104 protein-coding genes and 1 tRNA gene (2 of these 105 only partly in view) are annotated in these 113,330 nt (G+C 57.0%); 64 read left to right on the forward strand and 41 right to left on the reverse strand.

Going from position 1 to position 113,330, the window contains the following annotated elements:
• Positions 1–218, reverse strand: partial view of an amidohydrolase family protein gene (locus tag FEZ62_RS12760; RefSeq protein ID WP_172927971.1) — the beginning only. Its footprint begins 1,132 nt before the window's first position; 218 of the gene's 1,350 nt are visible here — the first part of the coding sequence; it begins with the start codon at positions 216–218; the stop codon falls past the left edge of the window.
• Positions 219–488: 270 nt separating this feature from the next.
• On the opposite strand from FEZ62_RS12760, the gene FEZ62_RS12765 reads away from it, so the two are divergent.
• On the forward strand, positions 489–866 hold the full coding sequence (locus FEZ62_RS12765) for a nuclear transport factor 2 family protein (RefSeq protein WP_172927973.1): 378 nt from the start codon (positions 489–491) through the stop codon (positions 864–866).
• A 72-nt stretch (positions 867–938) separates the two neighbouring features.
• Here the strand turns inward: FEZ62_RS12765 and FEZ62_RS12770 are convergent, their stop codons facing one another.
• Positions 939–2,096 carry a prolyl oligopeptidase family serine peptidase gene (locus FEZ62_RS12770; RefSeq protein ID WP_172927976.1) on the reverse strand — a complete coding sequence of 386 codons (1,158 nt, stop codon included), beginning with the start codon at positions 2,094–2,096 and terminating at the stop codon, positions 939–941.
• A gap of 385 nt (positions 2,097–2,481) precedes the next feature.
• The gene (locus tag FEZ62_RS12775) at positions 2,482–3,405 is read right to left on the reverse strand and encodes a LysR family transcriptional regulator (RefSeq protein WP_172927978.1); all 924 of its coding nucleotides are present in this window, start codon (positions 3,403–3,405) and stop codon (positions 2,482–2,484) included.
• Positions 3,406–3,694: 289 nt separating this feature from the next.
• Here FEZ62_RS12775 and FEZ62_RS12780 point away from each other — a divergent pair, with 289 nt between their 5' ends.
• The 16 genes from FEZ62_RS12780 (at position 3,695) to FEZ62_RS12855 (ending at position 21,975) form a co-directional block, all read left to right on the forward strand.
• The gene (locus FEZ62_RS12780) at positions 3,695–4,636 is read left to right on the forward strand and encodes a VOC family protein (protein WP_172927980.1); all 942 of its coding nucleotides are present in this window, start codon (positions 3,695–3,697) and stop codon (positions 4,634–4,636) included.
• A 7-nt stretch (positions 4,637–4,643) separates the two neighbouring features.
• Entirely contained in the window at positions 4,644–5,006 is a 363-nt protein-coding gene (locus FEZ62_RS12785) for a Rieske 2Fe-2S domain-containing protein (RefSeq protein ID WP_172927988.1), read from the forward strand.
• 175 nt (positions 5,007–5,181) lie between these two features.
• On the forward strand, positions 5,182–6,306 hold the full coding sequence (locus tag FEZ62_RS12790) for an FAD-dependent oxidoreductase (protein ID WP_172928143.1): 1,125 nt from the start codon (positions 5,182–5,184) through the stop codon (positions 6,304–6,306).
• A gap of 121 nt (positions 6,307–6,427) precedes the next feature.
• The gene (locus tag FEZ62_RS12795) at positions 6,428–8,089 is read left to right on the forward strand and encodes a DUF1302 domain-containing protein (protein WP_172927990.1); all 1,662 of its coding nucleotides are present in this window, start codon (positions 6,428–6,430) and stop codon (positions 8,087–8,089) included.
• A gap of 12 nt (positions 8,090–8,101) precedes the next feature.
• Positions 8,102–9,475, forward strand: coding sequence for a DUF1329 domain-containing protein (locus FEZ62_RS12800; protein WP_172927992.1), 1,374 nt, complete (start codon positions 8,102–8,104; stop codon positions 9,473–9,475).
• Between the two features lie 183 nt (positions 9,476–9,658).
• A complete protein-coding gene (locus FEZ62_RS12805; RefSeq protein ID WP_242454954.1) occupies positions 9,659–10,711 on the forward strand; it encodes a YCF48-related protein in 1,053 nt (350 codons plus the stop codon).
• Between the two features lie 4 nt (positions 10,712–10,715).
• Entirely contained in the window at positions 10,716–13,193 is a 2,478-nt protein-coding gene (locus FEZ62_RS12810; protein ID WP_172927996.1) for an MMPL family transporter, read from the forward strand.
• 147 nt (positions 13,194–13,340) lie between these two features.
• Positions 13,341–14,555: an MFS transporter gene (locus FEZ62_RS12815; protein WP_069899774.1), complete on the forward strand. Its 1,215-nt coding sequence runs from the start codon at positions 13,341–13,343 to the stop codon at positions 14,553–14,555.
• Between the two features lie 54 nt (positions 14,556–14,609).
• The gene (locus tag FEZ62_RS12820; protein ID WP_172927998.1) at positions 14,610–15,200 is read left to right on the forward strand and encodes a malonic semialdehyde reductase; all 591 of its coding nucleotides are present in this window, start codon (positions 14,610–14,612) and stop codon (positions 15,198–15,200) included.
• Positions 15,197–15,973, forward strand: coding sequence for an SDR family oxidoreductase (locus FEZ62_RS12825; RefSeq protein ID WP_172928000.1), 777 nt, complete (start codon positions 15,197–15,199; stop codon positions 15,971–15,973). The genes FEZ62_RS12820 and FEZ62_RS12825 overlap by 4 nt, the downstream gene beginning before the upstream one ends.
• A 14-nt stretch (positions 15,974–15,987) precedes the next feature.
• Positions 15,988–16,569 (forward strand): cupin domain-containing protein, encoded by a 582-nt coding sequence (locus FEZ62_RS12830; RefSeq protein WP_069899771.1) that lies wholly within the window; start codon positions 15,988–15,990, stop codon positions 16,567–16,569.
• Positions 16,566–17,546, forward strand: coding sequence for a fumarylacetoacetate hydrolase family protein (locus FEZ62_RS12835; RefSeq protein ID WP_172928002.1), 981 nt, complete (start codon positions 16,566–16,568; stop codon positions 17,544–17,546). Before FEZ62_RS12830 ends, FEZ62_RS12835 begins: the two co-directional genes overlap by 4 nt.
• Before the next feature lie 10 nt (positions 17,547–17,556).
• A complete protein-coding gene (locus FEZ62_RS12840) occupies positions 17,557–18,567 on the forward strand; it encodes an NAD-dependent epimerase/dehydratase family protein (protein WP_172928004.1) in 1,011 nt (336 codons plus the stop codon).
• Positions 18,554–19,339 (forward strand): cyclase family protein, encoded by a 786-nt coding sequence (locus FEZ62_RS12845; protein ID WP_069899768.1) that lies wholly within the window; start codon positions 18,554–18,556, stop codon positions 19,337–19,339. The genes FEZ62_RS12840 and FEZ62_RS12845 overlap by 14 nt, the downstream gene beginning before the upstream one ends.
• A gap of 50 nt (positions 19,340–19,389) precedes the next feature.
• A complete protein-coding gene (locus FEZ62_RS12850; RefSeq protein ID WP_172928006.1) occupies positions 19,390–21,042 on the forward strand; it encodes an arylsulfatase in 1,653 nt (550 codons plus the stop codon).
• Between the two features lie 75 nt (positions 21,043–21,117).
• Positions 21,118–21,975, forward strand: coding sequence for a cache domain-containing protein (locus FEZ62_RS12855; protein WP_172928008.1), 858 nt, complete (start codon positions 21,118–21,120; stop codon positions 21,973–21,975).
• Positions 21,976–22,203: 228 nt separating this feature from the next.
• Here FEZ62_RS12855 and FEZ62_RS12860 read toward each other — a convergent pair whose 3' ends face one another.
• Both FEZ62_RS12860 and pobA read right to left on the reverse strand, forming a co-directional pair.
• Positions 22,204–23,661, reverse strand: a complete 1,458-nt coding sequence (locus FEZ62_RS12860) for an MDR family MFS transporter (RefSeq protein WP_172928010.1) — start codon at positions 23,659–23,661, stop codon at positions 22,204–22,206.
• A 341-nt stretch (positions 23,662–24,002) separates the two neighbouring features.
• Positions 24,003–25,187 (reverse strand): 4-hydroxybenzoate 3-monooxygenase, encoded by a 1,185-nt coding sequence (pobA, locus tag FEZ62_RS12865; protein WP_172928013.1) that lies wholly within the window; start codon positions 25,185–25,187, stop codon positions 24,003–24,005.
• A 140-nt stretch (positions 25,188–25,327) separates the two neighbouring features.
• Here pobA and FEZ62_RS12870 point away from each other — a divergent pair, with 140 nt between their 5' ends.
• The 5 genes from FEZ62_RS12870 to FEZ62_RS12890 all read left to right on the forward strand — a co-directional run bounded on the left by FEZ62_RS12870 (position 25,328) and on the right by FEZ62_RS12890 (position 30,447).
• A complete protein-coding gene (locus FEZ62_RS12870) occupies positions 25,328–26,197 on the forward strand; it encodes a helix-turn-helix domain-containing protein (protein WP_172928015.1) in 870 nt (289 codons plus the stop codon).
• Positions 26,198–26,209: 12 nt separating this feature from the next.
• Positions 26,210–27,142 carry a pca operon transcription factor PcaQ gene (pcaQ, locus tag FEZ62_RS12875; protein WP_172928017.1) on the forward strand — a complete coding sequence of 311 codons (933 nt, stop codon included), beginning with the start codon at positions 26,210–26,212 and terminating at the stop codon, positions 27,140–27,142.
• Positions 27,143–27,382: 240 nt separating this feature from the next.
• On the forward strand, positions 27,383–28,384 hold the full coding sequence (locus FEZ62_RS12880; RefSeq protein ID WP_150549128.1) for a tripartite tricarboxylate transporter substrate binding protein: 1,002 nt from the start codon (positions 27,383–27,385) through the stop codon (positions 28,382–28,384).
• Between the two features lie 62 nt (positions 28,385–28,446).
• Positions 28,447–28,923 (forward strand): tripartite tricarboxylate transporter TctB family protein, encoded by a 477-nt coding sequence (locus FEZ62_RS12885; RefSeq protein ID WP_172928019.1) that lies wholly within the window; start codon positions 28,447–28,449, stop codon positions 28,921–28,923.
• 15 nt (positions 28,924–28,938) lie between these two features.
• Entirely contained in the window at positions 28,939–30,447 is a 1,509-nt protein-coding gene (locus FEZ62_RS12890; protein ID WP_150549130.1) for a tripartite tricarboxylate transporter permease, read from the forward strand.
• 160 nt (positions 30,448–30,607) lie between these two features.
• On the opposite strand, the gene FEZ62_RS12895 is transcribed toward FEZ62_RS12890, so the two are convergent.
• The 3 genes from FEZ62_RS12895 to FEZ62_RS12905 all read right to left on the reverse strand — a co-directional run bounded on the left by FEZ62_RS12895 (position 30,608) and on the right by FEZ62_RS12905 (position 34,694).
• Positions 30,608–31,438 (reverse strand): aldo/keto reductase, encoded by an 831-nt coding sequence (locus FEZ62_RS12895; protein ID WP_172928021.1) that lies wholly within the window; start codon positions 31,436–31,438, stop codon positions 30,608–30,610.
• A gap of 23 nt (positions 31,439–31,461) precedes the next feature.
• The gene (locus FEZ62_RS12900; protein WP_172928023.1) at positions 31,462–33,198 is read right to left on the reverse strand and encodes an FAD-dependent oxidoreductase; all 1,737 of its coding nucleotides are present in this window, start codon (positions 33,196–33,198) and stop codon (positions 31,462–31,464) included.
• Between the two features lie 245 nt (positions 33,199–33,443).
• Complete coding sequence (locus FEZ62_RS12905) at positions 33,444–34,694, reverse strand: OprD family porin (RefSeq protein ID WP_172928025.1); 1,251 nt, start codon at positions 34,692–34,694, stop codon at positions 33,444–33,446.
• Positions 34,695–35,170: 476 nt separating this feature from the next.
• On the opposite strand from FEZ62_RS12905, the gene FEZ62_RS12910 reads away from it, so the two are divergent.
• The 3 genes from FEZ62_RS12910 to FEZ62_RS12920 all read left to right on the forward strand — a co-directional run bounded on the left by FEZ62_RS12910 (position 35,171) and on the right by FEZ62_RS12920 (position 38,032).
• A complete protein-coding gene (locus FEZ62_RS12910; protein WP_172928027.1) occupies positions 35,171–35,950 on the forward strand; it encodes an IclR family transcriptional regulator in 780 nt (259 codons plus the stop codon).
• Between the two features lie 179 nt (positions 35,951–36,129).
• On the forward strand, positions 36,130–37,179 hold the full coding sequence (locus FEZ62_RS12915; RefSeq protein WP_172928029.1) for a Gfo/Idh/MocA family oxidoreductase: 1,050 nt from the start codon (positions 36,130–36,132) through the stop codon (positions 37,177–37,179).
• Positions 37,180–37,216: 37 nt separating this feature from the next.
• The gene (locus FEZ62_RS12920; protein WP_172928032.1) at positions 37,217–38,032 is read left to right on the forward strand and encodes a sugar phosphate isomerase/epimerase; all 816 of its coding nucleotides are present in this window, start codon (positions 37,217–37,219) and stop codon (positions 38,030–38,032) included.
• A gap of 336 nt (positions 38,033–38,368) precedes the next feature.
• On the opposite strand, the gene FEZ62_RS12925 is transcribed toward FEZ62_RS12920, so the two are convergent.
• A complete protein-coding gene (locus tag FEZ62_RS12925; protein ID WP_239655593.1) occupies positions 38,369–39,634 on the reverse strand; it encodes an MFS transporter in 1,266 nt (421 codons plus the stop codon).
• A 262-nt stretch (positions 39,635–39,896) separates the two neighbouring features.
• On the opposite strand from FEZ62_RS12925, the gene FEZ62_RS12930 reads away from it, so the two are divergent.
• The 3 genes from FEZ62_RS12930 (at position 39,897) to FEZ62_RS12940 (ending at position 42,985) form a co-directional block, all read left to right on the forward strand.
• A complete protein-coding gene (locus FEZ62_RS12930; RefSeq protein ID WP_172928036.1) occupies positions 39,897–40,145 on the forward strand; it encodes a hypothetical protein in 249 nt (82 codons plus the stop codon).
• Positions 40,146–40,293: 148 nt separating this feature from the next.
• Entirely contained in the window at positions 40,294–42,207 is a 1,914-nt protein-coding gene (gene quiC, locus FEZ62_RS12935; protein ID WP_172928038.1) for a 3-dehydroshikimate dehydratase QuiC, read from the forward strand.
• A 106-nt stretch (positions 42,208–42,313) separates the two neighbouring features.
• On the forward strand, positions 42,314–42,985 hold the full coding sequence (locus tag FEZ62_RS12940; RefSeq protein WP_172928040.1) for a TetR/AcrR family transcriptional regulator: 672 nt from the start codon (positions 42,314–42,316) through the stop codon (positions 42,983–42,985).
• Between the two features lie 67 nt (positions 42,986–43,052).
• Here FEZ62_RS12940 and FEZ62_RS12945 read toward each other — a convergent pair whose 3' ends face one another.
• Complete coding sequence (locus FEZ62_RS12945; protein ID WP_172928043.1) at positions 43,053–43,910, reverse strand: shikimate dehydrogenase; 858 nt, start codon at positions 43,908–43,910, stop codon at positions 43,053–43,055.
• Positions 43,911–43,915: 5 nt separating this feature from the next.
• A complete protein-coding gene (gene aroQ, locus FEZ62_RS12950) occupies positions 43,916–44,356 on the reverse strand; it encodes a type II 3-dehydroquinate dehydratase (protein WP_172928046.1) in 441 nt (146 codons plus the stop codon).
• Between the two features lie 484 nt (positions 44,357–44,840).
• Between aroQ and pcaH the strand changes: the two genes are divergently transcribed.
• The 4 genes from pcaH to FEZ62_RS12970 all read left to right on the forward strand — a co-directional run bounded on the left by pcaH (position 44,841) and on the right by FEZ62_RS12970 (position 48,317).
• Entirely contained in the window at positions 44,841–45,557 is a 717-nt protein-coding gene (pcaH, locus tag FEZ62_RS12955) for a protocatechuate 3,4-dioxygenase subunit beta (protein WP_069899761.1), read from the forward strand.
• Positions 45,558–45,569: 12 nt separating this feature from the next.
• Positions 45,570–46,175 (forward strand): protocatechuate 3,4-dioxygenase subunit alpha, encoded by a 606-nt coding sequence (pcaG, locus tag FEZ62_RS12960; RefSeq protein WP_172928048.1) that lies wholly within the window; start codon positions 45,570–45,572, stop codon positions 46,173–46,175.
• Positions 46,105–47,265, forward strand: coding sequence for a cell division protein ZapE (gene zapE, locus FEZ62_RS12965; protein ID WP_172928055.1), 1,161 nt, complete (start codon positions 46,105–46,107; stop codon positions 47,263–47,265). The genes pcaG and zapE overlap by 71 nt, the downstream gene beginning before the upstream one ends.
• 209 nt (positions 47,266–47,474) lie before the next feature.
• On the forward strand, positions 47,475–48,317 hold the full coding sequence (locus FEZ62_RS12970; protein WP_172928057.1) for an IclR family transcriptional regulator C-terminal domain-containing protein: 843 nt from the start codon (positions 47,475–47,477) through the stop codon (positions 48,315–48,317).
• A gap of 236 nt (positions 48,318–48,553) precedes the next feature.
• On the opposite strand, the gene FEZ62_RS12975 is transcribed toward FEZ62_RS12970, so the two are convergent.
• Positions 48,554–48,814 (reverse strand): DUF2790 domain-containing protein, encoded by a 261-nt coding sequence (locus FEZ62_RS12975; RefSeq protein ID WP_150549143.1) that lies wholly within the window; start codon positions 48,812–48,814, stop codon positions 48,554–48,556.
• 125 nt (positions 48,815–48,939) lie between these two features.
• Positions 48,940–49,875 carry a LysR family transcriptional regulator gene (locus tag FEZ62_RS12980; protein ID WP_172928059.1) on the reverse strand — a complete coding sequence of 312 codons (936 nt, stop codon included), beginning with the start codon at positions 49,873–49,875 and terminating at the stop codon, positions 48,940–48,942.
• Between the two features lie 413 nt (positions 49,876–50,288).
• Between FEZ62_RS12980 and FEZ62_RS12985 the strand changes: the two genes are divergently transcribed.
• The 6 genes from FEZ62_RS12985 (at position 50,289) to pcaC (ending at position 55,808) form a co-directional block, all read left to right on the forward strand.
• Positions 50,289–51,137 (forward strand): CoA transferase subunit A, encoded by an 849-nt coding sequence (locus FEZ62_RS12985; protein ID WP_172928061.1) that lies wholly within the window; start codon positions 50,289–50,291, stop codon positions 51,135–51,137.
• The gene (locus tag FEZ62_RS12990) at positions 51,137–51,919 is read left to right on the forward strand and encodes a CoA-transferase subunit beta (RefSeq protein WP_090511700.1); all 783 of its coding nucleotides are present in this window, start codon (positions 51,137–51,139) and stop codon (positions 51,917–51,919) included. Before FEZ62_RS12985 ends, FEZ62_RS12990 begins: the two co-directional genes overlap by 1 nt.
• Entirely contained in the window at positions 51,916–53,121 is a 1,206-nt protein-coding gene (gene pcaF / locus FEZ62_RS12995) for a 3-oxoadipyl-CoA thiolase (protein WP_172928064.1), read from the forward strand. Before FEZ62_RS12990 ends, pcaF begins: the two co-directional genes overlap by 4 nt.
• Positions 53,122–53,237: 116 nt before the next feature.
• A complete protein-coding gene (locus FEZ62_RS13000; protein WP_172928066.1) occupies positions 53,238–54,599 on the forward strand; it encodes a 3-carboxy-cis,cis-muconate cycloisomerase in 1,362 nt (453 codons plus the stop codon).
• Between the two features lie 9 nt (positions 54,600–54,608).
• Positions 54,609–55,397 carry a 3-oxoadipate enol-lactonase gene (gene pcaD, locus FEZ62_RS13005; RefSeq protein WP_172928068.1) on the forward strand — a complete coding sequence of 263 codons (789 nt, stop codon included), beginning with the start codon at positions 54,609–54,611 and terminating at the stop codon, positions 55,395–55,397.
• A 15-nt stretch (positions 55,398–55,412) separates the two neighbouring features.
• On the forward strand, positions 55,413–55,808 hold the full coding sequence (gene pcaC, locus FEZ62_RS13010) for a 4-carboxymuconolactone decarboxylase (RefSeq protein ID WP_090511710.1): 396 nt from the start codon (positions 55,413–55,415) through the stop codon (positions 55,806–55,808).
• A gap of 99 nt (positions 55,809–55,907) precedes the next feature.
• On the opposite strand, the gene FEZ62_RS13015 is transcribed toward pcaC, so the two are convergent.
• Complete coding sequence (locus tag FEZ62_RS13015; protein WP_172928070.1) at positions 55,908–56,813, reverse strand: LysR family transcriptional regulator; 906 nt, start codon at positions 56,811–56,813, stop codon at positions 55,908–55,910.
• A gap of 163 nt (positions 56,814–56,976) precedes the next feature.
• Between FEZ62_RS13015 and FEZ62_RS13020 the strand changes: the two genes are divergently transcribed.
• Positions 56,977–57,741 carry an SDR family oxidoreductase gene (locus FEZ62_RS13020; protein WP_172928073.1) on the forward strand — a complete coding sequence of 255 codons (765 nt, stop codon included), beginning with the start codon at positions 56,977–56,979 and terminating at the stop codon, positions 57,739–57,741.
• A 99-nt stretch (positions 57,742–57,840) separates the two neighbouring features.
• Here FEZ62_RS13020 and FEZ62_RS13025 read toward each other — a convergent pair whose 3' ends face one another.
• Positions 57,841–60,393 carry an EAL domain-containing protein gene (locus tag FEZ62_RS13025; RefSeq protein WP_172928075.1) on the reverse strand — a complete coding sequence of 851 codons (2,553 nt, stop codon included), beginning with the start codon at positions 60,391–60,393 and terminating at the stop codon, positions 57,841–57,843.
• A 386-nt stretch (positions 60,394–60,779) separates the two neighbouring features.
• Here FEZ62_RS13025 and FEZ62_RS13030 point away from each other — a divergent pair, with 386 nt between their 5' ends.
• The 14 genes from FEZ62_RS13030 (at position 60,780) to FEZ62_RS13095 (ending at position 74,170) form a co-directional block, all read left to right on the forward strand.
• Positions 60,780–61,277 carry a hypothetical protein gene (locus tag FEZ62_RS13030; RefSeq protein WP_172928145.1) on the forward strand — a complete coding sequence of 166 codons (498 nt, stop codon included), beginning with the start codon at positions 60,780–60,782 and terminating at the stop codon, positions 61,275–61,277.
• A gap of 140 nt (positions 61,278–61,417) precedes the next feature.
• On the forward strand, positions 61,418–62,107 hold the full coding sequence (locus FEZ62_RS13035; RefSeq protein WP_172928078.1) for a GNAT family N-acetyltransferase: 690 nt from the start codon (positions 61,418–61,420) through the stop codon (positions 62,105–62,107).
• A 307-nt stretch (positions 62,108–62,414) separates the two neighbouring features.
• Complete coding sequence (umuD, locus tag FEZ62_RS13040) at positions 62,415–62,852, forward strand: translesion error-prone DNA polymerase V autoproteolytic subunit (RefSeq protein ID WP_172928147.1); 438 nt, start codon at positions 62,415–62,417, stop codon at positions 62,850–62,852.
• Positions 62,839–64,113, forward strand: coding sequence for a Y-family DNA polymerase (locus FEZ62_RS13045; protein WP_172928080.1), 1,275 nt, complete (start codon positions 62,839–62,841; stop codon positions 64,111–64,113). The genes umuD and FEZ62_RS13045 overlap by 14 nt, the downstream gene beginning before the upstream one ends.
• A 370-nt stretch (positions 64,114–64,483) precedes the next feature.
• Complete coding sequence (gene thrS / locus FEZ62_RS13050) at positions 64,484–66,406, forward strand: threonine--tRNA ligase (protein ID WP_090511962.1); 1,923 nt, start codon at positions 64,484–64,486, stop codon at positions 66,404–66,406.
• Positions 66,406–66,957 carry a translation initiation factor IF-3 gene (infC, locus tag FEZ62_RS13055; RefSeq protein ID WP_170827758.1) on the forward strand — a complete coding sequence of 184 codons (552 nt, stop codon included), beginning with the start codon at positions 66,406–66,408 and terminating at the stop codon, positions 66,955–66,957. Before thrS ends, infC begins: the two co-directional genes overlap by 1 nt.
• 60 nt (positions 66,958–67,017) lie before the next feature.
• Positions 67,018–67,212, forward strand: coding sequence for a 50S ribosomal protein L35 (gene rpmI / locus FEZ62_RS13060; protein WP_069900298.1), 195 nt, complete (start codon positions 67,018–67,020; stop codon positions 67,210–67,212).
• A gap of 26 nt (positions 67,213–67,238) precedes the next feature.
• On the forward strand, positions 67,239–67,595 hold the full coding sequence (rplT, locus tag FEZ62_RS13065) for a 50S ribosomal protein L20 (protein WP_010489095.1): 357 nt from the start codon (positions 67,239–67,241) through the stop codon (positions 67,593–67,595).
• 97 nt (positions 67,596–67,692) lie between these two features.
• Complete coding sequence (gene pheS / locus FEZ62_RS13070) at positions 67,693–68,709, forward strand: phenylalanine--tRNA ligase subunit alpha (protein ID WP_069900299.1); 1,017 nt, start codon at positions 67,693–67,695, stop codon at positions 68,707–68,709.
• Positions 68,710–68,747: 38 nt separating this feature from the next.
• On the forward strand, positions 68,748–71,126 hold the full coding sequence (gene pheT, locus FEZ62_RS13075; protein WP_172928082.1) for a phenylalanine--tRNA ligase subunit beta: 2,379 nt from the start codon (positions 68,748–68,750) through the stop codon (positions 71,124–71,126).
• A 3-nt stretch (positions 71,127–71,129) separates the two neighbouring features.
• Positions 71,130–71,432, forward strand: coding sequence for an integration host factor subunit alpha (gene ihfA, locus FEZ62_RS13080; RefSeq protein ID WP_069900301.1), 303 nt, complete (start codon positions 71,130–71,132; stop codon positions 71,430–71,432).
• Complete coding sequence (locus FEZ62_RS13085; protein WP_069900302.1) at positions 71,413–71,769, forward strand: MerR family transcriptional regulator; 357 nt, start codon at positions 71,413–71,415, stop codon at positions 71,767–71,769. Before ihfA ends, FEZ62_RS13085 begins: the two co-directional genes overlap by 20 nt.
• Positions 71,770–71,858: 89 nt before the next feature.
• Positions 71,859–71,935, forward strand: a tRNA-Pro gene (locus tag FEZ62_RS13090).
• Positions 71,936–72,484: 549 nt separating this feature from the next.
• Positions 72,485–74,170, forward strand: coding sequence for a GMC family oxidoreductase (locus FEZ62_RS13095; protein WP_172928084.1), 1,686 nt, complete (start codon positions 72,485–72,487; stop codon positions 74,168–74,170).
• Between the two features lie 313 nt (positions 74,171–74,483).
• On the opposite strand, the gene FEZ62_RS13100 is transcribed toward FEZ62_RS13095, so the two are convergent.
• The 3 genes from FEZ62_RS13100 to FEZ62_RS13110 all read right to left on the reverse strand — a co-directional run bounded on the left by FEZ62_RS13100 (position 74,484) and on the right by FEZ62_RS13110 (position 79,485).
• The gene (locus FEZ62_RS13100) at positions 74,484–76,256 is read right to left on the reverse strand and encodes an acyl-CoA dehydrogenase C-terminal domain-containing protein (protein WP_172928085.1); all 1,773 of its coding nucleotides are present in this window, start codon (positions 76,254–76,256) and stop codon (positions 74,484–74,486) included.
• 119 nt (positions 76,257–76,375) lie between these two features.
• The gene (locus tag FEZ62_RS13105) at positions 76,376–77,746 is read right to left on the reverse strand and encodes a solute carrier family 23 protein (RefSeq protein WP_172928087.1); all 1,371 of its coding nucleotides are present in this window, start codon (positions 77,744–77,746) and stop codon (positions 76,376–76,378) included.
• Between the two features lie 116 nt (positions 77,747–77,862).
• A complete protein-coding gene (locus tag FEZ62_RS13110; protein ID WP_069900306.1) occupies positions 77,863–79,485 on the reverse strand; it encodes an acyl-CoA synthetase in 1,623 nt (540 codons plus the stop codon).
• A gap of 244 nt (positions 79,486–79,729) precedes the next feature.
• Here FEZ62_RS13110 and FEZ62_RS13115 point away from each other — a divergent pair, with 244 nt between their 5' ends.
• Positions 79,730–82,015, forward strand: a complete 2,286-nt coding sequence (locus FEZ62_RS13115) for an ATP-binding protein (RefSeq protein ID WP_172928089.1) — start codon at positions 79,730–79,732, stop codon at positions 82,013–82,015.
• Between the two features lie 40 nt (positions 82,016–82,055).
• Entirely contained in the window at positions 82,056–82,709 is a 654-nt protein-coding gene (locus FEZ62_RS13120; protein ID WP_172928091.1) for a response regulator transcription factor, read from the forward strand.
• Between the two features lie 94 nt (positions 82,710–82,803).
• On the opposite strand, the gene FEZ62_RS13125 is transcribed toward FEZ62_RS13120, so the two are convergent.
• From FEZ62_RS13125 to queD, 7 genes are all read right to left on the reverse strand, one after another.
• Positions 82,804–83,505 (reverse strand): RES domain-containing protein, encoded by a 702-nt coding sequence (locus FEZ62_RS13125; RefSeq protein ID WP_172928093.1) that lies wholly within the window; start codon positions 83,503–83,505, stop codon positions 82,804–82,806.
• Positions 83,499–83,903, reverse strand: coding sequence for an antitoxin Xre-like helix-turn-helix domain-containing protein (locus FEZ62_RS13130; protein WP_069900310.1), 405 nt, complete (start codon positions 83,901–83,903; stop codon positions 83,499–83,501). Before FEZ62_RS13130 ends, FEZ62_RS13125 begins: the two co-directional genes overlap by 7 nt.
• 169 nt (positions 83,904–84,072) lie before the next feature.
• Positions 84,073–85,152 (reverse strand): ABC transporter permease, encoded by a 1,080-nt coding sequence (locus tag FEZ62_RS13135; RefSeq protein ID WP_172928095.1) that lies wholly within the window; start codon positions 85,150–85,152, stop codon positions 84,073–84,075.
• Positions 85,149–86,087: an ABC transporter ATP-binding protein gene (locus tag FEZ62_RS13140; protein WP_178115939.1), complete on the reverse strand. Its 939-nt coding sequence runs from the start codon at positions 86,085–86,087 to the stop codon at positions 85,149–85,151. Before FEZ62_RS13140 ends, FEZ62_RS13135 begins: the two co-directional genes overlap by 4 nt.
• A complete protein-coding gene (locus FEZ62_RS13145; RefSeq protein ID WP_172928097.1) occupies positions 86,080–87,033 on the reverse strand; it encodes an HlyD family efflux transporter periplasmic adaptor subunit in 954 nt (317 codons plus the stop codon). Before FEZ62_RS13145 ends, FEZ62_RS13140 begins: the two co-directional genes overlap by 8 nt.
• A 1-nt stretch (position 87,034) precedes the next feature.
• Complete coding sequence (locus FEZ62_RS13150; RefSeq protein ID WP_172928099.1) at positions 87,035–87,670, reverse strand: TetR/AcrR family transcriptional regulator; 636 nt, start codon at positions 87,668–87,670, stop codon at positions 87,035–87,037.
• A 123-nt stretch (positions 87,671–87,793) separates the two neighbouring features.
• A complete protein-coding gene (queD, locus tag FEZ62_RS13155; RefSeq protein ID WP_075723436.1) occupies positions 87,794–88,150 on the reverse strand; it encodes a 6-carboxytetrahydropterin synthase QueD in 357 nt (118 codons plus the stop codon).
• Positions 88,151–88,332: 182 nt separating this feature from the next.
• On the opposite strand from queD, the gene FEZ62_RS13160 reads away from it, so the two are divergent.
• Positions 88,333–88,800 (forward strand): DUF3429 domain-containing protein, encoded by a 468-nt coding sequence (locus FEZ62_RS13160; protein WP_150549214.1) that lies wholly within the window; start codon positions 88,333–88,335, stop codon positions 88,798–88,800.
• Here the strand turns inward: FEZ62_RS13160 and FEZ62_RS13165 are convergent.
• From FEZ62_RS13165 to FEZ62_RS13175, 3 genes are all read right to left on the reverse strand, one after another.
• Complete coding sequence (locus tag FEZ62_RS13165; protein WP_172928101.1) at positions 88,797–89,321, reverse strand: AAA family ATPase; 525 nt, start codon at positions 89,319–89,321, stop codon at positions 88,797–88,799. The genes FEZ62_RS13160 and FEZ62_RS13165 overlap by 4 nt on opposite strands.
• Entirely contained in the window at positions 89,318–89,884 is a 567-nt protein-coding gene (pnuC, locus tag FEZ62_RS13170; RefSeq protein ID WP_172928103.1) for a nicotinamide riboside transporter PnuC, read from the reverse strand. The genes FEZ62_RS13165 and pnuC overlap by 4 nt, the downstream gene beginning before the upstream one ends.
• A 101-nt stretch (positions 89,885–89,985) precedes the next feature.
• Entirely contained in the window at positions 89,986–91,620 is a 1,635-nt protein-coding gene (locus FEZ62_RS13175; protein WP_172928104.1) for a methyl-accepting chemotaxis protein, read from the reverse strand.
• Positions 91,621–91,902: 282 nt separating this feature from the next.
• Between FEZ62_RS13175 and FEZ62_RS13180 the strand changes: the two genes are divergently transcribed.
• Genes FEZ62_RS13180 through FEZ62_RS13190 form a run of 3 tightly spaced genes read left to right on the forward strand, consistent with a single transcriptional unit; the run spans position 91,903 to position 94,343 of the window.
• A complete protein-coding gene (locus FEZ62_RS13180) occupies positions 91,903–92,733 on the forward strand; it encodes an undecaprenyl-diphosphate phosphatase (protein WP_069900319.1) in 831 nt (276 codons plus the stop codon).
• A 33-nt stretch (positions 92,734–92,766) separates the two neighbouring features.
• Positions 92,767–93,594, forward strand: coding sequence for a nuclear transport factor 2 family protein (locus FEZ62_RS13185; RefSeq protein WP_242454956.1), 828 nt, complete (start codon positions 92,767–92,769; stop codon positions 93,592–93,594).
• Positions 93,595–93,608: 14 nt separating this feature from the next.
• On the forward strand, positions 93,609–94,343 hold the full coding sequence (locus FEZ62_RS13190) for a DUF1294 domain-containing protein (RefSeq protein WP_172928108.1): 735 nt from the start codon (positions 93,609–93,611) through the stop codon (positions 94,341–94,343).
• Here the strand turns inward: FEZ62_RS13190 and FEZ62_RS13195 are convergent.
• Together FEZ62_RS13195 and FEZ62_RS13200 are read right to left on the reverse strand one after the other, a co-directional pair.
• On the reverse strand, positions 94,332–94,715 hold the full coding sequence (locus FEZ62_RS13195; RefSeq protein ID WP_239655574.1) for an MmcQ/YjbR family DNA-binding protein: 384 nt from the start codon (positions 94,713–94,715) through the stop codon (positions 94,332–94,334). The two genes, FEZ62_RS13190 and FEZ62_RS13195, sit on opposite strands and share 12 nt — an antisense overlap.
• 19 nt (positions 94,716–94,734) lie before the next feature.
• Positions 94,735–95,913 carry an MFS transporter gene (locus tag FEZ62_RS13200; protein WP_172928110.1) on the reverse strand — a complete coding sequence of 393 codons (1,179 nt, stop codon included), beginning with the start codon at positions 95,911–95,913 and terminating at the stop codon, positions 94,735–94,737.
• Between the two features lie 207 nt (positions 95,914–96,120).
• Here FEZ62_RS13200 and FEZ62_RS13205 point away from each other — a divergent pair, with 207 nt between their 5' ends.
• Complete coding sequence (locus tag FEZ62_RS13205) at positions 96,121–96,627, forward strand: DUF1993 domain-containing protein (protein WP_172928113.1); 507 nt, start codon at positions 96,121–96,123, stop codon at positions 96,625–96,627.
• Positions 96,628–96,766: 139 nt separating this feature from the next.
• Here FEZ62_RS13205 and FEZ62_RS13210 read toward each other — a convergent pair whose 3' ends face one another.
• The gene (locus FEZ62_RS13210; protein ID WP_090511906.1) at positions 96,767–98,356 is read right to left on the reverse strand and encodes an ABC-F family ATPase; all 1,590 of its coding nucleotides are present in this window, start codon (positions 98,354–98,356) and stop codon (positions 96,767–96,769) included.
• Positions 98,357–98,719: 363 nt separating this feature from the next.
• Here FEZ62_RS13210 and FEZ62_RS13215 point away from each other — a divergent pair, with 363 nt between their 5' ends.
• A complete protein-coding gene (locus tag FEZ62_RS13215; RefSeq protein WP_172928115.1) occupies positions 98,720–99,814 on the forward strand; it encodes a PAAR domain-containing protein in 1,095 nt (364 codons plus the stop codon).
• Positions 99,801–100,205, forward strand: a complete 405-nt coding sequence (locus FEZ62_RS13220) for a hypothetical protein (RefSeq protein ID WP_172928117.1) — start codon at positions 99,801–99,803, stop codon at positions 100,203–100,205. The genes FEZ62_RS13215 and FEZ62_RS13220 overlap by 14 nt, the downstream gene beginning before the upstream one ends.
• 75 nt (positions 100,206–100,280) lie before the next feature.
• Here FEZ62_RS13220 and FEZ62_RS13225 read toward each other — a convergent pair whose 3' ends face one another.
• On the reverse strand, positions 100,281–100,559 hold the full coding sequence (locus FEZ62_RS13225; protein ID WP_069900327.1) for a peptidylprolyl isomerase: 279 nt from the start codon (positions 100,557–100,559) through the stop codon (positions 100,281–100,283).
• Positions 100,560–100,762: 203 nt separating this feature from the next.
• Between FEZ62_RS13225 and FEZ62_RS13230 the strand changes: the two genes are divergently transcribed.
• A complete protein-coding gene (locus FEZ62_RS13230) occupies positions 100,763–101,968 on the forward strand; it encodes a PilT/PilU family type 4a pilus ATPase (RefSeq protein WP_172928118.1) in 1,206 nt (401 codons plus the stop codon).
• A 66-nt stretch (positions 101,969–102,034) separates the two neighbouring features.
• Here FEZ62_RS13230 and FEZ62_RS13235 read toward each other — a convergent pair whose 3' ends face one another.
• The 4 genes from FEZ62_RS13235 to FEZ62_RS13250 all read right to left on the reverse strand — a co-directional run bounded on the left by FEZ62_RS13235 (position 102,035) and on the right by FEZ62_RS13250 (position 106,602).
• Positions 102,035–103,405: an NAD(P)/FAD-dependent oxidoreductase gene (locus FEZ62_RS13235; RefSeq protein WP_172928120.1), complete on the reverse strand. Its 1,371-nt coding sequence runs from the start codon at positions 103,403–103,405 to the stop codon at positions 102,035–102,037.
• A 451-nt stretch (positions 103,406–103,856) separates the two neighbouring features.
• On the reverse strand, positions 103,857–104,489 hold the full coding sequence (locus FEZ62_RS13240) for a CoA transferase subunit B (protein WP_172928122.1): 633 nt from the start codon (positions 104,487–104,489) through the stop codon (positions 103,857–103,859).
• Between the two features lie 2 nt (positions 104,490–104,491).
• A complete protein-coding gene (locus tag FEZ62_RS13245; protein ID WP_172928124.1) occupies positions 104,492–105,190 on the reverse strand; it encodes a CoA transferase subunit A in 699 nt (232 codons plus the stop codon).
• 71 nt (positions 105,191–105,261) lie between these two features.
• Positions 105,262–106,602 carry a short-chain fatty acid transporter gene (locus tag FEZ62_RS13250; protein WP_090511889.1) on the reverse strand — a complete coding sequence of 447 codons (1,341 nt, stop codon included), beginning with the start codon at positions 106,600–106,602 and terminating at the stop codon, positions 105,262–105,264.
• A 254-nt stretch (positions 106,603–106,856) separates the two neighbouring features.
• On the opposite strand from FEZ62_RS13250, the gene FEZ62_RS13255 reads away from it, so the two are divergent.
• A complete protein-coding gene (locus FEZ62_RS13255) occupies positions 106,857–107,645 on the forward strand; it encodes an IclR family transcriptional regulator (RefSeq protein WP_069900333.1) in 789 nt (262 codons plus the stop codon).
• On the opposite strand, the gene FEZ62_RS13260 is transcribed toward FEZ62_RS13255, so the two are convergent.
• The 5 genes from FEZ62_RS13260 to FEZ62_RS13280 all read right to left on the reverse strand — a co-directional run.
• On the reverse strand, positions 107,642–108,550 hold the full coding sequence (locus FEZ62_RS13260; RefSeq protein WP_172928126.1) for a hydroxymethylglutaryl-CoA lyase: 909 nt from the start codon (positions 108,548–108,550) through the stop codon (positions 107,642–107,644). The genes FEZ62_RS13255 and FEZ62_RS13260 overlap by 4 nt on opposite strands.
• Before the next feature lie 99 nt (positions 108,551–108,649).
• Complete coding sequence (locus tag FEZ62_RS13265) at positions 108,650–110,599, reverse strand: acetyl/propionyl/methylcrotonyl-CoA carboxylase subunit alpha (protein WP_172928128.1); 1,950 nt, start codon at positions 110,597–110,599, stop codon at positions 108,650–108,652.
• Positions 110,600–110,601: 2 nt separating this feature from the next.
• The gene (locus FEZ62_RS13270) at positions 110,602–111,396 is read right to left on the reverse strand and encodes a gamma-carboxygeranoyl-CoA hydratase (RefSeq protein WP_090511880.1); all 795 of its coding nucleotides are present in this window, start codon (positions 111,394–111,396) and stop codon (positions 110,602–110,604) included.
• Positions 111,397–111,448: 52 nt separating this feature from the next.
• Complete coding sequence (locus FEZ62_RS13275; RefSeq protein ID WP_069900337.1) at positions 111,449–113,056, reverse strand: carboxyl transferase domain-containing protein; 1,608 nt, start codon at positions 113,054–113,056, stop codon at positions 111,449–111,451.
• Between the two features lie 77 nt (positions 113,057–113,133).
• Positions 113,134–113,330, reverse strand: the 3' portion of a protein-coding gene (locus FEZ62_RS13280; RefSeq protein ID WP_172928130.1) for an isovaleryl-CoA dehydrogenase. The gene runs 967 nt beyond the window's last position; the window shows 197 of its 1,164 coding nt (coding positions 968–1,164); its start codon lies off the right edge, out of view; its stop codon occupies positions 113,134–113,136.

A 113,330-nucleotide genomic window follows, 5' to 3' on the forward strand; every position in this document is an offset into this window, starting at 1 on the left:
TTACCGAATGCCAAGTGCGTATGAACGTCAATCAGGCCCGGCATGACGAAATTGTCGCCGGCATCGACTACGTTATCGCCTGGCTTTACAGACGGTGCGTTGGCGGTTGGGCCGACGTAGCTGAACAGGCCGTTTTCCACGACCAGGGTTTGCTGCTGACGTGTTTCCAGGCCGGTGCTGTCGAAGAGGGTTTGGCAGTGCAGGTGCAGGGCGCTCATAACGATTTCGCTCGGTTGATTGTTATGTGCGGCACGCTAGGTAAATAACTGCTGTGCGACCAGCAGATTGTATCGATGCGCGGCTATTGATCCGCTCAATATCAGCCGCAGGCCACGTGGTACGGGGAGGGCGCGCTGATGATAGCCACCGTGCAGTGGGTATCGTAAGTGGCGATAGTTGCCATCCTGATAGACGATTTTTTTGCGCCTGCGTCGCGCCTCTATGGTGCTGCGTCGCCATGTCGGCGAGACCTATCAAGGAGAACAACAATGAGTGCGCAACAACAACTGCTGGCCCTGGAGAAAGAACGCAGCCGTGCATTGGTTGAAGAAGACTATACGGCGGTGAATGAGTTGTTTGCCGATGATCTGGTGTACGTGCACACCACCGGGCTGGTGCAGGGCAAGGCGGACTATCTGGAATATGCCCGCAGCGCCGTGCAGTATCTGGCGATCGAACGCGGCCCGTTGGACATTCGTTTTTATGGCGATGATCTGGCCATCATGACGGGCCCGCAGTGCAACACGCTGCAAAAGCGTGGCGGTGATCAGGCCATGCGTGGCGAAGGTTTCGCGACGCAGGTGTGGGTACGCACGGCCAGAGGCTGGCAGATGAGTTCGTTTCACGCTACAAAAGTCGCCAGCTAAGCGCTGTAACAGACCCGAAAAAGCCGAATCCCCGCCAAGGGATTCGGCTTTTCTATGCGTTGCAGAAAGTGCTTAAGCGGTGCGGCCGCCCAGTGTTTCTGCAACCCAGTCGGCGATGTACTGACCGGCGTTGATGCTGTTGTCGAAGCTTGAGTGTTGTACGCCACCGGTACGCTCGGTGAAGATTTTCAGCTCGCGCTTAGGGCTGTTGACCAGTTGCTCATACGTGCGCTCGGCCCACTTGAGTGGGATTTGCGAGTCTTTCTCGCCATGCGTGACCAGGAACGGCACCTTGATGCGATCCAGGACGCCATCGAGATGGACGTTTTCGGCGATGGTCATGAACTCGTCCATGTCCTTGGCGCCCCATACCCACTGCACATGCGCCCAGTAATGCGGAACCGGGAAGCTGCCTTCTTTTTCCAGGCGGCGTTTTTGCACGTCGCGCCAGTCGTGGTTGGCGCCCCAGACTACACCGCAGGCGAAGCGGGGTTCGAAGGCTACCGCGCGCGGGCAGTAGTAACCGCCCAGCGAAACGCCTTCCATGCCAATCCGCTTGGAGTCCACATCCGCGCGGGTTTCAAGCCAGTCAACCACACGGCTGGCCCAATGTTCGGTGTCATAACGAGCGGTGAGGTTGTGCAGACGCAGCGCTTCACCGGTGCCTGGCTGATCAATAATCAGCGAAGAGACGCCACGTTTGGCCAGCCATGCAGGCAGGCCTACACGGTATTTCATTTCCTTGGTTGAATCCAGGCCATTGACCTGAACCAGCAGCGGCGCCGGACCTTCAACGCCTTCCGCGCGAACCAGCAGGCCACTGATGTGGGCGCCTTCATAAGGGATTTCAACGCGCTCGCAGTTCTCTTTGCTCAGTTCAATGCCACGGGCAAAGGTTGTCAGTACCCGCTGGTACAGTTCGGCGCGACCTTCCGAGCCGTGCGCTTGCAGGCGCTCGCCAGTGAGGTAATAAGTGGATGCACGGTTGTATTTCTCACCGGCAGATAGCAGGCGACCGGCAGCTTCGTCTTCTTCAGCAAGGCTGCAGAGTTTGTCGGCCATTTTCGACCAGGTTGCACGAAACGCTGCAGTACCGGCCGCATCGGGTTGCTTGGCCGCTTCAGCCAGCGGCTTGCACATCTCTTCAATTTCGCCGATGCGCGCGCCCATCTCAATGGCCAGGTTTACAGAAAGGTCCCAAACATAATTGGTGGGGAAGTAACGGAACATTGTTGTTGTCCTTATTCTGAGCAAAGGCAGTGTCCGCGGCCAGGCAGGCAAATACGGACTATCAGGGCAACTACGTTAAGCAGTGACGCGGGTATTTGGCCAATCGTGAGTAAGGATGCGAGGTATCGGCATTCGCGATACCCGCCTGCGCAATTTGCAGCAGCGTCGAGTTTGCGACCGCTGGTTTAACTGGCGCTGGTTTCATAGCGCAAGTTGATCATCCAGATTCTCCGGTTTGCAGATGCCGATCCTTGCTAGCCGTTAATTGGGTTTCAGCTCAGCTTTCTGAAGAAGAGGGCAAGCGCCTCACCAATATCGGAGCCGGGTCGATGACCTAACGGCGCGCTGGCCTGTGAGATACCAGCACGCGCAGCCAAATTGGCCATCAAGCCGCCTTGTTTTGATCAAAATTATGGATGCACTGGCTGATGCGTTCGCGTATCCAGCGGTGCATCGGGTCGCCATCCATGCTGCGGTGCCAGAGCATGTATTCGCGCATGATCGGTACTTGCACCGGCGTTGGCAGAATACGCAGTGGCAGGTAGGTCGCGTACAGTTCGGCAAGCCGTTTGTGCATGGTGGCAATGCGTTCGGTGCCGACCACCAGCTGCGGCAGGGTATTGAAGTCGTTGGTGATGACTTCGATTCGCCGGTTGAAACCGTACTGGCTCATGAACCAGTCCTCGATACTCATGTGCCGTGTTCGGCCAAAACCCACAGAGATATGGCCCATCTGCATGTACTGCTCAAGTGACAGGCTGTCGCCAATTTTCGTGTTGTCTTTACACACCACGCAGACGTGGTCTTCCTCGAAGAGCAATTGCGAAGGGTGGCCTTCGATGATGTAGCGTTCGGGCACGATCATCAGATCAACCTCGCCGCGAATCAGCAATTCACCGGAATTGTCGCTTGGGCCGAGCATCTCGAAGGTGACGTTGGGCGCTTCCTTTTGCAGCTGCTGGATAACGCGGGCAAACAGCACGCTGATCAGGTAGTCGGACGTCACCAGGCGAAAGTGGCGCTTGCTGGTGCCGGGGTCGAAGACCTGCTTGGTGGTGATTGATGAGCGAATGGTGATCAACACTTCGCGCACCGGTTTCGCCAGTTCCAGTGCGTAGGGGGTTGGCTGCATCTTGCGGCCGACCTGTACCAGCAGGTCGTCTTCGAAAAATGTGCGCAAACGCCCGAGAACCCCACTGGTTGCGGACTGCGTCATGTGCAGGCGCTCGGCCGCACGGGTGATGTTTTGCTCCTCAAGCAATACGTCGAGGGCAACCAGCAGATTTAAGTCCAGGTGATTGAAGCGCATAGCAGGGGCCTGCGAGTTGTATTTATTTTTGCGATACCTTCGTGCGCAATCAGTTGTACGTCAAGTAAGAAAGTGAATCCGTGTTCATTATTGATCCCTGCAGCCAGCGCTGATCGGTTCGGCGTTAGGTATCGCGTTTGTCGATAGGTCGCATCCTAACATGCGATTAGTCAACGTCATTAAGCCCCCGCAATCTTTGCAACCAGTCGGATATAGCCGGCCTCCACCACCGTATGCGCTGGCGACTGAGCCACGGATGCGGATCATAATTTCAATGGAGTGGTATGCCATGAACATTATTGGCCTTGACGCCCTGGTCTTTGGCGTCGATGACATTCAAGCCTGTACAGATTGTTTGCGTGATTACGGTTTAAGCCCAGTGGGTGCGGACGAGAAGGGCGGTCGTTTCGAAGCGCTGGACGGCACCGCAATCATTATTCGGGCAGCCGATGACGCCTCGCTCCCGGCGGCAATTGGCCCGGCACCTTCCATCCGCGAAACCATCTATGGCGTAGCTGATGCGGCCGACCTCGAAGCCATTGCAGATGAGCTGGGCCGTGATCGCGACGTCACCCGTGGCGCCGATGGTTCGGTATACAGTGTCGACGACATGGGTTTCGCGATTGGTTTTCAGGTCACCGTGCGCAAAGCATTCGCGGCCCCTGCCGATCTGACCAACGCGCCAGGCCATGCGCCTCAGCGCCCGCTTAATCAGCCAGGCATCACCCTCGATATGCCGGCGATTCCACGCACGCTGTCGCACGTTGTGTATTTCGTTCCGGATGTGGCCAAGGCAGAGGCGTTCTACGCCGAGCGTTTGGGTTTCCGCACCACCGACACCTTCATCGGCGCTGGCCCGTTCATGCGTCCAGCCGGCTCTGACGATCACCATTGCCTGTTCATGATTCAGACGCCGCCACACATGAAGGGCTGCGAGCACTTCACCTTCCACATGGGCAGCGGCACCGAAGTACTGCTCGCCGGACGCCGTTTCGAGCAAAGCGGCTGGACCAGTTTCTGGGGGCCTGGCCGTCACCTGTTTGGCTCCAACTGGTTCTGGTACTTCAACAGCCCGTTGGGCTGCCACATCGAGTACGACGCCGACATGGACAAGCACGATGACGAGTGGGTCGCCCGTCAGGCTCCGCTCTCGGCAGACAACTCGCAATTGTTCCTGTTTACCTCGAAAGAGAAATGGGCGCCGGGTGGACCACCGCCGAAGCAGGGCTGATTGAGCGATGTGTGCAGCGCGAGTCGCTCTGTGCCTGACGAGTGAATTGGCTGAAGGCCAGGCCCGCGGATTCGATCCGCTGGGCCAGGGTCGAGACAGCGTTTTCGCGGTATTGCATCAGGGCCAGGTACGGCTTTACCGCAACAGTTGCCCGCATCTGGATGTGCGCCTGGAGTATCGCAAGGACCGTTTCATGTCCGCCGATGGCCAGAGAATTATCTGCTACGCCCACGGTGCCCAGTTTCTTCCTGAGTCCGGCCTGTGTGTTTACGGGCCGTGTCTTGGTGAGCAGTTGAGTGCCCTTGAATACCAGATTGATGAGGGTTGGCTGGTGCTGGATACCGCTCAGTTGAGTTTCTGCGAGTCGTGATTGATGTATCGCGTTTTGCGATACATCACATCCTTACATGCGATTAGTCAAATTGCTGGTAAGGCCCGATGCTTCAACCACAAAGCTTGGGTGGAGCACGTACGCGCAGATGACCACGCCTGAAGGTCAGCACTTGGCGTCCAACCCGGATCATAAGAACAAGAGTGAGAACATCATGAGTGCAGAGAACAAGGTATTAATCGTAGGTGGCGGCATTGGCGGTCTGTGCGCCGCAATCGCCCTGCGCCGCAAAGGCGTTGCAGTCGATCTGGTCGAGCTTAAAGCAGAGTGGACTGTCTACGGTGTCGGCATCATCCAGCAGAGCAACGTTGTTCGCGAAATGGCCAAGCTGGGCGTTCTCGATGGTTATCTCGATGCTGCTTATGCATTCGAAGACGTCACCATCAACACCACCTCCGGTCAGCAGCTGGCACGCATTCCCGGCCAGCGTCTGGCAGGCCCGGAATACCCGGCCAACGTGGGCATCTCACGCCTTGCGCTGCACAAAGTGCTCAGCGAAACCGCTATTGAGCTCGGCACTCAGGTGCGTTTGGGTCTTTCGGTTGAAACGCTCAACGAGGATGCCGACGGCGTAAACGTGCAATTCACCGATGGCACGCAAGGTCGTTACAGCCTGGTGGTTGGCGCTGATGGTTTGTTCTCGAAAGTACGCGGTCTGTTGTTTGGCGATAAATACCAGCCGCGTTTCACCGGCCAGTCTGTCTGGCGCTACAACTTCCCGCGCACCGCAGAAATCGATCATCTGGCCAACTATATGGGCCCGGCAGGCAACGCTGGCCTGGTGCCGCTGGCCGATGACCTGATGTACATGTTCGTGACCTCGCATGAGCCGAACAACCCGTGGATGGACAAGAGCGTGCTGGCGACTGAAATGCGCAAGCGCCTGAGCGGCTTCGAAGGTTTGATCGGCGAGCTGCGTGAGCAGATCACCGATGGCGAACAGGTGGTCTACAAGCCGCTCGAAGTGGTGTTTGTCGATGAGCCTTGGTATCGCGGTCGCGTTCTGCTGATTGGTGACGCGGCTCACGCCACCACGCCACATCTGGGGCAGGGCGCAGGCATGGCCATCGAAGATGCGGTGGTTCTCAGTGAGGAACTGACTGCAGGTGGCTCTCTCGAGCAGCAACTGCAACGGTTCATGGCGCGTCGTTTTGAGCGCTGCAAGTACATCGCAGAAAGCTCGGTGCTGGCTGGCGACAAAGAAATCGCGCACGACCGCGAGTTCGATCGCATCGGCCTGGTTAAACAGATGCTTGCGCGCACGGCTGAGCCTATCTAAGCCACAACAAAAATCACCTTTGTACCGTGAATACCTGACTTGGGTAGGGGCCTGCCTTGCCAACGCCCAAGTCAGAACTTGTAAGAACCAACGCATAAAAACAATAAAGAGGGCTACACCGATGTCATATCGCAACATCGCTGCGTCTCGCTACGCACCCTTCACCCTGTCCCTTGCAGCAATGCTGGTGCTTGGCGCACCCACTGCTCAGGCGTTTCAGATCAATACCGGTAATCCGGATTTTGGCCTGCGCTGGGACAACACCGTCAAATACAGCGCCGCCTGGCGTGTTAAGGATCAGAGCAGCCGCCTGACTGAAGGTCCTGTTGCGCTGAACCAGGACGACGGTGACCGCAACTTCGACAAGGGCCTGATCTCCAATCGTCTCGATCTGTTGTCTGAACTGGACATGTCGTTCGGCGACTTTGGTGCACGTATCAGCGGCGCTGCCTGGTACGACACCGAGTATCAGAAAGACACCGACGCCGATGATCCCCTGCGGGCCAACCAGCGCTCTGTCGCGTATGACGAGTTCACCGATGACACCCGCCACCTGCATGGCGGCAGTGGTGAGATTCTCGATGCATTCGTCTACTGGAATGGCGAGCTTGCCGAGCGCGCGATGTCGGTTCGCGCCGGTCGTCATGGCCTGGTCTGGGGTGAGAGCCTGTTCTTCGGGGCCAACGGCATTGCCGGTGGTATGGCTCCGATCGACGTTGTGAAAGCGGTATCGGTGCCTAACACCCAGTTCAAGGAAATTGTTCGCCCGGTTAATCAGCTATCGACAACTTATCAGTTGACGGACGATGTATCGCTCGGCGCCTACTACCAGTTGGAATGGGAAGAGACCCGTCTGCCGGGCTCGGGTAGCTACTTCTCGGTGAGTGACACCATTGGCGAAGGTAACGAGCGGCTGCTCACTGGCGGCGTATTGCCTAATGGCCAGAAGGTTGCGTTTTGGCATGGCAACGATAAAGAAGCGCGCAGTTCAGGGCAGGGCGGTGTGCAGCTGCGCTATGCAGCAGATACCGTGGACTACGGCTTCTACGCGATTCAGTACCACGACAAAACCCCGAAGCTGTACCTCAAGCAACCCACCGGCCCTGTCAATTTCCAGACTGGCAAACTCAGCGAATACTACTGGGTATACCCAGAAGACATCCAAGCGCTGGGCGCCAGCTTCTCGACAACGTCCGGCGAGTTCAACTGGGCGGGTGAAGCCTCGATGCGCTGGAACATGCCGCTGGTATCCAACGGTGTAACCATCGCGCCAGGGCAAGCCGCAGACAACAACGATGACGCGCTCTACGCAATCGGCCGCACGGCGCACGTCAACCTCAACTTCCTCGCAACGTTTGGTCCTTCGTTTATCTCCGAAGAGTCGGCAATGGTCGGCGAACTGGCCTGGAACCGTTTGCTCAGCGTGACCGACAACCGCGAGCAGCTTTCACCGAAAGCGACTGACGATGGCGTCGGCATGAAGCTGGTGTTCACCCCAACCTATCGCCAGATCTATCCGGGCATCGATTTGAGTGTGCCGATGGGCATCAGCTACTTCCCGATGGGCAAGTCGGCGGTGGTCAGCTCGTTTGGGCCTGATCGCGGCGGCGATTTGAACATCGGCGTCACCGCGACCTATCTCGACCGCGTGACCTTCGGCCTTAGTTACACCCACTACTACGGACCAGAAGACACCAACCTCGACGGGCAGACGCACTTCAACTTCGAACAGTCGCTGAAAGACCGTGACTACGTCGCCTTCAACGTTAAAACCACTTTCTAAGAGGACGTGAGAATGACTACCCAGTTCAAACTCAAGGCTTTGTGCTTTGCCGTGCTGACCAGCCTGGCCGTCAGCGCCTCGCCAGCTTTTGCAGTCACTGCTGAAGAAGCCGCCCAGCTGGGCAAGAACCTGACGCCGATGGGCGCAGAGAAAGCCGGTAATGCCGACGGCACCATTCCTGCCTGGGATGGTGGCTATACCAAAGTTGATCCGGCCTACAAACAAGGTGGCAAGCGCCTTGACCCGTTCGCAGCGGAAAAGCCGTTGTTCAGTATCACCGCCCAGAACATGGCGCAATACGCCGACAAGCTGAGCGATGGCACTAAGGCGATGTTTGCAAAGTATCCAGAAACCTACCGCGTCGATGTCTACCCGACTCACCGGACTGCGGCTGCACCGCAATGGGTGTATGACAACGTCGCGAAGAACGCCGTTAACGCGACACTGGTTGACAGCAGCGCTGGGCGAATTCCTCAGGGCGCTTACGGTGGCGTGCCGTTCCCGATCCCGAAAGACGGAACCGAGGCTATCTGGAACCACATCCTTAACTGGCGTGGCACCTCGGTTTCGATGCATTTCCGTCACTACCTGATGACCGCAGATGGTACTCAGGTAATGACCACGGACGGTAAAGCCATTCAGGAAATGCCGTACTACTACCCGGAAGGGTCTGCCGAGAAGTTTGAAGGTGATTACTGGCTGTTCCGCCTACTGAACGTTGGCCCGCCGATCCGCGCCGGTGAGCAGATTATGGGGCGCACCAACCTCAACGGTGACAAGTCGCAGGCTCACGTTTATCTGGCTGGCCAGCGCCGCGTGCGCAAACTGCCAAACGCCTGCTGCGACACGCCTACACCTGCTACCGCCGGGGTGATGAGCTTCGACGAATTGTCGGTGTTCCAAGGCCGAATCGATCGCTTCAACTGGAAGTTGATCGGCAAGAAAGAGATGTATGTGCCTTACAACGACAACAAGGTGCAGACCGCAGCCAAGCCCGAAGACCTGTTTGCCAAGCATCACATGAACCCTGATTACGTGCGTTGGGAACTGCACCGCGTTTGGGTGGTTGAAGCAGATCTGGCACCGGGCAAACGTCACCAGTTGCCGAAAGGGCGCTACTACCTCGACGAAGACACCTGGCAGGCCATGTTGGGTGACCGCTGGGATGCTAACGGCCAGCTGGCCAAAACCCTGTGGGCGCTGCCTGCGGTTATGCCGGATATCCCGGCTCACGCCACCTTGTCTTCGGGTTTCTACGACCTGACATCCGGCGCCTGGTTTATCCAGAACGTTTACACCGGGTTGCCAGAACAGTACGGCGTGGTTGATCGCTACAGAAAATCCGAGTTCTCGCCAGCCGCGATGGCCGGGCAGGGCGTGCGGTAAAGCAGTTGCTTGATGTTCGGGGCCAGCCTTTGCTGGCCCCACTGCAAGACGCGTTTTTTGAGGTCAATAATGAAAATAAAATCGCCCACCAATGGCCTGATTGTGGCCTTGGCTTTGTGTGCTAATAGCCTGGTCTGCCAAGCGGCTATGCCAGCTGCCGGTTCACCGTTGACGACCGCTGCCATGCACGTGACTGCCCCGGCAAAAGCCGTGCTGATTGATCTGGCACGTGCCGGCTCGCGTTTGGTTGCGGTGGGTGAGCGGGGTCTGGTGCTGGTCTCTGACGACAATGGCCAGAGCTGGAAACAAGTACCGGTGCCTGTTTCGGTGAGCCTTACAGCCGTGCAGTTTACCGATGCCAAACATGGTTGGGCAATTGGTCACGCCGGGGTCGTGTTGGCGACGGTTGATGGTGGCGAAAGCTGGAAGCAGCAACTCAGCGGCCTGGACGCCGCCAATATTGAACTTGAAGCCGCGCGCAAAGACTTGCTCGCAGTGACGGCAGCCGCCGCGGTGAATACAAGCGACGCTACGGCCGTCGATGAACAAACGCTGGACTCAACCGCAGTCGATAACGCCGATCTGCGCGTTCAAAACGCCGAACGCTTGATTGCGGACGGCCCGGACAAGCCATTTCTGGCTATCCACTTCACTGATTCCAAGCATGGGCTGATCGCCGGTGCTTACGGCATGTTGTTGCAAACCAACGACGGCGGTGCCAGCTGGCAGTCGCTGGTTGGTCATGTCGACAATCCGATGGGTGCGCATCTGTATGCAATCGCCCAGCACGGCAATGACTGGTACCTCGCGGGCGAGCAGGGCTTTGTGGCTCGTTCCAGCGATGCGGGCCAGTCATTCGTGCAACTCGAAAGCCCTTACGAGGGCAGCTTTTTCACCGCGCATGTTACGGATGACGGCGCCCTGGTCGTGGCCGGTCTGAAAGGTCACGCGTTTATTTCCCACGACAGCGGCCAGTCCTTTGAGCTGATGCCTGTGCCAATGCCGGTTTCTTTCAGCGACTCCACGCAACTGGCAGACGGTCGCACCTTGCTGGCCAATCAGGCCGGCGGGCTGTTCCTCAGCGATGCCAAGGCGGGCGCTGCATTGCAAATGTTTGGCAAGCCACTGGGTAAGCCAGTCGCGAGTTTGGTCCAGGCTGCCGATGGCAGTGTGGTTGTTGCCGGGTTCACCGGATTGTTGCGCCTGACGCAGCCATCCACAGCTGCGACGGAGTGAGGTTATGAAGTCCTCTAACAGTTTCAATGCCAGTGATATGGCCGATTTCGACCCACGCTCTGGCTCGGTTCTTGAGCGCGCGCTGTTCAACCACCGCATCTGGGTTCTGCTGGTGTGTTTGATCACCACGGTGGTGCTGGGTTTTCAGACATCCCGCGTGGAGCTCAATGCCAGCTTCGAGAAAATGATCCCGACGCAGCACCCCTATATTGCCAACTATCTGGATCACCAGCGTGAGTTGAGTGGGTTGGGCAATGCGCTGCGCATTGCTGTCGCCAATAAAAAGGGTGATATCTACGACGCTGACTACCTGAAAACTCTGCAGCAACTAAGCGATCAGATTTACCTGCTGCCAGGTGTCGACCGCGCTTACATGAAGTCGCTCTGGACCCCGGCAACCCGCTGGGTCGCAGTGACGGAAGAGGGCCTGGATGGCGGCCCGGTCATCCCCGATGAATACGATGGCAAGGCGCAAAGCCTGGCCCAGTTACGGCGCAATGTGCAGCAGTCCAACGAGATCGGCCAACTGGTCGCGTTTGATCAGCGCTCAAGCATTATCTATGTGCCGCTGCTGGCGAAAACACCGGACGGCAAAGCGCTCGACTATTCCGTTTTGTCCGAGCAACTCGAAGCGCTGCGTACAAAGTATTCAAGCGACTCGATCGATATTCACATTACCGGCTTCGCCAAGAAGGTCGGCGACCTGATCGCCGGCCTCAAGCAGATCGTGCTGTTCTTCATCGTCGCGATCCTGATCACTACGGTGGTGCTGTACTGGTACACCCGCTGCGTTCGCAGCACCTTGCTGGTGGTGTTCTGTTCGCTGGTGGCGGTGGTCTGGCAGCTTGGTTTGCTGCCGATTCTCGGCTACCAACTCGATCCGTACTCGGTACTCGTGCCGTTTCTGGTGTTCGCCATCGGCATGAGCCACGGCGCACAGAAAATGAACGGCATCATGCAGGACATCGGTCGCGGCATGCACCGGGTGGTCGCTGCGCGCTTCACCTTCCGCCGGTTGTTCCTGGCGGGTCTGACTGCACTGCTGTGTGATGCCGTGGGCTTCGCGGTGCTGATGATCATCAAGATTCAGGTCATCAAGGATCTGGCGCTGATCGCCAGTATCGGTGTGGCCGTGCTGATCTTCACCAACCTGATCCTGCTGCCTGTTCTGCTTTCTTATGTAGGCGTGAGCCCGCGTGCCGCGCAGCTGAGCCTGAAGAGCGAGCAAGCCGAGCAATCCGGTCAGCAGCGTCATGCGTTCTGGCGCTTCCTCGACCTGTTCACCCAGCGTCGCTGGGCGTCCATCTGCGTGGCAGCAAGCCTGGCGCTGGCGGTATTCGGTTTCATGGTCAGCGAGCACTTGAGTATCGGTGACCTCGATGCCGGTGCGCCGGAACTGCGTCCGGACTCACGTTACAACCGTGACGATGCCTTCCTTACCGAAAAGTACGGGGCCAGCAGTGATCTGTTCGCGGTCATGGTCAAAACCCCGGCCGGTGCGTGCGCCCGTTACGACATTCTCAACAAGGTCGATAACCTCGACTGGCAACTGCGCAGCCTGCAGGGTGTCGATTCGACCAACTCGCTGGCGTTGCTCAACCGACGGATGCTGGTGGGCTTCAGCGAGGGCAGCGCCAAGTGGTACGAGCTGCAGAACAACCAGGCGATGCTCAACATGATCACCGCCAGTGCGCCGCGTGGTCTGTACAACGAAAACTGTAGCTTGCTGACGCTGTACGCCTACCTGACCGACCACAAAGCCGCGACGCTGACGCGCCTGGTCGATCATGTTGAAGCCTTTGCCGCTGCGAATAACACCGATGAAGTGCAGTTCATGTTGGCCGCAGGCAGCGCTGGCATCGAAGCGGCCACCAACATCGTGGTTAAGCAGGCCAACCGCGAGATGCTGATCTGGGTGTACGCCGCGGTGATCCTGCTGTGCCTGGTCACTTTCCGCTCGTGGCGCGCCACGGTGTGCGCGGTAATCCCGCTGATGCTCACCTCGATTCTCTGCGAAGCACTGATGGTGTGGCTGAATATCGGCGTCAAGGTCGCAACCTTGCCAGTGATCGCACTCGGTGTGGGCATTGGCGTGGATTACGCGCTGTATGTCATGAGCATCATGCTCGCGCATCTGCGCCGTGGTGAGAGCCTGTCCGAGTCTTACTACAACGCGTTGCTGTCGACCGGCAAGGTGGTGATGCTCACCGGTGTGACGCTGGCGATTGGTGTGGCGACGTGGATTCTTTCGCCAATCAAATTCCAGGCCGACATGGGCGTGCTGCTGGCCTTCATGTTCATCTGGAACATGGTGGGAGCACTGATTCTGCTGCCGGCACTGGCGTACTTCCTGTTGCCGAGCAAGGTCAGCGAGCAAGCCGCAAACACTGCTAATAAACCGTCGGTAAACGGCCAACCCACAACTAAATCACAGACCACGGTCGATGTTGCGCCACTGGCGCGCGGCGTCTCGCCGACCTGATTGCGTGTAAAGACCCAACAATAACAAGAGTGAACCTGAGATGAATCGAGCAATTGCCTTAAGCCAGGGTTTCTGGAGCGTGTTGGTTATTGGTTTGGCCGCTTACGGCGCGGCTGTGTGTGGCATCAGCCAGCAAGAGGAAAACCAATGAGCAGCGTGCGCCAGGCGGGTTTGCCGCAGTCATTGTTGTTGCTGTTGGGCAGCTGTTTGCCGGTGTTGGGCGCGGTGTTGTTGGCGCCGGTGTTGCCGCGTATGCAGGCGCATTTTGCCGAAACCCCGGGCGCTCAGGTGCTGGTGCCGATTGCGCTGACATTACCGGCGCTGGTGATCGCTTTACTGGCGCCATTCGCCGGCGTAATTGCCGACCGTCTGGGCCGTAAATCACTGCTGCTGGGTGCAATGCTGTTGTATTCGGTGTGCGGCGTGTTGCCCCTGTGGCTTGAGTCGCTCGAGGCAATCGTGGTCAGTCGCGCCGGTATCGGCCTGGCAGAAGCCGCGATCATGACCTGCTGCACCACGCTCATGGGCGATTACTACGACGGGGCACGGCGCGAGCGGCTGTTCGCCTTGCAAATGGTTGCCACTTCGCTGTCGGCGGCTATTTTCATGGGGCTGGGTGGTGCGCTGGGTGAGAGCGGCTGGCGTACGCCGTTTGCCCTGTATGCGGTGGGTTTGGTGTTTCTACCCCTGATGGCCAAATTGCTGTGGGAGCCGGTTGCGCAAGGCGCCGGGGCGCTGCTGGAGAAGTCCGCACAACAAGCATTCCCGTGGGGCACGTTGGCACCTTTATATGTGCTGACTTTTCTGGCCGGGTTGAGCCTGTTCATTGTACCGGTGCAGGCGGGTTATCTGCTTAACCTGCTGCATGTCGATGCGCCCAAGCAAATCGGCATGACCATGGGTGCCAATCAACTCGGCGTACTGGCGGGGGCACTGAGCTTCCGCGTGCTCAGCGGTTTGGCCAGCCATCGCCAACTGCTGCTGGCCTTTGCGCTCGCAGGGCTCGGCGGTCTGCTCATGGCGCTGTCCACCAGCCACGCCATGGTTGTGGTGGCCGTGCTGATCAATGGGCTGGGCATTGGTCTGATGCTGCCGACCCTGATCACCTGGATTATGTCGCACGTCGATTTCTTCCAGCGCGGCCGCGCGGCGGGCATGTTCACTGCCGCCTTGTTCGCAGGTGAGTTTGTCAGCCCGCTGGCAGTGCTGGCGATCACTGGCGGGGTCAACGACACACTGCCGACCGCACTGGCTGTGATCGCCGTGGCGCAGTTGCTGATCGCATTGATGTGCCTGTTTCTGCCGCGACTGACGGCCACTAAAGCCCCCGCGATGAGTGTTGAGAATCTGGCTCAGCACTGAGCATTTGCACCCGCAAGTACGGGCATCCGCTACTCGATTGATAAGGTGTTTTTGATGAATCAAGCATTATCCAGTGACGTTCTAGCACAACTGTTTGTTGAGGCTCGCTCACACAATGCCTGGCTGGATAAGCCGGTATCAGATGAGTTGCTGCACACGCTTTACAACACATTCAAGCAAGGGCCGACCAGCAATAATTGCAGCCCGGCACGCTTTGTATTTGTGCGCAGCGAAGAAGCTAAACAGCAGTTGTTACCGGCACTGAAAGGCCACAACGGCGAGAAGATGCTGCAAGCGCCTGTGACTGCAATTGTGGCCTTCGACAGCCAGTTCTTCGAGTTCCTGCCTGAGCTGTTCCCGATCTACGACGCCGCCGCGCCATACCGCGGTAATCCTCAGTTGGCGCACATCGCGGCATTGCGCAACGGCAGCTTGCAAGGCGCCTACCTGATGCTCGCAGCGCGTGCGCTGGGGTTGGATTGCGGGCCAATGTCCGGCTTCGACAATGCCCTGGTTGATAGCACGTTCTTCGCGGATGGCCGCTGGAAGAGCAACTTCCTGTGCAGCCTGGGCTATGGCGATTCCAGCAAGTTGCGACCGGCCGGCCCGCGTTTGTCTTTCGAGCAGGCGTGCGTGTTGGCATGAGCAGCCAACTGTTTTCGTTGGCTGGAAAAGTCGCGCTGATTACCGGCGCGACTCGCGGCATCGGTTTGGCCATTGCACGTGAATATGCCAGAGCTGGTGCGCGGGTGGTAATCAGCAGCGAGAACGCCGAACACTGCCAACAGGCGGTCAGCCTACTGGCAGATGAGGGCTTTGAAGTCAGTGCTGTGGTCGCGGATCTGAGCCAGCAAGTCCAGGCTGATTCACTCGCCAGCGCCGTGCTTGAACGCTTTGGACGTATCGACGCCCTCGTTTGTAATGCCGGAGTAGCGCCACATATGGGCGCGTTGGCCAGTGCCAGTGCAGCAGATTGGGAGTTGACCATGACCGTCAATTTGCGCAGCGCGCTGTGGCTGACCAGCGCAATGCTGCCAAACATGGCCGCGCAGGGTGGTGGCAGTGTGGTGCTGATGGCCAGCATTGCCGGGGTTCGCGGCAACAAGGGGTTAGGTTTGTATGGCTTGTCGAAGGCGGCTCTTGCCCAGCTCGCGCGCAACCTGGCGGTGGAGTGGGGGCCGCGCAACGTGCGGGTCAATGCCATCAGTCCAGGCGTCATTGCCACCGAATTTGCCCGCCCACTCACCGATAACCCAGAGGTAATGAGCAAACGCATTGCTCTGACGCCGCTGCGACGCGTCGGTATCCCGGACGAAATTGCTGCCCTTGCCGTGCTGCTGGCTGCGCCTGGCGGGGCGTTTATCACAGGACAAAATTTGCTCGTCGATGGTGGCACCACCATCGGTGACGGTAACTGATCGAGGATAGATTCATGCAAAAACTGCCTAGCTTTAAACGCGTGGTCACAGGTCACGATGCCAGCGGCCAAGCAGTGGTCGCGATGAGCGGCGAGACGCCGAACAACTTTCCCCTCAAGGCTGTTCCCGGCACGGTGTTTTATGAGGTATGGAACAGCCAGAGCAGCCCGGCAGTGCTGGATAACGGCGATGACCCGACTGACAAACCATTGCAGTTAAGCCCCGGTTTGCTGGGCAGCGTAATCCGCGTCGTCGATATTCCACCAGACAGCGTACAGAACAACGTCAGTGATGCTGAGGCTGCTGCCACATTCGCGGAAATTGGCCAGGCCCATGCGGGCACGGGCACCAAGGACTCGAAGCACAAACTGATGCATCGCACCGAAACTCTCGACTACGGCATCGTCACCGAAGGTGAAGTGTGGCTGGTACTCGACGGCGAAGAGGTGCACCTCAAACGCGGTGATGTGGTTGTGCAGCGCGGCACAAATCACGCATGGAGCAACCGCACAGAAGCCATGTCGCGCATGGTTTTCATCCTTCTGGACGGCCAGTACGCGCCGGATCTGGCTGCATTACTCGGAGCACACGCATGAAATTGGCAACCCTTGATAACGGCACCCGCGACGGCTGCTTGCTGGTGGTCTCACGTGACCTGAAACGTGCCCTGGATGCAAGCCATATCGCTGTAAATATGCTGTTTGCCATCGAGAACTGGCGCAGTGTCGAGCCGCAATTACAGGCGCTGTATACCCAGCTCAACGCAGGCCAGTTTGATGGCAGTTTAGCCTTCGACCCAACTGCGGTGATGGCGCCGCTACCACGCACGTATCAATGGCTGGATGGTTCGGCGTTCCTTAATCACGGCGAATTGATGCAGAAAGCCTTCCACCTTGACCCGATTGAGGGGGCAGATATCACGCCGCTGATGTATCAAGGCGCAGGCGACGACTTTATCGGTTCACGTGCTGATATTCCTTTGCCCAGCGAAAGCCTTGGTATCGACTTTGAGGGCGAGTACGGGGTGATCGTCGACGCTGTGCCGATGAGCTGCAGCGCAGCTGATGCAGCGGCGCATATCAAACTGATCGTGCAAATCAATGACATGAGCCTGCGTGCGCTGGCACCACGCGAAATGAAAACCGGCTTTGGCTTCGTCCAGGCCAAGTCGTCTTCAAGTTTTGCCGCTGTGGCCGTTACTCCGGATGAACTCGGTGATGCCTGGCAGGGCCAGCGCGTGCATCTGCCGTTGCAGGTGAACTGGAACGGTGAATGGTTCGGGCATCCGAATGGGCGTGAGATGAACTTCAGTTTCGCCGAGCTGATTGCCCACGCCGCGTTCACCCGCAAATTATCCGCCGGCACGATCATCGGTTCGGGCACGGTCTCCAATGCCGATCGCAGCGCAGGTTCTGCGTGCATCTCGGAGCGCCGCGCCATCGAGATGATTGAGCACGGTAAACCGCAAACCGGTTTCATGCAGTTTGGTGATCGCGTGCAGATGGACGTGATTGGTGCCGATGGCCAGTCGCTGTTTGGCGGCATCGACCAACGTGTAGTCGCTGCCGACTAAGGAGCAGGTCATGCGGGTAATGGTTACGGGCGCAAACGGTTTTGTCGGTCGTGTACTGGTTGAGCGCCTGTTGGCGCAAGGGCAACTGCGCGGTCGTGAAATAGCGGCGTTGTTGCTGTTGGATCAGGAACTGAACGGTTTCCCGGAAGACTCACGCCTGCGCCGGCACATTGGCAGCATTACCGACCCGGCCTTGTTACGCCGGGCGCTGGCCGATGGCATCGACGTGGTGTTTCATCTGGTCAGTCTGCCAGGCGGCGCGGCCGAAGCGCAGTATTCCCTTGGCTATCAGATCAACCTCATGGCGAGCCTGGAGCTGCTCGATCAGTTACGCGAGCATTCGGGTTCACCGGTGATGGTTTACGCCAGCAGCGTTGCTGTTTACAACCCGGACTTTGCCGCACGTATGGACGAGTCCGCGGCCAAGCGTCCGGCATTGTCTTACGGCGCGCACAAACTGATGGTCGAAACGGCGATTACCGACCTTGCCCGGCGCGGCGATGTTGACGCCCGCGCAGTGCGCCTGCCAGGCATTGTTGCGCGGCCGCAACAACCTAATGGCCTGCGCTCAGCATTCATGAGCGATCTGCTGAGTGCCTTCGCTGAGGGAAAACCCTACTGCTGTCCAGTCTCGGAGGAGGCGCGTTGTTGGTGGATGTCGGCGCAGTGCTGCGTCGATAACCTGATACATGCGGCCCAACTCGACGGCTCCGATCTGGACGGCGAGCGGGTCTGGCAGCTGCCTGTATTGCACCTGAGCATTGCCCAGATTATTGATGCGCTGGCCGCCATATACGGTGAAGAGCGCCGGCAGCTGATCAGCTTTGCTGCCGATGCCCAACTCGAAGAATTGTTTGGCAATTACCCGCCGATGAAAACCCCGCAAGCACGAGCCCTTGGCTTTCGCCATGACGGCTCGGCAGCTGCACTGATCCGCAATTCACTCAAACCAAAAGCCGTTGCGCGAAGCAAATCCGCAGGGGCCAGGAAGTCCGGAGTTACTGCTTATGAAAACGTCTAACCGTCGTTTGGTCGACCTTTCGGTCACGCTTGAGAACAACCCGTACACCGATCCGCCGCCGTTGCTGCCAAAGATCGAATACACCGACCATCAGCAAGGTTGGCCAGAGATGGCGGCCATGTTTCCGGGGCTGACCAAGGATCAATTACCGGGTGACGAGTCGTGGGCCGCCGAACGCCTGCAAATCACTACGCACAGCGGCACCCACATGGATGCGCCGTGGCATTACGCCTCGACCACCGATGGCGGCAAACCTGCGTTCGGTATCGACGAGTTGCCGCTGGACTGGTGTTTGCAGCCGGGTGTGAAACTCGATTTTCGCGCGCTGCCGGACGGCCATGTGGTGACGGCTGCCGAAATTGAAGCTGAACTGGCGCGCATTGGCCATGATTTGCAGCCGCTGGACATCGTTTTGATCAACACCCGAGCCGGCGAAATATTTGGCCAGCCGGGTTATCTCGATGCCGGTGTCGGTATTGGCCGTGAAGCCACTTTGTATCTGCTGGAGCGCGGTGTGCGGGTGGTCGGAACCGATGCCTGGAGCTGGGATGCGCCGTTCAAGTACACCCGCGAGCGCTTTGCCGAAAGCGGCGACGCGTCGATCATCTGGGAAGGCCACAAGGCTGGCCGCGACATTGGTTACGGGCAGATGGAAAAGCTCGCCAACCTCGATCAGTTGCCCGCCAACGGATTTATGGTTTCGTGCTTCCCCTATAAAATCAAACACGCTTCGGCCGGCTTCGTGCGCGCTGTCGCTATTTTCGAGGATTGAGCTGCGCCTGCGTGGCGCGCCAATGCTTTACAAGAACAAGAGAGGTTGTAATGCGTATTAACCGTCTGACCCAAGCCTTGCTGTTTGGGCTTCTGGCTGCTGGCAATGCAGCGGCCGCCACCAGCAGCCAGCCGAACATTCTGCTGATTCTCGCCGATGATCTGGGCTATTCCGATCTGGGCGCTTTTGGTGGTGAGATCAACACACCGCAACTCGATACGCTGGCCAAGGCCAACCTGCAATTGACCAGCATGTACGCCGCGCCGACCTGCTCGCCAACCCGCTCGATGCTGATGTCTGGCACCGATCACCATCTTGCCGGGCTGGGCACCATGGCTGAAGCTTTGATGCCTTTCCAAAAAGGCCATCCGGGCTATGAGGGTTATCTGAATCAACAGGTTTACTCGATGCCGCAACTGCTGCAAAACGGCGGTTACGACACCATGATGGTGGGCAAGTGGCACCTGGGTCTGACGCCTGAGCAGGGGCCGGCTGCGCGTGGTTTTCAGCAGTCCTTCAGCATGCTTGAAGGCGGCGCATCGCACTTCAAACCGCGCGCTGATGAGCCAAGCAAGATCGAGCAGGTGCATTACGTTGAGAACGGCAAAGCGGTCGAGGTGCCGGATGATTTTTACTCGACGGACTTCTACACCGACAAACTGATCAGCTACATGAAGAATACCCGCAAGGACGGCAAACCGTTCTTTGCCTACGCAGCCTACACGGCGCCACATTGGCCGTTACAAGCCCCGGATGCTTATCTGGACAAGTACAAGGGGCGTTACGACAAAGGCTATGACAGCGTACGCACGGCACGTATTGAGCAGATGAAAAAGCTCGGCTTGCTGCCAGCTGATTTTGCTGCCGCCAGACCAATTCCGGCCAATCCGCACCTGCCCGGTTGGGAGCAGCTGACGCCTGAGCAACAACAGGCAGAGGCGCGCAAGATGGAAATCTACGCAGCGATGGTGGATAACCTCGACCATAACATCGGCCGGTTGTTGGACTACCTGCGTGAAAGCGGCCAGTACGACAACACCCTCATCGTGTTCATGTCGGATAACGGCGCCGCAGGCGAGAACCACAGCCAGTGGTATCCAAACGGCAAGCACACCGATAACAGCCTGGCGAATCTCGGCCGGATCAATTCGGAAGTCGATTACGGCGTGCGCTGGGCTGAGGTCAGTGCCGCGCCATTCCACCTGTTCAAAGGCTCCACAGCCGAGGGCGGAATCAGTGTTCCGGCCATCGTCAAAATGCCCAAAGCCATGGCGCGTCAGGGCCGGTTGAGCGAAGTCGCACGGGTAGATGATCTACTGCCTACCTTCTTGGCGGTTGCTGGTCTGCCTCTGCCTGCGGATGATGCTAACAAGCACGCCATTACCGGCAAGTCGATGCTGGCGATGCTTTCTGGCAAGCAAGAGCAAGCTCAACAGCCAGTGCTGGCCGGGGAGTTGTTCGGCAACGCCTACTACCGTGAAGGCAACATGAAATTGCTCGGGATGCGCCCGCAAGTAGGATTTGGTGAGGCACCGAAGCCGCCGAAATGGACGCTCTATGATCTGTCCAAGGACCGCGGCGAAACCAATGATCTTGCCGGCGCTCAGCCAGAGCAGGTCAAGCGTATGCAACAGGCCTGGGGGGCTTACACCCAACAGGTTGGCGTTGTTCGCCCACCCGTAGCACAGGCCAAAGCTGACTAACGTGCTGCGGGCTTGCGCGCGCACCAGTTATACGCGGCGACAGGAACATCTGTTGCCGCTTACAGGAGTGACATCATGCACATCATTAACCGGATCAGTTGCGCTTTATTACTGACCTTGGGCGTGTTGGGTGCCGCCGGCGCCAGCGCGCAAACCGAACAGCAGGAAACCGCTGCCAAAAGCCTGTTGAGTAATGCTGTCGAGTATTACCGGATGCAGGGCGATGCGGCGTTTGCAGCGTTTAGCCGTCAGGGTGAATTCATTGATGGTGAGCACTATGTGTTTGTCATTGATGACGACGGCACCATGCTTGCCAGTGGCGGCACCTCTGCTGTACTCATCGGCCGCAATGTACTCAACACGCTGGAGCCTGAGTTGCGTGAGGCATTATCGCAGGCACTGGCAGGTTCGAACGATGGCCAGATTCATAGCGCCGAGTACCGCTGGATGAACGCACGTGACGGGCGGGTAGAGCGCAAGAAGGTCTACTTCCAGCGTGAAGGTGACAGGGTCATTGCTGTTGGCCTGTATCTGCCGCGCGCCACACCGGAGCAGGCCGAGAAATTTCTGGACCGCGTGGCGACGGCTGTCGAGAAAGATCCAGAGGCAACGCTGCGGGCGATCAATGATCTCTCGCCGCAATTTCATGAGGATGATCTCTACGCCTTTGTCGTCGATCAGAGCAATCATCGCTATCTTGCCCATGGTTACAACAAACGCCTGATTGGCGTCGATTTCGCAACTGTTGAGGACCCGCAAGGTAAGCCGGTTGGCGTGCCCATTCTCAAACTCATGGAAACAGCGGATCGCGGCGGCTACGACTACAGCTGGAAGAACCCGGTGACCGGTAAAGTCGAGGACAAGCATGCCTTGATTCGCAAGGTCGGCAATTATCTGGTGGCCGTGGGTTATTACCGTAAACCGCGTGATTAGCGACCGTCTGAAGTCGGAATATTTCGGATAGAAAACAATCCGTCGGAGCCTGCGAAAGCATCGGACAATGCAGCAAAAGTCCGATGGTTTTGTGGGCTTCTGCGTTTAACTATGGCCAAGTTATGTGGTGATTGCGCTGGCCCCATGACGGTTAACCTGATGGGTTAAGCATCCTCCGGTTGTGCAACATTGTTGAATGCAACAATCGCAAGCCACACTGTTTCTTGCTCATGTGGCTTGGCTTTCTGCCGGTTTGCTTTGGTGCAGGCTTAATGGCCGATCTTCCATGCGCAGGGCGATTACCAGCGGGATGAGGGCAATCGCGGCATCAATCAATAACAGATGTCGGAATGCCAGCCCAACTGTCCCGGAGTCATCTGCATTGAAGGCTGCCTGACCAAGCGCCAGGCTCGGCAGCAGATGCCAGAGCAGGCTCGACAACAGCGCTGCGCCCACCGCACCGCCAAACCCGCGAAACAGGCCGCACACACCGGTCGCCACGCCAAGATGGCTTTTAGGTGCTGCGTTTTGTACAGCAACCAGTGAGGTTGGAAATTGCAGGCCAAGTGAAATACCGCACAGCAGCAATACCGGAAGGCGCAGAAAAAATGAGCCTGGATCTACGAACGCGAGCAATGTCAGGGCCACAGGTACTAACAGCGCGCCGCTGATGATCGGAGGCTTGTAACGGGCCAGGTGGGCGCTTAAACGACCGCCGATGTAGGCGCCGATTGGGGCACCAAACGCCAGTGCCATTAACTGGCTGGCGCTTTCGCCCATGCCGCCCACGCCTTGCAGTTGCAGCGGCACAACTACGGCCAGGCCGATTGCTTGAAAGTTAGCGAAAAACAGCAGTGACCAACCGCTGCGAATCGCGGCAATGCGCAGCAACAGTGGTGGAATCAGCGGATCGGTCGTACGCCGCTGATGCCAGATGAAAACACTCAGGCCAACCAGTGCTAGCAGTGCTGTAACAGCCAATGAAGGCCCCACTTGAACGGGCTGTTCGCCCAATTCGGTAATCAGCAATAGCAGGCTGCTCAAGCCGATAATCAGCAGTGCACAGCCGAAGTAGTCGATGCGCGCACGACGACGAATTTCGACCAGACCGGCGAGCCGGTTCCAGCACAGCCACATCGCAATAGCGCCCAGCGGCAGGTTGATCCAGAAAACCCAGCGCCACGACAACTGGCTGCTGAGAAAGCCGCCCAGCGAGGGGCCAAGCAGGCTGGCCAACGCAAACATGCCGCTGAACCACGCCTGATAACGGCCGCGTTCTGCCGGTGCAATCAGATCCCCGACCAGCGCCTGAATAATCGCCATCATCCCGCCTGCGCCAATGCCTTGCAGCACTCGCGCGCCGACCAGTTGCTGCATGCTTTGTGCGAGCCCGCACAGTACCGAGGCCAAAACAAAAAGCCCGATGGAAAGCATCAGCAAACGTCTGCGGCCGAACAGGTCACTGAGCTTGCCGAGGATGGGTGTGGTCACCGTCAACGCGAGCATATAGCCCGACATGATCCATGCAAGCAGACCACTGCCTGGCAATTGCTGGGAGATGGTGGGCAGGGCGACCGCAACGACCGTTTGATCGAGCGCTGCGAGAAAGACGCCGAGCATCAGGCCCATCAGAATATGGCGTAATTGAGCAGGGGATAGCGGCGCGGCAGTGGCTAGGTCATTCATGCATGGGTTTCTTTATAAAGATGGGCGCAGTCTTCACGGGCGTGGAGCCCGCTGCAACAACTGACCATAAGTAACGTCGAAGGTTTGCTGCTAAGCGCGGTGCCGACCCTGGAATTGCCCAGGGTCGGGGTCATCAGCAACGAGGCGGATAGCCCCGTGCGTTTGACGGGCGCAACTTGATAAAGGCAGCAACCCGCTTGTGGCGGATTGCTGACAGCCTGAATTCCACCGCGTGGAATCCTGAAGCATGCCTGCCGTTGTGGCAATTGCGCAGGCCGATCAGGTGCGATCAGCGCCCACAATTGGCAGCAGGCACGCGACTGTTTGAGTGTGCAGGGGGCTTATTCGATTGGCTCGTAGGGCAAACCTACGTAGTTCTCGGCAATGGTTCTGCGCCCGGCCTCGGAGCTGACGAAGTAATCCAGCTCGGTCTGCTGCATGCGTTGGCTGAAGTTATCGGTGTCGGGGAATTTGTGCAGCATCGAGGTCATCCACCAGGAAAACCGCTCGGCTTTCCAAATGCGCTTCAGGCACACCTGCGAGTAGTTTTCCAGCAGCTCGGTGCGGCCTTCGCGGTACACCTTGACCAGGATGTTGTATAGCGTGCTGACATCGCTGGCGGCGAGGTTGAGGCCTTTAGCTCCGGTTGGCGGAACGATATGCGCGGCGTCGCCGACCAGAAACAGGTTGCCGTATTGCATGGGTTCAACCACGAAACTGCGCAGCGGCGCGATGCTTTTTTCAATAGACGGCCCGGTGATCAGCTTATCGGCCGTGTCCGCTGGCAGGCGGCACTTCAACTCATCCCAAAAGCGTTGATCCGACCAGTCCTCAACTTTTTCATCGCTGGCCACCTGCACGTAGTAACGGGTGCGAGTGGGGGAGCGCATGCTGCACAGGGCAAATCCGCGTGGGTGGTTGGCGTAAATCAGCTCTTCATTAACCGGCGGAGTGTCGGCCAGAATGCCCAGCCAACCGAACGGGTAAACGCGCTCGAACTCTTTAAGCACACCCTCGGGAATCGACTGGCGAGAGACGCCATGGAAACCGTCGCAGCCGGCAATGTACTCGCAGTTCAGGCGCACGGGTTCATTGTTGTAGGTGAAGGTGACGTGAGGACTTTCACCCTTGAGGTCATGTAGCTGAGCGTCGGTAACACCGTAAAAGGTTTTGCCGCCGCAGGCCTCGCGGGCGGCCATCAGGTCGCGGGTCACTTCGGTCTGGCCGTAGATCATCACCGTTTTGCCGCCGGTGAGCTGTTTCAGGTCGATACGCTCACGGCGTCCGTCGAAAGCCAGTTCGAACCCGTCGTGCACCAGACCTTCGCGGTCCATGCGCTCACTGACCCCAGCTTCGCGCAGCAAGTCGACCATGCCTTGTTCAAGCACGCCGGCGCGGATGCGGCCAAGTACATAATCCGGGGTTTGACGTTCGATGATGATGTTATCAATGCCCGCTTTAGTGAGCAGTTGACCGAGCAGCAGACCCGAAGGGCCAGCGCCGATAATGGCGACTTGAGTCTTCATTATTGTTGTCCTTGTTATTGCCCGAACGTCAGAGCTCGCGAGCTTTAGTGATGAAGTCCTCTGTATTTTTGGTGGATTAAGCGCGGGTTTGAAGGCACTATTGATTTAATTTTCTGGACTTTTCGCAGGTTGCCGTGCAAATGACAAAAACCTCGGGCAGCGTGGTTCCGGTGTTTAAGCTGTACGGTGAAACGGCGGCATGGCCGACCCCGGACCTGATTCATTGCGAGTCGATTCCCGAGCGCAGCAAGCCCCACGACTGGGAGATCAAACCGCACCGTCACGCCGATCTGGTGCAGTTGCTCTACGTGCAATCAGGCAGCGCTGAGTTGCTGGTCGAGGATCAGTTGGTGGTGGTTGAACAGGCTGCATTACAAGTTGTACCGGCGCTCAGCGTGCACGGCTTTCGTTTTTCCGAGGACATTTGCGGACATGTATTAAGCCTGGCGCAGCCTCTGGTCGATCAGCTCAGCAGCGTGCTTGAGCAGACGCCGTTGACGCGTGCGGCGTGCTATCCGGTGGGCGGGCAAAAGCACTACCTTGATGCGTTGTTCGAGACCATTACTTCTGAATACAGCCAGCCGGCGCTGGGCCGCGATTTGATGTTGCAGTCGCTGATCAGCGCGCTGCTGGTGTGGGTGGCCCGCCGTGAGCAGGCCGTCACGCATGCAGAAAACCTGCTGCCGGACCGGGGTCGCGAGCATTTGCAGCGCTTTCATCGCCTGCTAGAGGCGCACTATCGCGAGCATCGTTCAATCGAGCACTATGCTGGCGAGTTGGGCATCAGCGCCGCGCACCTCAATGCCCTGTGCCGGCGGCTTGCCGGTCAATCTGCGCTGCAGATAATCAATCAGCGCCTGCTGTTGGAGGCCAAGCGTTGCCTGGTGTATAGCGCAATGACGGTCAATCAGGTATCTGACAGTCTGGGCTTTTCCGAGCCGGCTTACTTTTCCCGATTCTTCAAGCGCAGCACCGGGGTTACGCCCAAGGTGTTCCGTCTGCAACGCTGACAGCGAGTTCAAATGAATATTGATAACCGGATCAAGTACCGTCACCTGCTGTGCTTTCTTGAAGTCGCCCGGCGCGGCAGTCTCGCGCGCGCTGCAAGTGAACTTGCGATCAGCCAACCGGCGGTGTCGAAGACCCTCAAAGAGCTTGAAGACATGCTCGAAACCCGACTGTTCGAGCGCAGCAAGCAGGGCGCGACGCTCACATCCGCCGGGCTGGCGTTCCAACGCTACGCGGGGCCAAGTGTGCAGGCACTGCGTGAGGGTGTACGCAGCCTGCGCAGCGGTGAACATGAGGCGGGCACCGTACGCCTTGGTGTGTTGTCGACGGTTGAGAGTTCGCTGCTGCCCGATGTGATTAAGCGGCTGCACGAAGAACACGCGGCGTTGGTGGTCAGTGTCGAGACCGGTCCCAGCGCCTATTTGCTCGATCAGCTGCGTGTGGGTGCGCTGGATCTGGTGGTGGGCCGAATGACCGACAGCCCACAAATTGCCGGGCTGACATTCGAGCACTTATACAGTGAGTCGATGGTGTTGGTGGTCAGCCCAGGGCATCCGTTATTGCAGGTTAATCTGGATGACCGCAGCCGCCTTGGCGAATACCCGGTGGTGTTGCCACTGGCCGGCACAACCATTCGCCGTTTTGCCGATAGCCTCTATGTGCAGTGTGGTATTGGCTTGCCACAACAACGCCTGGAAACCTTGTCTATCGCCCTGAGCCGACGCTATGTGCAGTCCAGCGAGGCGGTGTGGGTGGCGCCTCAAGATGCCGTCCGCGAGGATCTGGCGCGCGGACAACTGGTGCTGCTGGATCTGGGTCTTAAAGAGCCAGGCGGCTCCGTGGGTATCTGCAGCAATCCATCAACCGCCGACACACTGGCCGCGCAATGGTGCCGCGAAGCCCTGCGGGCGAGTGCGGTTGAGTACCTTGAACGCTATGAGGCCTAAACCAAGGTGAGCAGGTAGCGGGGCCGCCGCTTGTTGCCAGCAGTGGGGCACTCACGGTTGTAAACCGTGCGATAATCGACCGACTGCATGAACAGGTATTTGACGAGGCGATCCCTTAGTCATAAATTGTACTAACTGGTTAATACGCAATTAACAGATTGCAACCGGATTGCTACGTACGACCCTATGGAGTCAAACGGGCAGAGCACAACAAACATAAAAAGCTCAGAGGGTTCACCCATGTTTAAACGCCTTGTCGCAGGCTTCCTGCTGTCTTCTAGTTCTCTACTGGCTGCATTGCCAGCTCATGCCGATTACCCCGAACGCAATATTCAGGCTGTTGTGCCATGGAGCCCGGGCGGCGCCACGGATAACGTTGCGCGTAGCCTGGCGGCGCTGGTCGAGAAAGATCTGGGTCAAAGCCTGATCATTTCCAACCGCCCGGGCGGCACCGGTGTAATAGGTACCAGCTTCGTCATGAAGCAGCGTCCCGATGGCTACACCCTTCTAATCGGCGCTGAGAATCCGCAGTTGTATCCGCTGCTGGGGCTTGCCGATTTCGACTACAGCGGGCTTGATCTGATCAGCTTGATCGGTCAGAACATGGCTGTTATCGCCACCTCGCCAGACAGCCCGTTTAACAGCATGGAAGAGCTATTGGCAGAAGCCAAGGCGAATCCGGGTACGCTGCGCATGGGCAGCACGGGTCCTGGCGGCTTGCCGGGCAGCGTGCACGCCATGATCAGTTCAATTCAACCATTGGATGTGCGTGAAGTGACCTTCGCCGGTGATGGCCCAGGTGTTGCTGCATTGCTTGGCAAGCACATCGATTTCATGCCGCTGAGTATGGCGGCTGCGCGTGAGCAAATTGCGGCTGGAAAGCTCAAAGGTCTGGCAGTATTTGGTGCTGAAGAATTACCAAGCCTGCCAGGTGTTCCGCCGATTACCAAAGCGCTGCCGGAAATCGCTTCCTACCTGCCATGGGGTCCGTTCTGGGGCGTTTGGGTACGCAAAGGCACGCCAGAGCCAATCAAGCAGACGCTCACAGCCGCATTTACCAAGACCCTGGCCACTCCAGAGGCGCAAACCTTCATCAAGAACTTTGGTGCTACGCCGCTGAACCTCAGTGGCGCTGAAGCCAAGGCCTATCTAGACCGCTGGCAGTCAGTGACCACCTGGTCGATGTATACGGCCGGTGCAGTGAAGGTTTCTCCCGAGTCGCTGGGCATTCCCAAGCCCTGATCGTTCCTAAGCTGGGTGAACCGGACGGGCCTGTTTGCCTGCCCGGTTCAGGAGGTCTTGTTATGAAAGCTGCATCAAACAATCCGCTGCAACCGCTGGAACGGTTTTTTTACTGGCTGCTGCTTATCTTTAGTGGCGCCGTGATTTATCAGGCGGTCAACATCAGTGGTGTCGAGTCACTCAACTCTGCGGGTTCGATGCCTATTGGCGCGGGCCTCGCGCTGGGTATTTCGGCGCTGGTGATCCTGATTGGCTCTTACCGTCGTCAGCCACCGCAGTTAAGCGGTCTGCTCGATCAATTGCGGGTATTTCGCGAACGTCACTTACCCGGTGAGGTGCTGGTTTTCTCGGCCTTGTGCGTTGCTTACGTGATTGGCATGGAATACCTGGGCTTTTATCCCTGCACTCTGATTTTCCTCGCGTGCAGCATGATTTACCTGATGCGCGGCAGGGTGCTTTACGCGCTGTTGATTGCCGGCGGTTCGCTGCTGTTTATCTACGCGCTGTTTTCTCTGGTTTTCCGTGTCTACCTGCCCTGAGTCGAGACTGCTGAAATGACTGATATGTTTGCTTTCCTGAGCATGGCCTGGGTTGATCCCCAGTTGCTCATGCTCACCGCGTTGGGCACATTCGCCGGAATCTACATCGGTGCCATGCCAGGGCTTTCTGTGACCATGGCCGTGTCGCTGCTGGTTTCATTCACATTCTCGTGGGAGGTCAATGATGCGTTGGCCTTGATCGTCGGGATATTTGTCGGCGGGGTGTATGGTGGCTCGCGAGCATCGATATTGCTCAATATGCCCGGCACACCCGCATCAGTCGCGACCTCGTTCGATGGCTATCCGCTGGCCAAACGCGGCGAAGCAGGGCGGGCGATTGGCCTGAGCACAGTGATGTCAGTCATCGGTGGCTTGATCAGTGTTTTGGTGCTGGCGCTCGTTGCGCCTTATCTGGCTGACTTTGCCTTGAAGTTCGCCCCAAGGGATTACTTTCTGATTGCCGTTTTGGGCCTGTTGCTGGTCGGGAGTCTGGCCACTGATTCGCTGGCCAAAGGTGTCTTTGCTGCTGCATTGGGTGTGTTAATTAGCATGGTTGGCATGGACCCGGTGACCGCTCAGGGTCGCTTCACCATGGGCAATATGCAACTCATGGGCGGGATCAATTACGTGGCGGTGATGATCGGCCTGTTCGGGGTGTCCGAGGCCTTGTATCAACTGCACAACCTCAAGCAAGTACCGGTGCGCCAGGATGTCAGTAAGATCGTGCCGCCACTGCGTCTGGTGCTGAAGTTTCTGCCGTTGTCGGTACGCACCTCATTGATCGGTGTACTGGTCGGCGCATTGCCTGGCGCGGGTGGTGATATCGCCGCACTGTTCGCCTATGACCACGCCAAACGCACGGTCAAGAATCCATCGCGGCCATTTGGTGAGGGCGCTTATGAAGGCCTGGTTGCCCCGGAAACTGCCAATAGTGCAGCGGTAGGCGGGGCTTATATGCCGATGCTGACCCTCGGCATGCCGGGCGATGCGGTTACTGCGGTAATCCTCGGGGCGCTGGTGATTCACGGTATCAATCCGGGCCCTCTGATGATGGTCGAAAACCCGCACATCTTCTGGTTTACCGTGGGCAATCTGGCGCTGGCGAACATCTTCCTGCTGGTGTTCGGACTGATGGGCATCAAGCTATTCGCCAAGGTCGTTGAGCTGCCCAAAGCGATACTGGTGCCGGTGATTCTGGTGCTCTGTGTGGTCGGTACTTACTCGATCAATAGCAACATGAGCGATGTCACCTGGATGTTGGGTTTCGGCTTCTTCGGCTACTTGCTGAAGATATTCGGGTTCCAGATGGGCCCGGTGATACTCGGGGTGATTCTCGGCCCGCTGATGGACACGTCGTATCGTCAGGCAATGTCGGCGGTGGGCGACAGCCCGGCGGCGCTGATGTACGAGTTGGTCGGTAATCCGTTGTCGTTGATTCTGTGCAGCGTATTGCTGCTCTTGCTGTTGAGTCGTGTTCCCGGTTTCAAGCGACTGTTCAAGCGCAGCGCAGCGGTGTCGGTTTAACCGCAGACCGCTCACCAATAGTCACGTAAGGGGCGGTGCTTTTGGTGGGGTTGCTGGATGAATAGAGTGTTAAAAATCGAACCATAAGTTGGTTATCTGAGACATGAGAAAGCCGGGCATCAAGCCCCGGCTTTCTCATGTCTGCGACAAAGACGGCTGTTTAGCACACATCCCATTGCGGGGCGAAATTGGGACTGACAACGCGCAAGTCTTTGCGCAGCGTGGCGATGCTGGCGCGATCCTCGTCATCCAGTTTTACTTTGAGAGACTCAAGGTTGGCTTGTTGATTTTGCCGGCCGGTCGCTTTCGGAATAGCCGCGACGCCGTCCTGCTCAAGCAACCATTGCAACGCAACCTGGCTGGGTAAAACCCCATGCTTACGGGCAATCGCCTGAATGATTGGCGACTCGCCAGCCTGCCCGCGAGCCAGTGGCGTATATGCTGTTAGCGCCATATCGTGTTTGCGGGCGAATTGCAGCAGTGGTTGTTGGTTGAGCATCGCGTGGTATTCAACCTGCAAGGCCGCCAGCGGCGCGCCCAGTTCTACAACTGCCTGATGCATAAGGGGCAGGGTGAAGTTGGCCACGCCAATGGCCCTGGCTTTGCCCTGTTGTTGCAACTCGACCAGTGCCTCGATGCTGTGTTCGAGGCTCCAGTCTTTCCCGCCCGGCCAGTGAATCAGGAACAGGTCGAGATAATCGCTGTTGAGTGCCTTGAGGCTGTCATCCATTGATTGGCGCATGGCCGCGGGTGTCAGTTTGTCCCACCAGACCTTGCTGGTTACATGTATCTGCTCGCGGGGTACTGAAGTACTGCTTAGCGCGGCACCCACAGCGGCCTCGTTGTGATAACCGCTGGCCGTATCAATATGCCGATAGCCCAACTCAAGTGCCTGTGTGACGGCGCGGGTGCATTCATCCCCGAGCATCGGCCATGTTCCGAGGCCGAGTTTCGGTAATTGAAGTCCGTGACGGGTGATGATTTTTTGCATGTGAAACCTCCGTTTCCATGGAACTACTTAAGCTCATTGCTCGGTGATACGCCTGCTAGATGACAAGCCGCGATGTAGCCGAATGTCATCGCCGGGCCAAGGTTGATGCCGCCGGAGGGATAGAACCCACCCATGACACTGGACATGTCTGAGCCTGCGGCATACAACCCGTTTATCGCATCACCGTTGGCATCGAGCACACGGGCGTTGCCGTCAGTTTTCAGGCCGGCAAAGGTGCCAAAGCACCCGGGCTGTACCTTGACGGCGTAAAAAGGGCCGTGCTCTATCGGCGCAACGCAAGGGTTTGTGCCGTTGTGCAACGGGTCGCCATTCTTGCGATTGAACGGAGTGGAACCGCGACCAAACTCAGGGTCCTCACCGTTGCGCGCATGCTGATTGAACTGCGCAACCGTCTGCGCCAGGTTGTGGGCATCAATGCCGCATTGCGCAGCCAGTTGTTCGAGTGTGGAACCGCGCTTGAGATAGCCATTACGTACATGCGGCCCGACCGGCAACGGCGAAGGTCGGGCGAAGCCCAGCCCATAGCGGCGCTGAAATCTGTGGTCGCAGATCAGCCACGAACAGACCTCTTGATCAGCCGGAACTTGTTCGATCATTGCTGATACATAGTCGTAGTAACCATGCGCTTCATTGACGAAGCGTCTGCCGTTTTGCAACACGCCGATAATGCCCGGTTTGCCGCGTTCGATAATGTGCGGGAAATGGCCAAAACTGCCGTCGCGATAGGGCACTTTAGAGACAGGCGCCCACGCCACAGGGGATTGCAACTGGGTGCTGACTTGCCCGCCAACAGCTTCGCCTAGGCGCAGGCCATCGCCGCTGCAAGACTTGGGTGGAAGCGCCAGATGCTCATGCTCAGCGCGCGGGAACAGCTGTGCGCGTCTGACCGGATCGTTGGGGAAGCCGCCAGCGGCAAGTATGACGGCGCGGGCGCTGACGATCTGTTGACCATTTTTACCCGCGAGCACGGCGCCACGCACACCTGACGGTTCATGCAGCAACTGTACGGCAGGGGCGGACTCTATTAACTGCACGCCAAGGTCGGTAGCGGATTTCGCCAATCGGCCGATCAACGCAACACCGTTGACCAGATGTAAAGTTCTGCCAAAACGCGCCAGGTGATACAGGTGGGTGAGAAAGCGTTTACTGACATGTAGCAGGGCTTTGGGTGAGCGCGTCATCGACATGAACGCGGCCAGATCCGCGCCCGCCATTATCGGCATGCCCATGAATGAGGTCTCGGCCATGGTCTTGCGCAATCGTGGCAGCAAGTCGATGATTTCTGCGCCGTTGTAAGGTGCAGCAATCACCTGATGGCCGCCTGTAGCAGCGCCCGGCGTATTGCCATGCATGTCGGGAATTGCATTGCCGTCGACAAATTGCAGTGCCGTGTGCTGCTCGAAAAACCTGACCATAGAAGGGCAGGCTGCAAGGAAGGCATCTACCCGTTCGGCATTGAATTGATTACCCAGTTCGTTCTGCAGATAAGTGCGCGGTTGCTCTATTGCTTCATCAATTCCTGCACGTCGCGCCAGTGGGTTGCGCGGCAGCCACATCCAGCCACCCGACCAGGCGGTAGCGCCGCCAAGCACGTCATCCTTCTCGGCGACTATCACTTTTAATCCATGCCAGGCTGCGGTCACCGCTGCAGACAAACCGGCGGCCCCAGAGCCGATAACCAGCAAGTCGCACTGCAATTGTGCGTCCGTTTGAGGTTGTGATTGCTGGGTGTCAGACATGGCAGTAACCCTCGAAAGATGTTTGTTTATAAAATGGAACTGGGTTCCATATTGTATTTTGCTTGATATCAACCGCCAAGCAGCAATTGCTCAGGCAAGGCATTCCTTGTGAGTCATTAGTGGATGTACAGGCGGCTAACGTGGGCTTGGACTCGGCCAATCATGTGCAAAAAGGCCCATCACGTGGATGGGCCAAAGGAGCGTGCGGTGTTTACGGCCGCTGCCGAGGCAGCCGTTGGGTTGCGTTACAGCAGGTTCAACGGGTAGTTGATGATGATGCGGTTTTCATCCATGTCACGGCTGGCAAAGTCCTGGCGCAGGCTGGAGTTACGCCATTTGACGTTTAGTGACTTGAACGAGCCGCTTTGAACCGTGTAGGCCAGTTCGGATTCACGGCCCCATTCCTTGCCGTTATCGATGCTGCCAACTTTTACATGATCACCGCTGATGTAGCGGTTCATCAGGGTCAGGCCTGGGATGCCAACGCCTGCGAAGTTGAAGTCATAGCGAACCTGCCACGAACGCTCTTCAGCATTGTCGTAGCTGTTGTTGAAGCTGTCGTTGGCAAGGGTACCGCCGCTGGTGCCGTTAACCCGCATCCACGCGCTGTCCCCGTTAAGTTGCTGCAGGCCTACATAGAATCCGTGGCTGCCGGTTTTGGCTGAGAACAGCCCGTAGGCCGTGTCGTTGTCGAGGTTACCTGCCAGTGCGTTGCCGTTTTCCTTGCCGGTAAAGTATCCAAGATTGGCCCCGAGCACCCAGTTGCCAATAGGTTGGTTGTGAACCAGATTGAAGAATTGCTGCTGATAAATATCTTCGAGTTCGTTGTACCAAACGCCGACTACAGTGCGCTTATCGTTGAAGGTGAATTCGCCACCGGCAAAGTTGAAACGGTCGGAAGTGAATGCACCTTTGCCGTTCATGGACATGTCTTCCATGCTGGCATCGTTGCGCGGGCTGTTCTTGCGGAACTGGCCGCCATAGAGTGTCAGGCCGCTGATCTCTTGCGACGTCAGCTGGCCACCCTGAAAGGTTTGCGGCAGAGAGCGGCCATCATCTGCACGCAGAATCGGCAAGACCGGCATCCATTCACCAACTTTCAACTCGGTGCTCGATATTCTGGCCTTGGCAGCAACAGCCAAGCGACCAAACTCATCGGCAGGGCGGCCATCATCGTGCACTGGCAGCAATGCTGTGCCAGCCGTTCCGCGGCCGCCATCGAGTTTCACTGCAAGCATGCCCAGTGTGTCGAGACCAAAACCGACAGTGCCCTCAGTGAAGCCGGATTTAGCGTCAAGAATAAAGCTCTGGGTCCATTCCTCGGCGTAATTATGCGAGGCGTTGGAGTCTACGAAATTACGATTGATGTAGTAGTTACGCGAATTGAGTGTGACTTTGGCGTCATCTACGAAGCCTGCTGCATGCACGGCAGTTGGTATCACGGTGGCAGTCGAGCAGGCGAGGGCCAGTGCGCTGATTCGTGGATAGTGCTTCATGCGGATTTACTCCCGTTACTTGTTTTTGTTGGGTACGAGCAAGCCCCTCCGCTTCAGGCGGACGACAACAGGCTTTGGTTTTTTACGAATGAATGGAGGCTGTGCGGCCTAGGCTGGCGCGCAGGTATGCCTCATGGGACATCGCATATCTGGCAAGTATGTGATTGCAGAGCAATGGGCTGAAGGGGTTGCTACATGAGTCATTGGCTGAGGCATTTTGATAACCTTTTTATATTTATTGTGGGGCGGCTGTGTTGTCTCTGAAGAGGACTGAGCCGTGATTCCCTGTGCTTGATTGTGTGTTCGGCCAATACCTCGCGCAATGCGGTGTACGCTGTACTGTTCGGTTAACGAACAGTAATTAACCAGTTCGTACATTCCCATTGTTGCGACTTCTGCTTAAACGCTGCGCTAAGTTTCCCCGTGCATAAGTATCCCGTTAGAATCCACGCCAAACTCAATGTGGATTCAACACTATGGCCGGCAGTCAGATCGAACGCGCACTCGGGCTTCTCGAAAGCCTCACTGGCGAGCCGCAAGGCTTGCAGATGCAGAGCCTTGCGGACGACTTGCAGATTCCCAAAAGCGCCACCCACCGCATGCTCGCTGAGCTCATCCGCTTGGGTTACGTACGCCAGAATCCGGATAACAGCCGCTATCAACTGTCGACCAAGCTGGTTGCGCTGGGTTTTCGCTATCTGTCCAATGCGGGAGCGGATATCGTGCAGTCGATTCTCGATCGTCTGGCCGAGGAGTGTGGCGAGCTCGTGCGACTGGGCGTTATTGATGGAGACAACCTGACCTGGATTGCCAAGGCGCAAGGTGCCAAGGGCGGCCTGCGCTATGACCCCGACATGGGACGCGATGCCCCCTTGTTTTATACCGCATCCGGGCATGCCTGGTTGGCGAGCATGGAAGACTCTGCCGCCATTACGTTGGTCGAGCGTCAGGGCGCGGTCATTGCTCCGCAAGAGTTGGGCCCCAATGCACCGCGCAATACAGCCGATTTGCTCGCGCGTTTAACGCTTGCTCGCAAGCTTGGTTATGCCTGGGTTGAACAAAGCTCGGCAGTCGGTACTTCGGCAATGGCGGCAGTAGTGCAAAGCCCTGACGGCGGCCGAGTCATTGGTGTGTTGAGTATCGCCGGGCCAAGCGCACGCTTGAATGAAGCGCGCATACACGCACTGGCGCCAGTGTTACTCAGTGCTGCCGGGGAATTGGCGCAAGCGAGTCCGGCCTCCGAATTGTTCGTCTGATCCTGCGGCCGCATTCGCGGCCTATCAATCTTCAGTGTTTTCTCGTCCTTTCACTAATGGATGATTGGTGGACTTCTTTGCCCTCTTGATTTAAAAATAGAACTAGGTTCTAAATATTAAAAGAGAGCAGTAAATCTATTTCAATCAGACCCGTTCGAATCAGACAAGAGGACTCAACTTTGCCAACGCCACTGCATATCGCCCTGATCGGTGCTGGGGTCATGGGCCAGCAACACCTTGAGCATCTGGATGGCTTGAGTGAGGCGCGCCTCTGCGCAATCGCCGATCCGGCGCCGCCAGCTGCAACGCTCGCTGCAGCGCGTGGGGTGCCTTATTTCGCCGACCACCTGGTAATGCTTGACGAAGTCCGACCAGACGCTGTGATCATCGCTAATCCCAATACCCAGCATGTTCAGACAGCGCTTGACTGTGTAGCGGCGGGCGTTGCGGTGTTGCTGGAAAAACCGGTGGGTGTGCACCTTGATGAAGTGCGTGAACTGGTCAGTGCGTCTGAGGCCCGTGGGGTTGCTGTGTTGGTGGGCCATCATCGACGGCATAATCCGCTGATTTCCAAAGCTCGTGAGCTGTTGGCAAGCGGCACATTGGGCCGGCTGACCAACGTGACTGCCTTGTGGCAAGTGCGTAAACCCGACAGTTATTTCGATATTCCATGGCGCCGTGAACCGGGCGCGGGGATGCTGTTGACCAACCTGATTCATGACCTCGACCTGCTGCGTTATCTGTGTGGCGAGGTTGAATCCGTTCAGGCCATTACGCGCAATCAAGTCCGTGGTTTTGCCAATGAAGACAGCGTCGCTGTGTTGTTGCAGTTCGCCAGTGGGGCGCTGGGCAGCCTGACAGGTTCCGATGCAGTAGCCGCTCCCTGGAGCTGGGAATTGTGCTCCGGCGAGAACCCTGTGTATCCAAGTCAGGTAGACCAGCCTTGCTATATGCTCGCCGGAACACGTGGCGCATTGAGCCTGCCGCAACTCAGACACTGGTACTTCGAGCAGGCCGATGCGGGTTGGCATCAGCCACTTCTCAGTGATGTTCAAGCGTTCACCGCCGCCGAGGCTCTGACACGTCAGTTACAGCATTTCATAGAGGTTGTTCGTGGCCAGGCCGAGCCTATCGTCAGTGCTGCCGATGCAGGCCGTACCTTGGCTTTGATTGAGGCAATCCGCATTGCCGCCGAAACCGGGCAGGCCTGTGCGCCTGCAAAAATATGACTGCGGGCCTTCACCGACCCACTGCTGGAACCCTTTCATGACTGAACAATTGTTTTCTCTGGCCGCGCTTACTGTGCTCGAACTGTCGCCCGTCGATATGGTTGAGGTAGCGGCTCGCGCCGGTTATAGCCATGTCGGTCTGCGTTTACTGCCTGCAACAGTTGAAGAGCATCACTTTGCACTGATGACCGATGCCGGGTTGCGGCGTCAGACACAAGCGCGACTTCGCGATTGTGGCGTGCGTGTGCTCGACGCCGAAATAGTGCGCTTGCAGCCGCAGACTCAGGTTGAAGATCTGCGCACGCTGCTTGAGGTTTGTGCCGAATTTGAAGCCACAGAGTTGCTGGTGGCCGGCAATGACCCCGATGAAGTAAGGCTGACCGACAACTTTGTTCAGCTTTGCGATCTGGCCAAACCATTGGGCATCCATCCGCATCTCGAATTTATGCCATGGACCGATGTGCGCAATCTGGATCAGGCGCTGCGGATTGTCACATCGGCGGGGCGCAGTAATGGTTGCGTGTTGGTCGATGCATTCCACTTTGATCGCTCGACCTCAAGCCTCAAACAACTGGCGCAAGTGGCGCCCGCACGTCTGCGCTATGCGCAACTTTGTGATGTGGCCGGACCGCGACCTGCAGACATGCAGGAAATACTCCGTCAGGCGCGCAGCGAGCGACGTTTTCCCGGGGAAGGAGATTGCGATTTGCAGGGCTTATTGCGCGCATTGCCAAGTGCGATTCCACTCAGCTTGGAAGTACCGACCCAGCAGTTGCTGAAGCAAGGCGTTACAGCGTTGCAGCGCGCCGAAATGGCGTTGCGTGCTGCGAAAGCGGTATTGGCCAGGCAGTGATCGGCGGACGCGTATTTGGGGGGATTAGGGAGCTTTGTGTAGCTCGGGTGGCGACGGCTTGAATCTGCATGGCTGTTTGGTTGGCTGGGCTTGCATTTTCGATGCCGTGAAATTGCTATGACGGATTGCGTTGCTTCGCGCCGCTATCCATCCTCCGTTGGTTTGTTGGTTTGTTGGTTTGTTGGTTTGCGGACGGTGCGGAGTGTGTGATGGTTGCGTGGGGGTTGGAATCCGCAGGGCGGCTTGTGACAGGGCGATCTAACTGGCTTGGATTAATCCGACGATGGCGGGGCAGATAAGCAAAAGCCCCTCATCGGGGCCTTTGCTTGCAATGCATCAGTTGGATTCGGGCAGCTTTCGCGGTGCCATGAAATACAGCCAGACCAGCGCAATGAAGTACATGGTTGGGATGATGGTGAATAGCACCGAATAGTTATTGTCGGTCGCTGTGAGGATTGCCCCAACCACCTGCGTCATGAACATCCCGCCAATGGCCGCGCACATGCCGCCAAAGCCAAACACTGTGCTCATCATATGCTTGGGGGTGTAATCCATCACCAGGCTCCAGATATTCGATGTCCAGGCCTGATGTGCGCCTACCGCCAGCGAAATAGCCAGGACTGCGATCCACAAGCTGCTGGCGTGTGCCGCGAAAATCACCCCGATGATGGTGCAGGCGAATATCAGCATCGACACCAGCCGCGCGGTGGTTGCGCGCATGCCACGACCGATCAGCCAGGAAGAAAGAATCCCGCCGCCAATACTGCCGAAGTCTGCGGTCAGCCAGATCGCCATCAACGGCAGGCCCAACTCACTGACACTGATGCCCAGGTTGTATTGCTGATTAAGGAACGGTGGCAGCCAGTAGAGGTAGAACCAAAATACCGGCGCGGTCAGGGAGAAAGCAATCGCAAACGCCCAGGTTCCACGCATGCGCAGGATCTCCGAGAACGGCACCTTGGTCGGTTCTGGTTCCACGTCCTGATTGATGTAATCCAGTTCCGACTGTTTAACATTCGGATGATCTTCCGGGTTGTAGTATTTGATCGCCCAGAGCACCGCCCAGAACAAGCCCAGACCGCTCATGCACATGAAGGCTGCCTGCCAGCCCCAAACACTCAGAATTAAAGGTAACAACGCCGGGGTAAGCATCGCGCCGACGTTAGTCCCTGCATTGAAGAAACCAGTGGCCATTGCCCGTTCGCTCGCCGGGAACCAGGTGCGAGTGGTTTTGACGCATGCCGGGTAGTTGGCCGCTTCGGTGAGGCCCAGAATAAACCGGCACACCATGAAACCTGCCGCTGAGGTGGCCAGCCCATGTGCCCCGGTAGCCAGGCTCCACAGCAGGACTGCAAAGAAGAACGCACGTTTGACGCCTATCTTGTCGATCAACCGGCCTTGCAGCAGAAAACCGATGGCATAACCGACCTGAAACCAGAAGTTGATGTTGGCGTAATCCATCGCCGTCCAACTCATTTCCTTGGCGAGCACTGGCTGCATGATGCCCAGCGCAGCGCGGTCGATGTAGTTCAACGTAGTGGCTAAAAATACCAGCGCGAGCATGCCCCAGCGGGTTTTGCCGACTGCCAGCGCGTTGCGCATTTTACTGCCGATGCCGCTTTGGCTGGCTGGGCTTGCCAAGCAGGCAAGCGGATGTGATTTGCTTTGAGACTGGATCATGGTGGGGCCATCCGTTCGGGACTGCGCAAGGGCAGCAGTCAGTCAGCAAGTGCACATAAAGACCGCACAGACAGAACGACGCAGTACACCGAATGTTGGTAACTGGACGTTGGTATGCTGGCAGGTTGAGCGGGCTTTAGCTGTGCACGCCGGGTTTGTGTTAGGCGATTGCAGGTTCAGTCAAATGCTGAACAACAGCCGGCGCGGGCAGGGCGCCACACACAAACGGATAGGAAAGCAGAGCAGTAATGGGGGTCATAGCGGTTACCTGTTTCTTGAAATTGTTAGCAACATGTCACTGGGTAAAGTCATCGAAGCCGTATTACAGGGCAGTCTTGGCAGCGATGCTGGATGCAACATGGAGAAGATGTTGCGCACAATCGCTGAACAGGTCAATTCGATTAAGGCCGGATTGATCGATAATCGAACATAAAACTAACTGGGTGGTACGTTTTAAATTGCTGTGGCCTACACATCGGCTAATAATCAAAACTCCAATTAGTCTCCGTTCGGGCGGTCGATAAACAGTGTGGTTTTTGCCATGCGTACATGTCGAATCGCCTCCCACAAGGAGTTGCAGCATGCAGCGTTCTATTGCCACCGTTTCGTTGAGCGGTACTCTGCCGGAAAAGCTCGAAGCCATCGCCGCAGCCGGCTTTGATGGTGTCGAAATCTTCGAGAACGATCTTCTCTACTACGACGGCAGCCCTCGCGATGTGCGAAAACTCTGCGCTGATCTGGGCATCGCAATTACCTTGTTTCAGCCCTTTCGCGACTTTGAAGGCTGTCGCCGTGATCGCCTGAGCAAGAACCTCGACCGTGCCGAGCGTAAATTCGATCTGATGCAGGAACTCGGCACTGATCTGGTGTTGGTGTGCAGCAACGTTGCTGCCGACTCGCTTGGCGATGAAGAGATTCTGATCGACGACCTGCGTCAGATGGCAGAACGGGCCGGGGCGCGTAATCTGCGAATCGGCTATGAGGCGCTGGCCTGGGGGCGTCATGTAAATACTTGGCAGCAGGTCTGGAGTATTGTTCGCCAGGCAAACCATCCAGCGTTGGGCGTATTGCTCGACAGTTTTCATACCTTGTCGATCAAGGGTGATCCCAGCGGTATCGCGCAGATTCCGGGTGACAAGATCTTCTTTGTGCAGATGGCCGATGCGCCCATTCTGGCGATGGATGTCCTCGAGTGGAGCCGTCATTTCCGCTGCTTTCCAGGCCAGGGGGAATTTGACCTTGCGGGTTTCCTCGCACCGATTCTTAAAACCGGTTACGCCGGTCCGTTGTCGCTCGAGATCTTCAACGACGGTTTCCGCGCTGCGCCGCCACGCGCCAATGCTGCAGATGGTCTGCGCTCGCTGCTCTACCTCGAAGAAAACACCCGTAAGCTGCTGCAAAAAGAGAATGCAATGCCGGCGGATCCGGCGTTGCTGTTCGCGCCCACACCTGCCAGCCGCTATGACGGCGTCGAGTTCCTCGAGTTTGCCGTCAATGAAGCGCAGGGCGCAAAACTGGCGGGCTGGCTTGAACGTATGGGGTTTGCCCGAACCGGAGAACATCGCTCAAAGGCGGTTAGTTTGCTAACTCAGGGCGATATAAAAATTGTGCTTAACGCCGAACCGTATTCGTTCGCACACAGTTTCTTTGAAGCACACGGGCCATCGCTCTGTGCGACTGCCTTGCGGGTGAAGGATGCCGACACTGCGCTGGAGCGTGCACGCGCTTACAAGGCTCAGCCGTATCGCGGTCTTGCTGGGCCCAATGAACGTGAGCTTTCGGCTGTTCGCGCACCGGATGGTAGCCTGATCTATCTGGTTGAGCCGGGTGAGCCTGGCAGCACCATTTATGACTCCGACTTCAAGTTGAATCCGGATGCGCTGGCTGTAGGCGGTCTTGAACGTATCGATCATATGGCCATGGCACTGCCAGCCGACAGCCTCGACAGCTGGGTGCTGTTCTATAAAGGTGTGCTGGACTTTCAGGCGGACGACGAAGTCGTGTTGCCAGATCCTTATGGCCTGGTTAAAAGCCGTGCGATTCGCAGCCGTTGCAGTACTGTGCGCCTGCCGTTGAACGTCTCGGAAAATCGTAATACGGCCATTTCACATGCGCTGTCTAGCTACCGTGGTTCGGGTGTTCACCACATCGCTTTTTCATGCGCCGACATTTTCGCCGAAGTCAGCCGCGCCAAAGAGGCGGGGGTGCCGTTGTTGGAAATCCCGCTTAATTACTACGATGACCTCGCCGCACGCTTCGATTTCGACGACGAGTTTCTCAGCGAACTGGCTTACTACAATGTTCTTTATGACCGTGATGCACAGGGTGGTGAGTTGTTTCACGTGTACACCGAGCCTTTCGATGGACGCTTTTTCTTCGAAATCATCCAGCGCAAGAACGACTATGTCGGATACGGCGCGGCCAATGTTGCAGTGCGGCTGGCGGCTATGGCCAAGGCGCGCAGTGGTGGGGCGCCGCGTCAGGTAAACCTGTAACTGCTGCAATGTGTTAAAAGTGCCCGTCTGATCAACCAGGCTGGCACTTTTATCTGCAGGTCAGCCAGCTCATAATCGCATAACAAGAAACAGGCACGAGCTCTACATGACCACAAGTATCGATATTACCGAGCCATTGGCCGAAACTCCGCGAAAAAGCCGCAAGAACAACCCTGAGAAAACCCGTGAGGATATTCTTTTGGCGGCGGTTCATGAATTCGTCAATCAGGGGCTGTCGGGCGCTCGGGTCGATGCCATTGCGGAGCGCACGCATACCTCGAAACGCATGATTTATTACTACTTCTCAAGCAAGGAGCAGTTATATGTCGAGGTTCTGGAGAAGCTGTATGGCGACATTCGTCGCACCGAAGCGCAGCTTCATCTGGCAGAACTGCCGGCCCCTGAAGCTATTGCGCGGCTGGTCGAGTTCACCTTCGATCACCATGATCGCAATGTAGACTTCGTGCGCATTGTCAGCATAGAAAACATTCATCGTGGCGAGTACGTTAAGCAGTCGCCGACGATACGCTCATTGAGCAGTAATGTGCTGGACATGCTCGATGACACGCTGCGCCGGGGTGAAGCCAGTGGGGATTTTCGCAAGGGTGTACAGGCGATAGATTTGCACCTGCTGATGAGTTCGTTCTGCTTTTATCGTGTCTCGAACCGCCATACCTTCAGCGAGATCTTTCAGATTGATCTGGCAGAAGATGCCGCTATTAAACAGCGCCACAAGCAGATGATTTGTGACGTTGTGTTGAGTTACCTGAAAGCCTGAGTGTTTGATATGTGTTCGAGCTTGCGGGGTTGTGTCATCCGGCGACATAACCCCGCATCCAGCTCGCTCAGCCATTCATGCTATGGAAGTGCGCTTGCATACGCTCGGCATCGGCAGGGCGCGAGCAGAACAGTTCAAACGCCTTGACCGCCTGAAACACTGCCATGGTGCCCCCGTCCAGAGTGCGACAGCCCAGCGCACGGGCCTGCTTGAGCAGCTCGGTTTCCAGGGGGAAATAAACAATCTCGGCAACCCATAAGCCCGCATGCAATAGTTCGGGTGGTAATGGTGTGCCCGGCAGTTTGGCCATGCCAACCGGTGTGGTATTGACCAGGCCCGTTGCGCCCGCAACATCTGCAGCCAGATTATGGCCAACTTGCGCGCGACCTTCACCGAAGTGGCTATTGAGGCTATCAACCAGGCCTAGCGCCTTGAGCGGATCAACTTCGTGAATGATCAGGCGTTTAACGCCTTCACTGAGTAGGGCGTGCGCCACGGCAGCGCCCGCACCGCCCGCGCCCATTTGCACGACTTGGCTGCAGTCAACATCCCCCAGACCACGGCGAAACCCTTCGGCAAAGCCCAGACAGTCGGTGTTGTGGCCGATGCGCTTGCCATCCTTGAACACCACGGTGTTAACCGCACCAATACCGCGTGCTTCATCAGAAAGCTCATCGAGCAGCGGAATAACGGCCTGTTTGCACGGGAAGGTAATGTTGAGGCCGGTAAATCCCATGCGCTGTGCCGATTCAAGCAGGCCGGGCAGGGCGCTCATGTCGAGTTTCAGGGCATCTAGGTCGATCAGGCGATAAAGATAGCGAATGCCTTGGGCGTCGCCTTCGTGCTCATGCAGGGCGGGCGTGCGTGAGGCCTGTATGCCTGCGCCAATCAGGCCGGCAAGTATTGAGGGAATTGGAGTATTCATGGTCATCAGGCTTTGATCAGTTGGGCAAAATGTTCGAGCGCAAGGCGGTAGCCGTTCCTGCCGAAACCGCACATCACACCAACAGCGATGGCGGACACATACGAGTGGTGACGGAAAGTTTCTCGTGCGTGTACGTTGGAAAGGTGTACTTCAATGACCGGCACTTCACTGGCAACCAATGCATCGCGTATAGCAACCGAGGTATGTGTCCAGGCCGCAGGGTTGATGATGATTCCGGCGCAACGGCCACGCGCTTGATGAATCCAGTCGATCATCTGGCCTTCATGATTGGTTTGCTGGAACTCAACCTGCAGTTCAAGGCGTTCGCCGGTGAGACGACACATGTCAGCAATATCACCCAGGGTTTCGTGGCCATAAGTGGCAGGTTCACGGGTGCCCAGCATGTTGAGATTAGGCCCGTTAAGAATCAGAACAGTACGCGTCATTGCGACGACCTCTATTATTTTAATCTGGCAAAAAGCATCTGCGATAAAAATGTACTAAATAGTTAGTTTGGTCAACTGACGGTCACGACAGAACCGCTGTTCAGTATCTGGTGCGAGGCTCTATATACATGTCGAACAGGGCCGAAAGGCCCATGGCAGAGGCGTTTTGAAGGTACAGGCAGCGATAGGTGGCGGGTGAATTGCTGTTCGATAATCGACCACATCTAGCGCAACGGGTCGCCTGCCAGCAGTAATCTTTGCAAGGCCTGAGGCTGGGGTTGTGGAGATTGAAAGCGAAAAGCGCTTGCGTGCACTCAGGTTTATCCGCGTGGAGTGCAACTGAAGCGCCTATCCATAACTATATGGTTATGGATAGGCGCAATCTTTTCATTATTCAGGCTGGAACTTCTGATGGACACTGCGCCGAACTTGGCCTGATTGGGCCGGCAGATTGATTCATCCATTCCAATAAGAGGAAATCGTCATGTCTGACGCGCAAAGCCGCTTCGTCATTCGCGACCGTAACTGGCACCCCAAGGCGCTGACTCCGGATTACAAAACTTCCATTGCACGTTCTCCCCGCCAGGCGCTGGTCAGCATTCCTCAGTCGATTTCCGAAACCACTGGCCCGGATTTTAGCCACCTCAAGCGTGGCGAGCACGACAACGATTTGCTGCTCAATTTCAACAATGGTGGTTTGCCGGTTGGCGAGCGCATCATCCTTGCCGGCCGTGTCTGCGATCAGTACGGCAAGCCGGTGCCGAATACCCTGGTGGAAATCTGGCAGGCCAATGCGGGTGGCCGCTATCGCCACAAGAACGACCGTTATCTGGCGCCGCTAGATCCGAACTTTGGTGGTGTTGGCCGTACGCTGACTGACCGCGACGGCTTCTACAGCTTCCGCACCATCAAGCCCGGCCCGTATCCGTGGCGCAATGGCCCGAATGACTGGCGTCCGGCGCATGTGCATGTGTCGATCAGCGGGCCTTCAATTTCGAGCCGCCTGATTACCCAGCTGTATTTTGAAGGTGACCCGCTGATTCCGATGTGCCCCATCGTCAAGTCGATTGCCAACCCCGATGCGGTGCAGTCACTGATTGCCAAGCTCGACATGGCAACGGCCAATCCCATGGATTGCCTGGCGTATCGGTTCGATATTGTGCTGCGTGGCCAGCGCCAGACCCATTTCGAGAATCGTTGAGGATACCTGCAAATGCCTATTCAATTACTGCCGGAAACGCCATCTCAAACTGCTGGCCCGTATGTGCATATCGGCCTGGCGCTGGCGGCTGCCGGTAATCCGCCGCGCCCGCAGGAAATCTGGAACCAGATGGCCAAGCCAGAAGCTGAAGGTGAGCACATTGTGCTGATTGGTCATGTCTATGATGGCAATGGCCACCTGGTCCGCGACTCGTTTATCGAGCTGTGGCAAGCTGACCATCAGGGTCGGTACGACAACGCCTTCGATCTGGAAAAGCCGTTCAACGGTTTTGGCCGCACGGCCACTACGTTCGATGCGGGCGAATGGACCATGCACACGATTAAACCGGGCGTAGTCAATAACGCGGCGGGTGTGGCGATGGCGCCGCATATCAATCTGTCGTTGTTTGCCCGTGGCATCAATATTCACTTGCAAACCCGTGTGTATTTCTCCGATGAGGCCGAGGCCAATCAAATTGATCCGGTGCTTAACCTGATCGAGCAACCGCAGCGCCGTGAGACCCTGATCGCGCAGCGTTGCGAGGTCGATGGCAAAACGGCTTATCGGTTTGATATCCGCATTCAGGGTGAAGGCGAAACGGTGTTCTTTGACTTCTGATTCAACCGCGCCGGACCTCATAGTCCGGCAGCACTTTGCAGCGTTACTGGGCACGCGTGGCTATCACGCGGACCCAGCGCAACAAGCAGCCATTGATCATCTCGGTCAGTGGCTTTGCGCGTTTATAGAGGGTCGTCAACGCTGGTTACGTCGACCTTCCGCTGGCGTGTATTTATGGGGCGGCGTTGGGCGCGGCAAGAGCTTTGTGCTGGATGCGGTGTTCAATGCGGCGCCGCTGGCTGCAAAACGTCGCGTGCATTTCCACGCCTTCCTGCAAGAGCTGCAACTGCGCATGCGTGCTTTTGCCGGTCAGCGAGATCCGTTGGCACGGGTTGCCGAACAGATTGCCAGCGAAACACGCTTGCTGTGTTTTGACGAGTTCCATGTGCACGACATTGGCGACGCCATGCTGCTCGGGCGCATGCTTAAAGCATTGGTGGATGCCGGTGTCGGGTTGATCTGCACCTCCAATTATCCGCCGGCAAAACTGTGCCCCAATCCTTTGTATCGCGACCGCTTCCAACCGGCGATCGACCTGCTCAACAAGCGCTTTGATGTGCTGGAGCTAGGCGGCGCCACGGATTATCGCCAAGCCTCTGACTATTGCTGGGGCTGCCTGTATTGGCCATTGGAGGAGGGCAGCGAGCGACTTGGCGACGCGCTGGGCTTCACTGCGCAAGCGCCGGGCGTGCATTGTGTTGAGGTCAATCACCGGCCACTGCAACTGCGCAATCGTGAAGGGCAACGGGTCTGGGTCGACTTTACCGAGTTGTGCCGCAGCCCGCGCTCAAGCGCTGATTTTCTCTGGTTGTGCGAGCATTTCCAGCAGGTTGCGCTGGGAGGAGTCAGCACGCTGGAGAACGAGGGCATTGATGTGCAACAGCGCTTTCTCAATTTCATCGACATCGCTTACGACAGCGGTATTGAGTTGCTGCTGGGATGCAGCGCAGGCCTCGATCAGCTGTGCAATGTCGCCAGCCATGTCGACTTCAATCGCACCCGCAGCCGCCTGATGCAGTTACAGCCTTGCCCTGTAATGGAAACTGTCGACTCGGTTGCGCCCCAGGCAGTCCTCCAGTCACACGGATAGTGTGACGGAGGAGGGTGCCGCGTGTGGGGGGAATAGCCATGCCTTGTGGGCAGGGTTATACCGCTGCCACCCAACAAAGCCTGATAGAACCCGGTTGCGCGCAGCGGCAGCGCAAAATAGTGGCAAGCAATGCACAGGTCAATTGCGATTATCGAACTTTGGTTCGATAATCGATCAAAACTGCCAAAGCTGTTCAGGACACAATAACAATGAGCGACGATCAACACTTACCGCTGGCGACACTGGCGCCGCCCATCGTGGCTTCCCCAGCCAAGCGCATTGAGGCGCTGACGGGCGACCCAAATTTCATGACCTCACTGGCGCGCGGATTAGCCGTGATTCATGCGTTCCAGGAGCGTAAGCGCCAACTGACGATTGCACAGATCAGTCATCGCACCGAAATTCCGCGCGCGGCAGTTCGTCGTTGCCTGCACACGCTGATGAAGCTCGGTTATGCAACCACCGACGGGCGCACCTATTCACTGCTGCCCAAGGTGCTGACACTCGGCCACGCCTATCTGTCGTCGACGCCACTCGCGGTCACGGCGCAGCCGATACTCGACCGCATCAGCGAGCAGCTGCATGAGGCCTGTTCGATGGCCACGCTCGAAGGTGACGAGATTCTCTACATCGCCCGTTCAGCCACACCGCAACGCCTGATCTCGGTTGATCTCAGCGTGGGCAGCCGCTTGCCCGCGTATTGCACATCAATGGGCCGTATTTTGCTGGCAGGCCTGACCGATCCGGCGCTGGATGACTATCTGGCGCATGCCGAGCTGCAAATTAAAACCAGTCGCACGGTGCACACCGCACAGGGCTTGCGGGACAGTGTGGCGCAGATTCGTGAGCAGGGTTGGGTGATTATCGATCAGGAGCTGGAGGTCGGTTTACGTTCAATCGCGGTGCCGCTGAAGGATTCAGCTGGCCAGGTCCTGGCAGCCTTGAACGTGGGCACGCATGTTGGTCGCACCTCACGCCAGGAACTGGAAACCCGCTTCTTGCCGGTCTTACTTGAAGCCAGCAAAGAGCTTAGCGAGCGCTTGTTCCACTGAGCTATGGCGCTAGTGGAAACATGCGCCGCTGGTGCTGTAGGTTTGGTTTGGCGTGAGGCGGGCAATTGCAGGAGCAATCGATATTTTGCCATCAGCGGGTATGAGAGGTTGAGATCACGCCAAGATTGGACGGAACCATGGGATGGGTTCGGCAGGCGAACCATCCCCGAATTCCCTGTTTGCGGCGCCGTTTTATCAACCCGCCAGCGGCGACAAACGCTCTGTTGCGTTAGGTTTCAATAGGCGCAGTTGTTGCCCAGACGCTCGTATTGCAGGCGGTGCGTTTCACCTTTGGAATCCTCATAAACCATGGTTGCGTCAACCACACCGCAGCCTTCATCGGTCGCTGTCTGTGAAATAACCCGGGCCACATCGAGTGTGTCACCGTACTGATAAGTTTCAGGTTTTACCGGAGCATCTGCAGCGGCTGGAGTGGTGGCTGCAGCAGCCCACGGAGCAACAAGACCCAGGCAGACCGCCAACGCTAAAATTTTCATTTTTTTACCTCTGTTGGTTAACGACGGGGCAAGCTTAAAAGTCGCCGGCCCTGCTAAACAGAGGTGAAAATGAGAAGAACTTTTGCCTGATACGTAACAATTGCGGGGCGATGCGCTGGAGTTGATCAGGCCCAGAACAGCGCGTTTTCGAGAATGGCCTGATGGCTGCGCATCGCCTTGGGCAACTCTTCCTTGAGGAACTCGATCCAGGTCCGCACCTTGGCATCCAGATACCTGCGTGAGGGGTATAGCGCGTAAAGGCTGCGCTCATGCAGGCGGTGCTGGGGCAACACCCGCACCAGTGTGCCTTGCTGCAATGCCTTGGCCGCAACGAGGTCGGGTAACAGGCATATGCCCATTCCGGCCGCTGCCGTTTGCGCCATGGCTTCAGCCACATTGACCTGAAAGATCTTGCCGGGCTGCACGCGCTGTTCAACCCCGTTGTCGTTAAACAACCAACTTTCGCCGAAAACCGGATCAATCAGTTGCAGGCAACGATGGTTCTCCAGATCGCCGATACTCTTTGGAATGCCGTACTTGTCGAGGTAGGCGGGCGCCGCGCAAACCACGCTGTAAATGTCACACACTTGCTGCGCGACCAGTTCTGAGTCCGGCAACGTGCGCGCCAGTGTCAGGACCACATCGTGGCCTTCTTCGAGCAGGTCGGGATGACGCTGCGAGAGGCTCATTTCAATATTGACCTCAGGAAAACGCTCGCCATAGCGCACCGCCATCGGCCCCAACAACTGCGTACCGAGGGCGGTGATAGAGTGAATGCGCAGGCGGCCTTTGGGTACCAGATGCGCGCCACTGGCTTCCGCCGAGGCCTCATCAACCTGGGCCAATACCGAACGGCAGCGTTCCAGATAACGTTCACCCACCTCGGTTAAACCGAGGCGTCGGGTGCTGCGCTGGAGCAGTCTGGCTTGCAGATCGGACTCAAGTTCACTGACCAGGCGCGAGACTTGCGCGGTCGATATATTCATCGAGTTGGCGGCCGCGGTGAACGTGCCGCAATCAACCACCTGAACAAATACTCGCATTGCTTGTAGGACGTCCATCAACCCTCGCCTGAATGTTGCGCATGCGCGCGACCGAGATTATTACGCAAAATGAAAAGATCGTCTTCAGGCGCACAAACGAGGCAATGCGGCGGCGCGCTCGAATTACCGCAGCGATATCGACGAGAACCGGCTGATTTTCAATTACACCTGGAATCTGCTCTGAGTTTTCAGTGCTTGCACGGCACGCTGTAGTTCAGGGTTGCATGCCTTTGCGCACGAACACAGCGTTTGCATCGTTACGCCCCGGTATTGTTGGGGCGTAGCTTTTTTTGCGGTTTATACCTGCTGATTATCTAGCGTTCGATAATCGCACGCATAGTCGATTATCGGATTGTTTGGCCTCGGTGGCAGGCGTAATTTAGCGGCACTGGCGTGACTCCCCGCCGCCCAAAACCAACAAGAGAACCACCATGGCTGAAATTATCTCCCTGCACGAGGCCGTAGAGCGCTTTGTACATGATGGCGACACGGTTGCCCTTGAAGGCTTCACCCATCTGATCCCGACTGCTGCCGCGCACGAACTGATCCGTCAGGGTAAAAAAGACCTGACGCTGGTGCGGATGACGCCCGATCTGGTGTATGACTTGTTGATCGGTGCCGGGTGCGCCAAGAAGTTGATTTTCTCCTGGGGCGGCAACCCGGGTGTGGGTTCTCTGCACCGCCTGCGTGATGCCGTCGAGAAGGGCTGGCCACAGCCGTTGGCCATTGAAGAGCACAGCCATGCTGCCATGGCCAACGCTTATGTGTCCGGTGCCTCGAACCTGCCGTTCGCAGTTTTGCGCGGCTATCAGGGTTCGGATCTGGCCAAGGTCAATCCGCAAATCAAGTTCATCAACTGCCCGTTTACCGGCGAGAAGCTGGCGGCCGTGCCGAGCGTACGTCCGGACGTAACCGTTATTCACGCGCAAAAAGCTGACCGCAAAGGCAACGTGCTGATTCAGGGCATTCTGGGTGTGCAGAAAGAAGCAGCGTTGGCAGCCAAGCGTTGTATCGTCACCGTTGAAGAGATTGTTGACGATCTGCAAGCGCCGATGAATGCCTGCGTATTGCCAGCCTGGGCACTTACCGCCGTTTGCGTAGTGCCTGGTGGTGCCCATCCTTCCTACGCACATGGTTATTACGAACGGGACAACCGTTTTTATCAGGCGTGGGACCCGATTGCCCGTGACCGTGACACCTTTAACGCCTGGATTGATAGCTTCATCCGTGGCACTGCCGATTTTTCCGAGTTTCAAGCCAAGCTCGCGGAGGCCAAATAATGAGCGCCTACAGCACCAATGAAATGATGACCGTGGCAGCTGCCCGCCGCCTCGGCAACAACGATGTGACCTTCGTCGGCATTGGCCTGCCATCCAAGGCCGCCAACCTGGCGCGGCTGACGCATTCGCCGGATGTCACGCTGATCTACGAATCCGGCCCGATCGGTGCCAAGCCTTCAGTTTTGCCGTTGTCCATCGGGGACGGTGAACTGGCTGAAACCGCCGATACGGTGGTGCCAACGGGTGAAATCTTCCGCTATTGGCTGCAGGGCGGGCGCATCGACGTCGGCTTCCTCGGTGCTGCGCAAGTCGACAAATACGGCAACATCAATACCACGGTGATCGGTGATTACCATCAGCCGAAAGTACGTTTGCCAGGTGCTGGTGGCGCGCCGGAAATTGCCGGTTCGGCTAAGAAAGTGTTGATCATCCTCAAGCAAGGTCATCGCACCTTCGTCGACAAGCTGGCGTTCATTACCTCTGTCGGCCACGGTGAAGGCGGCGACAGCCGTAAGCAACTCGGGCTGCCCGGTGCCGGTCCGGTCGCGATTATCACCGACCTGTGCATCATGGAGCCTGAAGAGGGCACCAACGAATTCATCGTGACCTCGTTGCATCCCGGCATTACCCGCGAGCAGGTGATTGAAGCGACTGGCTGGCAGATTCGTTTTGCCGCGGTTGTCGCTGAAACCGATGCCCCGACAGCTGTTGAGCTGGAAGCACTGCGCGCACTTGAAGCGCGTACTGCAGCCGCTCATGGCCAGGCCGGAGGTGAGGAATGAGCCGCGATGTATTTATTTGCGATGCAGTGCGTACACCGATTGGGCGCCTGAACGGCGGTCTCTCGGCGGTACGTGCAGATGATCTCGCAGCGATCCCGCTGCGGGCGTTGATCGAGCGTAACCCGAACGTCGACTGGAACGCGCTCGATGAAGTGTTCATGGGCTGCGCGAACCAGTCTGGCGAAGACAATCGCAACGTTGCGCGTATGGCATTGTTGCTGGCTGGCCTGCCGGAAAGCGTTCCCGGTGTGACCCTCAATCGTTTGTGTGCCTCGGGTCTTGATGCGGTCGGCTCAGCCTTCCGCGCCATTGCCTTGGGCGAGATGGACCTGGCAATTGCGGCGGGCGTCGAGTCGATGACCCGCGCGCCGTATGTGATGGGTAAAGCTGACAGCGCGTTTGGCCGTGGCCAGAAAATCGAAGACACGACCATGGGCTGGCGTTTCATCAACCCGCAAATGAAAGAGCAGTTCGGTGTAGACGCCATGCCGGTGACCGCCGACAACGTGGCGCAGGAATATGCCGTGAGCCGTGAGGATCAGGATGCTTTCGCGCTGCGCAGCCAACAACGCGCCGCTGCTGCGCAGGAGTCCGGTTACTACGCCGAGGAAATCGTGCCGGTGGTGATCAAGACCCGCAAGGGCGAGACCATTGTCGACACCGACGAGCACCCGCGTGCCGACAGCAACGCTGAAGCCATGGCCAAGCTCAAGCCGGTTAACGGCCCTGATAAAACTGTCACAGCAGGCAATGCGTCGGGTCTTAACGACGGTGCCAGCGCAATCATTCTGGCCTCGGCAGAAGCGGTGCAGAAGTACGGCCTCACGCCGCGCGCCAAAGTGCTTGGCATGGCCAGCGCGGGTGTGGCGCCGCGAGTCATGGGGATTGGCCCGGTGCCTGCCGTGCGCAAATTGTTGGCGCGTCTTAACCTCGATATCAACGCCTTCGATGTTATCGAGCTCAACGAAGCTTTTGCCGCGCAAGGCCTGGCGGTCACCCGCGAGCTTGGGCTGGCGGACGACAGCGCCAAGGTCAATCCCAATGGGGGTGCAATTGCGCTGGGTCACCCACTGGGCATGAGCGGAAATCGTCTGGTGCTGACTGCGGTGCACCAGCTGCAAAAGACTGGCGGCAAGCTGGGTCTGGCAACCATGTGCGTAGGCGTCGGTCAGGGCTTGGCGCTGGCAATCGAGCGCGTCTGAGTTGCACCTGTGCCAATGCAACAACTGAAGCAAGCGCCGTTTGCAGTTAGCAAAAGCTGGCCGCAAACGGCGCGCTGTTATACAACTGATGTTTGTTCTTTTGCTGGAGTAACGGCTTGAATAGCCCGAGCAATCAACTTTTTGACGCCTACTTCACCCAGCCGGCCATGCGCGCAATCTTCTCTGATGATGGGCGTGTGCAAGGCATGCTGGATTTTGAAGCCGCGCTGGCCCGCGCTGAAGCCAAGGTCGGCCTGTTTTCACCGGCGCTGGTGGCGCCCATCGAGGCCGCTTGCCGCGCTGAACTTTACGACTACAACAGCCTGGCTCAGGCCATTGTGATCGCGGGCAACTCAGCCATTCCGTTGGTCAAAGCGTTGGGCAAACAAGTTGCCAGCCGCAACCCCGAAGCCGAACGTTATGTGCACCTTGGCGCAACCAGTCAGGATGTCATGGACAGCGGTTTGGTGGTGCAGCTGCGCGGCGCAATTGAGTTGCTGGAACATGATCTGGCCAGTCTGGCTGATGCACTGGCCGAGCAATCTGAGCGCCATGCCGACACGCCAATGGCCGGACGCACATGGCTGCAACATGCAACGCCTGTGACGCTGGGCATGAAGCTGGCCGGTGTACTCGGCGCTATCACACGCCATCGTCAGCGTTTGGCTGAAATAAAGCCGCGTTTGCTGTGCCTGCAATTTGGTGGCGCTTCCGGCAGTTTGGCAGCATTAGGCGAACAGGCCTGGCCGGTGTCCGAGGCGCTGGCGAGTGAATTGCAACTGAGCCTGCCGGATCAGCCGTGGCACACCCAGCGTGATCGTCTGGTGGAGTTAGCCAGCCTACTCGGGATGCTCGCTGGTAGCCTTGGCAAACTTGGCCGCGACCTGAGCCTGCTGATGCAGACCGAGGCGGGTGAAGTATTCGAGCCCGCAGCGCCGGGTAAGGGTGGCTCATCAACCATGCCGCACAAGCGCAATCCGGTGAGTGCTGCGGTGCTGATCGGCGCAGCAACACGAGCGCCGGGGCTGGTGGCAACCATGCTCGCCGCGATGCCACAAGAACACGAACGCAGCCTTGGCTTGTGGCATGCCGAGTGGGAAACCTTGCCCGAGTTGTGCTGTTTGGTTTCGGGCGCGTTGCAACAAGCATTACTGGTGGTGCCCGGGCTTGAAGTGCAAGCGGCGCGGATGCGCAGCAACCTCGATCTGACTCAGGGGCTGGTTCTGGCCGAAGCAGTCAGTATTGCGCTGGCGCAGAAAATCGGTCGCGACGCGGCTCATCATTTGCTCGAAAGCTGTTGCCGCCAAGCCGTGGAGCAGGGCGCGCATTTACGCCAGGTTCTCGGCGACAACAATGAAGTTAGCGCGCACTTGAGTGCGGCAGAACTCGATCGCCTGCTGGATCCTGCATTTTATCTTGGTCAAGCCCGTCGCTGGGTCGAGCGCGCTGTGGCCGAACATCAAAATTTCTCCCGATAGGAGCGCGGTATGTCTGCCGTACAACTCGCCGATGGCGAACTGAATTATCTGCTCGAAGGCCCCTCAGGCGCGCCAGTGCTGGTGTTGTCGAATTCGCTGGGCACCGATTTGCACATGTGGGATGCGCAAGTGGCGGCGTTCTCTGAGCACTTTCGCGTGCTGCGTTACGACACCCGTGGCCATGGCCAATCGCTGGTCACTGAAGGCCCTTACAGCATTGAGCAGAATGGCCGTGATGTGCTGGCTCTGCTTGACGCGCTGCACATTGATAAGGCCTATTTCTGCGGCCTGTCGATGGGCGGCCTGATTGGTCAGTGGCTGGCTATTAATGCACCTGAGCGCCTGCACAAGGTTGTGGTGTGCAACACCGCGGCGAAGATCGGCAATCCGGATGTGTGGAATCCGCGTATCGAAACCGTGCTGCGCGACGGCACAGCAGCCATGGTTGCCCTGCGTGACGCCTCGATTGCGCGCTGGTTTACACCTGAGTTCACCAGGGCCGAACCGGCCAAGGTCGAGCCTATTGTCGGCATGCTTGCGCAGACTTCCCCGCAGGGCTACGCCGCCAATTGCGCGGCGGTACGTGATGCTGATTTCCGCGAGCAACTGGGCAGCATTCGCCTGCCGGTTCTGGTGGTGTGCGGTACGCAGGATGCAGTGACTACACCGGCGGATGGCGGGTTTATGGTCGAGCGCATTGAAGACGCGCAAATGGTCGAATTTCACGCTGCGCATTTGTCCAACGTCGAAGCTGGCGAGCTGTTCACTCAGCGCGTTTTGGCCTTCCTGCAAGCCTGACCCGGAGCTATTCAGATGGATGAGAAGCAACGCTATGAAGACGGCATGCAAGTGCGTCGCGCTGTACTGGGCGATGCCCACGTCGACCGCAGCCTGGAAAAGCTGACGCCATTCAACCAGGAGTTTCAGGAGATGATTACCCGTCATGCCTGGGGCGATATCTGGACGCGTCCCGGCCTGCCGCGCCACACGCGCAGCCTGATTACCATCGCCATGCTGATTGGCATGAACCGCGAAGGTGAGTTGAAGCTGCACCTCAAGGCCGCCAAGAACAATGGCGTTAGCCGCGAAGAGATCAAGGAAGTGTTGATGCAGAGCGCGATCTACTGCGGCATTCCGGCAGCCAACGCTACGTTCCACCTCGCAGAAGAAGTCTGGGACGAGATGGGCGTGGAATCGCTGGCCGACTAAACGCTTGCCTGAGTCTGCAAAGCCCCGTATTTCGGGGCTTTTTGATTTTTAGAGGTTTAACCAGTAAACAAAAACAGCGCAGTGAGTCACCTGCCCTTATCAGCTTTGGTTATCCCAGTACGGCGGGCTGCCGAACGCCAGTTTCAGGCAGTCAACCAACGCCCTTAGCTTGGCCGATGCGTGGCGACCTTCCGGGTGCGCTACGTAGATGTACTCGGTGGCGGTGCTCAGGCCAATATCGACCACGTGCAATGCACCCGAACGGATAGCCGCGCCCGCGATGAATGTGGGCAACAACGCGATGCCTAATCCCGCCAGTGTTGCGTCGAGCATCATGTCGCCGTTATTGACCCTGAATGCATTCTTGGCGCGGGCGATTCGCGCGCCGTGCTGGCCATCGAAGCGCCAGTCTGCAGTGCCGCGGTTGGTGTAGAAAATACCCTTGTGGTTGGGTAAGTCATCGACCGAAGCGGGGCGGCCGTATTGTTCAAGATAAGTCGGGCTAGCGACCAACAACCGCTGGCTGGTCGCCAGTTGCCAGGCCACTAAGCGCGAGTCTTGCAGCGGGCCATGGCGGATCACTGCATCGAAGCCTTCGGATGAGGCGTCGATGCGCCGGTCATTCAAATCAAGAGTCACCTCAAGTTGCGGGTGCGCAGCAATGAACGGGTAGAGCGCCGGGCCCAAATGCATACGGCCAAAGGTGACAGGCGCCGAAATACGCAGCGGGCCAGTCAACCCGCCACGGCGTTCAGCCATGTCCGCCGTTGCCGCTTCGACATCTCGAATGATCCGTGTGGCCTGCTGCAAGAACGCGGCACCATCTTCAGTGAGACTGACCTTGCGTGTGGTGCGATGCAGCAGGCGAGTGCCGAGCATCCGCTCAAGCTCTGCCAGCCGTTCGCTGACCACCGATTTCGACAGATTCAGCCGTCTGCCGGCCTCACTGATCGAGCCTGATTCGGCCACGGCGACAAAACTGGCGATTCCGTCGAGCTTTAGCATTGTTCTGGTTTTCCGAAAGGTAGATCCGGTATTTGCAGGCTAGTCCAAACACTCACCACGGCCCAAACTCGCCTCACCAGCCAGGCCCAGTCGGGCACGCTGATAACCCAAGCCTTTCACTCAGGCAGCCAACAGCTGCTAAGGATTACTCAGGAGAAGAGACATGAAACGTTTAGCAGATAAAGTTGCCATCGTCACAGGCGCAAGTTCGGGCATCGGTTACGCAACCGCCAAATTGTTCGCCGCCGAAGGGGCCAAGGTGATTGTCGGCGCACGCCGTGAAAGCGAGCTCAACGATCTGGTTGCAGAAATCCGCGCTGCCGGTGGCGAGGCGCTGGCTCTGGCCGGCGATGTGCGTTCGGAAGATTACGCCAAAGCGCTGGTGGCGCTTGCAGTCGGGCAATACGGGCGTCTTGATGTGGCTTTCAACAATGCCGGAACACTGGGCGAGGGCGGCCCAAGCACCGAAGTGTCAGAAAAAGGCTGGACCGATACCGTGGAAATCAACCTGACCGGATCGTTTCTTGGGGCTAAGCATCAAATCGCCCAAATGCTCAATAATGGTGGCGGCTCGGTGATCTTCACTTCGACCTTTGTCGGCCATACCTTCGCGTTTCCTGGCGTTGCTGCTTATGCCGCGAGTAAATCCGGGCTGATCGGTCTCACGCAAGCGCTGGCGTCCGAATACGGCCCCAACAACATCCGGGTGAACGCCATTCTGCCGGGCGCAGTTGATACCGATATGTACCGCAGCATGAACAATACGGCGGAATCACAAGCCTTCATCACCGGGCTGCATGCACTTAAACGCGTAGGCGCCGTCGATGAGCTGGCGCGTTCGGTGTTGTATCTGGCATCAGACGATTCATCGTTCGTCACCGGCACCGCCTCCCTGGTTGATGGCGGCGCCTCGATTACCCGCAGTTAAGGTTGGCGGACAATGCCCCGACTCAGTTTGGTTATTGTCCGCCTGGTGGCGTTATCAAGATTTTGGATTTGTGCTGTGGTCACAACAAGGTTGGCGGGGTTACTCAAGCATTGCGTTGAACACCTTGGCGTCCAGCGGCCGGCTCAGGAAGTATCCCTGGCCTTCATGGCAGTCCACTGTCTCGAGCCAGCTGAGTTGCTCGGTGGTTTCGATGCCTTCGGCTGTAACGGTGAGCGACAGCGCGCGGCCGAGGCTGATCATGGCCTGGATGATGGATTTATCTTCTTCGCTATCAACCAGGCGATTTAAAAAGCCCCGGTCAATTTTTAGTCCGTCGAATGGAAAGGTGCGCAGGTTATTCAGCGAAGAATAACCCGTACCGAAATCGTCCATGGTGATGCGAACACCGAGGTTTTTCAGCTCGTTCATCACCTCGAGGGTGCCGACGGCATCGTCCAGCGTGGTGTTTTCGGTGATTTCCAGTTCCAGTCGGGCAGGGTCGATTCCACTGAGAATGAGGCTGTTTTTAACCCGCTCGGCCAAGTTGCCGTGTTTGAATTCGCTGGGTGAAAGATTGACCGATACAAATAGGTTATCGGGCCAGCGCGCGGCGTTGATGCAGGCGTTTTCCAGTACCCAGTTGCCCAGATGTACGATTAAGCCGGTGTCCTCGGCAATCGGGATGAAGGTGTCTGGCGCTATCAAACCCCGCGTCGGATGTTGCCAGCGCACCAGTGCTTCGGCGCCGACCATCTGACCGTCCGAGATGCGATAGCGCGGCTGGAAATGCAGCCTTAACTCGTCGTGATTGATCGCATAGCGCAGGTCACTTTCCATGCGCCGACGCTCAATGATCTTGTCATTCATATCACTGGCATAAAAGCGCCAGGTATTGCGCCCGGCAGCTTTCGCTTCATACAGCGCTATGTCTGAATAGCGCAGTATCTCGGTGACATTGTCGGCATCGTTGGGCGCCATTGCGATACCCACGCTGGCGCCGACGAACACCTCCTGCTCAGCCATTTTGATGGGTTGCTCGATTGCCATGATCAGCCGGCGACACACTTCTTCAACGGCCTCTTCATTGTTGATTCCCTCAAGAACCAGCACAAACTCATCGCCGCCCACACGCGCCACCAGATCGCCGTGGCGGATACAGTTAATCAGCCGGCTGGATATTTCATTCAGCACCAAGTCACCCGCGGCGTGCCCCAAGAGATCGTTGACCGGCTTGAAGCGATCCAGGTCGACGCTGAGTACCAGCAGTGGTTGTTCCACCGAGCGCTTGGATTTGAGTTTCTCACCGAGAAACGCCAACAGTCGCGTTCTGTTGGCAAGGCCGGTAAGCGCATCGTGTAGCGAGAGGAATTCGATCCGCCGACGCGCTTCTTCCTCCTCAGTCACATCGGTCGCCGTGCCCCGGAAACCGCCATCCACCATTGCCCGCGCAGAAAGCCGGGTAATACGTTCCTGCCCTTGTGTGTCGCGGTAGTGGCATTGAATGCTTGGATGCGGATCTCGCTCAGGGTTGTTCAGATAATCAGACATCGAACTGGCCTGTCTGTACAGCAAGCTGTCCATGCTCTGGCCAATCCACGACGCTACAGGTAACCCTGTGACGCCTTCGAATCGCTCCGATAAATAGGAGAAGCGCGCGTCTCGGTCGATTTCCCAGACCCAATCCGAACTTGCCTCAACGACATCCCGAAATCGTTTCTCACTGGTGTTAAGCGCAGCTTCACTGTGTTTAAGCGACTGGTAGCTGTTATCAAGCGCTCTGGCAGCGACGGTTGTGCGTCTCAATATGACCCACGCCATGAGGCATACAATCAACGCAGCACAGCCTATTAAGGGGATGCCAATAATCAATATTCCCCGGCTTGGCACTTCGGGATTCCACTGGATCTTTCCGGCATTGCCGTCTTCACCCAGTGCCAAAACATTCGAGCCAACGGTTTGCGAGGCGTTGGCGAGGCGCAAACCGTCGACTCCATATTCCTGACCCAGCGCTTTGAGTCGGCTGTTATTCAACAAGGTCGCCAATACCATCACCGATGGCGAGCGACCATCATCTTTTATCGTTGGATCGTCGCCCGTGGTAATCGCCATTGCGGTTACATAGGCTGGCGTGCCAGCAACCTGCGTATAAGTGGCTACCGGCATCTCCGCTTCGGCACCGGCGCGTGCCTGTTCTACCAGTGGGAGAGTGGGTTGTTGCAGCCACTTTTCGGCATTAATTTGTGCAAGCTTGCCATTGATGACCGAGTAAACCGTGCGTCCCTGCGGATCAATGACAAACACCCCGTTAATAAAAAAGTCGCTATAAAGTGATGCGCCGAGATTCTGCTTAACGTAAGCCCAGTCCGTGTCTACTTGCAGGTGCAAATGCTCATACGCATCTCCCCAGCTAGCGTTATCCCGGATGTAAGAATCCATCGAACTTTCTAATGACTTCAGCGCATTAGCGGTGTGAAATTGGCCTTCTTTGATCTCCCGGGCATCCAGCGTATGGGCGATATACGCCAGCAGACCACCGGTAAGCATGAATAATCCAACAAGCAGGCACACGAATTTGAACAAGGATGTGCGTATCAGCGCCACGCTTGAGTGATTTGGCTGGGTGTCATCAAGGGAGAGAGGGTTGCTCGGCATAGCGTCTCGCGGTCGGCTCAGGCACGGAGTGGCTCAATTACGTATCGGCTGCATGCGCGCAATAATGAGTCACGTATCGCGCAACGCAGCATTACCTTCGCCAATAGTAGACAGCATTGAGCCGCCAAGCCGTTTGTTTGCAGCCGGCAGTTGATCAATTCACGGCTCTTACTCGCCTGATGGGACGTTGAAGCCCGTGCGTGGCGGGGCTCTACAGGCTACTGAAGGTAATCGGCTAAATTATTCTGGTTGACTCATCAGGTAGTCAGAGGTGTTTGCTTGCCTGCGGTTTATTCTTGGTCAGCGAATTCTGCCGGTAATGATTACACTATGCGCTGATAATCCGGGCCATACCCATGGCTGTACCGAACAAGGAACTCGCCACTATGGCCTCCGCAGAGAAACAGCAAAAGCGTGCAAAGCGCGGCAAATTCAAGGCCAAGCAAAACCGCTCCGGCAAGTCCAAGGTCAATGTTGTGCATCCGGTATTGGCCAATCCGCTGATTGATGAGCCGTTCGATGATGTTGAGATCGATTTGAGCACCTTCGACTTCAAAGATATTGAAGAGAATGGCTTTGACCCGGCGCACTTCGACGACTTGTTTCAGGCGATGAAAGTCGGCGAAGGCATCAGTCTGTTGGCAATGTGCCTGGTGTTCCTGCAATACCCGGTATTGGAACTGGTGGTCGCTGAAGAGTCGGAGGACGCAGCCACCGACTTCATGATGGGCCTGCTGATTACCTACCGCGGCATTTTCCATGATGAAGACGAAGAAGCGGCAGTGAACTGGATCGGTGGTGAATCCTTCCAGAATGCCTACAACGAAGCCTCGATAATCCTGCAGAAAAAGAACGCTCGCGCCACGACGCCCGCACGCGGATAAAGCCGGGGCGCTTGTTTGCCGCGCACATTAATGCGATGCCCCTTTGCGCGGCGAGAGTGTGTTGGGTGTGGTGGCTGTGGGCGTTACAATAGCGTCAGCGCCGATTGCCCCGATCGGGCACGCCCGGAGCCAGCTTCTCGATGTTCACCCTTGTGCACTTGGAAACACCGCCACCCGAAGACCTGAAAAGCCAGGTTCTGCAAATGGTGGTGGACTACTTCAGCGACATCAGCCCGGTTTCGCTGACGCCAAGTAATCCGCTGTATCAGTTGTACCAGTACGTGATTGGCTACGAGGTACACCTGTATTTGCAAGCCATGAACAACGATCAGCAGAGCAGCGCCCGGTTGATTCTGGCACTGGATGATGAAGATCCTTCGCAGGTGCTCGGTTTTGCCCTGTACCTGCCCAGCGAGGATGATGAGCAGGCGTGCACGTTGGCTTACATGGCTATTCAGGCTGATCATCGGCGCAGCGGAATTGCCAGGGCCATGCTAAAGAAGATGATCGCGCATCGCCCGCATGCCGAGCTGGCGTGCGCCGCCGACAAGGTGCCAACCTTTGAGGCTTTAGGTTTTCAGGTGCTGGCCGCGCAAGGCCCACATGTTGTCATGAGTACGCGTAATTATCGTTCGGGCGGCATGGTTGCCGTGCAGGATCTGGCCCCGATATTCCAGGCGACTGAAGTGCGGCAGATCCATGCATACCTGCTCAAACAACACGGCAAAAAGGCTATGAGCGACGCCGAAAGCAAGCGTGATCGGGTACTCGATCAAATGGCTTATCAGGCTGAATTATTGGTTAAAGAGCGTTTTCCGACGATTCACTGATGCGGGGCATGCTGTTATTTCTGGCCCGTTGCTGCGTACCGGTCAGGCAGAATGATTTGAAGCGTCGCAATCTGCACATCGTCCCTTGTCTTATCAGGCTGATGTCTTACTAGCGGCCCCCGTATTGATAATACCCCCCCCCGGCCAAGCTCCGAGCGTGGCCGCAAGCCTGTACGCGCTCAGTAATTCGTCCCGGATTTCAAGGCCGAACCTATTGGGCGAGTCGTCGGACATTTCGTCAGCCGACCTTGCCGGAAGCAGCGCATAAGATTACTGTATGTATGTACAGTTATTTGGGCTGCAACCTATGTCGATCAATTATCTCGGGCGTATCAATGCCTTAGGGCGACCATTGCCCTTTTACTCATTCACTGTTCCGGCTGGGTTTCCTTCCCCGGCGCAGGATCATATCGAGCGTGATATCTCGTTGGACGAACTTTTGGGGCTGCGCTTACCTCAGGTTTTCCTCGCCAGAGTCGGTGGCGACAGCATGAAAGGGGTCGGGATTTTCGATGGTGATCTGGTCGTAGTGGACCGATCTGTTGAAGCAAAACCCGGCATGATAGTTATCGCGGCGCTCAACAATGAGCCGCTAATCAAGACCCTTTGCAAAGAGGGGGAGCAATTCATTCTGCGCTCCGAGAACGCAGCCTTTGCGCCAAGGTACGTGCTCGAAAGTGATGAACTGCTGATCTGGGGGGCGGTTCTTTACAGTATCCGCAGCCATTCGCATGCCCGCGCATAAATCCTGTTTCGCGTTGGTCGACTGCAACAGCTTTTACGCCAGTTGCGAGCGCGTCTTTCGGCCTGACCTTGCCCATGTGCCCATTGTTGTCTTAAGCAATAACGATGGTTGTGTGATCGCCCGAAGCGCCGATGCGAAGCCATTTATCAAGATGGGTGAGCCTTACTTTCAGATCAAGGGAAAGCTCATGCAGCACGGCATTGTGGCGTTCTCCAGTAACTATGCCTTGTATGGAGATATGAGCCAGCGGGTGATGACGGTTATCGATAGTCTGGTGCCGAACTCGACGGCCTATAGCATTGATGAGGCATTTTGCGATCTCAGTGGAATGACTGTCCCGCTTGAGGCGCTAGGCCGGCAAATACGTGCGAAGGTGCATCGATACACCGGAATCCCGGTCGGAGTGGGGATCGGCAGCAGCAAAACATTGGCCAAGCTCGCAAACCATGCGGCGAAGCGCTGGCAGCGTCAAACCGGTGGTGTGGTCGATATCACTGATCCTGATCGGCGAGATAGGCTTTTAAGGGCTTGTGAGGTCGGAGATGTTTGGGGCATCGGACGCAAGATGACGGAGCACCTCACCGGTATGGGCATTAATACGGCTTGGGATTTGGCTCAAGCCGATCCCTGGACACTGCGTAAGCGTTTCAGTGTGCAGATCGAAAAAACTGCAAGAGAGCTTCGCGGCATTGCCTGTCTAGAGATGGAGGAGGTGGACCCGCCAAAACAGGAGATATGCTGCAGTCGGATGTTTGGTAAGCGCCTTACCTCTCTCGAGCCAATCAGGGAGGCAGTCGCCACTTACGCGGCACGGGCCTGTGAAAAGCTGCGGGCTCAGAAGTCTCTCTGTAAAAAGGTGCGGGTAAGCATCCGCACCGGGATGTTCAATCCCGATGAGCCTAAGTTTGCGCGGGGCATCATTTGCGAGTTGGCCTATCCGACTGACGACACCCGGCAAATCAGCAAGGCTGCACTTGAGGGCCTTGAGCAGATTTTTCGCCATGGTTTTGCCTTCAGTAAGGCGCAAGTGCTGCTACTGGACCTGCGCCAGAGTGGTGAGTATACCGGTGACATGTTTGCTGCTGGACAGTCGGTGGAGGCGCAGCGGGTTATGGGGGTTCTCGACTCGATTAATGCCAAATGGGGCAAAGGCACACTGCGCACCGCCAGAGTTCCAACATCGCCGGGTTGGGCTATGCGCCGCGAGTTGATGAGCAGGAGTTACACGACTCGTATTGATCAGTTGTGGTCGGTTCACTAAGTAGCGGTAAGAAGCTTGCCACAGAAAGCGCGCGCCGGATTGTGAATGGATATCTGCCAAGGGCTTGCTGTGGATGTGTTATAGTAACGCTCGATTTGTCATCAAATAGTCTTGTTTGTTGTTTTTAATCAACAAGATAGGCACCTTATATAAGGTAATTTATCAAGAGACTGTTTGCAGTAGCCGCATTTTTTGGCTGCGCCCGCGTCACGTTTCACGAATGTTCACTTAAAACTTCCAGTGACTGCGCTACGGTTCGGTTGGCTAATTGCCCTTGCCACGGTACGGCAGGAATATCGCCGCAGCGCTTACTGGCTCATCCCAACCCATGTGGCCTTTGGTAGAGGTCACCACTAGGAGAGGAGGCGCCATGCCCATCATTACTCTTCCCGACGGCAGTCAACGTCCATTCGATCACCCGGTATCCGTACTCGAGGTGGCGCAGTCTATTGGTGCAGGTCTGGCCAAGGCCACCGTGGCCGGCAAGGTCAACGGCGTGCTGGTAGATGCCTGTGACATGATCGAGCAGGACTCAACGCTGCAGATCATCACCCCGAAAGATCAGGAAGGCGTCGAGATTATTCGTCACTCCTGCGCGCATCTGGTTGGACATGCTGTTAAGCAACTGTTTCCGGACGCCAAGATGGTGATCGGCCCGGTCATTGAAGAAGGTTTTTACTACGATATCGCCTCGCCGCGTCCTTTCACTCTGGAAGACGTAGCGGCAATCGAGCAGCGCATGCAGCAGCTGATCGAGAAAGATTACGACGTGATCAAAAAGGTCACTCCACGCGCCGAAGTGATTGATGTGTTTGCAGCGCGTGGCGAAGAGTACAAGCTGCGTCTGGTTGATGACATGCCGGACCAGCAGACCATGGGTCTGTACTATCACGAAGAATATGTTGATATGTGTCGCGGCCCGCACGTGCCGAATACCCGCTTCCTCAAGGCGTTCAAGCTGACCAAGCTGTCCGGGGCCTACTGGCGCGGCGATGCTAAGAATGAGCAGTTGCAGCGTATCTACGGCACCGCCTGGGCTGACAAGAAGCAGTTGGCGGCTTATGTGCAGCGCATCGAAGAAGCTGAAAAGCGCGATCACCGTAAAATCGGCAAGCGCCTGAACCTCTTCCACACTCAGGAAGAAGCGCCGGGCATGGTGTTCTGGCACCCGAATGGCTGGACCCTGTACCAAGTGCTTGAGCAGTACATGCGCAAAGTGCAGCGTGAGAGCGGCTACCTGGAGATCAAGACCCCGCAAGTGGTTGATCGTTCTCTGTGGGAGAAGTCGGGCCACTGGGCTAACTATGCCGACAACATGTTCACCACTGAGTCGGAAAGCCGCGATTACGCGATCAAGCCAATGAACTGCCCATGCCACGTGCAGGTGTTCAATCAGGGCCTGAAGAGCTACCGCGAGCTGCCGATGCGCCTGGCTGAGTTTGGTGCTTGCCACCGTAACGAGCCGTCTGGCGCGCTGCACGGCATTATGCGCGTGCGCGGCTTTACTCAGGACGACGCACACATCTTCTGTACGGAAGAGCAGATGCAGGCTGAGTCGGCTGACTTCATCAAGCTGACGCTGGATGTGTACAAAGACTTCGGCTTTACCGATATCCAGCTCAAACTGTCGACTCGCCCTGAAAAGCGTGTGGGTTCCGACGAGTTGTGGGACCGCGCCGAGGCTGCACTGGCTTCTGCGCTCGACAGCGCTGGCTTGGCTTATGATTTGCAGCCGGGTGAAGGTGCGTTCTACGGCCCGAAAATCGAATTCTCGCTGAAGGATTGCCTCGGCCGTGTTTGGCAGTGTGGTACCCTGCAGCTCGATTTCAACCTGCCTGTGCGTTTGGGCGCTGAATTCGTCAGCGAAGACAACAGCCGTAAGCATCCGGTGATGTTGCACCGCGCGATTCTGGGTTCTTTCGAACGCTTCATTGGCATTCTGATCGAGCACTATGAAGGTGCGTTCCCGGCGTGGCTTGCACCTACTCAGGCTGTGGTGATGAATATCACCGATAAACAGGCTGATTTTGCCGCTGAAGTTGAAAAAACTCTCAATGAAAGCGGTTTTCGTGCCAAGTCTGACTTGAGAAATGAAAAGATAGGCTTTAAAATCCGCGAGCATACTTTGCTCAAGGTTCCGTATCTCTTGGTTATTGGAGATAGGGAAGTTGAAACGCAAACTGTCGCTGTGCGTACCCGCGAAGGGTCCGATCTGGGTTCAATGTCTGTATCCCAATTCGCTGAATTCGTTACGCAAGCGGTTTCCCGGCGTGGTCGCCAAGATTTGGAGTAATCACTATTAAGCGTGAAATGAGACAAGATAAACGAGCTGCACCAAAAGCGCCGATCAATGAGAATATCTCGGCACGCGAGGTTCGTTTAATTGGCGCTGAAGGCGAGCAGATTGGCATCGTCTCTATTGAAGAAGCGCTACGCGTGGCTGAAGAGGCCAAGCTGGATCTGGTAGAAATTTCTGCTGACGCTTTGCCCCCCGTATGTCGCATCATGGACTACGGCAAGCACCTGTTCGAAAAGAAGAAGCAGGTAGCAGCGGCGAAGAAGAATCAGAAGCAAGTACAGATCAAAGAAATCAAGTTTCGTCCAGGGACGGAAGAAGGGGATTACCAGGTAAAACTACGCAACCTGGTACGTTTCCTTAGTGAGGGGGACAGGGCCAAGGTTTCATTGCGATTCCGCGGCCGTGAGATGGCGCATCAGGAGCTGGGCATGGAGTTGTTGAAGCGAGTTGAAGGTGACTTGCTTGAATACGGCACCGTTGAGCAGCACCCGAAGATGGAAGGACGCCAACTTATAATGGTCATCGCCCCCAAAAAGAAGAAGTAATCTACTGGGCACGGCAGGCCTTGAGATTATATTTATTAACTGAATGCGGAGTATCCGAACATGCCAAAAATGAAAACCAAGAGCGGTGCAGCGAAGCGCTTCCTGAAGACTGCTTCAGGCTTCAAGCACAAGCACGCTTTTAAGAGCCACATCCTGACCAAAATGTCCACTAAGCGTAAGCGTCATCTGCGCGGTAGCACCTTGGTGCATCCGTCTGACGTGGCAAAAGTGGCGCGCATGCTGCGCGTTCGATAATTTAGGTTAGGTAGAGGAAATAACTCATGGCTCGTGTAAAGCGCGGCGTAATTGCTCGTAAGCGTCACAAAAAAATTCTGAAACTGGCTAAAGGCTACTACGGCGCACGCTCACGCGTATTCCGTGTTGCCAAGCAGGCTGTGATCAAGGCAGGCCAATACGCCTACCGTGACCGCCGTCAGCGGAAGCGTCAGTTCCGTGCCCTTTGGATCGCTCGTATCAACGCTGGCGCACGTGTAAACGGTCTGTCTTACAGCCGTTTCATTGCTGGCCTGAAAAAAGCTTCCATCGAGATCGACCGTAAGGTATTGGCTGATCTGGCAGTGAACGAAAAAGCGGCGTTTGCTGCAATTGTCGAGAAAGCGAAAGCCGAACTGGCTTAAGTCCCCGACAATCACTGGGTTCGCTCAGTGTTGAACGTCACCAAAATAGGGGGAGAGCTTCACGGCTCTTCCCCTATTTCGTATCTGGAGTCTGTAAATGGAAAATCTGGATGTGCTGGTCTCGCAAGCGCTTGAGGCCGTGCGCAACACCGAAGATGTGAATGCCCTGGAGCAACTGCGGGTTCACTATTTGGGTAAAAAAGGCGAGCTGACTCAGGTGATGAAGACCCTGGGCAACCTCTCGGCTGAAGAACGGCCGAAAGTTGGCGCGCTGATTAACGCGGCAAAAGAGCAGGTGCAAACCGCGCTCAATGCACGCAAGGAAACGCTGGAACACGCTGCACTGAGCGCCAAATTGGCGGCTGAGCGCATTGATGTGACCTTGCCCGGTCGTGGTCAGACCACTGGCGGTTTGCATCCGGTAACGCGCACATTGGAGCGCGTAGAGGAGTTCTTTACTCGGATTGGCTACGGCATTGCTGAAGGCCCCGAGGTCGAGAACGACTACCACAACTTCGAGGCGCTCAACATTCCCGGCCATCACCCGGCGCGGGCAATGCATGACACCTTCTATTTCAATGCGAACATGCTGCTGCGCACGCACACATCACCTGTGCAGGTGCGCACCATGGAATCGCAACAACCACCGATCCGGATCGTTTGTCCGGGCCGCGTGTACCGCTGCGACTCCGATATCACCCACTCGCCGATGTTCCATCAGGTAGAAGGCCTGTTGGTAGATGAGGGCGTCAGCTTTGCTGATCTCAAGGGTACGATTGAAGAGTTCCTGCGGGTGTTCTTCGAGAAGCCGCTGGGCGTGCGTTTCCGTCCTTCGTTCTTCCCGTTTACCGAGCCTTCGGCTGAAGTCGACATGCAGTGCGTGATGTGCAGCGGTAAAGGTTGCCGCGTGTGCAAGCAAACGGGTTGGCTGGAAGTCATGGGTTGCGGCATGGTTCATCCAAACGTACTGCGCATGAGTGGCATCGACCCTGAGAAGTACTCGGGCTTTGCTTTCGGCATGGGCGTTGAGCGTCTGGCCATGCTGCGTTACGGCGTGAATGACTTACGCCTGTTCTTCGATAACGACCTGCGGTTCCTGGCGCAATTTCGCTAGTGCCCATTCCCGTCATCGAACAGTCTTAGGAGAGCAGGATGAAATTCAGTGAACAATGGCTGCGTAGCTGGGTAAACCCGCAGGCCACTCGTGACGAGTTGGTGGCGCGTTTATCGATGGCCGGCCTTGAAGTTGATAGCGTTGAAGGGGCAGCAGGCCAGTTCAGCGGTATCGTTGTGGGTGAGGTGCTGAGCACCGAACAACACCCAGATGCAGACAAACTGCGTGTCTGTCAGGTATCGAATGGCAGCGAGAGCTTTCAGGTGGTGTGCGGCGCGCCTAATGTGCGCCCCGGCCTGAAGATCCCGTTTGCGATGATTGGCGCCGAATTGCCGGGCGACTTCAAAATCAAGAAGGCCAAGCTGCGCGGCGTCGAGTCCAACGGCATGTTGTGTTCTGCTGCCGAGCTGCAGATCAGCGAAGACCACGACGGTCTGATGGAATTGCCGGGCGATGCGCCGGTTGGGGAAGACATTCGTGCTTACCTGAACCTGGACGACGCCAGCATCGAAGTCGACCTGACGCCGAATCGTGGCGACTGCCTGTCGCTCGCTGGTTTGGCGCGTGAAGTCGGTGCGCTGTACAACACGCCGGTAACCCGTCCGGAAATTGCAGCAGTGACCGCGTCTCACGAGCAAGTCTTGCCGGTTGAAGTAGTAGCCAGCAAAGCGTGCCCGCGTTATCTGGGCCGCGTATTGCGCAATGTCGATCTGAGCAAGCCATCGCCGTTGTGGATGGTTGAGCGTCTGCGTCGCTCTGGCGTTCGCAGCATTGACGCGGCAGTCGACGTCACCAACTACGTGATGCTCGAACTTGGCCAGCCAATGCATGCCTTTGACCTCAACGAGCTGAATGGCGGCATTCGTGTGCGCATGGCAGAAGAGGGCGAAAAACTGGTGTTACTCGACGGCCAGGAAGTCAGCCTGCGCGCCGACACGCTGGTTATCGCTGACCACCAACGCGCCCTGGCAATTGCCGGTGTAATGGGTGGCGAGCACAGCGGCGTAAGCGACAAGACCCGCGACCTGTTCCTTGAGAGCGCATTCTTCGACACCATCTCTGTGGCGGGTAAGGCGCGTTCATACGGCCTGCACACCGATGCATCGCACCGCTACGAGCGTGGTGTTGACTCGCAGTTGGCGCATCAGGCGATGGAGCGTGCGACACAATTGCTGCTGGATATCGTCGGCGGCGAAGCGGGTCCGATCATCGACGTCACCAGTCAAGACGATCTGCCGAATATCGCGCCGATTACTCTGCGCGCCGATCGCGTCGAACAAATGCTTGGCCTGAAAATCGAAGATCAGGAAATCACGCGCCTGCTGTCGGCGTTGGGTCTTGGCGTAACCGCGGATGGCGAAAGCCGTTGGCAGGTAACAGTACCAAGCCATCGCTTCGATATCAGCCTTGAGGTTGACCTGATCGAAGAGCTGGCGCGCCTGTATGGTTACAACCATCTGCCGGTACGTTACCCGCAAGCGCGCCTGGCGCCGCAAGCTAAATCCGAAGCGCAGGTTGAGCTACCAGCGTTGCGCCGCCTGTTGGTTGCGCGCGGTTATCAGGAAGCAATCACCTACAGCTTCATCGACCCGAAACAGTTCGCGCTGTTCAATCCGGGCGTTGAGCCGCTGTTGCTGGCCAATCCGATCTCTGCTGACATGGCCGCCATGCGTTCGTCGCTGTGGCCGGGGCTGATCAAGGCGCTGGAGCACAACCTCAATCGTCAGCAGTCGCGTGTCCGCCTGTTCGAAAGCGGCCTACGTTTTGTTGGTCAGCTCGAAGACCTCAAGCAAGAAGCCATGCTGGCCGGTGTTGTCTGCGGCAGCCGCTTACCGGAAGGCTGGGCGCACGGCCGTGAAGCGGTCGATTTCTTCGACCTCAAAGCCGATGTGGAAGCGTTGCTGGCCAGTGCCGGCGCGGGCGATGCATTCAGCTTTGTGCCGGGTGAACACCCAGCGCTGCATCCGGGCCAAACTGCACGCATTGAGCGAGAAGGGCGCCTGGTTGGTTTCATGGGTGCCATTCACCCGGAACTTGCCAAGAAGCTGGGTCTCGACCAGCCTGTGTTCATGTTTGAACTGGTTCTGAGTGAAGTGGCTCAGGGGCGTATGCCGGCTTTTGCGGAATTGTCGCGCTTCCCGGAAGTGCGTCGCGACTTTGCATTGGTCGTCGATCGTGAGGTTCCAGCCGCGTCATTGCTGGGCTTAATCCGTGAAACAGCAGGGGAATGGCTCACAGACCTCAGGCTATTTGACGTGTATCACGGTAAAGGCATTGATCCGCATAGAAAAAGCATCGCAGTTGGCTTGACCTGGCAGCATCCTTCGCGCACTCTTAATGACGATGAGGTGAGTACCACAACGCAAACGATTCTCACCTCGCTGGAACAAAGGTTCAACGCCACGTTAAGGAACTAGCGTATGGGGGCTCTGACGAAAGCTGAAATGGCGGAACGTCTGTATGAAGAGCTAGGCTTGAATAAACGCGAGGCCAAAGAATTGGTCGAGCTGTTTTTCGAAGAGATCCGGCAAGCGCTGGAGCTCAACGAACAAGTCAAGCTATCGGGGTTCGGCAACTTCGATCTGCGCGATAAGCGTCAGCGCCCCGGTCGTAATCCAAAAACAGGGGAGGAAATTCCTATCACGGCTCGCCGTGTAGTGACTTTCCGCCCAGGCCAAAAACTTAAAGCCAGGGTTGAAGCGTATGCTGGAGCCAAGTCATAACGACGAACTGCCGGTAATTCCCGGCAAACGTTATTTCACAATCGGCGAAGTCAGCGAACTCTGTGCGGTCAAACCGCACGTTCTGCGTTATTGGGAACAAGAGTTTCCTCACCTCAACCCCGTCAAGCGCCGCGGTAACAGGCGATATTATCAGCGCCAAGACGTGCTGATGATTCGTCAGATCCGTGCGCTTTTGTACGACCAAGGCTTCACCATCGGCGGTGCGCGCCAGCGCCTGTCCGGTGATGAAGCCAAGGACGATACAACCCAATACAAGCAGATGATCAAACAAATGATCAGCGAGCTGGAAGACGTATTGGTGGTCTTGCGAAAGTAGCGGGCTAAACTAAAAAGTTTACAAATTTCATAAGCTTATAGTATAGTTCGCGACAGTTTCGAGGATCCGGGAACGGATTCTCAACTAGTCGGGGCGTAGCGCAGTCCGGTAGCGCACTAGCATGGGGTGCTAGGGGTCGAGTGTTCGAATCACTCCGTCCCGACCATATAATCCCAGAAAATCCAGTCACTTAGCGGTGACTGGATTTTTTTATGGGCGAAGGTTTTTGCTCTTGCTCATTTTCCCCTCACCTTTACCCCGCTGCTCACTGCTGGCAGAGCGCGTGGAAGTCGCTCTGGATCAGGTATTCGATGGCGGGCAAGCCACAGGGTATCCGCATCGACAACGGGCCTGAGTACATCGGCAGTTAGCTCGCAGTGTGTGCTGAAAAGCATGCCATCCGCTTGGCGCATATGCAGCTGGGAAACCCACAGCAAAATGCTTAAGTCGACTCTACTGCCGCACGGGGCATTAGTTGTTCGAGTCCATTACCTAAGCTTAAGTGCATGCAATGGCCATCCAATCACCAACGCCAAATCTCGCCTTGGGCGGCATCACCGCAAAACAGAAAATAGCCCTAACGGCCTGATCTCTATTTCTGGCGAATACTGAAATGGGGGGTTATCGTGTGAACTGCAGTATGATCAAAACATAGAATGCTGGATGTGCATTTGATCATGGCCGCGTAATGGCACCATTTATAAAAGGATTTTTTATGGCGAATGAAAGCAGTGAGTTTGATTTCGATTACGTAATTGTTGGCTCTGGCTTTGGTGGCAGTGTTTCTGCATTACGTCTGGCTGAAAAAGGATACAGCGTTGCAGTGATCGAGCAAGGCCGACGCTGGACGCCTCAGAACTTGCCAAAAACGAGTTGGCAGTTTTGGGATTTTATTTGGAGTCCACAAGTTGGCTTGCGCGGTTTTTTTAAAATAAACCTTTTTAAGAGAGTCATGGTCCTCAGTGGTTGTGGTGTCGGTGGTGGTTCGATTACCTATGCTCAGACATTATTGGTTCCACCTGAAAAAATTTGGCAACAGGGCACATGGAAGGGCCTTGAAGACTGGCAAAAAACAATGCCAGCTTTTTATGATCTGGCAAAACGCATGCTCGGGGTGACAGAAAATCGCCGCCGCGCGCCTGCCGATGACAAGCTTTATGAAATGGCAAAAGTTTGGGGTTGTGAAGATACGTTTAAATTAGAAAATGTCGGTGTGTTTTTTGGGGATGACGACAAACCTCAAGGCGCTGAATATAACGATCCATATTTTGGTGGCGCAGGTCCGAAACGTAAATCATGCAATGCTTGTGGCGGTTGCATGGTGGGTTGTAAATATGACTCAAAAAATACACTCGATAAAAACTATCTTTATCTTGCTGAGCAACTCGGCGTGGAAGTTAAAGCTGAAACAAAGGTGCTGGATGTCTCACCAATAGCCGGTGCTATCGATGGTTCAGAAGGTTATCGACTCACTTTGCGTCCAACATTCAAACGATTCGGAGAGAAAACTCAAATCACGGCGCGGTCAGTCATTTTTTCTGCTGCTTCGCTGGGTACCCAAGATTTATTACTCCGGATGAAAGATAGCGGCGCATTGCCGAATCTTTCTGAGCAGCTTGGTAAGCAAGTACGAACCAATTCAGAGTCTTTATTAGGGGTGCGTTATCCGGGGAGCGATCTCGATCTATCAACAGGTATCGCCATTGGCTCTGGGATCCAGATTGATCAATTTACACATGTTGAGGCAACACGCTATCCATCAGGCTCAAATATTATCTCGTTTTTGTTTACGCCTTTGACTGGCGGAAAACCCGGTATAACTCGTCCGCTGAGTTGGCTGGGGGCTGTGGCTAAGTTACTCGTTACCAATCCTGTTAAAGGCTTGCGCGCACTCATGCCGTATCGATTTGCCAATGAGACTATGATCTTTTTGGTGATGCAAACCGTCGATGCACACATCGATTTTAGCTTGAAGCGACCTTGGTTCTGGCCGTTTAGCAAGCAAATGACATCTTCGAGCAAACGAATCCCAACCTTTATTCCTGAAGCAAATAACTTCACCGAGAAAGTAGCGAAAGCCACTGATGGGATTGGCTTAAGTTCAATAAGTGAAATCTTATTTAATGTGCCAACCACTGCGCACTGTATGGGTGGTTGCTGCATGGGAGACACGGCGAAAACGGGTGTGATTGATAATCAGCATCGTGTACACAACTATAAAAATTTATTTGTGATCGATGGTTCGACGATTTCATCCAATCTAGGCGTAAATCCAAGCTTAACCATTACCGCGCTTGCAGAAAGGGCAATGAGTTTTATTCCACCCAAAGAAGATGGAGCAAAAAATGTGCGACATATTCAAGGTGATGAAACTAAGGCTCAAGCTGTAGGTGAGATGTAAACTTTCAAATCATCATCGATGCCACATAACAAATCTTTATGCGGCTCTGATCGATCAATAGTTTAGTGAGCGACTGGTCGCGATGAAGCTGTAGTTTTCGAGAACGATGACGGTAGTTTCGCTTTTGAGTTCTGGAGAAAAAGGCACGGTGATGCTGGGCAGCCAACTCTTCTCTATGGCGAGCATTCCGGCCTAAGGGGTCTTAGGCCGCTAAAGCGGTGGCTGGAATAGAAAAAACGCGGCGCCCAATGAGGGAGCCGCGCAAACGCTCAACTGGTAGTCGCAACTCCCGCCCGGTTGGGGCGGGTTAGCGTCAGAATTGCTCGGCACGCAGGCCGTATAGCGCGTCGCTGCCTGCGCGAATGCTGGCTTCAAGGCTCAGGCTGCGCGGTAGCAGGCGGGCGAAGAAGAACTCGGCTGTGGCCAACTTGGCGCTGTAAAACACTTCATCCTCGCTGCACTTGGCTTGAGCTACGGCGGCCATGCGCGACCACATCCATGCATAGGCGGTGTAGCCGAACAGGTGCAGGTACTCAACCGAAGCTGCACCGGTTTCGTGCGGGTTGCCCGCGGCCCGCTCCTGCAGCCAACTGCTGGTCCGCTCCAAGCGCACAACAGCATCGAGCAGAGCAGCGGCATATGGCGTATTAGGCTGCTCGGCGAAACGGCGAATCTCCTGGGTTAAGTGTCGCAGCGCTACGCCGCCGTTGGCGATGACTTTACGCCCGAGCAAGTCGTGGGCCTGGATGCCGTTGGTGCCTTCGTAGATCTGCGCGATGCGCACGTCACGCACCAGTTGCTCCTGCCCCCATTCGCGGATGTAACCGTGGCCGCCGAATACCTGTTGGCCATGGATGCAGCTGTCCAACCCGGTGTCGGTAAAAAACGCCTTGGCGACCGGAGTGAGCAAGGCAACCAGACTATCGGCTGTCTGGCGCTCGTGGTTGTCGTCGCTGAACTTGCTGAGGTCGAGCTGCTGACCGACATAACAGGCAAACGCCCGGCCGCCTTCGGTGAGAGCCTTCATGGTCAGCAGCATGCGTCGCACATCGGCGTGCACGATGATCGGATCAGCCGCTTTGTCTTGGGCTTGCGGGCCGCTGGCGGAACGGCTTTGCAGGCGCTCGCGGGCGTAATCGCGAGCCGCCTGATAAGAGGCCTCGGCGCAGCCAATGCCTTGGATGCCGATGGACAGGCGCTCATAGTTCATCATGGTGAACATCGCCGCCAGGCCTTTATTCGGCTCGCCGATCAGGTAGCCGGTAGCTCCATCGAAGTTCATCACACAAGTGGCCGAGGCCTTGATGCCCATCTTGTGCTCGATCGAGCCACAGCTCACCGCGTTGCGTTCCGCCAAACTGCCATCGGCATTCACCAGCACCTTGGGCACCAGAAACAGCGAGATACCGCGCGCACCGGCGGGGGCATCAGGCAACTTGGCCAGCACCAGGTGGATGATGTTTTCGGTCAGGTCCTGCTCGCCGCCGGTGATGAAAATCTTGCTGCCGCTGATCTGATAGCTGCCATCGGCTTGCGGTTCGGCCTTGGTGCGGATGATGCCCAGGTCGGTGCCTGCGTGGGCTTCAGTCAGGCACATGGAGCCGGCCCAGCGACCTTCGTACATTGGCGGCAGGTAAGTGTTTTTCAGCTCTTCGCTGGCATGCGCGTCGATGGCCAGACAGGCTCCGGAACTCAGTGCCGAATACAGGGCGAAGCTGGAGCCGGCGGCATAGAGCATCTCTTCAAATGCGACGGCGAGCATCTTGGGCATGCCCATACCACCGTAAGCTGGGTTGCCGGAAAGCCCCACCCAGCCGCCTTCGATATAAGTGCTGTAGGCTTGCTTGAAGCCTGTGGGGGTGCGTACATCGCCAGCGTTCCACTGTGCGCCTTCTTCATCTCCACTGCGGTTGAGCGGGGCGATCAGGCCACCGGTGACCTTGGCGGCTTCTTCAAGAATGGCATCGGCGGTATCAGCATCGACCGTTTCGGCCAGGGCCGGTAGACGTGCCCACAAGCTTGGGGCATCGAATACTTCATGGAGGACAAAGCGCAGGTCGCGCAGCGGGGCGTTGTACTCAGGCATCGACAGTTTCTCGCACAGGTGCCGCACAGCGCGCGGCGATTAAAACGTCCGGACGTCATTGCATCCGGAGCGTTGCAGGGATAGACAACACGGCCCGCAGCACAGCGGGCCATGTACGTTCACTCGGCCTCGGCTGGGCCTTTGACGGTGTTTTTAGTGGTGAATTTGAGCAGGTGAGTGCGCTCGATCAGAATGTACAGGGCGGCACCTGCAGCCAGGCCCCAGCCTGCGCCGTAGACGGCCAATACCACACCCATGGTGCCGGCCACACCACGTTCGGTGTTGTTACTCAGTTGCTCGAACCCCACCATCAGGCAGATATAGCCGGTAAGGATCAGCGTCAGCGACAGGGCAACCGGCAGTACCGGCTGGAAAAAGCTCACCAACGGCAGGGCAAACAGGGCGATAAAACCAGTGATCCAAAAGGTGCCACCGCCGCTGTAGATTGAGTCCATGGCTTTGCGGCCGTACTTGTAGCGCTCGGCCATGGTTGCGGCGACGGCCGTCCAAATTGGCCCGGCCAGGCCGGGATACGGCGCGAAGAAGGCATGCAGCGCGTTGCGCAGAGCGGTTACCAGATGCACGCGATCGATGTTGTTCTCGATCACTTCGTCGGGGCGTAGTTCATCGGCGCGCTGCATCAGTGACTGGCCGACGATGATGTCGCCAAAGGCGATTACGTAGGCGATAACGGCTGTAGGCACGGCCAACAGGAACACATCCAGTCCTGGGAAGCCGACGCTAAACGGCAGGTAATTCCACATCTCGCCGAAGGCCGGCGCGGTGATACCGAACTTCACGTCGGGCATCTCATATTCACCCACGGCAATGCCGATGATAATTGCGATCAGCATCCCCGGTACCATGCCGTAGTTGACGATTTTACGCGCCAGCGGCACACGTTCAGTGAGGCCTTTAAAGGATACCGAGAACATCAGGTACAGGCAGATCAGGCTGCCCAGCACCAGAGAAATAGGTGTATTGGCCAGGCGCCCGCCAGCGGAGATTTCACCCATCAGCGCAGCGATACCGGCCCCGATGATGATGCCGCCTTTCATCGAGTTGGGAATAAGCCGGACCAAGGTGCTGCCCAGGCGTGTGACGCCGAGGAACAGGAATATCACGAAGACCAGAAATTGCAGGGCAAACAGCGCCTGAATCGCCTCAGGGCCGGGTTTGAAATTGCCTAGAAACAGCAATACAACCGGAATGCCGGGTGTGATCCAGCCGGGCACAAAGGGCACACCGAGCAGCGCCGGCAGCATAAAACCAACGCCACACACCACAACATAAGCCAGCGCCACGTCGTAGGGCAGACCGAGGTACTTTTCCAGCAGCGGGATCATCGCCAGGCTGACCACGAACATGATCAGCGCCTGAAGCATCTCCGCGGTTTCCCAGCGGTAGTGGACAAAGGGCAGGCGTACTTTGAACGGGCCGATCGGCCAATGGGGCTGCTCATCCCCGTCGCGGCGTTTAAAAAGTTGCATTGAAGCTCTCCGTCGGCCGGTGGCCGGATTTTTGTTGTTGTGAAAACGGTTGTTGCTAACGCATTCCTACGCCACCCAATGGGTAGCGCAGTGAACGGTTTAACGGCGTGGCGTCGTTAGAGGGCCTTAGCCATATCGCGCAGAACGAATTTCTGGATCTTGCCGGTGCTGGTCTTCGGCAGTTGGGTGAAGACCACGGTTTTTGGCACTTTGAAGCCGGCCAAGTGTTCGCGGCAGAAGCTGACGATATCCGCCTCACTGACCTGCTGTTGTTCGGCCTTGAGGGTGATAAAGGCGCAGGGCGTCTCGCCCCATTTCTCATCCGGGCGCGCGACCACGGCGGCTTCGAGCACGCCGGGGTGACGGTAAAGCACGCCTTCCACTTCAATGGTGGAGATGTTCTCGCCGCCGGAAATGATGATGTCTTTCAGGCGATCCTTGATCTCTACATAGCCGTCCGGGTGACATACGGCCAGATCGCCGGTATGAAACCAGTCGCCGGCAAAGGCTTCGGCGGTGGCGCTCGGGTTTTTCAGATAGCCCTTCATCACGGTATTGCCGCGCATGAATATTTCGCCAATGGTTTCACCATCGCGCGGGGTCGACTCCAGAGTTTTCGGGTCGGCCACCATCACCCCTTCCAGGGTGGGATAGCGCACGCCCTGACGGGATTTGAGTACCGCGCGCTCGTCCAGCGGCAAGGCGTCCCATTCGGCATGCCAGGCGCACAGGGTTACTGGGCCGTATACCTCGGTGAGGCCGTAGACGTGGGTGACGTGGATGCCCATTTCCTCAACCGCGCCAATCACCTTGGCGGGTGGCGCTGCCCCGGCCACCATGGCCTTGACCGGATGGTCGATGGCCGCTTTGGCTTCGGCGGGCATGTTGACCAATGCATTGAGCACAATCGGCGCACCACACATGTGGGTGACCTGCTCGCTGCGAATCAGGGTGAGAATCTTCGCCGGGTCAACACGGCGCAGGAATACATGCACACCCGCCAATGCGGTAATAGTCCAGGGGTAGCACCAACCGTTGCAGTGGAACATCGGCAGGGTCCAGAGGTACACCGGATGGTTGCCCATGGCCCATGTCATCTGGTTGCCCAGCGAGTTCAGGTAGGCGCCACGGTGGTGGTAAACCACGCCCTTGGGGTTGCCAGTGGTGCCGGATGTGTAGTTGAGGCTAATCGCCTGCCATTCGTCTGCCGGCCACTGCCAGGCAAATTGTGGATCGCCTTCGGCCAGAAATGCCTCGTAGTCGAGCTCGCTAACTGCTTGGCCTTCGCCGTATTCGGGATCATCCACGTCGATCACCAGTGGCGGATGATCGAGCATGCCGATGGCAGCGTGGACCACATCGTGAAATTCGCGGTCGGTGATCAGTACCTTGGCTTCGCCGTGCTGCAACATAAAGGCGATGGCTTCGGCATCCAGGCGCACGTTGAGAGTATTAAGCACTGCGCCGATCATCGGTACGCCGAAATGCGCCTCGAGCATCTGCGGAATGTTCGGCAGCATTACCGCCACCGTGTCGCCTTTACCGATGCCACGGCCGGCCAGTGCCGAAGCCAGACGCCGGCAGCGCGCGTAAGTCTCGGCCCAGTCACGACGAATCGAACCATGCACAACGGCCGGGTAGTGCGGGTAAACACTGGCGGTACGCTCGATAAAGCTCAGAGGCGAGAGGGCGATATGGTTGACAGCGGCAGGCTCAAGGCCCTGTTCATAGATCGACATGCAAGTACCCATAGCAGATTGGATGCTCGGGCCATTGTGCGGGTAGTCTTACGCATAGGCCCGGTATTGTTCTGGGTATATTTATATATCTATTTGTATTTATATGGAAGTTAAACCATAGTCATATGGTATTATTACTATATAATTTCGAGGCAATTCACCCTTGGTCGCTTTGCGCTTTCAGGTCGCCGCCATGATACTGCGCCGGCTCGCGGCGTGTGCGATTGATAAGGAATGAAACAAAATGAATGAAATTTCCGTGCAGCTGAACAGCTGGTTGCGTATGCAGCGTGAGTGCCTGCCGCTGGCGGTGCGCGCCGACGCGTTGCTGCGTGCCCTGCATGCCTGCCCGGAAGTACGCCAAGCGTTTTTTTTGCGGTGGCAGGCCAGCACGGCAATCTACAGCCATGAAGGCAATGCACCGCATCTGCCACCAGGCATTGGTGACCCGCTGCAGGCCAGTGATCAGCTGTTGTTTGAGCGCCTGCAACAAGAGCCTCGGCTGGACCTGGCCGCATTACGTCAATTGTCGTGCTGGCTCTCAGGCCGGGTGCGGCGTGCCGGGCTCAATCATGGACAGGCGCTCGCTCTGGAGCTGGATGAAGGGCAGCCTGGTTTGCTGCTGATTGAATTGCATGAGCACGCCGGGAGCGACTGGCTTGGTCTGGTGCATCAATTACTCTTGGCGCTGCTCGCTACGCTGCCGCAGCAAGCGCGTGGCAGCCTGCTGCTGGGCAGTGACCCGCAACCCAGTTTGCTGCTGGATATCGAGGCGCTGCCGCTGCAGCTGAATACGGCTATGCAGACGCTGATGGGCGAACTCCCGCTGGCAGCGCTGGCAGATTTGTTACCGGTCAACGCTGCGCATTTAGTGCGCGCATGCCTGCAGCAGGACCGCGCGATTGAGGCGGTTGAGGCACAATATAATGGCCAGGTGCTGATGTGGACCTTTATGCCCGATGCTGCTGAGCAGCAAGTACTGGCGCGTTGCCGACCGGCTACTGCCCAAGCGCAGGCCGAACGTGAAGCGGCCAAGGCCAGCCGCCTGTACCGGCTGATCACCGAAAACACCACCGACCTGATTTCCCGGCACACCCCGGATGGCTGCTTTCTCGATGCCTCGCCGGCCAGTTGGACGCTGCTCGGTTACTGGCCGGAAGAGCTGCGCGGGACCTTGGTGCAGGCGCTGTTCCATGAGCAAGACCAGCAGAACCTGTTTGGCAGCACTCGTGAAGCCCTGGAGCAAGACGGCTATCACACCATGACTTATCGCATTCGCCATCGTGACGGCGACTACCTGTGGTTTGAAACTGCCAGCCGCGCGATCCGCGAAACCTACACCGGCGCGGTAGTCGAGGTGGTCAGCGTGTCGCGGGATATTACTGCGCGGGTGCTGGCTGAAGAAAACAAGCGGCGCCTGGCTGAAGTGGTCGAAGCCAATACTGACCTTGTACTGTTTATCGACCCGGGTGGGCACCTGGCGCATCTCAATCCGTCTGCTCGACATGCATTGAATATTGAGGATCAGCAGCCGTTACCGCCACTCGAGCGGCTGTTGGCACCCGGCGATTTTCAGCAGTTGCAAAGCGAAGGTTGGGCGGCGGCCGATGCCGCCGGGGTGTGGAGCGCAGAGGTCCGGCTGCTGCCGCTGGGTGAGCCTGCACCGTTGCTGGTGTCGTTGGTGCTGTTGGCGCATCGGGGCCGTGATGGCGAGCATTATTACTCGCTGGTGGCGCGCGACATGACTGAGCGCGAGCTGCGCGAAGCCGAGCAACGCCGGCATCAGGATGAGCTGGCGCACACCGCGCGGCTGGTTACCCTCGGCGAGCTGGCATCTGGTATTGCCCATGAAATCAATCAACCGCTGGCGGCAGTGGTCAACTATGCCAGCGCCAGCCAGCGCTATCTCAAGGCGCTGGGCGATAACCCCGAGGCGGCAGGTAAGGTCGCTCAAGGCCTGGAGCGGATCAATGAGCACGCAAACCACGCCTCGGAAGTAATCAAACGCTTACGAGCTTTTCTGCGCAAGGGGCAGCGGCGTACCCAGGCGCTGGATGTCGCTAGCGTGGCGCGCGAGGCGGTGCGTCTGTGCCAATGGGAGGCGAGTAATTGGCAGGTGACCATCGATGAGCAATTGGCGGACAATCTGCCGCCGGTGTATGCCGACCGGATTTTGCTCGAGCAGGTGCTGCTCAACCTGCTGCGCAATGCGATTGACGCCAACCGTGAGGCCCACCCCGGCCAATCTTCGCGTATCGAACTCTGCGCCGCCGAGCAAAATGGGCAGCTCTGTGTTCGTGTGACGGATCAGGGGCCGGGTGTGGCGCAGGCTGAACTGGAGCATATATTCACCCCATTTTACACTAGCAAGGCCGAAGGGCTGGGGCTGGGCTTGTCGATGAGTCGCAGTATCATCGAGGGGATCGGCGGGGCGCTGGAGGCGCATCCCGCAATGGCCGGCGGCTTGTGCCTAGAGTGTCGTCTGCCGCTACTGCGCGGTGAGGACGCTGAACGTCTTGCTGGATATTAATCGCAACACAGTGGATGCATAACAATAAAAGGAGCAGGGCATGAGCCTGCAAATGCAACACCAGGTTTATGTGGTCGACGATGACCAGGGCATGCTCGACTCAACCGTTTGGCTGCTAGAGTCGGTGGGACTCAAGGCATTGCCGTTTACCAGTGGGCAGGCGTTTCTCGATGCCTGTGATGAACAGAGCCGAGGCTGTGTGCTGTTGGATGTGCGAATGCCGGGCATGGGCGGGCTCAATGTGCAAGACAGCATGCTCGCGCGCGGCATCGAGATGCCAGTGATCTTTGTCAGTGGGCATGCCGATGTGCCCATCGTGGTGCGTGCCTTCCGTGCCGGTGCCGTGGACTTTATCGAAAAGCCTTATAACGAACAGTTGCTGCTCGATAGCGTGCAGCAGGCCTTGAGCCGTGCCCCCGCGAGGGCACAGGTTGATCCACGCTTGCAGGCGGTGGAGGCGCGCATCGCCAGCCTGACCCCGCGTGAGCGTGATGTATTGCTGCCGTTAGTGCGTGGCTACACAAATCGCGAGATGGCCGAGCAGCTGGATATCAGTGTCAAAACCATCGATCTCTATCGCTCGCGGGTGATGAAGCGCATGCAGGCGCAAACGCTTTCTGATTTGGTGGGTATGGCAATCGCAGCGGGTTTGGTTGATGCACTGCAACTGCGAGATGCGCAGTCTGAGAGTTAGCTTCAGCAGCTTAACTGTCCCTCTGTTAAAGCCATGCGCTTCGATGGCTCGTAAACAGCTAGCAGTCACTCGCCATGTTTTCAAAGCGCACGCACTAGCCCACAACCAGCGATGTAACCTGATTAACGCTGATGATTCTGTCGCTCCAGATCATTTCGTAGTGAGCGGCCTGGATGATTGAAGTAACGGGGCGTGGGGTGGTCAGAGCCCAGCAGATTTGCCCCGGGGCACGCACCGAGTTGTAGCGAAGGCCCGGGCAGGCGGCGCGTTTTGCTTCGTTGCCCAATTGGTTGGCGTGGGTATAGTCGTCGGGGGCGTAGATGGGGTCTGTGAGTGGTACTGTTGATGCGTCTCGCATGCCGGCATCGCTGAAATTACAGGTGAGCCCTCTGAACACGAAGCGCTCGTAATTCAGGGCGGGCACGTTCGACCAATAGCGCTCCTGGTGGTAACGGACTTCGGCGATTGCGGTGTCCATATTGTCGGCGAGGTAGAGCACGCCGAAGCTGCCATTGCTGAAGCGCGAACCGGCAGGATTCAAGTGGGTGAAGGGCGCTGTTGCGTAGGAGCAGCCGGGAATGCCGAACGGTATCTGGTCGCGGGCTATCAGCTCAAGCTGGCCAATCTCGTTGAGCAGGCGCGGATTGCTGAGCGTCTGGATCTGATACAGCGCCTCGAAGTCTTCTGCATCGGCTACATCGTCAAACAGGCCAATGGGCGGAAACTTGGAATTGACCAAGCGGTATGCCTGCAGACTCTCGCCGTTAGTCAGTGGCAGCGAGGCCAGCGTTACCACTGTGCACCGCGCAACGCATCGATGCGGCGGAAGGTCTCGTACAGCGAAATCATGTCACCTTGGGCCATGACAGCTAACGGTGAACGGCCGTTGAAGAACGCATTGTGGTTCTCCATTGAGGCGAAACCGTAGAGGTTCTCGGGGTTGTCGAATATCAGGCGCAGCGCCGAGTGGATATTCAGCACAAAACTGATGCGATGCATCTGATCAGCATCAAGGCTGACTGCCCAGTCTGCGTCCTGCTGTCCGGCGCGGGTGTAGGTACTGCGTGAAATACGCAAGATTTTGCAGACCTGCTCGCCGGTTGCATTCCACTTGTCGAGAATGCGCAGCGCCGCTCTGAGGCCGGCAGTGCACTGGCTTTTAGAAAGCGCCTGAGCTTGCATGGCTACGGTCATGGTTAGCACCTCGATTGACTCTGTAGAGCTAAAAATAGCATCTATGCGTCTGTGGATCAAATTCGGAACGTGGCATTGCTCTAAAGCTGCATGACTACAGTAATCAGTGCAGAAGGTGGACGCACGTTAGGTCCCGTGCAGGCTCAACCTACATTCTGTTGTTGGCCTGTCAGTCGAGTCGCTTGTTTATTCTTGCTGTGGCGGAGCCTAACAGGACAACGCAAAATAGCATCAGGATCAGCAGTTCACTCCACAGATCAGCGAAGCTAGCCGCTCTTAGCATGATGCCGCGGGTTAGGCGCAAATAGTGTGTGAGGGGCATCAGCTCGGCAATCCATTGCGCCGCCTTGGGCATGCCTGCAAACGGGAACATGAAACCAGACAGCAGTATTTGCGGCAAGAAGGAGAAGAAGGCCATCTGCATGGCCTGAAACTGGGTGCTGGTGATCGTTGAAATGAAGATGCCGACACCCAAGCTGGCGATAATGAACAGCAGTGATGCCACATACAACTCAGTTACAGAGCCGCGTATCGGCACAGCAAACAACCACTTGCCGACTATCAGGATCACGCTGACTTGAATCAGGCCAATGCCGATAAATGGCATTACCTTGCCGATGGTTAATTCCCATGACGATACGGGCGTGGCAATGAGCAATTCGAGATTGCCGTGTTCGCGTTCTCGCACCAGCGCCACAGCGGTAAATATCACCATGGTCATGGTCAGAATCACCCCGAGTAATCCCGGTACTGTGTTGATGGCAGCCTCGCGCTCGGGATTGTAAAAGTTAACCACCTCGACACTTGTGCGCAGCGTAGTACCGGGTAATGGGTACTCGGCGAGCTGGCGGGTTGAGGCCTGAATGGATTGATCGGAGCCATCGACGACTAACTGCAAGGCAGGGCGATCTGTGCTTTGTCGGCGTTGCTCAAAATCGCTCGGAATCACCAGCGCGGCGCTGATTTTTCCTTGACGCAGCAGGGCGTTGATCTCTTGCGGGGCGCTCAGGTGATACTTCAAGTCGAGCACCTGGCTTGAGCCCAACTCGGCAATGATTTCGCGCGAGTTGACCGTATTGGCCTGATCGAGCACAGCTGCATTGATGCCGCGAACATCCATGTTTATCGCGTAGCCGAACAATACCAATTGCAGCAACGGCACACCGGCAATCATCACGAAGGTCAACCGGTCGCGGCGCAGCTGGCGGAGCTCCTTGAGGATGATGGCGCCCAGGCGTCGCAAATTCATGATGCCGCCCCGGCAGGCTTGTGTGTTACGTAAACAAACACGTCTTCAAGATTGGCTTCTGTGGGCTGGATCTGCACGCTGATGTTGGCTTGTTTGAGGTGCTGCTGCACCGTCTCTTGCGCGTCAGTGCTGTCTATCAGAATGCGCAGCGCCTTGCCGATCTGCGCCGTGGCCAACACGCCAGGGCAGTCGCGCAGGCTGGCTTGTACTTGTCGCGGCTGTTGGCAGTCAAGAATCAGCGCCTGCCCTGGCAGATTATCCATCAGCTTAGTCGGGCTGCCTGTTGCGACCAGTTTGCCTGCATCAAGAAAACCGAGGCGCATGCAGCGCTCGGCCTCATCCATGTAATGGGTGGAGACCAGCAGCGTGCTGCCCGCTTCGGCTAACTCGAACAACGAGTCCCAGAATTCGCGGCGCGACTGTGGATCGACCGCGCTGGTAGGCTCGTCCAGTAGCAACAAGTCGGGTTTATGCAGCACCGCGCCCGCCAACGCCAATCGCTGACGTTGGCCGCCGCTGAGGGTTCCAGCCAATTGCTGGTGAATATCTGTCAGCCAGTATCGTTGCAGCAACTCGTCTATTCGCGCCCGCGCAGCCGCCTTGCCAAGGCCCTGAACCGCGGCCAGAAATTGCAGGTTTTCGATCACGCTAAGGTCTTCGTACAGCGAGAACTTCTGAGTCATGTAACCGATACGTCGCTTTAGCGCCTCAGCGTCCTGCGGAATCTTGTAGCCGAGCACCTCGATCTCTCCGGCGCTGGGCAGAAGCAGGCCGCAGAGCATGCGGATGGTGGTTGATTTGCCGCAGCCATTAGGGCCGAGAAAACCGAATACTTCAGAACGTTGAACGCTCAGGTCGAGGCTGTCGACGGCAGTGAAATCGCCGAAACGTTTAGTCAGACCGCGTGCCTTGATAACCAGTTCGCCGTCACTCATGTTCAGGCAACCTGGCTGTGACGGGCAGACCCGCTGGCAGCTTTGCGGCTTCAACACCTTGTAGTACGACTTCCGCGCGATACATCAGGCGACTGGCGTCTTCACCGGTGAGTGCGTAATACGGCGTGAAGCTCGGGTCGCTGCTTATGCTGCGCACATGGCCGGTGTGGCTTGTGCTGCTGCCTTGCACCATGAGCTGCAACTCGTCACCAATTGCCAGTTGGGTGCGCAGGCTTGCCGGGATGAACAGCCGTGCATAGGGCGCATCGCCGACCAGCATCACCACCAACTGCGCACCAGCAGGCGGTTGATCGCCGGTTTTGTAGGGTAAGGCGTCTATTCTTCCTGCGCGCGGCGCCTGCAGGCTCAGGTGTTCACGCGCCAGTTGCAGTTCGCGTAGCTTGCCTTCAGATGTGGTTAGTGCGGCTTGCGCTTGCTGGATTTGTTCGATGCGGGTGCCGTTAGTGAGCTCTTCAAGATTGGCCCGTGCGTTACGTGTCGCTGCCTGCGCCTCGTCTCGTGCAGCACGTGCTTTATCCAGTTCGGCGAGGGCAATTTGTTTGCGTGAGTAGAGGGTGGCGAGGCGGGCGTAATTGCGATCGGCTTCTAGCTTGCTGGCCTGGGTCTGCTCCAGCGTGGCTTCTGCAGCTTGAATATTCTCAACCCTTGCGCCTTTGACTAGCTCTGCCAGTTTGGCGCGGTTTTGGCTCAATTCGCCCTGGGCCTGAGCAATGCGCGCATCCTGGCGACGTGGGTCCAGCTCTAGCAATAAATCACCAGCCGCAACCTGCGCACCTTCTTTTACATGTTCGGCGGTAATGCGTTCTGATAACTCGGCGGGGAGGGTGATGCGATCCCATTCCAGCGTGCCGAGTAATTCTGGAGGCGCTGGCTCGCAGCCCAGAAGCATTAGCGAAAAGAGCAGAACAATTGAACGATGACGCATGTCAGGCCTCCATCCCGTGTTGCAGCAGGCTGAGGGTATGGTTAACGAGTTGCTCATGGCTGATCGGCGGGTTATCGAATACGTTGCGCCAAATCGGCCCGGCAGCAAACGGCAGCAGTGTCAGGCCAATCAGCGAGACCACCAACAACCTTGGATCTAATGAGGGATTAAGCGTTCCTCGCTGTTGCGCGTGGGCAAAACGCTCAGCCAATAATCGCGGCAGGATTGGGGCCATGCGCCCACTGATGTATTCGCGCAACAGGCCGCCTTCGCAGAGTATTTCGCGTACCCACAGCGGTGGAATCCAGGGATTGCTGATAACCATCGCACTGACCTCGCGCACAAAAACGCTGGTCAATTCGCCAGGCTGTTGATCGGCTTGCTCGATGCGCTTGGCTATTTCGATCAGTTTTGGCAGTAACAGTTCTTCTGCGACGGCGCTAACCAAGGCAGATTTTTTACCGAAGTAGTAGTTGAACAGGGCAGGTGTTACGCCGGCCTCAACAGCGATGGAGCGAAGGCTGCTGGCCTTGATGCCGCAACGGCCAAAGACTTCGGCGGCAATGATGAGCAAATCTTCGCGCTGAAGCTGAGTGTCGGCAGGGCGCCGACCCGCATTCGAGGTTGGAGAAACCATGAAATTAACCGCCAACTAATTAATTGAGCAGTTAATTAAATATAGCCGTTGATCAATCGCTGGCCAGTCGAGCGCAGCATTCGCTACGCTCAGACGCGGGTACGTTTTGCAGGGGGAGTGAGCTTAGTCGCCGCGGTATTCGCAGCCACTGGTGCAGGTTTCATGAATACGGATACGCGAAAGCTCCGGCAGCAGCGGCTTCAATTGCTTCCAGATCCACTGGCAAAGCACTTCGCTGGTAGGGTTTTCCAGGCCGGGAATATCGTTAAGGTAGTTGTGGTCCAGTTGCTCGTAAAGCGGTTTGAAGATCGCTTTGATTTCCGAGAAGTCGCGAATCCAGCCTGTATGCGGATTCACTTCACCTTCGATGTACACGGCAACGCGAAACGAATGGCCGTGCAGACGCCCGCATTTATGGCCTTCGGGTACATGCGGCAAGCGGTGCGCTGCTTCGAAAATGAACTCTTTGAACAATTCCACAATACTTCACTCATTAAATAGGGTTGCGCTCAGATTTTACCAGCTCAAGACCTGTGCGAACCAATCTTTGCAATGCTTATCTATAGGAATCAGGCCTGTACAGCGCCGCAGGCCCGCAGGCTGGGCCAGACAGACGTCAGGCACCTTGCAAACAGAGCAGTTGTGCACCGAAGGAGGGACCGATGCATCCATACGACAGCACCAAACCGCCCATGTTGGCGATTGTGCTTGGTTACGCAGGGCTTATTCCGTTTATTAGCGGCGCATTGGGCTTTCTGATTGTGCCGGTTGGCTGGCGACCCTTGGTGCTCAATGCCTTGCTTGATTACGCGGCGATCATTCTGGCTTTCATGGGCGCGATTCACTGGGGGCTGGCCATGCGCGCCGAAGAATCGGAAGAAAATGCGCGAACCCAGATGGGGCTATCGGTCATCCCGCCGTTACTTGGCTGGCTGGCGATTGCCGATGGGATGCCGCTGATAGTGGCCTTGCCGGTATTACTGCTGGCATTCGCCGGGTTGTATGTGGCCGATGTGCGCGCCGTGAATTTGGGTTTGGCGCCGCGCTGGTACACCACACTACGCACGCCACTGACCGGCGTCGTCAGCCTGTGCCTGGCACTGGCGTGGATCGGCGAAGTGATTGACTAACCACCGAGTAACGCTGCAACGGCCGCGCTGGCCTGCTCGCGTCTGTTCAGCCAGTCGCCCCCGATGCATTTGAAAGGCTGCTGATGTTGCTCAAGCCACCGATGGCACTGATCATAGAACGCCTGACGCTGGGCAATTTGCGGCTGACAACGCTGGCCGTCATCCGTCCACGGCACACCGTTGGGATCAAGCAGCAAGTGCATGTCGTAGGTGCGACTGAGCAGTTCCTCCTCAAGCCAAGCCGGAACATCGGCAAATAGCGTTTGGCTCCAGAGAATATTGCTGAGCAGGTGGGTATCGAGTATCAGCAGTTCAGGTTGCTGCGCACGCGCCGCATCTTCCCACTGCAATTGGCCGCGGGCGATGGTGGCAATATCGGCATAGCAGGTATCGCGCAACTCTGTGTCGATGAAATAACGCACGTACTCGCCGACGATGATCCCATCAAACTGGTTTTGCAGATGCTCGGCTAGCCAGCTTTTGCCCGCGGACTCGGGGCCGGTAAGCACGACAACTTTCATGCAGTTGCCGCGCGTTGATCGCGTCGCCACGTCAGCCAGCCACTCAGGGCCAAGCCGGTGAATACGGCGTACAAGCCCGCTGTGAGGTACAACTCCTGCTGCAGGAACAGCAGCACAAATAACACATCGAGCAGCACCCACAGCGGCCAGCACTCGACTCGTTTTTGCGCCATCCAGACCTGTGCAACCAAACTGAAGGCGCTGAGCGTGGCGTCTTGCCAAGGCGCTGCCGCGTCAGTGAAGTTTGCCATCAGATAGCCCAACACCGTCGCGCCAACCACCCCGCAAGCAAGGCTCGCGGTCAGGCCGCGCCAGGTTAACGCTGAAACACTCACGCCCTGATGCTTGTCGCCGCCATGATTCCACTGCCACCAGCCGTAACCCTGCAGCAGGGCATAAATCCCTTGCAGGAGCATGTTCGAATACAGCGCCGCATCGTAAAAGATCCACGCATAGAGCAGCACCATGACCAGCCCGATTGGCCAGCACCAGCGGTTCTGTTTAACCGTAAGCCAAACAGCGCAGGCGCCCAGTGCAGCGGCAAACATTTCTAGAGTGGACATTAAGCAATCAGCCGGAAAGGGAAGGGACGACAGCGCGCGATTGTAACGACTCGACGCGCTGGCGTCTTGCATCCGGCCCTGGCCAGGGCCGGATGCGGGGCTTAAACGCGGAATTGGCCGAGCAGGCGGTTGAGGTCGGCGGCCAGCGCGCCCAGTTGTTGGCTGGCAGCGCTCGACTGCTGGGCGGCGTTGGCATTGCTCTGCGCCAATCCTGCGGCCTGAGTGACATTCATGTTGATGTCTTCAACAACGTGCGACTGTTGCAGCGTAGCGCTGGCGATCGAGGTATTGAGCCCGGTCAGGTTGCGCAGCGACTGCGCGATCAGGGTCAGACTCTCGCCGGCCTGACTGGCCTGCACCACAGTTCGCTGAGACGACTGGCTGCTCTCATGAATAACCTTGACCGCCGCTTCCGAATTGCTTTGCAGCCGTTCGATCATCACCTGAATCTCGGCGGTGGACTTTTGCGTGCGCTGTGCGAGCAAGCGGACCTCATCGGCGACCACCGCAAAGCCACGGCCTTGTTCACCCGCGCGAGCCGCCTCGATCGCCGCGTTGAGCGCGAGCAAGTTGGTTTGCTCGGCAATCGAGCGGATCACTTCAAGCACGCTGCCAATTTGCACGCTTTCAGTGGACAGCGCCTGAATCACCTCAACGGACTGGTCAATGGTGCCCGACAGTTCAGCAATCTGTTGCAGGCTTGCATCGATATTGCGCTGGCCCTGAATTGCCTGTTCCTCGGCAGCTTGCACCTCATTGGAGGCGTGCTCGGCATTTTTCGCGACATCTTGCACGCCATAGGTGACTTGGTTGATCGCGGTAGCGACTTGATCCATCTGCAGCGATTGTTGCTCGCTGTGCTGCTGCGCTTCACCGGCCACACCGCCGAGCGAATGCGCCGCGCTGTTGAGTTGGCTGGCGGAGGCCAGCGACTGGCTGATGACTTCGCGTAACTTGCTGGTGAACGCATTAAAGTTTTTCGCCAGCGCGGTGAGTTCATCGTTGCCGTTGGTGTCGAGTGCGCGGGTGAGATCGCCTTCGCCACTGGCAATATTGGCCATCGCATTAACGGTATGCCCCAGCGGCACGGAAATGCTGCGCACGATCATGCTCACCAGTAACGCCATAACCACCATAAGGCTGAAGCCAATGCCGACCAGGCGCATTGCTTGCTCGCGGAATTCGGCCTGTACATCATCAACGTACACACCCGAGCCGATAATCCACCCCCAGGGCTTGAACAACTCGACGTAGGAAATCTTGCTGACAGGCGCCTCAGAGCCAGGCTTTGGCCAGCGGTATTCGACCTGTCCGGCGCCTTTTTCGCGCGAGATACGCACCATTTCATTGAACAACTCGACCCCGTCAGGGTCTTTGATCGCCGAGAGGTTCTGGCCTTCAAGTTTGCTGTTGGTCGGGTGCATGATCATGGTCGGCGTCTGATCATTGATCCAGAAGTACTCGCTATTGTCGTAGCGCAGCCCGCGGATCATGTCTTTGGCCGCTTGCTGTGCTTGCTCAAGGGTCAGCGTACCATCGGCTTCGAGCGCCTGATAATGGCGTAAAATGCCGCTGGCGCTCTCGACCACATGACGCGTCTTCTCGCTTTTTGCCGCGTAAAGTTGCGTATGGATCTGCTCAAGCATGGCGCTGCCGAGGCCGGCCAACATCAGAATGGCGAGGATCAGAATCAGCCATAAACGGCGGTTGATCGGAATGCTACGTAGGCGAGTCATTCAGGGGATACTCCGGTGGCAGTGCATTTTTATTGTTCGGCTATGTTCACTCAATCCGCGCCTCTTCACGAGATGCCTACAACCAAAGGAGTATGTCGCTGGCTGCAGTCGCGTTGTCTGAATTTGACTGAGTAAAAATATCTATTTGTTGTTAGCATCTCGGCCCGCTGGCGCGAAACCTGAGGCGCCGGCAGCTTTTAAATGGCTCAAACCGACCGATGGCAGGACTAAACGGGCCCGAAACCTTTTGCGTGCGCCCACTGCGCACTATTTGGAGTGATGATGGATTTGTGGACTGCCTTTCAGGCAATACTGTTGGGCGTAGTAGAGGGACTGACCGAGTTCCTGCCAATTTCGAGTACCGGACACCAGATTATCGTTGCCGACCTGATCAATTTCGGTGGCGAGCGGGCGATGGCGTTCAACATCATTATTCAGCTGGGCGCGATTTTGGCGGTGGTCTGGCAATTTCGCAGCAAGATCATCGACGTTGTCGTCGGCTTGCCCAAAGAGCGTGAAGCCCAGCGTTTCACCGTCAACCTGCTGGTGGCGTTCTTCCCGGCGGTGATTCTTGGCGTGGCCTTTGCCGACCTGATTCACGAATACCTGTTCAACCCGATCACCGTTGCTGCTGCGCTGGTTGTGGGCGGGGTGATCATGCTCTGGGCTGAAAAGCGTCAGCACAGCGTTCACGCCGAAACGGTTGAACAGATGACCTGGCAAGATGCACTTAAAATCGGCTGTGCGCAGTGTCTGGCAATGATTCCGGGTACCTCGCGTTCGGCCTCGACGATTATCGGTGGCTTGCTGTTCGGCCTGTCACGCAAGGCGGCTACTGAGTTCTCGTTCTTCCTGGCGATGCCGACCATGGTGGGTGCGGCGGTTTACTCCGGCTACAAATACCGCGATCTGTTCAAGCCTGAAGATCTGCCGGTTTTTGCCCTCGGCTTTGTGGTGTCGTTCATCTTCGCCATGATCGCTGTGCGCGGCCTGCTGAAGTTCATCGCCAACCACAGCTATGCCGTATTTGCCTGGTATCGGATTGGCTTTGGCCTGCTGATTCTGCTGACCTGGCAGTTGAGCTGGATCGATTGGAGCACGGCGCAAGGCTAAATGCCGGGCGGGTGGAGAACGACTGTGGAGAATCTGCGCAGTAACGATGGCCCGCAGGCACGTGAAGCCACGCTTGAGGTGGTGCGCCAGTATCACCTCAGCTGGAAGCGCCGCGATCTCGACGCGATCATGGCGCTGTACCACCCGGAAATCGAATACAACGACTTCTTCCAGAATCGCCAGCTGCGGCTCGCCGAGTTGCGCGAGTACGTGCGTGCCAGCATGCCGCATGCGCCGAATGAAGCGCTTGAACACAGTGACCGGATTCGCTGCGATGGCGACACCGCCTTCATTCAGTATCGGCTGACGTTACGCGGTAGCGCCGGGCTGGCGTCGTTTCGCTCGAGTGAAGCGATCACCGTGCGCGACGGGCTGATCTGGCGGGTTAACGAATACTCATCGTTGATCAACGCCCGCACCACCACGGCGGAAATTGCCGGTTCGCGTCCTGCCACCAGCCGTTTGGGGTTGTCGGCGCGGCAATTGAGCGTAATGGCGCAGGATCTGCAGAGCTATTTTCAGAGGCGTCAGGCCTATCTCGATCCTGAACTGAGCCTGCAACAGGTTGCTGAAAGCACCGGATACAGCCGCAACCAGATTTCCTACTTGCTTAATCAAGTCCTCGGGCAAACCTTTTACCGCTACGTTAACCACGCCCGTCTCAATCATTTGCTCGACCAACTCGAAACCCAGCAGGCGCACAATCATCCAGCATCGATTCGTATGGATCAGCTGGCGTTAGCAGCTGGCTTCAATTCACTGTCGGCGTTTTATAAAAGCTTCTCGGCGCACCTCGCAACGACGCCCAAGGCCTACTTGAAGCTCACGCATGAGCAGCAAAAAGCGGCACGCAACCAATAACCGAAGGATCAAACATGGAAGTACGCGGGTCGATCAAGAGCTGGAACGATGACAAGGGCTTTGGCTTTATTCAGCCGGAGCAGGGCAAAGAGCCCATTTTCGTACACATCTCGGCAGTGCGCGGCGATCGTCGCCCAGTTGCCGGCGATCCGGTGATGTATGTCGCCAGCCTGGACCCGCAGGGGCGTATGCGTGCCGAGCATATGCGCCACGCGGGCGGTCTGGCGATTGATCAGCCAGCAATTCGGCGCAAGCCACGCGCGAAGCCACAATCAAAGCCGCGTGACGTGAGCGGGCCTGCGAGCAAGCCGATGCGACGGGCAAAACCCGTAAAGCGCCAGCATTCACATTCAGCGATTCAGCACCTCGGGTTAAAACTGCTGATATTTGTCGCGCTGTGCTGCCTGCCGATTTATGGCGCGCTACAGGCATTGAAGGCCGGCAATATCTGGCTGATCAGCGCCTATACCTTGCTGAGCCTGGTCAGTTTTTATCAATACTGGAGTGATAAGAACAGCGCGCAAAAGGGTCGCTGGCGCACCCCTGAAAATGTCCTGCACGCTGTTGAACTGTGCGGCGGTTGGCCTGGCGCTTTAGTGGCGCAGCAAGTGTTCCGCCACAAAACCCGCAAGCTGTCATTCCAGTTGGTGTTCTGGATCATCATCGCCATTCATCAAGCTTTCTGGCTGGATTATCTGCTGTTTGACGGCGTCTTTCTAAGGTCGCTTGTGGGCATATCATTCATCTAGCAACAGGCCGGGTTGCAAACGCTTGGGCAATTTACGCACCACCAGTTGATGCGAACGTGTAAGCGCCGCGAATAGCTCATCGCGCTGCATGGCCGGTGCCGAGCATTGCATGCTGATCCAGTGCGCACGCGCCAGATAAGGTGCCGGGCGGATGCCGGGGCGGTCGACATAACCGAGGAACAGGTCGCTATCAACCTTGAACGCGAGGCCGTCACCGAGAAAGTGAATGATCGCAAACATCTTGTTGCCGGCCACCGAGAACACCTGATTGCTGCCCCATTTGAAGTCCTCGCGGGCGCCCGGTAATTGCTTGCAGAACTCGGCAATCTCGGTTGGCGTTAACGCGGCAGATGTTTTGGCGGTTGGCATCATGGCGCCTCGTATTCAGTCGTTAATAGCGCGCCCGGTAAACGCGGTAGATGCAGGCCAGCGTGCCCGTTGCAGCCAGCAGCGCCGCTACCAAAAAGGTGGTCGAATAATTCGCATGCGCGGCCACATAACCCATCAGCGGACCCGCGAGCCCCAGCGACAAGTCGAAGAATAACGCGTAGGCGCCCAGCGCTGAACTGCGGCTCGCAGCCGGTATCAGGGCGATGGCTTCCACGCCCAGCGCCGGATACACCAGCGACAAGCCTAAACCGGTCAGCGCAGCACCGGCTAACATTACGCTCGGTGCGTTGCCGAACGCCAACAGCATGAGCCCGAAAAATTCGATTGCCAAACAGACAACGGCAACCGGATAACCGCCGAAACGTTTGATGACCCCGGCAAACAACAGCCGCGAGACGATGAACGCGATGCCAAATGCAGTCAGGCAATATTCCGCGTCAACCCAGCCGAGGCTGTCGTAATACAGGGTAATAAACGTCGCCAGCGTACCGAAGCCAATAGAGCCCAGCGCCAAGACCGTGCCGTGTGGCGCAATGGATAAGAACACCCGCGCAAATGGCATGCGGCTTCCGGAGAGGATTGGAGCGGGTTGTTTGGGCCAGGCAAACGCCAAGGCCACAGCTGAAAGCAGCATGGTCAACGCGCCAATACTCCACAAGCCTACCGCGCTAACCATCGCCACGCCCAACGGTGCACCGATGGCGATGCCGCCGTAAGAGGCGATGCCATTGAAGGAAATCACTTTGGCGGTGTAGTCGCTGCCAAAGCGGCCGATGGCCCAGCTTATCGAGCCGGTACCGACCAGGCCCTGGGCGACACCCAAAACGACACGGCCCGCGAGCAACAGGCCGAGGCTGAGCGCTGGCATTGATTGCAAGGAGGTGGAAAGCAGCGTCAGCAAACCGCTGACAATGCAGCCCATCAGCCCATACAAAACCGCCTGTTTCGGCCCTGCACGGTCTGCCAGGCTGCCGGACATTGGTCGCGAAAGCAGGGTAGAGAAGTACTGCGTACCGATGACAATACCGGTTATAACCGCGCTATAGCCCAGGTCGTTGAGCACGTAGCGCGGCAGCACGGCCAGCGGCAAGCCGATGCACAGGAAGCTGACAAACGTGACTGTGACGATAGCGATGATTTGCAGATTGACCGCAGGTGTCGGCTGCGCAGCTTGGCTCATGGGGCGCTCGATGCAGATTGATCCTCGGCTAATAATACGCAAGCTATCGAGTCTTTGGCTGCTAAATATTGGCGGACTACGCCTTTTGTCTAGAGCGGCGCGCTTTGCTCAGATTCAAGCGTGCGTGTGTTGCCTTGCTGGCTGTAATTGCTGGGTAAATGTCGTCTAATCTGAATCCGTCATTTCGACTGCCTCGGAGTTTTTATCATGTCTTTATCCATGTATGACGCCAGCGTGCCGGTGTTTGTGCGTCTGCTGACCAACCTCAATGCATTGCTCGACAAATCACTGGCACATGCAGAAGCCAAGGGTATCGCGCCCGAGGTATTGGTGAATGCGCGCCTGGCGCCGGATATGTTCCCGCTCGCGCACCAGATCCAGATTGCGACCGATGCCGCCAAGGGCTGTGTGGCGCGCCTGACGCAAATCGAAGTGCCAAGTTATGCCGACACCGAAAGCAATTTTGCTGAACTCAAGGCGCGCATCGATAAAACCATCGCGTTCGTACAGCAGGCGACGCCTGAGCAAATGCAAGGCAGCGAAGCCCGCACCATCACGGTCAAGGTGCCTGATCGGGAACTGCAGTTCCCCGGCCAGGCATTTCTGCTGTTCTTTGCCATGCCCAACTTCTATTTCCACGTGACCACTGCTTACGACATTCTGCGTCACAATGGCGTGCCGCTGGGTAAGCTGGATTTTCTGGGTTCAGTGTAAACAGGCGGCTGAGCCGAAAAGGGCAACGCAAGTAAATCTTCAATTCGGTGTTTTGACAGGCGACTTTTCGTCCGCGCAATAAAAAACGCCCGATGTACTGCACCGGGCGTTTTACTGTAAGGCTGCGGTTAGGCGTTGCTTAAACGATAACGCCCTGGCTGCGCAGGTAATCATCGTAGGTGCCGCTGAAGTCGACTACGCCGCTGTCGGAGAGTTCGATGATGCGCGTGGCCAAAGAGCCTACGAACTCACGGTCATGGCTGACGAAAATCAGTGTGCCTGGGTAGTTTTCCAGTGCCAGGTTGAGCGCCTCGATGGATTCCATGTCGAGGTGATTGGTCGGCTCATCCATTACCAGCACGTTAGGCTTGTTGAGGATCAGCTTGCCGAACAACATACGGCCTTGCTCGCCACCGGAGATGACCTTCACCGACTTGAGAATCTCGTCGTTGGAGAACAGCATGCGGCCCAATGTACCGCGAACCAGTTGCTCGCCACCTTGGGTCCACTGGCCCATCCAGTCGAACAGGGTCATGTCGTCTTCGAAGTCATGTGCGTGGTCCTGGGCGTAATAGCCAAGCTCTGCGCTTTCGGTCCACTTCACACTGCCTGCATCCGGAGTCAGCTCGCCGACCAGGGTACGCAGCAGGGTGGTTTTACCGATACCGTTGGGGCCGATGATCGCAACGCGCTCGCCTGCTTCAACAGTGAAACTGAAGTTCTTGAACAGCGTCTTGCCGTCAAAACCCTTGGCCATGTGCTCAACAGTCACCGCCTGACGGTGCAGCTTTTTAGTCTGCTCGAAGCGGATGAACGGGCTGATACGGCTGGAAGGCTTAACCTCGGCCAGCTGAATCTTGTCGATCTGCTTGGCGCGCGACGTGGCCTGCTTGGCTTTCGAGGCGTTAGCCGAGAAGCGGCTGACAAAGCTCTGCAACTCGGAAATCTGCGCCTTCTTCTTGGCGTTATCCGACAGCAACTGCTCACGCGACTGGGTCGCAGCAGTCATGTATTCGTCGTAGTTGCCTGGGAACAGGCGCAATTCGCCGTAATCCAAGTCAGCCATGTGCGTGCACACGCTGTTGAGGAAGTGACGGTCGTGGGAAATGATAATCATGGTGCTGTTACGCGCCGTGAGAATATTTTCCAGCCAGCGAATCGTGTTGATGTCCAAGTGGTTGGTTGGCTCATCGAGCAGCAACAGATCCGGATCAGAGAACAGCGCCTGCGCCAGCAATACGCGCAATTTCCAGCCCGGCGCGACTTCGCTCATCGGGCCGAAGTGCTGTGCCAGCGGAATGCCCAAGCCGAGCAGCAGCTCACCCGCGCGGGATTCGGCGGTGTAGCCGTCCATCTCGGCAAACTCGGTTTCCAGCTCAGCCACCGCCATGCCGTCTTCTTCGGTCATTTCCGGCAAAGAGTAGATGCGGTCACGCTCAGCTTTGACCTGCCAGAGCTCTTCGTGGCCCATGATGACTGTGTCGATCACGTTGAAGTCTTCGTAGGCGAACTGGTCCTGACGCAATTTACCCATGCGCACATTCGGCTCCAGCATGACCTGACCCGCGGATGGCTCCAGATCACCGCCGAGGATTTTCATGAACGTCGACTTGCCGCAGCCGTTAGCGCCGATCAGACCGTAACGATTGCCGTTACCGAACTTGACTGAAACGTTCTCGAACAGCGGCTTTGCGCCGAACTGCATGGTGATGTTAGCTGTGGAGATCAAAGCGATAATCCTGGGGAGCTGAGGCGCGAATGCGCAAAAAGGCGGGGATTGTACAGGTTTCATCATGACAAAGGCAGCGTCAGAGACGACCGGGCGCTAAAACCACCGGTTGAAGAACACATAACGGCAAGTTGTGTTCACGGCGCAGTTATCACAATGCAGTTTTCCGACCGGGGACTGATGCAGTGACGAGGCGTGTTATTCACTCAGAACTCCCAAAGCCGGGCTCTAGGCGTTTTCCTACAGGCATCTCACCTTTACCCCAAGCCAACGCCATGCAAATTTCTGTGTGGACATTCACTCGTTAATAGTCATCGCAGCCAGCTAAGCCACACCCTCTTCACGGAAGAATGAGGTGCACAGATGATCCCTTCGGCGCGTATGGGCGACAGCCATGTTTGCCCGCTTCCCGGGCATGGCACCACGGCCATAAATTCAGCCAGCGGCAACGTGGTAATCAACGGCATGGGGTCGGCGCGAGTCGGCGATGCCTGTGGGTGCGGAGCCGTGATCATCGCGGGCTTCCCGACGATCATGGTCAACGGTCGGCCAATGGCCTATTTGGGCAGCCCGACCAGCCACGGCGGCATGATCATCAGCGGTTCGGAAAATGTCGGCGGCGGTGTGATCATGGGGCCAATCGTCGACTTTCAGAAAATGGGCGCTATCGGCCCGGACGGCAGCGTGTCTGAGCCGATAATGGCCGACCTGATCAGCGACCCGAACCTGATCGCCAAGGCGGTCGCTGCCGGAGCGCTGATCGACCCGAACGCACCGACACCCAAAGCCTGTACCGACCCTGATCAGATGATCGAGTTGGCGACTTACATTGCCGGCGAAATGAACAAGAATATCCACGACCCGGCAGTGCTCGAAATGCAGGAGTTGAACAGTTACGATCCACTGGCCAAGCAGCGCGAGTACAGAGAACTGCCGCTGTATCTACAGCTCGGCCCAACGCCGAACTTCTTCGGCATCGCGCTGGGCAAAAAGACCCGAGCGGCGGCGATCTGGATGGGCAAGGTAGGACAGGATCAGGTGTGGGATCACAAGAAATATTTGTTCGCGAATTTTCGCGGTGCTTGGCAAAAACAGGGCGAATACGATTACTACTACGACATATGGTCAAACGTACATTACGGTTACGTCGGCGTGATTGCTGGGGTGCCGGAAGCGTTATTGCTGGATGCAGCAGGGGTAGAACAGATTGGCTCGGACACAGTTAGATGGGCGCGCGATGGCACCGGGGAAAGTTACGGCCCTCAACTGTCTGGTGATCTAAGCGAAGGTTTGCGCGCTTTTGACGATGCACCTGACAGAATCTCAGTCGGTATCGGCATAAAGTTGGCCAAGCAGTACCCGAAAGGCGGCGTGACTGGCGAAATGATCAAGGCCGAAGTGCTTGCAGTACCTATCACGGATTGGGGGGCGGGAATTCAGGAGCATGAGTGCAGGTAAGCGCAAATGGCGCGTGCGCTGGTGGATGTGGCTTATCGCGGTATTCATCTGCGTGCGCTACGGCATACTGGTGATGCCGAGGGTAAGCGTCTTCTACTCGGATGAAGCGACTGTGAAGATAGACTACCACTGGGCAGATAACCAAAGTACGTACGATGGCATTCTTCCCCCGGGCAGCTACGCCATTGAGGCTGTGGATCTCGTTAGGGAAGCAGGCTATCGCGTTGAGTTTTATTGGAAGCCCAAAGGTGGTCGCTACCATTGCGTAAGCATTACCCCGAACTGGCCGCGCACGGTGATTTACCTCGACGAAAACGCCGACATTGACTACAGCAAAGGCACCGACGCCAAGCTGATTAGCAAGTGCCCCAACGACTGGGCTGATATGTAGCTCCGCTCCCCCAAGCCTACAAAACCAACCGGCCGCCCCTGTGCACTTGCAGTAAGCCTGGCTCGTTACACGTGCTTACTCGCGATAAAACACTTGCACCAGGTGATAGCCAAACTGGCTTTTTATCGGCCCGTGCACTTCGCGAACTGGCTTTTTGAAGATGACTTGATCAATCGCGCGGACCATCTGGCCAGGGCGGACTTCGCCCAGATCGCCGCCGCGTTTGCCCGATGGGCAGGTCGAGTATTTGCGCGCTAACACATCGAATGCCTCGCCCGCTGCGATGCGTTTCTTCAGTTGCGCCGCTTCAGCCTCGGTTTTTACCAAAATATGCCGTGCCATTGCTTTCGCCATGCGCGGTTCCTCACAAGTTATTGGCGCGCATTGTGCCAGTATTCGCAGTGCCAATGAACTGCTCGTCGGATGACTACACTTCCTCGAGCGCCAGTTGCAGATTTGCTGATATTTAGCGGCGCATTTTACCCGCCTGGCGAATGTCCGCCCGGGCGGCAGGGTGCCCGGCATTAAATTACCTACTTTGTTGTGTGGATGTGCTCATGGACCTGCAAGCAATGCTGAAAATCCTGTCCAGTCAGGATGGGTCAGATTTGTATCTTTCGACCGGCGCGCCGCCCTGTGCCAAGTTTAACGGCGTACTCAAGGCGCTCAGCAGTGAACCGCTGAAGGGCGGTGAAGTGGCTGAGATTGCCAATACGGTGATGGATGACACCCAGAAAGAAGAGTTCGAGCGCGAGCTTGAGATGAACCTGGCGATGTCGGTGACCGGAGTCGGTCGGTTTCGTATCAACATATTCAAGCAGCGCAACGAAGTGTCGATTGTCGCGCGTAACATCAAGCTCGACATTCCCAAGTTCGAAGACCTCAAACTGCCCGAAGTGCTGCTCAGCACCATTATGGAGAAACGCGGTCTGGTGCTGTTTGTTGGTGGCACTGGCTCGGGTAAATCAACCTCGCTGGCAGCGTTGATCGACTACCGCAACCGCAACAGCAGCGGCCATATCATCACCATTGAAGACCCGGTCGAATATGTTCACCGGCACAAGAAGTCGATCATCAACCAGCGTGAAGTCGGTGTGGATACGCGTAGCTTTCATGCTGCGCTGAAAAACACCCTGCGCCAGGCTCCGGATGTAATTCTGATTGGTGAAATCCGTGACCGCGAAACCATGGAGCACGCGCTGGCCTTTGCCGACACGGGCCACTTGGCAATCTCGACTCTGCACGCCAACAACGCCAACCAAGCACTGGATCGCATCATCAACTTCTTCCCGGAAGAGCGACGTCCGCAATTGCTTAACGATCTGGGCAATAACCTCAAGGCGTTTGTTTCGCAGCGATTGGTTAAGACAGCCGATGGCAAACGGCGTGCGGCGGTTGAGGTGATGTTGGGCACGCCGACTATTCGCGACTTGATCAAGCGCAATGAATTCTCCGAACTTAAAGAAATCATGGAGAAGTCGCGCAATCTGGGCATGCAGACATTCGATCAGGCGCTGATCGATTTGGTGCATGAAGGGGTGATCGACGAAGAAGAAGCGGTGAAGAACGCAGACTCAGCGAACAACGTGCGTTTGCGTCTCAAGCTGTATCGCGACAATCCCGAGAATCAGGCGGCCAAACCCGCAGCACCTGAGCCCGATAAGGCCAGCCAGTCCGTATCAGACTGGAGCATGGACCTGACCCTTGAAGACATCGAGGCCGAAGCTCCGCCGCCAGAAACACCGGGGCGCAACGGCATTTAACTGCCCGCTTGGTCTACCGGCGCCAATTGGCGCCGGTAATGATAGCCATCGTTATGGAACGCAGCGTTAGAGCGTGGCGACCTTGGCCTTGCTGTTGGTCTCGCGCAGGTACTCTTGCATTGAGTCATCCATCGCTTTAAGCCAACGGGTGTGGTGCGGCACTGCATGCGTTCCGGTCATCACCGAGCGATAAGACTTATCGCGATAGCCCATGATGTCCTGCTTCTTATCGGTCTTCCACTGCAGGAAGATGGTGTTCACCGCGTCGATGTCAAAGCTTGGATAGTCGGTCTGGTCGATCAAGTGTTTGATGTAACTGCCCTGGAATTGGTACATCTGCTCGGCCGTTTCAAGACTTTCCTCGCGAGCGCGCCAGCTGGCATTGTCCGCTTCCATCGCCGCTTTGCTCGGCAGCGCAATGCGCCCAAGCATGTAGTCGCGGGCAAACCACGCTTGTGCATCGAACATATTGAAGCTGTACCACTGATCCTGCATGCCCAGGTAAATCAGTTGCGGATTGTCTGTCCACACCACGCCCTGATAAAGACTCAAAGGCCACAGGCGGTTATCCGTTTTGAGGCGCAGAGGCTCTTCCAGGAAAGGGAAGTGGTGCTGGTATCCGGTGCAGAGAATAATTGCATCGACGCGCTTGCTTGAGCCGTCGATGAAATAGGCCATATCGCCTTCCACCTTGCTCAGTTGCGGACGTTCCTCCCAACCTTTGGGCCACTTATAGCCCATTGGCTGAGTGCGGTAAGAGCTGGTGATAGAGCGTGCACCGTACTTGTAGCACTGCGAACCGATGTCTTCTGCCGAATAGCTGCTGCCGATAATCAGCAGGTCTTTATCCTTGAACTCAGTGGCTTCACGAAAATCGTGAGCATGCAGAATACGCCCTTCGAAACGCTCGAAACCTGCAAAGTCCGGCACATTCGGCGTTGAGAAGTGCCCGCTGGCAACCACTACATAATCAAACTGCTGGCAGATGTTTTCGTCGAGCGCATAGTCATGTGCGGTGACGGTAAATTGTTTGCTGGTTTCGTCGAAGCTGACATTTTTGACAGCGGTATTGAAGCGAATATAGTCGCGCACACCGGCTTTCTTGACGCGGCCCTGAATGTAGTCCCACAGAACTTCGCGCGGCGGATAGGATGAGATTGGCTGGTCGAAATGTTCATCGAAACTGTAGTCGGCGAACTCCAGGCATTCTTTCGGGCCGTTCGACCACAGATAGCGATACATGCTGCCGTGCACGGGTTCGCCGTGCTGGTCGAGACCGGTTCGCCAGGTGTAATTCCACATGCCACCCCAGTCTTCCTGCTTCTCGAAGCAGACTACTTCAGGCATTGCCGCACCTTGGGTGTGGGCGGATTGGAAGGCACGAAGCTGCGCCAGACCGGAAGGGCCAGCACCGATAATTGCGATACGCATTGTCATTAGATTCACTCTACAGGTTGAAAACTGAAAAAAGTTCTAAGCCCGCAATCCTCAACAGCTTGCGCTGTGGGCAGTGCGAGAACATCAGCATTCAAAAAGTAGGTGGAGGGACCGAGCGCTTGCCGTTGGTTTCGGCTGTTTTGCTCGCAGAGAGGTTGGCTTGCAACATCAGTGGGCGGGCGCTGAATGGCAGCAGACAGGCCAATAGATTGATCAGTTTCGCCCCGTTAGCAGCACTGCATTGCACAGGCTGCGGGGCTAAGTAGCGAAAGATACGTGTGATCTCGTACATGGGGCTTTTTAGACTCTTTTCGTTAGGCATACCTCCTAGAAGTAACCTATTGAGTTCTTGATTACAACCGAGTAGCCCCCAGTAAAATATTAAATAACATTTAAAAACAACGGCCTGAGCTGCCTTAGAAATAATTCGCCAGCAGCTTGAGACCGGTGATTAAGCGGCGATGATTGAACACCCCGTCGCCGCTTTGAGTTCCTCAAGGCTGACGCCGTCGGCCAGTTCTACCAACAGCAAACCTTGCTCGGTGATGTCGAGAACCGCGAGATCGGTGATGATCCGGTCAACCACGCCAACGCCGGTTAAAGGTAGATCGCAGGCAGGCAAAATCTTGTGTGCACCGCCCTTGGCCGTATGCTCCATGAGCACCACCACGCGTTTAACCCCGGCCACCAGATCCATTGCACCGCCCATGCCTTTGACCATTTTGCCTGGGATCATCCAGTTGGCCAGATCGCCTTTTTCGGACACCTGCATGGCGCCCAGAATCGACAGATTAATGTGGCCACCGCGAATCATCGCAAAGCTCGCCGCGCTGTCAAAAAATGCGCTGCCGGGCAGGGTGGTAATGGTTTGCTTGCCCGCATTGATCAAGTCCGGATCAACCGTTTCATCGGTTGGAAATGGGCCAATACCCATCAGGCCGTTTTCGCTCTGCAGCCAAACATCCATTCCGTGCGGAATGTAGTTGGCCACGAGTGTAGGCAGGCCGATGCCGAGGTTGACGTAGAAGCCATCGCTGAGTTCCTGCGCGGCGCGTTGCGCCATCTGTTCACGTGTCCAAGCCATGATCAGGCACTCCGTACTGTACGTTGTTCGATGCGTTTTTCCGGGCTGGCATTGAGCACCAGACGCTGGACATAAATGCCCGGCAAATGAATCTGGTCAGCATCCAACTCGCCGGTTTCAACAATTTCCTCAACTTCTACGATGCAGACTTTGCCAGCCGCAGCCGCCAGCGGATTGAAGTTGCGTGCCGTCTTGTTGAAGATCAGGTTGCCTGACTTATCGGCTTTCCACGCTTTGACCAGACTGACGTCTGCGCGCAGTGCGCGTTCCATGACAAACCACTCACCGTCGAATTCGCGGGCTTCCTTGCCTTCGGCGACGAGAGTGCCGTAACCGGTCTTGGTGTAAAAAGCCGGGATTCCGGCACCGCCTGCGCGTAGTTTCTCGGCGAGTGTGCCTTGCGGAGTGAACTCAAGCTCAAGCTCGCCGGCCAGAAACTGGCGTTCGAACTCTTTGTTCTCGCCCACGTAAGACGAAATCATTTTGCTGATCTGTCGTGTCTCCAGCAGTTGACCCAGACCAAAACCATCAACTCCGGCGTTGTTGCTGATCACGGTGAGGCCGTTCTTTCCGGTGTCACGCAATGCGCCAATCAGTGCTTCGGGAATGCCGCATAAGCCAAAACCGCCGACCGCCAGGGTCATGCCATTTTCAACCAGCCCGTCGAGGGCCGCTTTGGCACTTGGGTAGATTTTATTCATCGCATCTCACTCCTTGAACGTGGCGGGAGACTGCAATTAGTCACCCACCAGCGGGTGTTGGAAACGCCAGATCAGCCGAAAATGTACAGGCAGGCCGAAATGACCACGCCCGAGTACACCAGCATTAGCAAGCAATAACCCATGATGTCACGCGCACCGAGGCCAGCAATTCCCAGCAGCGGCAAAGCCCAAAACGGCTGGATCATGTTGGTCCATGCATCGCCCCAGGCAATTGCCATTGCCGTTACTGCCGGCGCTACGCCCAATGCCTGACCGGCAGGCAGCATGATCGGGCCTTGAACCGCCCACTGGCCGCCACCGGACGGCACGAATACGTTCACCAGACCGGCACTGAGAAAGGCCAGAACCGGGAACGAGTCAGCAGACGACCAGGCCACGAATGTATCGGTGATTTGTTTGCCCAACGAGAACCCATCGGCGTTGGCACCGACCATCATGCCCATGATGCCGGCATAGAACGGGAACTGGATGACGATGCCACTGATACCGCCAATGCCATCTTGTACCGCGCGCATGTAACGCTCAGGTGAGCCGTGCAGGCACAAGCCTATAAACAGGAACAGACCGATGACGATATTCAGGCTCAGGGCAAAACCATTGTTGAAGAAGTAGTAACCGAAGAACACTGCAGCCAGCGCGATGATGATCAGGTTGAGAATACGGCTGTCATCCATGCGCTGGGCCAGTGTTTCACGCGGCAGAGCATCGCTGGCAGGCTCTTGCAGCAAGCTCGGGTCGGCGACTTTGGGTTGAGCAGGGTGCATGGCACGGTTCAGCAACGGCAGGCCGATTACCAGCAGCGCGATGATCGACAGGTTCATGACGGTGAACAGCGTGTCATTGACGCCGATCGCTTCGGTCACCACGCCGCCGGTCATACGGGACAGATCCGCACCGCCCGAGGCGAGTGACAGCGGAATCGAACCGGACAGGCCGCCGTGCCAGATCAAGAAGCCTGAGTAAGCCGAGGCAACCAGCAGTGGGTAGTCGACACCTTTGACTTCACGCGCCAGAGCGCGGGCAAAGACCGCGCCGATCACCAGGCCAAAACCCCAGTTGATCCATGAGCCGGCCAATGCCACCAGCGTCACCAATACAATCGCCTGACCTGGCGATTTGGCAACGCGGGCCAGGCCTGCAAGCGTGCGGTTGATCAGCGGAGCGCTGGCGAGGGCGTGACCGGTGACCAGAATCAACGCCATTTGCATGGCAAACGTGAGCAAATTCCAGAAGCCTGCGCCCCAGTGATTGGCCATCGCGGGCAGGCTCTGGCCGGTGCTGATCATGCTGGCGATGAGCACAAAAAGCGTGAGTAGCATGGCGAATACAAAAGGTGAGGGCAGGTAACGTTGTACCAGTTTGACACTCAAAGAAGTTATGGAAGAAAGCATGCATGTTCCTTAATTATTATTTGTTCATTAGGGAGCAAAACCCTTCAGCAGACGATGTTAACCCCCTGTGCGACACGCGTGTTTGAGCAAAAAGTATAATAGGCGTCTATTGCGTCTGCGTTATAGCGTTGACGCTGCGGTTTTTATCGCTCGCCAGTAACGGCATCACGCAGAGAATTTGCTGCTGGTTGCTCAATCAGCTGCGGTTTGATCGTAAACTGGGCACGATGCCCTGTTTGCTGATTGAGTTCTAAATGGATAAGCCGCTTGCAACCCCAAAGCCGAAACAAAAAGTGCAGTCTGCCGAAGTCGGCACCGACATCCTCAAGGCACTCGCAGATCTGAGCCCGAGTACGTCGTTATCGGCACTTGCCGAGCATGTGCAGATGCCAGCCAGCAAGGTTCATCGCTATCTGCAGGCATTGATTGCCAGCGGTTTTGCCATGCAAGACGCCGCCACCAACCATTACTCGCTCGGGCGTGAGGCGTTGTATGTCGGTCTGGCTGCATTGGGCAGCATGGATGTGGTCAAGCTTGCCGCAGCGCCCGCCAGCGAGCTTCGTGATGAATTCAATGAAACTTGCTTTCTGGCGGTTTGGGGTAATCGCGGCGCCACCGTCGTGTTGCTTGAGCAAGCTCATCGTTCGGTAACGTTGGTGACCAAGTTAGGCTCGGTATTGCCGCTGCTGTCGTCCGGCACCGGGCTGGTATTTGCTGCGCACTTGCCTGCGGCTGAAACTCGCGAGTTGGCGGCGCACGAGTTGCGTTCTACAGCCAAGCATCCGCTCGCGGACAACCATGACTATCAGCAACAAATGGCGCGCATTCGCGCCACTGGCTTGTACTCGGTGCATGGCTTGTTGATGCCCGGCATCGATGCCTTGGCGGCCCCGATATTCGACGCCAGCGGGCGCATTGCCGCGGTATTGACCATGGTCGGTTCGGCCAGCGTGTTCCACGCCGACGAAAACAGTGCGGCGGCGCAGAAGTTGCTGAGTACCGCGCAACTGATCAGTTGGCGGATGGGCTACTCGAAGCGTTAGTGGCTGGCCCCAAGTCGCGCCTTGGCGACTCGCGAACCATTGGTTTTACTCAACACGTCGCAAATGCGCTGTCCGGCCTTGATCAGCAAGTCGAGATCAATGCCGGTATCAATGCCCAGGCCGTTGAGCATATACAGCACGTCTTCAGTGGCCACATTACCGGTAGCGCCTTTGGCGTATGGGCAACCGCCAAGGCCGGCGACCGAGCTGTCGAAAACACTGATGCCTTCGAGCAGACTTGCGTAGATATTGCTAAGTGCCTGACCGTAAGTGTCGTGGAAGTGCCCGGCCAGTTTGCTGCGCTCGATGCCCGCCGCCGCAACCACCTCGAACAGCTGTCGACTGGCGCCTGCGGTGCCGGTGCCAATGGTGTCGCCCAGCGAGATTTCATAGCAGCCCATGTCGAACAATTCCTTGCTCACCCAGGCCACTTGTTCTGCGGCAACCTCGCCTTCATAAGGGCAGCCCAACACGCATGAGACATAACCGCGAACGCGCACACCCTGAGCTTTAGCCGCGTCCATTACCGGTACAAAGCGCTCGAGGCTTTCGCGGATTGAACAGTTAATGTTCTTCTGGGAGAACGCCTCGGACGCGGCGGCGAATACGGCAACTTCCCTGACCCCAGCGGCGACGGCGGCTTCGAATCCTCGCAGATTGGGCGCAAGTGCAGCATATACGGTGTTTTCCTGCTGCTTGATGCGCGCAAATACGGCCTCGCTGCCCGCCATTTGCGGCACCCATTTGGGCGAGACGAAACTGCCCACTTCGATATAGCTCAGGCCAGCGGCGCTGAGATCATCGACCAGACGGACTTTATCGTCGACGTCGATCGCCTGCTTCTCGTTCTGCAAACCGTCGCGAGGGCCAACCTCAACCAAACGAACATGGGCGGGCAGGGTCATGCAATTTCTCCAGATCTGGGCGATGTGCCGCCGATTCTATTATCACAGGGCAGGGTGCATCACCCTTGAGTGATGCATCCATCAATTGCTGCTGCAGGCTTATTCCAGCTCGACCAGAACAGTGCCTTCCTTGACCATTTCACCTTCCGCGCAAAACAGGGCTTTGACCACACCGGCTTCGGCGGCGCGAATGCTGTGTTCCATCTTCATGGCTTCAAGCACCACCAGCGTGGTGCCAGCCTCGACACTTTGCCCGGGCTCGACCAGCACGCGGACAATGCTGCCGTTCATGGGCGCGGTGAAGCCGCCATGTTGATTGTGGCTGGCCTCGACAGCGGCAATCGGATCTACCTTGATGACCCGGTGGATTTCGCCCTGCCACTGCAAATACAGCGCATCACCGCTGCGAATTGCCAGATGACTTTGGCGCACGCCGTCGCGCACAACCGTGAGTCTATCGCCTCGCAGCACGGCATCCGGTGCGCTGCTGTTGCGCAAGCGCAGCACTTGCTGCGCGTCACCACAGGCCAGATGCATATCTATCTCGCTGGGTAAACCGGCGCGCCAGCCATTGTTGCTGGCCCAGGGCGAGTACGCGTCGTCACTGCGCTGTGTGGCAGGCTCACTCAGGGCGAAGGCCAGGCTGGCCAATTCCCAGAAGTTGGCGTCCAGCTCGGCAACTGGCGGCAGCAGTTGCACCTGATGCCGGGGAATGAAACCGGTGTCGAGTTCGCAGTTGGCAAATGCCGGATGGGCCAGCACGCGGGTTAGAAAACTCAAGTTAGTGCGCACGCCCGCAACATGCGTTTGTGCCAGCATCGCCAACAGACGCAGGCGCGCTTCTTCACGATCCGCGCCCCAGGCAATCAGCTTGCCGAGCATTGGGTCGTAGAAGGGTGAAACCTCATCACCTTGTTGCACGCCGCTGTCGACGCGGCGGCCTTCGCCGGCAGCCGGTTCGCGATAAAGCGCCAACGTACCGGTAGACGGCAAGAAGTCGTTATCGGGGTCTTCGGCGTAGAGGCGCACTTCAATCGCGTGGCCAATCAGCGGCACTTGTTCTTGCGTGATGGGTAACGCTTCACCACGGGCCACACGGATTTGCCATGCGACCAGATCAAGGCCGGTAATCGCCTCGGTAACCGGATGCTCGACCTGCAAGCGGGTGTTCATCTCCATGAAGAAGAACTCACCGCGTTCGTCCAGCAGAAACTCGACCGTGCCCGCGCCGACATAACCGATGGCCTGCGCCGCTTTCACTGCGGCTTCGCCCATGGCGCGACGTAGCTCAGGGCTCAATCCCGGCGCTGGGGCTTCTTCGACGACTTTTTGGTGACGACGTTGGATCGAGCAGTCGCGTTCATTGAGGTAAAGGCAATTGCCGTGCTGGTCGGCAAACACCTGAATCTCGACATGCCTTGGTTTCAGCACATACTTTTCAATCAGCATGCGCGAATCGCCGAACGAGGATTGTGCCTCGCGCTGCGCCGAAGCCAACGCCTCAGCCAGCTCACTGGCCTGCTCGACCACCTTCATGCCTTTGCCGCCGCCGCCAGCAGTGGCCTTTAGCAGTACCGGATAACCGATACGTTCGGCGGCCTCAAGGAAGGTCGCTGCGTCTTGCTCTTCACCATGAAAGCCCGGTACCAGCGGCACGCCAGCGGCTTCCATAAGCGCTTTGGCCGCCGACTTGCTGCCCATCGCATCGATGGCCGAGGCGGGTGGGCCGAGGAAGATTAAACCGGCCGCTTCGATGGCGCGGGCAAACCCCGCGTTTTCCGACAAGAAACCGTAACCCGGATGAATGGCCTGCGCACCGCTGGCTTTCGCGGCTGCGATAAGCGCATCGATGCGCAAATAACTCTCTGCGGGTTTGGCGCCGCCCAGGTCCACACTGCAATCGGCTTCGCGTACATGCAGGGCGTTGTGGTCGATGGCGCTGTGAACCGCCACCGTGCGCAGACCCATGGCTTTGGCGGTGCGCATAACCCGGCAAGCGATCTCGCCGCGGTTGGCCACCAACAGGGTGTCGATGTGTTGAATGCTCATGATTACTGCTCCTGCCAGGCGGGCGTGCGTTTCTCGAGGAAGGCATTAAGGCCTTCCTGACCTTCTGGGCTGACGCGAATACGCGCAATCGCATTCTCGGTATAACGGCGCAGCGCCGGGGTCAGCACGCCGCTACCGACTTCCCGCAGCAAATCTTTGCTGGCGCGCATGGCTTGCGGGCTATTGAGCAGCAGGTTGTTGATCCAGCCTTCGACCTGTTGATCGAGCTCTTCGGCGGGATAACACTCGGCCAGCAGGCCAATCTGTTGGGCTTTTACCCCGCTGAAACGCTCGGCAGTGAGGGCAAAACGCCGGGCTGCCCGCTCGCCGATCGCCTGCACCACGAACGGGCTGATTACCGCGGGGGCCAGACCAATGCGCACTTCCGACAAACAGAACTGCGCTGTTTCACTGCCGATGGCCATGTCGCAGCAACTGATCAGGCCCAGTGCGCCACCAAAGGCGGCGCCTTGAACCACCGCCAGCGTTGGAATCTTCAGCTGATACAGGTTGTGCATCAGCTCGGCCAGTTCGCGGGCATCATTGAGGTTGGCGTTGTAGTCGAGCGCAGCCGAAGCCTGCATCCAGCTGAGATCAGCGCCTGCCGAGAAGTGCTTGCCGCGCCCGCGTACAAGCAAAAATCGGATGCTCTTGTCGGCTTGTACCGCGTCCAGCGCCAGGATCAGCTCGCGGATCATTTCGGCGTTGAACGCGTTGTTCTTGTCCGCGCGGTTAAGCCACAAAGTGGCTACGCCACGAGGGTCAATCGCAAGTTCAAGGGTGGTGAATTGGCTCATCGGATCAGACTCTTGAATAGGGTTGCAAACGTAACGGCTGGCGGACCAGCAATTACATGCGGAATACGCCGAACGTGGTCGGTTCAATGGCAGCGTTGAGCGATGCAGACAACGCCAGACCCAGCACTTCACGGGTTTGCGCAGGATCAATCACGCCGTCATCCCAGAGCCGTGCGCTGGAATAATACGGATGACCTTGCTCCTCGTACTGGTCGAGAATCGGTTGCTTGAGTGCGCGCTCCTGCTCGTCGGTGAAGGTTTCACCGGCACGCTGAGCCTGCTCGCGTTTAACCTGAGCGAGTACACCGGCGGCCTGTTCGGCGCCCATCACGCCAATCCGCGCATTCGGCCACATCCACAGGAAGCGCGGATCATAGGCGCGACCGCACATGCCATAGTTGCCAGCGCCGAAGCTGCCGCCAATGATCACAGTAAATTTCGGCACCTTGGCGCACGCCACGGCATTTACCAGTTTGGCGCCGTGCTTGGCGATACCGCCTGCCTCGTACTTCTGGCCGACCATGAAACCGGTGATGTTCTGCAGGAATAACAACGGAATGCCGCGCTGGCACGCCAGCTCGATGAAGTTGGCGCCTTTTTGCGCCGATTCAGCAAAGAGGATCCCGTTATTGGCGAGGATCGCCACCGGATAGCCGTGGATATGCGCGAAGCCGCACACCAGCGTACTGCCGAACAGCGCCTTGTATTCATCAAACTCTGAACCGTCGCTGATACGTGCAATCACTTCGCGCACATCAAACGGTTGCTTGGCATCGGCGGGAATCACGCCATACAGCTCATCAGCGGCGTACAGCGGTTTGATTGGCTGACGCGTATTGATAACGCCTTGCTTGCGCCAATTGAGGTTGGCGATAGTACGACGAGCGAGGGCGAGGGCGTGGGCATCGTCTTCGGCATAGTGGTCGGCCACGCCGGACGTCTTGCAGTGCACATCGGCGCCACCGAGGTCTTCGGCGCTGACCACTTCACCGGTAGCCGCTTTAACCAGTGGCGGGCCTGCGAGGAAGATGGTCGCCTGATTGCGCACCATGATGGTTTCGTCGCTCATCGCCGGCACATAGGCGCCGCCTGCGGTACACGAGCCCATCACCACAGCGATCTGCGGAATGCCCACGGCGCTCATGTTGGCTTGATTGAAAAAGATCCGGCCGAAGTGTTCGCGGTCCGGGAATACTTCATCCTGACGGGGCAGGTTGGCGCCGCCGGAGTCGACCAGATAAATACACGGCAGGCGGTTCTCGCGAGCGATGGCCTGGGCGCGTAAGTGCTTCTTCACGGTGAGCGGGTAATAGCTGCCACCTTTTACCGTGGCATCGTTGGCCACAATCATGCACTCGACACCTTCAACGCGGCCGATGCCGGCGATCACGCCAGCAGCGGGAACGTCTTCGGCGTAAACCTGATACGCCGCCAGCTGGCTGATTTCGAGAAACGGCGAGCCGAGATCGAGCAGGCGGTTGATCCGCTCGCGAGGCAGCAATTTGCCGCGTGAGGTGTGGCGCTCTTGCGCTTTGGCGCCGCCGCCCTGATGAATGCTGGCGAGCAGGCGCTTGAGGTTCTCGACTTGCTCGGTCATTGCCGCGCTATTGCTGGCAAATTCCGGTGAGCGGGTATTGATCTGGGTGTGCAGGATGGCCATCTGGCGCACTCCGTGAAGTCTGGCGTGAACATGTCGCAGGTAAAGCGCCCCGAAACACAGGGCGCGGGTACATGCGCTTACTTGGTCTCGTTGAACAACTCGCGACCGATCAGCATGCGGCGGATTTCACTGGTGCCCGCGCCGATCTCGTAAAGCTTGGCGTCACGCAGCAAGCGGCCTGCCGGGAACTCGTTGATGTAACCGTTGCCGCCGAGGATCTGGATAGTATCCAGGGCCATTTGGGTGGCACGCTCGGCGCTGTAGAGAATCACCC

This window comes from Pseudomonas sp. MS19 (genome assembly GCF_013277615.1).
Lineage (GTDB): Bacteria > Pseudomonadota > Gammaproteobacteria > Pseudomonadales > Pseudomonadaceae > Aquipseudomonas > Aquipseudomonas marincola.

Excerpts from the sequence above, each read along its gene's own strand:
- FEZ62_RS12765 (WP_172927973.1), top strand. The coding sequence starts at position 489 with ATGAGTGCGCAACAACAACTGCTGGCCCTGGAGAAAGAACGCAGCCGT.
- FEZ62_RS12770 (WP_172927976.1), bottom strand. The coding sequence starts at position 2,096 with ATGTTCCGTTACTTCCCCACCAATTATGTTTGGGACCTTTCTGTAAAC.
- FEZ62_RS12775 (WP_172927978.1), bottom strand. The coding sequence starts at position 3,405 with ATGCGCTTCAATCACCTGGACTTAAATCTGCTGGTTGCCCTCGACGTA.
- FEZ62_RS12780 (WP_172927980.1), top strand. The coding sequence starts at position 3,695 with ATGAACATTATTGGCCTTGACGCCCTGGTCTTTGGCGTCGATGACATT.
- FEZ62_RS12785 (WP_172927988.1), top strand. The coding sequence starts at position 4,644 with ATGTGTGCAGCGCGAGTCGCTCTGTGCCTGACGAGTGAATTGGCTGAA.
- FEZ62_RS12790 (WP_172928143.1), top strand. The coding sequence starts at position 5,182 with ATGAGTGCAGAGAACAAGGTATTAATCGTAGGTGGCGGCATTGGCGGT.
- FEZ62_RS12795 (WP_172927990.1), top strand. The coding sequence starts at position 6,428 with ATGTCATATCGCAACATCGCTGCGTCTCGCTACGCACCCTTCACCCTG.
- FEZ62_RS12800 (WP_172927992.1), top strand. The coding sequence starts at position 8,102 with ATGACTACCCAGTTCAAACTCAAGGCTTTGTGCTTTGCCGTGCTGACC.
- FEZ62_RS12805 (WP_242454954.1), top strand. The coding sequence starts at position 9,659 with ATGCACGTGACTGCCCCGGCAAAAGCCGTGCTGATTGATCTGGCACGT.
- FEZ62_RS12810 (WP_172927996.1), top strand. The coding sequence starts at position 10,716 with ATGAAGTCCTCTAACAGTTTCAATGCCAGTGATATGGCCGATTTCGAC.
- FEZ62_RS12815 (WP_069899774.1), top strand. The coding sequence starts at position 13,341 with ATGAGCAGCGTGCGCCAGGCGGGTTTGCCGCAGTCATTGTTGTTGCTG.
- FEZ62_RS12820 (WP_172927998.1), top strand. The coding sequence starts at position 14,610 with ATGAATCAAGCATTATCCAGTGACGTTCTAGCACAACTGTTTGTTGAG.
- FEZ62_RS12825 (WP_172928000.1), top strand. The coding sequence starts at position 15,197 with ATGAGCAGCCAACTGTTTTCGTTGGCTGGAAAAGTCGCGCTGATTACC.
- FEZ62_RS12830 (WP_069899771.1), top strand. The coding sequence starts at position 15,988 with ATGCAAAAACTGCCTAGCTTTAAACGCGTGGTCACAGGTCACGATGCC.
- FEZ62_RS12835 (WP_172928002.1), top strand. The coding sequence starts at position 16,566 with ATGAAATTGGCAACCCTTGATAACGGCACCCGCGACGGCTGCTTGCTG.
- FEZ62_RS12840 (WP_172928004.1), top strand. The coding sequence starts at position 17,557 with ATGCGGGTAATGGTTACGGGCGCAAACGGTTTTGTCGGTCGTGTACTG.
- FEZ62_RS12845 (WP_069899768.1), top strand. The coding sequence starts at position 18,554 with ATGAAAACGTCTAACCGTCGTTTGGTCGACCTTTCGGTCACGCTTGAG.
- FEZ62_RS12850 (WP_172928006.1), top strand. The coding sequence starts at position 19,390 with ATGCGTATTAACCGTCTGACCCAAGCCTTGCTGTTTGGGCTTCTGGCT.
- FEZ62_RS12855 (WP_172928008.1), top strand. The coding sequence starts at position 21,118 with ATGCACATCATTAACCGGATCAGTTGCGCTTTATTACTGACCTTGGGC.
- FEZ62_RS12860 (WP_172928010.1), bottom strand. The coding sequence starts at position 23,661 with ATGAATGACCTAGCCACTGCCGCGCCGCTATCCCCTGCTCAATTACGC.
- pobA (WP_172928013.1), bottom strand. The coding sequence starts at position 25,187 with ATGAAGACTCAAGTCGCCATTATCGGCGCTGGCCCTTCGGGTCTGCTG.
- FEZ62_RS12870 (WP_172928015.1), top strand. The coding sequence starts at position 25,328 with ATGACAAAAACCTCGGGCAGCGTGGTTCCGGTGTTTAAGCTGTACGGT.
- pcaQ (WP_172928017.1), top strand. The coding sequence starts at position 26,210 with ATGAATATTGATAACCGGATCAAGTACCGTCACCTGCTGTGCTTTCTT.
- FEZ62_RS12880 (WP_150549128.1), top strand. The coding sequence starts at position 27,383 with ATGTTTAAACGCCTTGTCGCAGGCTTCCTGCTGTCTTCTAGTTCTCTA.
- FEZ62_RS12885 (WP_172928019.1), top strand. The coding sequence starts at position 28,447 with ATGAAAGCTGCATCAAACAATCCGCTGCAACCGCTGGAACGGTTTTTT.
- FEZ62_RS12890 (WP_150549130.1), top strand. The coding sequence starts at position 28,939 with ATGACTGATATGTTTGCTTTCCTGAGCATGGCCTGGGTTGATCCCCAG.
- FEZ62_RS12895 (WP_172928021.1), bottom strand. The coding sequence starts at position 31,438 with ATGCAAAAAATCATCACCCGTCACGGACTTCAATTACCGAAACTCGGC.
- FEZ62_RS12900 (WP_172928023.1), bottom strand. The coding sequence starts at position 33,198 with ATGTCTGACACCCAGCAATCACAACCTCAAACGGACGCACAATTGCAG.
- FEZ62_RS12905 (WP_172928025.1), bottom strand. The coding sequence starts at position 34,694 with ATGAAGCACTATCCACGAATCAGCGCACTGGCCCTCGCCTGCTCGACT.
- FEZ62_RS12910 (WP_172928027.1), top strand. The coding sequence starts at position 35,171 with ATGGCCGGCAGTCAGATCGAACGCGCACTCGGGCTTCTCGAAAGCCTC.
- FEZ62_RS12920 (WP_172928032.1), top strand. The coding sequence starts at position 37,217 with ATGACTGAACAATTGTTTTCTCTGGCCGCGCTTACTGTGCTCGAACTG.
- FEZ62_RS12925 (WP_239655593.1), bottom strand. The coding sequence starts at position 39,634 with ATGCGCAACGCGCTGGCAGTCGGCAAAACCCGCTGGGGCATGCTCGCG.
- FEZ62_RS12930 (WP_172928036.1), top strand. The coding sequence starts at position 39,897 with ATGCTGAACAACAGCCGGCGCGGGCAGGGCGCCACACACAAACGGATA.
- quiC (WP_172928038.1), top strand. The coding sequence starts at position 40,294 with ATGCAGCGTTCTATTGCCACCGTTTCGTTGAGCGGTACTCTGCCGGAA.
- FEZ62_RS12940 (WP_172928040.1), top strand. The coding sequence starts at position 42,314 with ATGACCACAAGTATCGATATTACCGAGCCATTGGCCGAAACTCCGCGA.
- FEZ62_RS12945 (WP_172928043.1), bottom strand. The coding sequence starts at position 43,910 with ATGAATACTCCAATTCCCTCAATACTTGCCGGCCTGATTGGCGCAGGC.
- aroQ (WP_172928046.1), bottom strand. The coding sequence starts at position 44,356 with ATGACGCGTACTGTTCTGATTCTTAACGGGCCTAATCTCAACATGCTG.
- pcaH (WP_069899761.1), top strand. The coding sequence starts at position 44,841 with ATGTCTGACGCGCAAAGCCGCTTCGTCATTCGCGACCGTAACTGGCAC.
- pcaG (WP_172928048.1), top strand. The coding sequence starts at position 45,570 with ATGCCTATTCAATTACTGCCGGAAACGCCATCTCAAACTGCTGGCCCG.
- zapE (WP_172928055.1), top strand. The coding sequence starts at position 46,105 with ATGGCAAAACGGCTTATCGGTTTGATATCCGCATTCAGGGTGAAGGCG.
- FEZ62_RS12970 (WP_172928057.1), top strand. The coding sequence starts at position 47,475 with ATGAGCGACGATCAACACTTACCGCTGGCGACACTGGCGCCGCCCATC.
- FEZ62_RS12975 (WP_150549143.1), bottom strand. The coding sequence starts at position 48,814 with ATGAAAATTTTAGCGTTGGCGGTCTGCCTGGGTCTTGTTGCTCCGTGG.
- FEZ62_RS12980 (WP_172928059.1), bottom strand. The coding sequence starts at position 49,875 with ATGGACGTCCTACAAGCAATGCGAGTATTTGTTCAGGTGGTTGATTGC.
- FEZ62_RS12985 (WP_172928061.1), top strand. The coding sequence starts at position 50,289 with ATGGCTGAAATTATCTCCCTGCACGAGGCCGTAGAGCGCTTTGTACAT.
- FEZ62_RS12990 (WP_090511700.1), top strand. The coding sequence starts at position 51,137 with ATGAGCGCCTACAGCACCAATGAAATGATGACCGTGGCAGCTGCCCGC.
- pcaF (WP_172928064.1), top strand. The coding sequence starts at position 51,916 with ATGAGCCGCGATGTATTTATTTGCGATGCAGTGCGTACACCGATTGGG.
- pcaD (WP_172928068.1), top strand. The coding sequence starts at position 54,609 with ATGTCTGCCGTACAACTCGCCGATGGCGAACTGAATTATCTGCTCGAA.
- pcaC (WP_090511710.1), top strand. The coding sequence starts at position 55,413 with ATGGATGAGAAGCAACGCTATGAAGACGGCATGCAAGTGCGTCGCGCT.
- FEZ62_RS13015 (WP_172928070.1), bottom strand. The coding sequence starts at position 56,813 with ATGCTAAAGCTCGACGGAATCGCCAGTTTTGTCGCCGTGGCCGAATCA.
- FEZ62_RS13020 (WP_172928073.1), top strand. The coding sequence starts at position 56,977 with ATGAAACGTTTAGCAGATAAAGTTGCCATCGTCACAGGCGCAAGTTCG.
- FEZ62_RS13025 (WP_172928075.1), bottom strand. The coding sequence starts at position 60,393 with ATGCCGAGCAACCCTCTCTCCCTTGATGACACCCAGCCAAATCACTCA.
- FEZ62_RS13030 (WP_172928145.1), top strand. The coding sequence starts at position 60,780 with ATGGCCTCCGCAGAGAAACAGCAAAAGCGTGCAAAGCGCGGCAAATTC.
- FEZ62_RS13035 (WP_172928078.1), top strand. The coding sequence starts at position 61,418 with ATGTTCACCCTTGTGCACTTGGAAACACCGCCACCCGAAGACCTGAAA.
- umuD (WP_172928147.1), top strand. The coding sequence starts at position 62,415 with ATGTCGATCAATTATCTCGGGCGTATCAATGCCTTAGGGCGACCATTG.
- FEZ62_RS13045 (WP_172928080.1), top strand. The coding sequence starts at position 62,839 with ATGCCCGCGCATAAATCCTGTTTCGCGTTGGTCGACTGCAACAGCTTT.
- thrS (WP_090511962.1), top strand. The coding sequence starts at position 64,484 with ATGCCCATCATTACTCTTCCCGACGGCAGTCAACGTCCATTCGATCAC.
- rpmI (WP_069900298.1), top strand. The coding sequence starts at position 67,018 with ATGCCAAAAATGAAAACCAAGAGCGGTGCAGCGAAGCGCTTCCTGAAG.
- rplT (WP_010489095.1), top strand. The coding sequence starts at position 67,239 with ATGGCTCGTGTAAAGCGCGGCGTAATTGCTCGTAAGCGTCACAAAAAA.
- pheS (WP_069900299.1), top strand. The coding sequence starts at position 67,693 with ATGGAAAATCTGGATGTGCTGGTCTCGCAAGCGCTTGAGGCCGTGCGC.
- pheT (WP_172928082.1), top strand. The coding sequence starts at position 68,748 with ATGAAATTCAGTGAACAATGGCTGCGTAGCTGGGTAAACCCGCAGGCC.
- ihfA (WP_069900301.1), top strand. The coding sequence starts at position 71,130 with ATGGGGGCTCTGACGAAAGCTGAAATGGCGGAACGTCTGTATGAAGAG.
- FEZ62_RS13085 (WP_069900302.1), top strand. The coding sequence starts at position 71,413 with ATGCTGGAGCCAAGTCATAACGACGAACTGCCGGTAATTCCCGGCAAA.
- FEZ62_RS13095 (WP_172928084.1), top strand. The coding sequence starts at position 72,485 with ATGGCGAATGAAAGCAGTGAGTTTGATTTCGATTACGTAATTGTTGGC.
- FEZ62_RS13100 (WP_172928085.1), bottom strand. The coding sequence starts at position 76,256 with ATGCCTGAGTACAACGCCCCGCTGCGCGACCTGCGCTTTGTCCTCCAT.
- FEZ62_RS13105 (WP_172928087.1), bottom strand. The coding sequence starts at position 77,746 with ATGCAACTTTTTAAACGCCGCGACGGGGATGAGCAGCCCCATTGGCCG.
- FEZ62_RS13110 (WP_069900306.1), bottom strand. The coding sequence starts at position 79,485 with ATGTCGATCTATGAACAGGGCCTTGAGCCTGCCGCTGTCAACCATATC.
- FEZ62_RS13115 (WP_172928089.1), top strand. The coding sequence starts at position 79,730 with ATGAATGAAATTTCCGTGCAGCTGAACAGCTGGTTGCGTATGCAGCGT.
- FEZ62_RS13120 (WP_172928091.1), top strand. The coding sequence starts at position 82,056 with ATGAGCCTGCAAATGCAACACCAGGTTTATGTGGTCGACGATGACCAG.
- FEZ62_RS13130 (WP_069900310.1), bottom strand. The coding sequence starts at position 83,903 with ATGACCGTAGCCATGCAAGCTCAGGCGCTTTCTAAAAGCCAGTGCACT.
- FEZ62_RS13135 (WP_172928095.1), bottom strand. The coding sequence starts at position 85,152 with ATGAATTTGCGACGCCTGGGCGCCATCATCCTCAAGGAGCTCCGCCAG.
- FEZ62_RS13140 (WP_178115939.1), bottom strand. The coding sequence starts at position 86,087 with ATGAGTGACGGCGAACTGGTTATCAAGGCACGCGGTCTGACTAAACGT.
- FEZ62_RS13145 (WP_172928097.1), bottom strand. The coding sequence starts at position 87,033 with ATGCGTCATCGTTCAATTGTTCTGCTCTTTTCGCTAATGCTTCTGGGC.
- FEZ62_RS13150 (WP_172928099.1), bottom strand. The coding sequence starts at position 87,670 with ATGGTTTCTCCAACCTCGAATGCGGGTCGGCGCCCTGCCGACACTCAG.
- FEZ62_RS13160 (WP_150549214.1), top strand. The coding sequence starts at position 88,333 with ATGCATCCATACGACAGCACCAAACCGCCCATGTTGGCGATTGTGCTT.
- FEZ62_RS13165 (WP_172928101.1), bottom strand. The coding sequence starts at position 89,321 with ATGAAAGTTGTCGTGCTTACCGGCCCCGAGTCCGCGGGCAAAAGCTGG.
- pnuC (WP_172928103.1), bottom strand. The coding sequence starts at position 89,884 with ATGTCCACTCTAGAAATGTTTGCCGCTGCACTGGGCGCCTGCGCTGTT.
- FEZ62_RS13175 (WP_172928104.1), bottom strand. The coding sequence starts at position 91,620 with ATGACTCGCCTACGTAGCATTCCGATCAACCGCCGTTTATGGCTGATT.
- FEZ62_RS13180 (WP_069900319.1), top strand. The coding sequence starts at position 91,903 with ATGGATTTGTGGACTGCCTTTCAGGCAATACTGTTGGGCGTAGTAGAG.
- FEZ62_RS13190 (WP_172928108.1), top strand. The coding sequence starts at position 93,609 with ATGGAAGTACGCGGGTCGATCAAGAGCTGGAACGATGACAAGGGCTTT.
- FEZ62_RS13195 (WP_239655574.1), bottom strand. The coding sequence starts at position 94,715 with ATGATGCCAACCGCCAAAACATCTGCCGCGTTAACGCCAACCGAGATT.
- FEZ62_RS13200 (WP_172928110.1), bottom strand. The coding sequence starts at position 95,913 with ATGAGCCAAGCTGCGCAGCCGACACCTGCGGTCAATCTGCAAATCATC.
- FEZ62_RS13205 (WP_172928113.1), top strand. The coding sequence starts at position 96,121 with ATGTCTTTATCCATGTATGACGCCAGCGTGCCGGTGTTTGTGCGTCTG.
- FEZ62_RS13215 (WP_172928115.1), top strand. The coding sequence starts at position 98,720 with ATGATCCCTTCGGCGCGTATGGGCGACAGCCATGTTTGCCCGCTTCCC.
- FEZ62_RS13220 (WP_172928117.1), top strand. The coding sequence starts at position 99,801 with ATGAGTGCAGGTAAGCGCAAATGGCGCGTGCGCTGGTGGATGTGGCTT.
- FEZ62_RS13225 (WP_069900327.1), bottom strand. The coding sequence starts at position 100,559 with ATGGCGAAAGCAATGGCACGGCATATTTTGGTAAAAACCGAGGCTGAA.
- FEZ62_RS13230 (WP_172928118.1), top strand. The coding sequence starts at position 100,763 with ATGGACCTGCAAGCAATGCTGAAAATCCTGTCCAGTCAGGATGGGTCA.
- FEZ62_RS13235 (WP_172928120.1), bottom strand. The coding sequence starts at position 103,405 with ATGACAATGCGTATCGCAATTATCGGTGCTGGCCCTTCCGGTCTGGCG.
- FEZ62_RS13240 (WP_172928122.1), bottom strand. The coding sequence starts at position 104,489 with ATGGCTTGGACACGTGAACAGATGGCGCAACGCGCCGCGCAGGAACTC.
- FEZ62_RS13245 (WP_172928124.1), bottom strand. The coding sequence starts at position 105,190 with ATGAATAAAATCTACCCAAGTGCCAAAGCGGCCCTCGACGGGCTGGTT.
- FEZ62_RS13250 (WP_090511889.1), bottom strand. The coding sequence starts at position 106,602 with ATGCTTTCTTCCATAACTTCTTTGAGTGTCAAACTGGTACAACGTTAC.
- FEZ62_RS13255 (WP_069900333.1), top strand. The coding sequence starts at position 106,857 with ATGGATAAGCCGCTTGCAACCCCAAAGCCGAAACAAAAAGTGCAGTCT.
- FEZ62_RS13260 (WP_172928126.1), bottom strand. The coding sequence starts at position 108,550 with ATGACCCTGCCCGCCCATGTTCGTTTGGTTGAGGTTGGCCCTCGCGAC.
- FEZ62_RS13265 (WP_172928128.1), bottom strand. The coding sequence starts at position 110,599 with ATGAGCATTCAACACATCGACACCCTGTTGGTGGCCAACCGCGGCGAG.
- FEZ62_RS13270 (WP_090511880.1), bottom strand. The coding sequence starts at position 111,396 with ATGAGCCAATTCACCACCCTTGAACTTGCGATTGACCCTCGTGGCGTA.
- FEZ62_RS13275 (WP_069900337.1), bottom strand. The coding sequence starts at position 113,056 with ATGGCCATCCTGCACACCCAGATCAATACCCGCTCACCGGAATTTGCC.